The sequence below is a fragment of the Buchnera aphidicola (Aphis aurantii) genome, assembly GCF_039388985.1.
GTDB classification, from domain to species: domain Bacteria; phylum Pseudomonadota; class Gammaproteobacteria; order Enterobacterales; family Enterobacteriaceae; genus Buchnera; species Buchnera aphidicola_BL.
In genome coordinates this window covers 519042-628870 of the sequence record NZ_CP135021.1, presented here as the reverse complement: position 1 = coordinate 628870, position 109829 = coordinate 519042, and the positions used below count along the sequence as shown (strand labels likewise).

117 protein-coding genes, 10 tRNA genes, 2 rRNA genes, 1 other RNA gene and 2 pseudogenes (1 of these 132 only partly in view) are annotated in these 109829 nt (G+C 26.0%); 90 read left to right on the top strand and 42 right to left on the bottom strand.

The window, feature by feature from the left end:
* Window positions 1–468: 468 nt before the first annotated feature.
* Both RJT32_RS03055 and der read left to right on the top strand, forming a co-directional pair.
* Window positions 469–1074, top strand: coding sequence for a YfgM family protein (locus RJT32_RS03055; protein ID WP_343154255.1), 606 nt, complete (start codon window positions 469–471; stop codon window positions 1072–1074).
* A 47-nt stretch (window positions 1075–1121) separates the two neighbouring features.
* Window positions 1122–2495 (top strand): ribosome biogenesis GTPase Der, encoded by a 1374-nt coding sequence (der, locus tag RJT32_RS03050; RefSeq protein WP_343154254.1) that lies wholly within the window; start codon window positions 1122–1124, stop codon window positions 2493–2495.
* On the opposite strand, the gene fdx is transcribed toward der, so the two are convergent.
* The 5 genes from fdx to RJT32_RS03025 form a co-directional block, all read right to left on the bottom strand.
* Window positions 2492–2827 carry an ISC system 2Fe-2S type ferredoxin gene (gene fdx / locus RJT32_RS03045; RefSeq protein WP_343154253.1) on the bottom strand — a complete coding sequence of 112 codons (336 nt, stop codon included), beginning with the start codon at window positions 2825–2827 and terminating at the stop codon, window positions 2492–2494. The two genes, der and fdx, sit on opposite strands and share 4 nt — an antisense overlap.
* Window positions 2827–4650 (bottom strand): Fe-S protein assembly chaperone HscA, encoded by a 1824-nt coding sequence (hscA, locus tag RJT32_RS03040; RefSeq protein ID WP_343154252.1) that lies wholly within the window; start codon window positions 4648–4650, stop codon window positions 2827–2829. Before hscA ends, fdx begins: the two co-directional genes overlap by 1 nt.
* A 47-nt stretch (window positions 4651–4697) precedes the next feature.
* Window positions 4698–5186 (bottom strand): Fe-S protein assembly co-chaperone HscB, encoded by a 489-nt coding sequence (gene hscB / locus RJT32_RS03035; RefSeq protein ID WP_343154251.1) that lies wholly within the window; start codon window positions 5184–5186, stop codon window positions 4698–4700.
* Between the two features lie 86 nt (window positions 5187–5272).
* Window positions 5273–5659 carry a Fe-S cluster assembly scaffold IscU gene (gene iscU, locus RJT32_RS03030; RefSeq protein WP_343154250.1) on the bottom strand — a complete coding sequence of 129 codons (387 nt, stop codon included), beginning with the start codon at window positions 5657–5659 and terminating at the stop codon, window positions 5273–5275.
* Window positions 5660–5687: 28 nt separating this feature from the next.
* The gene (locus RJT32_RS03025; RefSeq protein ID WP_343154249.1) at window positions 5688–6902 is read right to left on the bottom strand and encodes an IscS subfamily cysteine desulfurase; all 1215 of its coding nucleotides are present in this window, start codon (window positions 6900–6902) and stop codon (window positions 5688–5690) included.
* A gap of 172 nt (window positions 6903–7074) precedes the next feature.
* Here RJT32_RS03025 and RJT32_RS03020 point away from each other — a divergent pair.
* From RJT32_RS03020 to RJT32_RS02980, 9 genes are all read left to right on the top strand, one after another.
* Window positions 7075–7150 (top strand) — tRNA-Trp (locus tag RJT32_RS03020).
* 139 nt (window positions 7151–7289) lie between these two features.
* A complete protein-coding gene (gene ilvD / locus RJT32_RS03015) occupies window positions 7290–9143 on the top strand; it encodes a dihydroxy-acid dehydratase (RefSeq protein ID WP_343154248.1) in 1854 nt (617 codons plus the stop codon).
* A gap of 41 nt (window positions 9144–9184) precedes the next feature.
* The gene (gene ilvC, locus RJT32_RS03010; protein ID WP_343154247.1) at window positions 9185–10657 is read left to right on the top strand and encodes a ketol-acid reductoisomerase; all 1473 of its coding nucleotides are present in this window, start codon (window positions 9185–9187) and stop codon (window positions 10655–10657) included.
* A 52-nt stretch (window positions 10658–10709) separates the two neighbouring features.
* Window positions 10710–12671, top strand: coding sequence for a UvrD-helicase domain-containing protein (locus RJT32_RS03005; protein ID WP_343154246.1), 1962 nt, complete (start codon window positions 10710–10712; stop codon window positions 12669–12671).
* Between the two features lie 170 nt (window positions 12672–12841).
* Window positions 12842–13177 (top strand): thioredoxin TrxA, encoded by a 336-nt coding sequence (gene trxA, locus RJT32_RS03000; RefSeq protein ID WP_343154245.1) that lies wholly within the window; start codon window positions 12842–12844, stop codon window positions 13175–13177.
* Window positions 13178–13283: 106 nt separating this feature from the next.
* Window positions 13284–14543, top strand: coding sequence for a transcription termination factor Rho (rho, locus tag RJT32_RS02995; RefSeq protein ID WP_343154244.1), 1260 nt, complete (start codon window positions 13284–13286; stop codon window positions 14541–14543).
* A gap of 134 nt (window positions 14544–14677) precedes the next feature.
* Window positions 14678–14751: transfer RNA gene (locus RJT32_RS02990), tRNA-Arg, on the top strand.
* A 30-nt stretch (window positions 14752–14781) separates the two neighbouring features.
* Window positions 14782–14857: transfer RNA gene (locus tag RJT32_RS02985), tRNA-His, on the top strand.
* A gap of 11 nt (window positions 14858–14868) precedes the next feature.
* Window positions 14869–14942: transfer RNA gene (locus RJT32_RS02980), tRNA-Pro, on the top strand.
* 5 nt (window positions 14943–14947) lie between these two features.
* Here RJT32_RS02980 and RJT32_RS02975 read toward each other — a convergent pair.
* From RJT32_RS02975 to cyaY, 4 genes are all read right to left on the bottom strand, one after another.
* A complete protein-coding gene (locus RJT32_RS02975; protein ID WP_343154545.1) occupies window positions 14948–15376 on the bottom strand; it encodes a uroporphyrinogen-III synthase in 429 nt (142 codons plus the stop codon).
* Window positions 15349–15696, bottom strand: coding sequence for a uroporphyrinogen-III synthase (locus RJT32_RS02970; protein WP_343154243.1), 348 nt, complete (start codon window positions 15694–15696; stop codon window positions 15349–15351). The genes RJT32_RS02975 and RJT32_RS02970 overlap by 28 nt, the downstream gene beginning before the upstream one ends.
* 7 nt (window positions 15697–15703) lie before the next feature.
* Window positions 15704–16636, bottom strand: a complete 933-nt coding sequence (gene hemC, locus RJT32_RS02965) for a hydroxymethylbilane synthase (protein WP_343154242.1) — start codon at window positions 16634–16636, stop codon at window positions 15704–15706.
* Window positions 16637–16741: 105 nt separating this feature from the next.
* Window positions 16742–17089 carry an iron donor protein CyaY gene (gene cyaY / locus RJT32_RS02960; protein ID WP_343154241.1) on the bottom strand — a complete coding sequence of 116 codons (348 nt, stop codon included), beginning with the start codon at window positions 17087–17089 and terminating at the stop codon, window positions 16742–16744.
* 96 nt (window positions 17090–17185) lie between these two features.
* On the opposite strand from cyaY, the gene dapF reads away from it, so the two are divergent.
* The 3 genes from dapF (at window position 17186) to RJT32_RS02945 (ending at window position 20843) form a co-directional block, all read left to right on the top strand.
* Window positions 17186–18040, top strand: a complete 855-nt coding sequence (dapF, locus tag RJT32_RS02955) for a diaminopimelate epimerase (protein WP_343154240.1) — start codon at window positions 17186–17188, stop codon at window positions 18038–18040.
* 42 nt (window positions 18041–18082) lie between these two features.
* Window positions 18083–19288, top strand: a complete 1206-nt coding sequence (locus RJT32_RS02950) for an MFS transporter (protein ID WP_343154239.1) — start codon at window positions 18083–18085, stop codon at window positions 19286–19288.
* Window positions 19289–19388: 100 nt separating this feature from the next.
* Entirely contained in the window at window positions 19389–20843 is a 1455-nt protein-coding gene (locus RJT32_RS02945; RefSeq protein ID WP_343154238.1) for an inorganic phosphate transporter, read from the top strand.
* A gap of 55 nt (window positions 20844–20898) precedes the next feature.
* On the opposite strand, the gene RJT32_RS02940 is transcribed toward RJT32_RS02945, so the two are convergent.
* A complete protein-coding gene (locus RJT32_RS02940) occupies window positions 20899–21639 on the bottom strand; it encodes a class I SAM-dependent methyltransferase (protein WP_343154237.1) in 741 nt (246 codons plus the stop codon).
* A 252-nt stretch (window positions 21640–21891) separates the two neighbouring features.
* Here RJT32_RS02940 and RJT32_RS02935 point away from each other — a divergent pair, with 252 nt between their 5' ends.
* Window positions 21892–22305, top strand: coding sequence for a hypothetical protein (locus RJT32_RS02935; protein ID WP_343154236.1), 414 nt, complete (start codon window positions 21892–21894; stop codon window positions 22303–22305).
* A 206-nt stretch (window positions 22306–22511) separates the two neighbouring features.
* Window positions 22512–23417 carry a hypothetical protein gene (locus RJT32_RS02930; RefSeq protein WP_343154235.1) on the top strand — a complete coding sequence of 302 codons (906 nt, stop codon included), beginning with the start codon at window positions 22512–22514 and terminating at the stop codon, window positions 23415–23417.
* Window positions 23418–23491: 74 nt separating this feature from the next.
* Here the strand turns inward: RJT32_RS02930 and coaD are convergent, their stop codons facing one another.
* A complete protein-coding gene (coaD, locus tag RJT32_RS02925) occupies window positions 23492–23983 on the bottom strand; it encodes a pantetheine-phosphate adenylyltransferase (protein WP_343154234.1) in 492 nt (163 codons plus the stop codon).
* An 89-nt stretch (window positions 23984–24072) separates the two neighbouring features.
* On the opposite strand from coaD, the gene epmA reads away from it, so the two are divergent.
* Complete coding sequence (epmA, locus tag RJT32_RS02920; protein ID WP_343154233.1) at window positions 24073–25047, top strand: elongation factor P--(R)-beta-lysine ligase; 975 nt, start codon at window positions 24073–24075, stop codon at window positions 25045–25047.
* A gap of 6 nt (window positions 25048–25053) precedes the next feature.
* On the opposite strand, the gene RJT32_RS02915 is transcribed toward epmA, so the two are convergent.
* From RJT32_RS02915 to RJT32_RS02895, 5 genes are all read right to left on the bottom strand, one after another.
* Window positions 25054–25806: an FAD-binding oxidoreductase gene (locus tag RJT32_RS02915; RefSeq protein ID WP_343154232.1), complete on the bottom strand. Its 753-nt coding sequence runs from the start codon at window positions 25804–25806 to the stop codon at window positions 25054–25056.
* A gap of 86 nt (window positions 25807–25892) precedes the next feature.
* Window positions 25893–26387: an Hsp20 family protein gene (locus RJT32_RS02910; protein WP_343154231.1), complete on the bottom strand. Its 495-nt coding sequence runs from the start codon at window positions 26385–26387 to the stop codon at window positions 25893–25895.
* A gap of 165 nt (window positions 26388–26552) precedes the next feature.
* Entirely contained in the window at window positions 26553–27884 is a 1332-nt protein-coding gene (hslU, locus tag RJT32_RS02905) for an HslU--HslV peptidase ATPase subunit (protein ID WP_343154230.1), read from the bottom strand.
* Window positions 27885–27895: 11 nt separating this feature from the next.
* Complete coding sequence (gene hslV / locus RJT32_RS02900; RefSeq protein WP_343154229.1) at window positions 27896–28426, bottom strand: ATP-dependent protease subunit HslV; 531 nt, start codon at window positions 28424–28426, stop codon at window positions 27896–27898.
* A gap of 139 nt (window positions 28427–28565) precedes the next feature.
* Entirely contained in the window at window positions 28566–28817 is a 252-nt protein-coding gene (locus RJT32_RS02895) for a hypothetical protein (RefSeq protein WP_343154228.1), read from the bottom strand.
* Between the two features lie 92 nt (window positions 28818–28909).
* Here RJT32_RS02895 and rpmE point away from each other — a divergent pair, with 92 nt between their 5' ends.
* On the top strand, window positions 28910–29128 hold the full coding sequence (rpmE, locus tag RJT32_RS02890; RefSeq protein ID WP_343154227.1) for a 50S ribosomal protein L31: 219 nt from the start codon (window positions 28910–28912) through the stop codon (window positions 29126–29128).
* A gap of 99 nt (window positions 29129–29227) precedes the next feature.
* Here rpmE and RJT32_RS02885 read toward each other — a convergent pair whose 3' ends face one another.
* From RJT32_RS02885 to orn, 3 genes and pseudogenes are all read right to left on the bottom strand, one after another.
* Window positions 29228–29884 carry an N-acetylmuramoyl-L-alanine amidase gene (locus tag RJT32_RS02885; RefSeq protein WP_343154544.1) on the bottom strand — a complete coding sequence of 219 codons (657 nt, stop codon included), beginning with the start codon at window positions 29882–29884 and terminating at the stop codon, window positions 29228–29230.
* 263 nt (window positions 29885–30147) lie between these two features.
* Window positions 30148–30223, bottom strand: a tRNA-Gly gene (locus tag RJT32_RS02880).
* Window positions 30224–30312: 89 nt separating this feature from the next.
* A pseudogene (orn, locus tag RJT32_RS02875) lies at window positions 30313–30857 on the bottom strand (oligoribonuclease).
* 156 nt (window positions 30858–31013) lie between these two features.
* Here orn and pgi point away from each other — a divergent pair.
* The 13 genes from pgi (at window position 31014) to dut (ending at window position 46707) form a co-directional block, all read left to right on the top strand.
* Window positions 31014–32657 carry a glucose-6-phosphate isomerase gene (pgi, locus tag RJT32_RS02870; protein WP_343154226.1) on the top strand — a complete coding sequence of 548 codons (1644 nt, stop codon included), beginning with the start codon at window positions 31014–31016 and terminating at the stop codon, window positions 32655–32657.
* A gap of 128 nt (window positions 32658–32785) precedes the next feature.
* Window positions 32786–34672 (top strand): PTS mannitol transporter subunit IICBA, encoded by a 1887-nt coding sequence (locus RJT32_RS02865; RefSeq protein WP_343154225.1) that lies wholly within the window; start codon window positions 32786–32788, stop codon window positions 34670–34672.
* A gap of 12 nt (window positions 34673–34684) precedes the next feature.
* Window positions 34685–35860 carry a mannitol-1-phosphate 5-dehydrogenase gene (locus RJT32_RS02860; RefSeq protein ID WP_343154224.1) on the top strand — a complete coding sequence of 392 codons (1176 nt, stop codon included), beginning with the start codon at window positions 34685–34687 and terminating at the stop codon, window positions 35858–35860.
* A 1470-nt stretch (window positions 35861–37330) separates the two neighbouring features.
* On the top strand, window positions 37331–38242 hold the full coding sequence (gene miaA / locus RJT32_RS02855; protein WP_343154543.1) for a tRNA (adenosine(37)-N6)-dimethylallyltransferase MiaA: 912 nt from the start codon (window positions 37331–37333) through the stop codon (window positions 38240–38242).
* Between the two features lie 134 nt (window positions 38243–38376).
* Window positions 38377–39606 carry an FtsH protease activity modulator HflK gene (gene hflK / locus RJT32_RS02850; protein ID WP_343154223.1) on the top strand — a complete coding sequence of 410 codons (1230 nt, stop codon included), beginning with the start codon at window positions 38377–38379 and terminating at the stop codon, window positions 39604–39606.
* A gap of 1 nt (window position 39607) precedes the next feature.
* A complete protein-coding gene (hflC, locus tag RJT32_RS02845; protein ID WP_343154222.1) occupies window positions 39608–40531 on the top strand; it encodes a protease modulator HflC in 924 nt (307 codons plus the stop codon).
* Window positions 40532–40556: 25 nt separating this feature from the next.
* The gene (locus RJT32_RS02840) at window positions 40557–41849 is read left to right on the top strand and encodes an adenylosuccinate synthase (protein ID WP_343154221.1); all 1293 of its coding nucleotides are present in this window, start codon (window positions 40557–40559) and stop codon (window positions 41847–41849) included.
* 64 nt (window positions 41850–41913) lie between these two features.
* Window positions 41914–44106 carry a ribonuclease R gene (gene rnr / locus RJT32_RS02835; protein WP_343154220.1) on the top strand — a complete coding sequence of 731 codons (2193 nt, stop codon included), beginning with the start codon at window positions 41914–41916 and terminating at the stop codon, window positions 44104–44106.
* A 174-nt stretch (window positions 44107–44280) separates the two neighbouring features.
* The gene (rpsF, locus tag RJT32_RS02830; RefSeq protein WP_343154219.1) at window positions 44281–44622 is read left to right on the top strand and encodes a 30S ribosomal protein S6; all 342 of its coding nucleotides are present in this window, start codon (window positions 44281–44283) and stop codon (window positions 44620–44622) included.
* A 91-nt stretch (window positions 44623–44713) separates the two neighbouring features.
* On the top strand, window positions 44714–44941 hold the full coding sequence (rpsR, locus tag RJT32_RS02825) for a 30S ribosomal protein S18 (RefSeq protein WP_343154218.1): 228 nt from the start codon (window positions 44714–44716) through the stop codon (window positions 44939–44941).
* A gap of 38 nt (window positions 44942–44979) precedes the next feature.
* Complete coding sequence (gene rplI / locus RJT32_RS02820; RefSeq protein ID WP_343154217.1) at window positions 44980–45429, top strand: 50S ribosomal protein L9; 450 nt, start codon at window positions 44980–44982, stop codon at window positions 45427–45429.
* A gap of 26 nt (window positions 45430–45455) precedes the next feature.
* The gene (gene cysQ, locus RJT32_RS02815; protein ID WP_343154216.1) at window positions 45456–46211 is read left to right on the top strand and encodes a 3'(2'),5'-bisphosphate nucleotidase CysQ; all 756 of its coding nucleotides are present in this window, start codon (window positions 45456–45458) and stop codon (window positions 46209–46211) included.
* Between the two features lie 34 nt (window positions 46212–46245).
* On the top strand, window positions 46246–46707 hold the full coding sequence (gene dut, locus RJT32_RS02810; RefSeq protein ID WP_343154215.1) for a dUTP diphosphatase: 462 nt from the start codon (window positions 46246–46248) through the stop codon (window positions 46705–46707).
* A gap of 11 nt (window positions 46708–46718) precedes the next feature.
* On the opposite strand, the pseudogene pyrE reads toward dut, so the two are convergent.
* Both pyrE and RJT32_RS02800 read right to left on the bottom strand, forming a co-directional pair.
* A pseudogene (gene pyrE, locus RJT32_RS02805) lies at window positions 46719–47362 on the bottom strand (orotate phosphoribosyltransferase).
* Window positions 47363–47441: 79 nt separating this feature from the next.
* A tRNA-Ile gene (locus tag RJT32_RS02800) sits at window positions 47442–47514 on the bottom strand.
* A gap of 138 nt (window positions 47515–47652) precedes the next feature.
* Here RJT32_RS02800 and RJT32_RS02795 point away from each other — a divergent pair.
* Window positions 47653–47725, top strand: a tRNA-Asn gene (locus RJT32_RS02795).
* A 255-nt stretch (window positions 47726–47980) separates the two neighbouring features.
* Window positions 47981–49435, top strand: coding sequence for an exodeoxyribonuclease I (gene sbcB / locus RJT32_RS02790; RefSeq protein ID WP_343154214.1), 1455 nt, complete (start codon window positions 47981–47983; stop codon window positions 49433–49435).
* On the opposite strand, the gene murI is transcribed toward sbcB, so the two are convergent.
* From murI to mutY, 3 genes are all read right to left on the bottom strand, one after another.
* Complete coding sequence (murI, locus tag RJT32_RS02785; RefSeq protein ID WP_343154213.1) at window positions 49422–50204, bottom strand: glutamate racemase; 783 nt, start codon at window positions 50202–50204, stop codon at window positions 49422–49424. The genes sbcB and murI overlap by 14 nt on opposite strands.
* Before the next feature lie 62 nt (window positions 50205–50266).
* Entirely contained in the window at window positions 50267–50506 is a 240-nt protein-coding gene (locus RJT32_RS02780) for an oxidative damage protection protein (RefSeq protein WP_343154212.1), read from the bottom strand.
* Window positions 50507–50532: 26 nt separating this feature from the next.
* A complete protein-coding gene (gene mutY / locus RJT32_RS02775) occupies window positions 50533–51573 on the bottom strand; it encodes an A/G-specific adenine glycosylase (RefSeq protein WP_343154211.1) in 1041 nt (346 codons plus the stop codon).
* A gap of 123 nt (window positions 51574–51696) precedes the next feature.
* On the opposite strand from mutY, the gene trmB reads away from it, so the two are divergent.
* Window positions 51697–52413, top strand: coding sequence for a tRNA (guanosine(46)-N7)-methyltransferase TrmB (gene trmB, locus RJT32_RS02770; RefSeq protein ID WP_343154210.1), 717 nt, complete (start codon window positions 51697–51699; stop codon window positions 52411–52413).
* Between the two features lie 8 nt (window positions 52414–52421).
* On the opposite strand, the gene hemW is transcribed toward trmB, so the two are convergent.
* The 5 genes from hemW to dnaB form a co-directional block, all read right to left on the bottom strand.
* Window positions 52422–53552 (bottom strand): radical SAM family heme chaperone HemW, encoded by a 1131-nt coding sequence (hemW, locus tag RJT32_RS02765; RefSeq protein WP_343154209.1) that lies wholly within the window; start codon window positions 53550–53552, stop codon window positions 52422–52424.
* Window positions 53553–53590: 38 nt separating this feature from the next.
* Complete coding sequence (locus RJT32_RS02760) at window positions 53591–54268, bottom strand: YggS family pyridoxal phosphate-dependent enzyme (RefSeq protein WP_343154208.1); 678 nt, start codon at window positions 54266–54268, stop codon at window positions 53591–53593.
* A 31-nt stretch (window positions 54269–54299) separates the two neighbouring features.
* Window positions 54300–54707 carry a Holliday junction resolvase RuvX gene (ruvX, locus tag RJT32_RS02755; RefSeq protein ID WP_343154542.1) on the bottom strand — a complete coding sequence of 136 codons (408 nt, stop codon included), beginning with the start codon at window positions 54705–54707 and terminating at the stop codon, window positions 54300–54302.
* Between the two features lie 2 nt (window positions 54708–54709).
* Window positions 54710–55678: a glutathione synthase gene (gene gshB / locus RJT32_RS02750; protein ID WP_428994346.1), complete on the bottom strand. Its 969-nt coding sequence runs from the start codon at window positions 55676–55678 to the stop codon at window positions 54710–54712.
* 113 nt (window positions 55679–55791) lie between these two features.
* Complete coding sequence (gene dnaB / locus RJT32_RS02745; protein WP_343154207.1) at window positions 55792–57171, bottom strand: replicative DNA helicase; 1380 nt, start codon at window positions 57169–57171, stop codon at window positions 55792–55794.
* 766 nt (window positions 57172–57937) lie between these two features.
* On the opposite strand from dnaB, the gene RJT32_RS02740 reads away from it, so the two are divergent.
* On the top strand, window positions 57938–58447 hold the full coding sequence (locus RJT32_RS02740; protein ID WP_343154206.1) for a single-stranded DNA-binding protein: 510 nt from the start codon (window positions 57938–57940) through the stop codon (window positions 58445–58447).
* A gap of 54 nt (window positions 58448–58501) precedes the next feature.
* Here RJT32_RS02740 and bioH read toward each other — a convergent pair whose 3' ends face one another.
* Complete coding sequence (bioH, locus tag RJT32_RS02735; RefSeq protein WP_343154205.1) at window positions 58502–59275, bottom strand: pimeloyl-ACP methyl ester esterase BioH; 774 nt, start codon at window positions 59273–59275, stop codon at window positions 58502–58504.
* A gap of 122 nt (window positions 59276–59397) precedes the next feature.
* Here bioH and RJT32_RS02730 point away from each other — a divergent pair, with 122 nt between their 5' ends.
* The 4 genes from RJT32_RS02730 (at window position 59398) to deoD (ending at window position 64607) form a co-directional block, all read left to right on the top strand.
* Window positions 59398–59973, top strand: a complete 576-nt coding sequence (locus RJT32_RS02730; protein ID WP_343154204.1) for an NfuA family Fe-S biogenesis protein — start codon at window positions 59398–59400, stop codon at window positions 59971–59973.
* A gap of 1042 nt (window positions 59974–61015) precedes the next feature.
* Window positions 61016–62602, top strand: coding sequence for a peptide chain release factor 3 (locus RJT32_RS02725; RefSeq protein WP_343154203.1), 1587 nt, complete (start codon window positions 61016–61018; stop codon window positions 62600–62602).
* Between the two features lie 31 nt (window positions 62603–62633).
* Entirely contained in the window at window positions 62634–63866 is a 1233-nt protein-coding gene (locus RJT32_RS02720; RefSeq protein ID WP_343154202.1) for a phosphopentomutase, read from the top strand.
* Between the two features lie 33 nt (window positions 63867–63899).
* Window positions 63900–64607 carry a purine-nucleoside phosphorylase gene (gene deoD, locus RJT32_RS02715; protein WP_343154201.1) on the top strand — a complete coding sequence of 236 codons (708 nt, stop codon included), beginning with the start codon at window positions 63900–63902 and terminating at the stop codon, window positions 64605–64607.
* Window positions 64608–64614: 7 nt separating this feature from the next.
* On the opposite strand, the gene RJT32_RS02710 is transcribed toward deoD, so the two are convergent.
* Window positions 64615–64699 (bottom strand) — tRNA-Ser (locus tag RJT32_RS02710).
* 410 nt (window positions 64700–65109) lie between these two features.
* Between RJT32_RS02710 and aroK the strand changes: the two genes are divergently transcribed.
* From aroK to trpS, 4 genes are all read left to right on the top strand, one after another.
* On the top strand, window positions 65110–65631 hold the full coding sequence (gene aroK / locus RJT32_RS02705) for a shikimate kinase AroK (RefSeq protein WP_343154200.1): 522 nt from the start codon (window positions 65110–65112) through the stop codon (window positions 65629–65631).
* A gap of 42 nt (window positions 65632–65673) precedes the next feature.
* Entirely contained in the window at window positions 65674–66756 is a 1083-nt protein-coding gene (gene aroB, locus RJT32_RS02700) for a 3-dehydroquinate synthase (RefSeq protein ID WP_343154199.1), read from the top strand.
* A 146-nt stretch (window positions 66757–66902) separates the two neighbouring features.
* Entirely contained in the window at window positions 66903–67589 is a 687-nt protein-coding gene (rpe, locus tag RJT32_RS02695) for a ribulose-phosphate 3-epimerase (RefSeq protein ID WP_343154198.1), read from the top strand.
* A 25-nt stretch (window positions 67590–67614) separates the two neighbouring features.
* Window positions 67615–68619: a tryptophan--tRNA ligase gene (gene trpS / locus RJT32_RS02690; protein WP_343154197.1), complete on the top strand. Its 1005-nt coding sequence runs from the start codon at window positions 67615–67617 to the stop codon at window positions 68617–68619.
* A 120-nt stretch (window positions 68620–68739) separates the two neighbouring features.
* On the opposite strand, the gene tsgA is transcribed toward trpS, so the two are convergent.
* A complete protein-coding gene (tsgA, locus tag RJT32_RS02685; protein ID WP_343154196.1) occupies window positions 68740–69909 on the bottom strand; it encodes an MFS transporter TsgA in 1170 nt (389 codons plus the stop codon).
* Window positions 69910–70196: 287 nt separating this feature from the next.
* Here tsgA and RJT32_RS02680 point away from each other — a divergent pair, with 287 nt between their 5' ends.
* The 37 genes from RJT32_RS02680 to rplQ all read left to right on the top strand — a co-directional run bounded on the left by RJT32_RS02680 (window position 70197) and on the right by rplQ (window position 91897).
* Window positions 70197–71411, top strand: a complete 1215-nt coding sequence (locus tag RJT32_RS02680; RefSeq protein ID WP_343154195.1) for an aspartate aminotransferase family protein — start codon at window positions 70197–70199, stop codon at window positions 71409–71411.
* A 354-nt stretch (window positions 71412–71765) separates the two neighbouring features.
* A complete protein-coding gene (fkpA, locus tag RJT32_RS02675; RefSeq protein ID WP_343154194.1) occupies window positions 71766–72521 on the top strand; it encodes an FKBP-type peptidyl-prolyl cis-trans isomerase in 756 nt (251 codons plus the stop codon).
* A gap of 33 nt (window positions 72522–72554) precedes the next feature.
* Window positions 72555–72935: a sulfurtransferase complex subunit TusD gene (tusD, locus tag RJT32_RS02670; RefSeq protein WP_343154193.1), complete on the top strand. Its 381-nt coding sequence runs from the start codon at window positions 72555–72557 to the stop codon at window positions 72933–72935.
* Between the two features lie 27 nt (window positions 72936–72962).
* Entirely contained in the window at window positions 72963–73322 is a 360-nt protein-coding gene (gene tusC / locus RJT32_RS02665; RefSeq protein ID WP_343154192.1) for a sulfurtransferase complex subunit TusC, read from the top strand.
* Between the two features lie 12 nt (window positions 73323–73334).
* The gene (gene tusB, locus RJT32_RS02660) at window positions 73335–73622 is read left to right on the top strand and encodes a sulfurtransferase complex subunit TusB (protein ID WP_343154191.1); all 288 of its coding nucleotides are present in this window, start codon (window positions 73335–73337) and stop codon (window positions 73620–73622) included.
* A 119-nt stretch (window positions 73623–73741) separates the two neighbouring features.
* Window positions 73742–74116 carry a 30S ribosomal protein S12 gene (gene rpsL / locus RJT32_RS02655; protein WP_343154190.1) on the top strand — a complete coding sequence of 125 codons (375 nt, stop codon included), beginning with the start codon at window positions 73742–73744 and terminating at the stop codon, window positions 74114–74116.
* A 28-nt stretch (window positions 74117–74144) separates the two neighbouring features.
* Entirely contained in the window at window positions 74145–74615 is a 471-nt protein-coding gene (rpsG, locus tag RJT32_RS02650; RefSeq protein WP_343154539.1) for a 30S ribosomal protein S7, read from the top strand.
* Between the two features lie 92 nt (window positions 74616–74707).
* Window positions 74708–76813, top strand: a complete 2106-nt coding sequence (gene fusA / locus RJT32_RS02645) for an elongation factor G (protein ID WP_343154189.1) — start codon at window positions 74708–74710, stop codon at window positions 76811–76813.
* A gap of 47 nt (window positions 76814–76860) precedes the next feature.
* Window positions 76861–78045, top strand: coding sequence for an elongation factor Tu (gene tuf, locus RJT32_RS02640; protein WP_343154188.1), 1185 nt, complete (start codon window positions 76861–76863; stop codon window positions 78043–78045).
* Window positions 78046–78299: 254 nt separating this feature from the next.
* Window positions 78300–78611: a 30S ribosomal protein S10 gene (rpsJ, locus tag RJT32_RS02635; protein WP_053940444.1), complete on the top strand. Its 312-nt coding sequence runs from the start codon at window positions 78300–78302 to the stop codon at window positions 78609–78611.
* Window positions 78612–78634: 23 nt separating this feature from the next.
* On the top strand, window positions 78635–79264 hold the full coding sequence (gene rplC / locus RJT32_RS02630; protein WP_343154187.1) for a 50S ribosomal protein L3: 630 nt from the start codon (window positions 78635–78637) through the stop codon (window positions 79262–79264).
* A 17-nt stretch (window positions 79265–79281) separates the two neighbouring features.
* The gene (gene rplD / locus RJT32_RS02625; RefSeq protein ID WP_343154186.1) at window positions 79282–79887 is read left to right on the top strand and encodes a 50S ribosomal protein L4; all 606 of its coding nucleotides are present in this window, start codon (window positions 79282–79284) and stop codon (window positions 79885–79887) included.
* Entirely contained in the window at window positions 79884–80186 is a 303-nt protein-coding gene (gene rplW, locus RJT32_RS02620) for a 50S ribosomal protein L23 (protein WP_343154185.1), read from the top strand. The genes rplD and rplW overlap by 4 nt, the downstream gene beginning before the upstream one ends.
* Window positions 80187–80200: 14 nt before the next feature.
* Window positions 80201–81022, top strand: coding sequence for a 50S ribosomal protein L2 (rplB, locus tag RJT32_RS02615; RefSeq protein ID WP_343154184.1), 822 nt, complete (start codon window positions 80201–80203; stop codon window positions 81020–81022).
* A gap of 17 nt (window positions 81023–81039) precedes the next feature.
* Window positions 81040–81318: a 30S ribosomal protein S19 gene (gene rpsS / locus RJT32_RS02610; protein WP_158340250.1), complete on the top strand. Its 279-nt coding sequence runs from the start codon at window positions 81040–81042 to the stop codon at window positions 81316–81318.
* A 15-nt stretch (window positions 81319–81333) separates the two neighbouring features.
* On the top strand, window positions 81334–81666 hold the full coding sequence (rplV, locus tag RJT32_RS02605; protein WP_343154183.1) for a 50S ribosomal protein L22: 333 nt from the start codon (window positions 81334–81336) through the stop codon (window positions 81664–81666).
* Window positions 81667–81685: 19 nt separating this feature from the next.
* Entirely contained in the window at window positions 81686–82390 is a 705-nt protein-coding gene (rpsC, locus tag RJT32_RS02600; RefSeq protein WP_343154182.1) for a 30S ribosomal protein S3, read from the top strand.
* A gap of 12 nt (window positions 82391–82402) precedes the next feature.
* Window positions 82403–82813 carry a 50S ribosomal protein L16 gene (rplP, locus tag RJT32_RS02595; RefSeq protein WP_343154181.1) on the top strand — a complete coding sequence of 137 codons (411 nt, stop codon included), beginning with the start codon at window positions 82403–82405 and terminating at the stop codon, window positions 82811–82813.
* A complete protein-coding gene (gene rpmC / locus RJT32_RS02590) occupies window positions 82813–83010 on the top strand; it encodes a 50S ribosomal protein L29 (RefSeq protein ID WP_343154180.1) in 198 nt (65 codons plus the stop codon). The genes rplP and rpmC overlap by 1 nt, the downstream gene beginning before the upstream one ends.
* Window positions 83007–83261: a 30S ribosomal protein S17 gene (gene rpsQ / locus RJT32_RS02585; RefSeq protein ID WP_343154538.1), complete on the top strand. Its 255-nt coding sequence runs from the start codon at window positions 83007–83009 to the stop codon at window positions 83259–83261. The genes rpmC and rpsQ overlap by 4 nt, the downstream gene beginning before the upstream one ends.
* Before the next feature lie 99 nt (window positions 83262–83360).
* Window positions 83361–83729 (top strand): 50S ribosomal protein L14, encoded by a 369-nt coding sequence (gene rplN / locus RJT32_RS02580; protein WP_343154179.1) that lies wholly within the window; start codon window positions 83361–83363, stop codon window positions 83727–83729.
* Window positions 83730–83750: 21 nt separating this feature from the next.
* Entirely contained in the window at window positions 83751–84068 is a 318-nt protein-coding gene (gene rplX / locus RJT32_RS02575; RefSeq protein WP_343154178.1) for a 50S ribosomal protein L24, read from the top strand.
* Between the two features lie 26 nt (window positions 84069–84094).
* Window positions 84095–84634 (top strand): 50S ribosomal protein L5, encoded by a 540-nt coding sequence (gene rplE, locus RJT32_RS02570; protein WP_343154177.1) that lies wholly within the window; start codon window positions 84095–84097, stop codon window positions 84632–84634.
* 29 nt (window positions 84635–84663) lie between these two features.
* Window positions 84664–84969 (top strand): 30S ribosomal protein S14, encoded by a 306-nt coding sequence (rpsN, locus tag RJT32_RS02565; protein ID WP_343154176.1) that lies wholly within the window; start codon window positions 84664–84666, stop codon window positions 84967–84969.
* A gap of 17 nt (window positions 84970–84986) precedes the next feature.
* Window positions 84987–85379 carry a 30S ribosomal protein S8 gene (rpsH, locus tag RJT32_RS02560; RefSeq protein WP_343154175.1) on the top strand — a complete coding sequence of 131 codons (393 nt, stop codon included), beginning with the start codon at window positions 84987–84989 and terminating at the stop codon, window positions 85377–85379.
* Window positions 85380–85389: 10 nt separating this feature from the next.
* On the top strand, window positions 85390–85926 hold the full coding sequence (gene rplF, locus RJT32_RS02555) for a 50S ribosomal protein L6 (RefSeq protein ID WP_343154174.1): 537 nt from the start codon (window positions 85390–85392) through the stop codon (window positions 85924–85926).
* Between the two features lies 1 nt (window position 85927).
* Complete coding sequence (rplR, locus tag RJT32_RS02550) at window positions 85928–86293, top strand: 50S ribosomal protein L18 (protein ID WP_343154173.1); 366 nt, start codon at window positions 85928–85930, stop codon at window positions 86291–86293.
* Window positions 86294–86307: 14 nt separating this feature from the next.
* Entirely contained in the window at window positions 86308–86814 is a 507-nt protein-coding gene (gene rpsE, locus RJT32_RS02545; protein ID WP_343154172.1) for a 30S ribosomal protein S5, read from the top strand.
* Window positions 86815–86824: 10 nt separating this feature from the next.
* Entirely contained in the window at window positions 86825–87004 is a 180-nt protein-coding gene (gene rpmD / locus RJT32_RS02540; protein WP_343154171.1) for a 50S ribosomal protein L30, read from the top strand.
* Window positions 87005–87007: 3 nt separating this feature from the next.
* A complete protein-coding gene (gene rplO / locus RJT32_RS02535) occupies window positions 87008–87442 on the top strand; it encodes a 50S ribosomal protein L15 (protein ID WP_343154170.1) in 435 nt (144 codons plus the stop codon).
* On the top strand, window positions 87439–88758 hold the full coding sequence (gene secY / locus RJT32_RS02530; RefSeq protein ID WP_343154169.1) for a preprotein translocase subunit SecY: 1320 nt from the start codon (window positions 87439–87441) through the stop codon (window positions 88756–88758). The genes rplO and secY overlap by 4 nt, the downstream gene beginning before the upstream one ends.
* Window positions 88759–88790: 32 nt before the next feature.
* Complete coding sequence (gene rpmJ / locus RJT32_RS02525) at window positions 88791–88907, top strand: 50S ribosomal protein L36 (RefSeq protein ID WP_343154168.1); 117 nt, start codon at window positions 88791–88793, stop codon at window positions 88905–88907.
* A 95-nt stretch (window positions 88908–89002) separates the two neighbouring features.
* Window positions 89003–89359, top strand: a complete 357-nt coding sequence (rpsM, locus tag RJT32_RS02520) for a 30S ribosomal protein S13 (protein ID WP_343154167.1) — start codon at window positions 89003–89005, stop codon at window positions 89357–89359.
* Window positions 89360–89376: 17 nt separating this feature from the next.
* A complete protein-coding gene (rpsK, locus tag RJT32_RS02515; protein WP_343154166.1) occupies window positions 89377–89769 on the top strand; it encodes a 30S ribosomal protein S11 in 393 nt (130 codons plus the stop codon).
* Between the two features lie 25 nt (window positions 89770–89794).
* Window positions 89795–90415: a 30S ribosomal protein S4 gene (gene rpsD, locus RJT32_RS02510; RefSeq protein WP_343154165.1), complete on the top strand. Its 621-nt coding sequence runs from the start codon at window positions 89795–89797 to the stop codon at window positions 90413–90415.
* 30 nt (window positions 90416–90445) lie between these two features.
* Window positions 90446–91435: a DNA-directed RNA polymerase subunit alpha gene (locus RJT32_RS02505; RefSeq protein WP_343154164.1), complete on the top strand. Its 990-nt coding sequence runs from the start codon at window positions 90446–90448 to the stop codon at window positions 91433–91435.
* A gap of 60 nt (window positions 91436–91495) precedes the next feature.
* Window positions 91496–91897 carry a 50S ribosomal protein L17 gene (gene rplQ / locus RJT32_RS02500; protein WP_343154163.1) on the top strand — a complete coding sequence of 134 codons (402 nt, stop codon included), beginning with the start codon at window positions 91496–91498 and terminating at the stop codon, window positions 91895–91897.
* Between the two features lie 89 nt (window positions 91898–91986).
* On the opposite strand, the gene fmt is transcribed toward rplQ, so the two are convergent.
* Complete coding sequence (gene fmt / locus RJT32_RS02495; protein ID WP_343154162.1) at window positions 91987–92940, bottom strand: methionyl-tRNA formyltransferase; 954 nt, start codon at window positions 92938–92940, stop codon at window positions 91987–91989.
* Window position 92941: 1 nt separating this feature from the next.
* Entirely contained in the window at window positions 92942–93466 is a 525-nt protein-coding gene (def, locus tag RJT32_RS02490; protein ID WP_343154161.1) for a peptide deformylase, read from the bottom strand.
* 246 nt (window positions 93467–93712) lie between these two features.
* Between def and RJT32_RS02485 the strand changes: the two genes are divergently transcribed.
* The 7 genes from RJT32_RS02485 to cspE all read left to right on the top strand — a co-directional run bounded on the left by RJT32_RS02485 (window position 93713) and on the right by cspE (window position 99574).
* Complete coding sequence (locus RJT32_RS02485; RefSeq protein ID WP_343154160.1) at window positions 93713–94186, top strand: DUF494 family protein; 474 nt, start codon at window positions 93713–93715, stop codon at window positions 94184–94186.
* 36 nt (window positions 94187–94222) lie between these two features.
* Window positions 94223–94795, top strand: coding sequence for a Sua5/YciO/YrdC/YwlC family protein (locus RJT32_RS02480; protein WP_343154159.1), 573 nt, complete (start codon window positions 94223–94225; stop codon window positions 94793–94795).
* The gene (aroE, locus tag RJT32_RS02475) at window positions 94788–95615 is read left to right on the top strand and encodes a shikimate dehydrogenase (protein ID WP_343154158.1); all 828 of its coding nucleotides are present in this window, start codon (window positions 94788–94790) and stop codon (window positions 95613–95615) included. The genes RJT32_RS02480 and aroE overlap by 8 nt, the downstream gene beginning before the upstream one ends.
* Window positions 95616–95748: 133 nt before the next feature.
* Window positions 95749–95820: transfer RNA gene (locus tag RJT32_RS02470), tRNA-Glu, on the top strand.
* A gap of 149 nt (window positions 95821–95969) precedes the next feature.
* A 23S ribosomal RNA gene (locus tag RJT32_RS02465) occupies window positions 95970–98884 on the top strand.
* Window positions 98885–98991: 107 nt separating this feature from the next.
* Window positions 98992–99107: ribosomal RNA gene (rrf, locus tag RJT32_RS02460) — 5S ribosomal RNA — on the top strand.
* 257 nt (window positions 99108–99364) lie between these two features.
* The gene (gene cspE / locus RJT32_RS02455) at window positions 99365–99574 is read left to right on the top strand and encodes a transcription antiterminator/RNA stability regulator CspE (protein ID WP_009874442.1); all 210 of its coding nucleotides are present in this window, start codon (window positions 99365–99367) and stop codon (window positions 99572–99574) included.
* 112 nt (window positions 99575–99686) lie between these two features.
* Here cspE and ybeD read toward each other — a convergent pair whose 3' ends face one another.
* Window positions 99687–99950, bottom strand: a complete 264-nt coding sequence (gene ybeD, locus RJT32_RS02450; RefSeq protein ID WP_343154157.1) for a DUF493 family protein YbeD — start codon at window positions 99948–99950, stop codon at window positions 99687–99689.
* Window positions 99951–100191: 241 nt separating this feature from the next.
* Here ybeD and cysS point away from each other — a divergent pair, with 241 nt between their 5' ends.
* The gene (cysS, locus tag RJT32_RS02445) at window positions 100192–101589 is read left to right on the top strand and encodes a cysteine--tRNA ligase (protein WP_343154156.1); all 1398 of its coding nucleotides are present in this window, start codon (window positions 100192–100194) and stop codon (window positions 101587–101589) included.
* Between the two features lie 5 nt (window positions 101590–101594).
* Here the strand turns inward: cysS and folD are convergent, their stop codons facing one another.
* Entirely contained in the window at window positions 101595–102464 is an 870-nt protein-coding gene (gene folD, locus RJT32_RS02440) for a bifunctional methylenetetrahydrofolate dehydrogenase/methenyltetrahydrofolate cyclohydrolase FolD (protein WP_343154155.1), read from the bottom strand.
* Window positions 102465–102587: 123 nt separating this feature from the next.
* On the opposite strand from folD, the gene RJT32_RS02435 reads away from it, so the two are divergent.
* A tRNA-Arg gene (locus tag RJT32_RS02435) sits at window positions 102588–102661 on the top strand.
* Window positions 102662–102670: 9 nt separating this feature from the next.
* Here the strand turns inward: RJT32_RS02435 and adk are convergent.
* From adk to dnaX, 4 genes are all read right to left on the bottom strand, one after another.
* Window positions 102671–103324 (bottom strand): adenylate kinase, encoded by a 654-nt coding sequence (gene adk / locus RJT32_RS02430; RefSeq protein WP_343154537.1) that lies wholly within the window; start codon window positions 103322–103324, stop codon window positions 102671–102673.
* 73 nt (window positions 103325–103397) lie between these two features.
* On the bottom strand, window positions 103398–105272 hold the full coding sequence (gene htpG / locus RJT32_RS02425) for a molecular chaperone HtpG (RefSeq protein WP_343154154.1): 1875 nt from the start codon (window positions 105270–105272) through the stop codon (window positions 103398–103400).
* A gap of 67 nt (window positions 105273–105339) precedes the next feature.
* Entirely contained in the window at window positions 105340–105672 is a 333-nt protein-coding gene (locus RJT32_RS02420) for a YbaB/EbfC family nucleoid-associated protein (RefSeq protein WP_343154153.1), read from the bottom strand.
* Between the two features lie 59 nt (window positions 105673–105731).
* A complete protein-coding gene (dnaX, locus tag RJT32_RS02415; protein ID WP_343154152.1) occupies window positions 105732–106820 on the bottom strand; it encodes a DNA polymerase III subunit gamma/tau in 1089 nt (362 codons plus the stop codon).
* A 96-nt stretch (window positions 106821–106916) separates the two neighbouring features.
* On the opposite strand from dnaX, the gene ffs reads away from it, so the two are divergent.
* Window positions 106917–107012: signal recognition particle sRNA small type (ffs, locus tag RJT32_RS02410), an RNA gene on the top strand.
* Window positions 107013–107028: 16 nt separating this feature from the next.
* On the opposite strand, the gene RJT32_RS02405 is transcribed toward ffs, so the two are convergent.
* Entirely contained in the window at window positions 107029–108774 is a 1746-nt protein-coding gene (locus RJT32_RS02405) for a SmdB family multidrug efflux ABC transporter permease/ATP-binding protein (RefSeq protein ID WP_343154151.1), read from the bottom strand.
* A gap of 16 nt (window positions 108775–108790) precedes the next feature.
* Window positions 108791–109829 carry the 3' portion of a SmdA family multidrug ABC transporter permease/ATP-binding protein gene (locus tag RJT32_RS02400; RefSeq protein WP_343154150.1) on the bottom strand. 710 nt of this gene lie beyond the right edge of the window, so only the last 1039 of its 1749 coding nucleotides appear in the window; its start codon lies beyond the right edge, outside the window; the stop codon is at window positions 108791–108793.

Here is a 109829-nt window from a genome sequence, read left to right as displayed (position 1 = left end):
AATAATACCTTAAGACATTGAAATTATTTTATACATTATTAATATTTTAATCAAGATAACATATGTAAATATTAAAAATAAGACTTTAATGTTAAAGATAGATTTTTATGTTTGTTTTTATATTTTATATTTAGGTTTTTATTTTTATGTTTTTAAATAAAATATAAATAAAATAATATATATTATTATTATTAGTAAATAAGAAATCTGTGGATAAGTCATCTTTAGCATTGATAATAAAAGAACTTCTGTTGTTAACTAGTTGTGTACAATTAGTGTTTAATATATGAATAACTTGTAAAAAAATGGTTTTATGTCAAAAAAAAATTTTTTTTACTATTTTTTTTAAAATTAATATTGCATTCATTAATAAAAAAAAATTTTAAAAATATCTTTTTAATCTTAAAAAGATTAAACTTAATAAAGGTTTACTAAGAGTTGTTTTGTTTTCAATAGAAGGAAAAAAAAATGCATTTAACACAACACAATCATATTAAAAAACCATTTTTTTCAAAAAAAAAATTTTTTTTAATTATAGTTATTTTAATTTTTGTTTTGATAATCCTATTTTTTAAGATCAAACCAAAAAATAATATACAAAATTCATATAAAAATAATTATCAAGAAATATTAAAAGAAATACATGCAAGAAAGAATTTAGATTTTAAAAAAATAGAAAAATTTATAATAGAAAACAAAAATATTTATGGTACTTTAATTTCTTTATCGCTATCAAAACAATATATTTTAAAAAATAATTTAGAAAAAGCATTTATTCAATTAGAAAACAGCTTAAAATACACAAAAGAAGAAAATTTAAAAAATATTTTAAGATTGAGAATGTCACAAATAAAAATACAACAAAATCAAAATAAAGATGCAATGAAAATTATCGAAGAAATTAAAGATGATTCTTGGACGAACATAGTTGAAAATATTAAAGGAGATATTTTTATGAAAAATGGAAATATAAAATTAGCTATTCAAGCTTGGGAAAAAAGTAAATATTTTGAAAAATCTAAAATATCTAAAGAGATAATTAACATAAAAATAAATGAAGCTCAAAATCAATAATTCATATAAAAAATAAACAATCTTTATAAAAAAAAGAGTATATAAAAATGTTACCTATTATTGCTTTAATCGGCCGTACTAATGTAGGAAAATCTACTTTTTTTAACATATTAACCAAAAAAAGAAATGCTCTTGTTTCAAGTTTTTCAGGACTTACAAGAGATAGAAATTACGGACTGTGTTATTTAGAAAAAAATAAAAAATTTATTTTAACAGATACATCAGGTTTTGATTTTGAATTAAAAAAAATTCAAAAACAAGCTCATAAACAAACATTAATGGCCATGAATGAAGCAGATTTAATTTTATTTATGGTCAATGCTCGAGAAGGACTTCTTCCAGAAGAATATGAAATATTAAAGACAATAAAAAAACATGAAAAAGATTTTTTTTTAATAATTAATAAAATAGACGGAATTAAAAAAAATGAAAAATTAAACGAATTTTATTCCTTGGGAATTAAAAACAATATCAAAATATCTGCAAGCCATAACCAAGGAATAAATAATTTTATTAATGAATATTTAATTCCTTGGATAGAATCTAAATTTCAAAAAATAAAGCTAAAAAAAACGATAGATAAACAAGAAGAAATAAAAAATATCCCAATTAAAATTGCATGTATAGGAAAACCTAATGTTGGTAAATCAACATTAATTAATTCGCTTGTAATGCAAAATCGAATTATTACTTCCAATACACCAGGTACAACACTAGATGCTATATCTGTACCTATAAAATATAATAATAAAAATTATATTTTAATCGATACTTCAGGAACATCAAAAAAGAAAAGAAAAAAAAACAAAATAGAACAAATATCTGTTATTAAAACTTTAGAAACAATTGAAAAAACAGATATAACATTACTTATTATAGATGCAAAAGATGAACAAAAAAAAATATGTAATCAAAATTTATTATTAATAAATAAAATTAAAAATTTTGGAAAACCATTAATTATCATAATTAACAAATGGGATTTATTAAATGTTATAGAAAAAATAAAATTTAAAAAATTAATAAATTATCAATTAAAAAACTATTTTTTTGCAAAAATACATTTTATATCAGCACTAAAAAGCCAAAAAATTTTTGAAATATTTAAATTAATTAAACATGTTCATCAATCGACTAAAAAACAAATAAACACCTCAAAGCTTATGAAAATAATGAAAGAAGCAATACAAAAACACCAACCTCCAATAATTAATAAACGTCGAATAAAATTAAAATATGTGCATCTAGGAAGTTCCATTCCAATTAAAATTATTATACATGGTAATCAAACAAAATATTTGCCAATAACTTATACAAGATATTTAGAAAATTTTTTTTATGAATCCCTTCAAATTGAAGGTATACCAATTGAAATCAAATTTAAAGATACAATAAATCCATATATTCAAAAACTAAACTAATTTTCAGTAATATGATTAGTATTATACAAAGGAATTTCCACCTCGATATCAATATCTCCAACAATTGCTTGACAACTTAATCGACTGGTGGATTCAAGACCCCATGCTTTATCTAAAACATCTTCTTCTTGTTCACTCCACCCTGAAAGAGAAAGAAACCCTTTTCGTATGATACAATGACAAGTGCTGCAAGCACATGATTTTTCACATGCATGTTCTATTTTAATATTATTTAATAGTGCGACGTTTAAGATAGTTTCACCTTTTTTACATTCACAAATAGCACCTTTGGGTAATATGAACTTATGAGGTAGAAAAAAAATTTTAGGCATTATTTAGTATCATCTGTTTTATTAGTTAAAATACTATTAATTTCATTTTTTAACCGTAATGAAAAAAATGTTTGAGTTGATTCGTTTAATTTTTTTAAATTTAATTTAATAGAATAAAAATCATCTTCATCGATGGATTTTTGAAGTTCTATTTGATTTTCTTTAATTTTTTTTAATTCGTTTTTATTGATTAAATTTTGATCTTTTTTTAAAGCGTTATTTAATAAATCTAAAATATTTTTGGATTCAATTTTTTTTTCTTCTTTAATTCTTAAATAATAATCATTTTTAATATTATTCTTATGATCTTTAATAATTTCAGAAATATTTTTATACTTAGATAAAGAATTATCAATTTGAATTGTTTTAGATTTTTTACTGTTTTTTTCAAGTGCAGTGATACTGATCAAACCATCAGTATCAATTTGAAATGTCACTAAAATTCTAACTGTACCTGCTTTACCAAGAGAAATATTTTTTAAAACAAATCGAGAAAGAGAAATACAATGTTTTGCAAGCTCTCTTTCTCCTTGTAACACATGAATAACAATTCCTGTTTGATTATCTTTTGAAGTTGTAAATTCTTTTGTTTTAGAAATCGGTATATGACTATTACGAAAAATAATTTTTTCGACAAATCCACCTATCACCTCAACTCCTAATGAAAGCGGTATTACATCTAATAATATTGTTCGATGTTGCATAGAGTTACATATCAGCATATTACATTGCAATGCAGCTCCCATTGCCACTACTTGATCTGGATTAATTGAAATTAATGGATTAGTTTTAAAAAATTTTTTAACTTCATTGTATACTAATGGAACTCGCGTAGAACCTCCTACCATAATAATTTCTTTAATATCTTTTATATTTAATTCTATTTCTTTGCATATTTTTGTACAAATTAATAAAGTTTTTTCGATTAAATGTTTAATAATTATATCAAACTCATTACGAGTAATTACTCCTTTCCATTCTAATAAAGTAACTTCTACTGAATTATAATAAGTTAATTTTATTTTCGCTTTCTTTGCTGTTTTTAATAATAAATTATAAAAAGATTCATTATTATCATATAACAAGTTAGATTTTTTATAAATATAGTTTGCTAAAAGAACATCGAAATCATCACCACCCAGATTAGAATCACCACTTGTCGCCAATACTTCGAATAATCCTTTATTTAATTTTAATATAGAAACATCAAAAGTACCACCTCCAAGATCGTAAATTACAACAATACCTTGTGTATTTTGTTCTAAACCATATGCCATAGCAGCAGATGTAGGTTCATTTAATAATCTAATTAAATTGATTCCTGCAGAAATAGCAGATTTTTTTATTAAAGAACGCTGAATATTATTAAAATATGCCGGAACAGTTATGACAGTTGAGTCTGTTTTGATTTTGTATAAAGAGCAAGCTCTTTTTTTAAGATATTTTAATATTTCACCAACAATTTCAATAGACGAAACTTTTCCTGATTGAGTATGAAATAAAATATCTTGATTTTTACTTTTCTCCAAAACATAAGGTAAAACTGGAAATTCTTTTTTAATAAAATCAATAGATCGACCGATTAAACGTTTTACTGAAATAATTGTATTCATAGGATCTTTCAGTATTTTTTTTTCAGCTTCCCAACCAACTAAAAAATTATTTTTTCTGCAATTTACAACAGATGGTATTAAATAACGTTTTTTATCATCAGTTAATAATAAAGCACGATTTTGATCTATAGTAGAAACAAGAGAATAAGTCGTTCCAAAGTCAATACCTAAAATTAATTTTTTATCAAATTTTTTTTTCAAAAAAATCATATAAAAACATCCTAATTTATTCAATTTAAGTAAAAATTGTTATGTTTTTAAGTTTTTTTTATTTTTTTTAAAAACAATAATTGAGATATTATGTTAATAATTGCATTCCAATTTTTATTATTAAATTCATAATCAAGTAAATTTTCGCAATTTTTTATTTCATCTTCTATTTTTTTAAAAAAATTATTTAAATGAATTATATTTGAATTATGTTTTGTTTTAATAATTTCTAATTCTTCATATAAAAAAAAATATTTTTTCAAAAAATACTGATTTTCAGATAACAATTTATTCTGATTAACTTTAATACCGTTAAGAAAAAGTAAATATATTGATCTATTCGATGAACTTTTTAAAGTTTTATATCCTTTATTAATTTCAATGGATTTTTTTAATATCCATTTTTTTTTAGATTCAGAATCATTTATAAATAAATCAGGATGAAATTGTAAATGTAATTTATAAAAGTTTTTATGTAATAAATCTTTATTTATTCGAAATTTTTTTGGTAATTGGAATAATGTAAAGTAATTCATAAACACCCAAATAAAACTATATAAGCAAGTTAAATTAAAATTTAATGCTGAAAAAAACTTTTCAACATTAAATTATGAAAATAATATTAATCTCTATTTTTTTTATTTTTATAATCTAAAATAGCTGATTTAATAGCATCTTCTGCTAAAATAGAACAATGGATTTTTACTGGAGGCAATTCTAGTTCTTCAACTATACTTGTATTTTTAATAGATTCTGCTTCTTTTATTGATTTTCCCTTAATCCATTCCGTTACTAGTGAACTAGAAGCAATAGCAGAACCGCAACCATATGTTTTAAAGCAAGCATCTTCAATAATACCTTTTGAATTAACTTTAATTTGCAACTTCATAACATCACCACAAGCAGGCGCGCCGACTAAACCACTTCCAACATTAATATCTGAGCTAGGAAAAGAACCAACATTCCGAGGATTTTCATAATGATCCATAACTTTTTTACTATAAGCCATTTTGATATACCTTTTATTTTTTGTTGTTTTAATTATGATCCCATTCTATACTATTTAAATCAACTCCTGATTTAAACATTTCCCATAATGGTGAAAGTTCTCGAAGTTTAGAAATAGATTGATGAACTAATTTTATTGTGTGTTGAATTTCTTCTTTTGTTGTAAACCTACCAATAGAAAAACGAATAGAACTATGTGCTAACTCATCTTTTATGCCTAACGCTCTTAATACATAAGATGGCTCTAAACTAGATGAAGTACATGCTGAACCCGATGAAATAGCAAGATCTTTAAGCGACATAATTAATGATTCACCTTCAACATAGTTAAAACTAACATTTAAAATATGAGGTGCACCTTGTTTTAAATCACTATTTAAATAAACTTCTTCGATATTTTTAATGCCATTCCATAAATCATTTCTCAAATTATTTAAATGAATAAAATCATCTTTAATCTTATTTTTTGCTAATTCAAAAGCTTCTCCCATGCCGACAATTTGATGTACTGGTAAAGTTCCAGCTCTCATACCTCTTTCATGCCCTCCCCCATGTAAAGATGCTAATAAACGAACACGAGGTCTTCGGCGAACATATAGTCCTCCAATACCTTTTGGGCCATATAATTTATGGGCGGAAAAAGACATTAAATCTATACAAGAATTTTTTATGTTAATGTTAATTTTCCCAACACTTTGCGTAGCGTCAACATGAAAAAAAATATCACGAGATTTGCAGATTTCAGAAATACTATTGATATCTTGAATAATTCCAGTTTCATTGTTCACATGCATTATAGAGATAAGTATAGTGTTTTTTCTAATATGTTTTTTTAAATTATTTAAATCAATAATACCGTTATTTTTAGGAGTTAAATAAGTTACTGAAAAACCTTCTCCTTCCAAATATCTACAAGCATCTAATACTGATTTATGCTCTGTTTTGCTTGTAATAATATGATTTCCTTTTTTTTTATGAAATAATGCAATACCTTTAATAGCTAAATTATTTGCTTCCGTTGCTCCTGAAGTGAATATAATTTCACGTGAATCTGCTCCAATTAAATCAGATATTTGATTGCGAGCAATATCAACAATTTCTTCAGCTTCCCAACCGAATTTATGTGACCGAGATGAAGGGTTGCCAAACATTCCATCAATTGTTAAATAATTCATCATTTTTTTAGCAACTTGAAAATCTACTGGGGTAGTAGCTGCATAGTCTAAATAAATTGGAGTTTTCATACAATTTTTACCTTATCATTTGTAATGATTAAATAAAACTATTCTATCATTTTAACAACTTTTTAGATCTAAAAATTAATATACTTTATCATCAAATTTTTTATAAAATACAAACTAGACTTTTTTATCAATTAATCATATAATTAAATACTTTAAAAATTTAAATGTCATTAGGGGTGTAGTTCAATTGGTAGAGCATCGGTCTCCAAAACCGAAAGTTGTAGGTTCAAGTCCTTCCACCCCTGCCAAATTTCACTCATCAGTTTATAAAACAATTTCCTTATAAAATCGATTAATTATATACGTCATTCTTATTTTGTTTGAAAAATAAAACATGTATATTTTAACAATTATATTATGAAATAATATTTCATGAGGTTACTTAAAATGCCTAAATACCGTTCTTTCACAACAACGCAAGGAAGAAATATGTCTGGAGCTAGGTCTTTATGGCGAGCTACAGGAATGAATGATGAAGATTTTAAAAAACCAATCATTGCAATAGTTAATTCGTTTTCACAATTTGTACCAGGTCATATACATCTTCGAGAGGTAGGTAAAATAATTTCAAAAGAAATATCAAAATCAGGTGGTGTTCCTAAAGAATTTAATACTATCGCAATAGATGATGGAATAGCGATGGGACATGCTGGAATGCTATATTCTTTACCTTCTAGAGAACTAATCGCAGACTCTATAGAATATGTAATTAACGCACATTGTGTTGATGCAATGATATGTATTTCTAATTGCGATAAAATTACACCTGCAATGTTTATGGCTTCTATGCGTCTAAATATACCATCAGTTTTTGTTTCAGGAGGACCTATGGAAGCAGGGAAAATAACTATAGAAAAAAACATAGAAAAAATCGATTTAGTTGATGCAATTGTTCATGGAGGTAATCCGAATAATTCAGATAAATTTATAAAAAAAATTGAATTATCATCATGCCCTACATGTGGATCTTGTTCAGGCATGTTTACTGCTAATTCTATGAACTGTTTAATGGAAGCAATAGGATTAGCATTACCTGGAAATGGAACACTTTTAGCTACTCATATTGATAGAAAAAAATTATTCAAAAAATCAGCCAAAATAATAGTAAAAATTACGAAAAATTATTATGAACATCACAAGAAAGAATTTTTGCCTAGAAATATTGCGAATAAAGAATCTTTTGAAAATGCTATGAGATTAGACATTGCAATGGGTGGATCTACAAATACTATATTGCATTTATTAGCCGCATCAAACGAAGGAAATATTGATTTTAAGATGTCTAATATTGATAATCTTTCGAAAAATACACCACATATTTGTAAAGTTTCCCCGAGTACAAAATTATATCATGTAGAAGATGTTCACCGAGCAGGTGGTATCATGGGTATATTAGCAGAATTAAATCGTTTTCACTTATTAAATAAAAAAACTAAAAATGTATTAGGATTGACTTTAGAAGAAATGTTGAATAATTATGATATTTTATCTACTAACAAAAGAAATGTAATAAAAATGTTTCATGCAGGTCCTGGAGGTGTTCGAACAATTAAACCATTTTCACAAAATTTTAGATGGAAAAATCTTGATAAAGATCGTGTTAATGGATGTATTCGATCTTGTGAAAATGCTTATAGTAAAGAAGGTGGGTTATCTGTTTTGTATGGAAATCTAGCAAAAGATGGTTGTATAATAAAGACTGCTGGAATAAATAAAAAAAATTATATTTTTTCTGGAATAGCAAAAGTATACGAAAGTCAGGAAGAAGCTGTACAGTCAATACTTAAAGGAAAGGTAGTGTCTGGAGATATTATAATTATTCGATACGAAGGCCCAAAAGGCGGTCCTGGAATGCAAGAAATGTTATACCCTACAACATATTTAAAATCTATGAATTTAGACAAAACATGCGCATTAATTACTGATGGACGATTTTCAGGTGGTACATCAGGACTTTCAATAGGGCATGTTTCTCCTGAAGCTGCAAATAAAGGAATAATAGCATTAGTTAAAAATGGAGATAATATTCACATTAATATTTATAAAAAAACAATCCATTTAAATGTCACGGAAAAAGAGTTAGATCATCGAATGATAGAAGAAAAACTAAAAGGAAATAAAGCATTTAAACCATTAAATCGAAAACGAAAAATTTCTTTAGCCTTGCAATTTTATGCTGCTCATGCAACTAGCGCAGACACTGGCGCGATAAGAGATAAAAATAAATTACACAATTCTTAATATTTATAATACATTAATTCTTAATACGTTGGAAAATTCAAATGAACTATTTTAACAAATTATCTTTTCGTGAAAAAATAAAAGAAATTAAAAAATGTCGTTTTATGGATAGAAAAGAATTTAAAAATGAAAATAAAATTTTAAAAAATAAAAAAATTGTTATTATAGGCTGCGGATCTCAAGGTTTAAATCAAGGCTTAAATATGAGAGATTCAGGACTTAATATTGCTTTCGCACTTAAAAATCAAAGTATTTTAAAAAAAAATCAATCTTGGTTAAACGCTATCAATAATAATTTCACAGTAAATAATTATGAAAATCTAATTCCAACTGCAGATTTAGTCATTAATTTAACACCTGATAAACAACATAAAAATGTTATTCAGGAAATTCAAAAATTAATGAAACCTAATGCATCTTTAGGTTATTCACATGGATTTAATATTGTAGAATGCAATGAAAAAATTAGAAAAGATATTACAGTTGTTATGGTGGCTCCAAAATGCCCTGGAACAGAAGTTCGAGAAGAATTTAAAAGAGGTTTTGGAGTGCCTACATTAATCGCAGTACATCATGATAATGATCCACAAAAAATAGGTTTAGATATTGCTAAAGCATGGGCGTTTTCTACAGGTGGTCATAGAGCTGGAGTTTTAGAATCATCATTTGTAGCTGAAGTAAAATCAGATTTAATGGGAGAACAAACTATTTTATGTGGAATGCTTCAAACAGCATCATTAATTTGTTATGAAAAATTAATTCAAGATCATAATGAACCTGGGTATTGTGGAAAATTAATACAATATGGATGGGAAACAATTACTGAATCGTTGAAGCATGGAGGAATTACATTAATGATGGATAGACTTTCAAATCCATCAAAAATAAGAGCTTTTCAATTATCTCAAGAAATAAAAAAAATATTACAACCATTATTTGAAAAACATATGGATAATATTATTTCAGGTGAATTTTCAAATGAAATGATGAACGATTGGAATAATAATGATATAAAATTATTAAATTGGCGCAATCATTTCAGAGAAAAATCTTTTGAAAAATCTCCAAAATATTCTAAAAAAATATGTGAACAAGAATATTATGATCATGGTATTCTAATGGTTGCAATATTAAAATCAGGAATTGAATTAGCTTTTGAAACAATGTTAAAATCAGGCATTAAGAGTGAATCGGCTTATTATGAGTCTTTGCACGAACTACCATTAATCGCTAATACAATTGCACGAAAAAAATTATACGAAATGAATATGGTTATTTCAGATACAGCTGAATATGGTAGTTATTTGTTTTCTGAATCAGCTTATCCTATATTAAAAAATTTTGTCATGCATCTTAAAAAATCTGATTTAGGTTCCTCTTTATCTAACATATCAATAGATAATGTTGAATTATATAAAATCAATGAAAGTATACGGAATCATCCAATTGAAATTATTGGATTAAAACTAAGAAACTATATGAAAGAAATGAAAAAAATTTCAGTAGCTCAATAACATTTCATATTTCTTAAGAACTTTTATTTAATTATTAGATTACTATTTGATTATGCCTCTTAATGATATCCAAGAAAATGCTGTAAAACTTATCTATGGTCCCTGTTTAATATTAGCAGGGGCTGGTTCTGGGAAAACAAAAGTAATTATTAATAAAATTATTTATTTAATAAAATATTGTCAATATGAACCTAAGAATGTTATTGCTTTAACCTTTACTAACAAAGCTGCTCATGAAATCAAGCTTCGACTTTTAAAATACTTAAATATTTCCCAGATAAAACAAATAGTTATCTCAACATTTCATTCGTTTGGATTAAAAATTATTAAAAAAGAAATAGATTTTTTAAAATTAGATTCAAATTTTTCCTTATTTGATGAAAAAGATCAAATTACATTACTAAAAAAAATTACTAATCATAAAAATGATACACAATTACTAAAAAATTTAGTTTGTATGATTTCTTATTGGAAAAATAAATTTTATACACCTGCAGATGTTGAACTTGTATCGAAATCTAGTCAAGAAAAAGATTTTGCGTATTTCTATAAAAAATATGAAAATTATTTAAATGAGTCAAATATATTAGATTTTGATGATTTAATTTGTATACCAACATTATTATTTAAAAGAAATAAAATTATAAAAAAACGCTGGCAAAAAAAGATAACTTATTTATTAATAGATGAATATCAAGATACTAGTAGCAGTCAGTACGAGCTAATTAAAATGTTAACAAATGTAAATTCTAATTTTACTTTAGTTGGAGATGATGATCAATCAATATATTCCTGGAGAGGTGCTACAACTCAAAATATTTTTTTATTAAAAAAAGATTTTCCTAATTTGAAAGTTATAAAAATGGAGCAAAATTATCGTTCTTATGGTAGAATATTGAAAGCTGCAAATAAATTAATTTCATATAATCCAAATTATTTTAAAAAAAAATTATTTTCTAAATTAAAATATGGAAACAAAATAAATGTTATCATTGGTAAAAATGAAGAAGTTGAAGCAGAAAAAATAGCAGAAAAAATTATTTTTCAATGTTCTACAGATAAAATACAATATAAAGATTATGCCATATTATATCGTGGAAATTATCAATCTCAAATTCTTGAAAAAATTTTTTTAAAAAGAAATATTCCTTATAATATTTCTAATAATTTGTCGTTCTTTTCGAGACCTGAAATTAAAGATTTACTAAGTTATCTTCGTTTAATCATCAATCATAATGATAATTATGCTTTTGCAAAAGTATTAAATACTCCATGTCGCCGAATAGGAATAACTACACTTAACAAAATAGAAAAACTTGCTATTAAAAGAAAAATAAGTTTTTTTCAAATTAGCAGTGATCCAGAAATAAAAAATGTTTTACGAGTATCTACAGTAAATAAAATAAATGAATTTATTTCTTGGATAAAAAAAATTACTTTATTAGCTGTTTCGAAACCGTCTAATATTTTAGATGTTATTATTCATGATATTGAATATGAATCATGGTTATCAAAATTCTTAAAAGAACCAGAAAAAATAAAAGCAAGTATAAACAATATTTATATGTTATCTAATTGGGTTAAAAGTTTAATAAAGGGAAGTAATTTTGAAAAACCTATGAATTTATTAGAAATAATAACTAAAATGACGCTTCGTGATATAATTAATAACGAAAAAAAACCTTCAGATGCTAATGAAGTTCAATTAATGACACTACATTCATCGAAAGGATTAGAATTTTCTTCTGTATTTATTATTGGAATGAGTGAAGGAATTTTGCCTAATGTAAAAAGTATTAATGAAAATAACATAGAAGAAGAAAGAAGATTAACTTATGTGGGTATGACTAGAGCAAAAAAACAATTATTTTTAACATATTGCCAAACTAGAATAAAATATGGTCAAAAACTATTTACTGTACCTAGTAGGTTTTTATTTGAACTTCCTGAGGAAGATTTACATTGGGAGCAAAAATTTTTTTTAACCAACTCGATTGGCAATAGAAAAAAATAAATTGCTTAAGTTGAATAATTAAAACAAAAAAATAATTTTTTTTAAAGTATGATAGAATACAGAATTCTATAATTTTAGTTTAAATCGATTTTTAAAAATGATAATATTATAAATATATTTATACAAAATAAAATTTTTAGAATCTTATTTTTTTTTATAGAGTACAAAAAATGCATAATATCATTGAATTAACTGATCAAAATTTTGAAGAAAAAGTCTTAAAATCAACAGATTTTATATTAGTTGATTTTTGGGCAGAATGGTGTAATCCATGTAAAATATTAGCACCGATTTTAGAAGAAATAGCACTCGAATATTTGAATAAAATTAAAGTCGGAAAATTGAATATTGAAAAGCACCCAAAAACAGCGCCTATGTATTCTATTCGAGGAATTCCTGCATTGCTATTGTTTCATAGAAGTCAGGTTCTCGCGACTAAAATTGGAGCAATCTCTAAATTGCAGCTTCAAACATTTTTAAATGAAAATATTAAGCAAACTGATTAACTTTTAATTTAATAATTAAACTTTTTTAAAATTTATTAATAAATTATATATTATGTCAAAATCATCATTTCAAGTTTTACCCCGATTTTACTAAGAACCCACCATTATGAATCTTACCGCACTTAAAAATATGCCAGTTTCCGAATTAATTATTCTTGGTGAAAAAATGGGGTTGGAAAATTTAGCGCGTATGCGTAAACAAGATATTATTTTTGCCATCCTTAAACAACATTCAAAAAGTGGAGAAGATATATTTGGAGATGGAGTTTTGGAAATATTACAAGATGGATTTGGATTTCTTCGTTCTGCGGATAGTTCTTATTTAGCTGGTCCTGATGATATATATGTATCACCCAGTCAAATTCGAAGATTTAATTTAAGAACTGGTGATACTATTTCCGGAAAAATAAGACCACCTAAAGAAGGTGAAAGATATTTTGCTTTATTAAAAGTTAATGAAGTGAATTATGACAAACCTGAAAATGCCAGAAGTAAAATTTTATTTGAAAATTTAACACCTTTACATGCCAATTCTCGTCTTAGAATGGAAAGAGGAAATGGTTCTACAGAAGATCTTACTGCAAGAGTATTAGATTTAGCTTCACCTATAGGAAGAGGGCAAAGAGGTTTAATTGTAGCTCCTCCGAAAGCTGGAAAAACCATATTATTGCAAAACATCGCACAAAGTATAGCTTATAATCATCCAGATTGTGTTTTAATGGTATTATTAATTGATGAAAGACCAGAAGAAGTTACTGAAATGCAAAGATTAGTTAAAGGTGAAGTAGTTGCCTCAACCTTTGATGAACCTGCATCAAGACATGTACAAGTGGCAGAAATGGTTATTGAAAAAGCTAAACGATTAGTAGAACATAAGAAAGACGTTATTATATTGCTTGATTCTATTACTCGTTTAGCACGAGCTTATAATACTGTTGTACCAGCTTCTGGAAAGGTATTAACAGGAGGCGTTGATGCAAATGCATTACACAGGCCAAAACGATTTTTTGGCGCTGCTCGCAACGTAGAAGAAGGTGGTAGTTTGACTATAATTGCCACTGCATTAGTTGATACTGGTTCAAAAATGGATGAAGTTATTTATGAAGAATTTAAGGGAACAGGTAATATGGAGTTACCATTATCCAGAAAAATAGCAGAAAAACGAGTCTTTCCTGCAATTGATTATAATAGATCTGGAACTAGAAAAGAAGAATTGCTTACTTTACCGGATGAACTTCAAAAAATGTGGATATTGAGAAAAATTATTCATCCTATGACTGAAATAGACGCAATGGAGTTTTTATTAAATAAATTATCTATGACTAAAACGAACGATGAATTTTTTGATATGATGAAACGCTCTTAAGATATTTAACATTCATAGAGTGTTAATACATATAATTAAATTTTTAAAAATATTGTTGCATTTTTAAAATTGTATAAAAAAAAGCTGGACAATAATAATGATTAGTCATAAAATTTAATTTATATTTTATAAATGCGCTCGTAGCTCATTTGGATAGAGCACTATCTTCCGAAGGTAGAGGTACCAGGTTCAAATCCTGTCGAGCGCACTTTATAAATAAAATATATTTTTTTATTTGGTGGCTATAGCTCAGTTGGTAGAGTGCTGGATTGTGATTCCAGTGGTCATGGGTTCAAATCCCATTAGCCACCCCAAAATTTAAAAACGGCGAATAGCGCAGCTTGGTAGCGCAACTGGTTTGGGACCAGTAGGTCAGAGGTTCAAATCCTCTTTCGCCGAAAAACTTAATTATGTTTTTTAATAATATTTAATAAATTGTTGTTATCAGCATAATTAGATATTACGATGTCTTTCCATCCTATTTTTTTAGCTATTTCACTTAATCTACTTCCTGCAACAAATATTTTACATTTAAATAGCCATTCATGTTTATTTAAAAAATTTATTTTTTCATTTAATCTATTTAAAATTTCACCACTAGTTACTATTAATGTATTAATTTGATAAGAACGCCATTTTTTTACTTCAATGTGGTTGTTAATTGTTTTAAAAACTTTTTTATAACATTCTATAATGGATACATCAAAATTTTTTTGTGTTAACTCTTTTTCTACTAATTGTCTTCCATTTTCTCCTTTCATTAAAATTATTTTAGATGATCGTAGATTTTTTTTATAAAGAAGTTCTAATAAAGCTTCACTATTTTCTGAAATTTTTGGAAATAAAATTTTTTTTTAATATATTTATTGAGAAAAATAGCAGTGCCTTGTCCAATAGTGTAGTAATCAGGCTCAATAGGCCAATGAAGATTATTTTGATTTAAATATAAGTTTGTATAATAAACAGATTTTTTAGAAAAAAAAAGAATTATATCTGACGTATATAATTCATAAATTTTTTTTGATAAGCTGATTGAACTTAAACTCGGTAAAAAGTTAAACAAAGAAAAATGCCAAGATAAAATTCCCATATTATTTAATATATTTACTAATTTTTCCCCTTCAGGAGAAGGTCTCATCACTAATATTTTCATTTTAAATTTAATTGGTAGTATAAATATCATCAAGAATTTTACGAGCACCGTTTTTAAGTAATTCATTAGCCAAAGAACTTGCCATGGCTTCTGAAGTATCACACCACCCAATTCTTTCTCCTTTTAATATAATAGCCCCGTCAGGTGAACCAACTAATCCTCTAAGCCAAATTTTATTTTTCTTTAGAATTGCATAACTTCCAATGGGAATTTGGCAGCCTGCTTCTAAATTTTTACAAAATGCACGTTCTATATTTATTTCAGTAAAAGTATTGATATGATTTAAACGTGATAAAAGAAACAGCATTTTTTTATCATTCAATCTAGATTGAATCCCAATAGCCCCTTGTCCACATGAAGGCAATGACAATTCAGCTGGTATAATTTGAGTAATACGATGTTTCAAACCTAATCTATTTAATCCTTCGGTTGCTAAAATTATCGCATCATATTGACCTTGATCTAATTTAGCTATTCTTGTTTCTATATTTCCTCTTAAAGGAGAAACTACTAAATCTGGTCTATACGTAATTAATTGGCATTGTCTTCTTAAGCTAGACGTTCCAACTGTTGCTCCTTTAGGTAATTGATTAATCGATTGATAGTTATTAGAAACTAATGAATCTAATGGGTTTCCTCTTTTACATATACTGATTAAACACAATCCTTTAGTAATATGAATTGGAAGATCTTTCATGGAGTGTATAGCAATATCTGCTCTATTTTCAAGTAAAGCAAACTCTAATTCTTTTATAAAAAGTCCTTTTCCTCCAATTTTTGAAAGTGATTTATTTAAAATATTATCACCATGTGTAACTATAGGTACTAATTGTATAATTAATTCTGGATATAAAGATAATATTTTTTTTGTAACATATTTAGTTTGTTCTAAAGCTAAAGGACTTTTTCTAGTAGCAATTCTTAATATTTTTTTGTTCATATTACTATTCATATTTAGTATAAAATATTTTATATAAAAATGATTATGAAATCATAATAAAATATGTAATTAGCGACAATCGACTTTAAATTATTTTAAAATATTTTAAATATTATAAAACGTTAAATTTTGATTAGATTGTATAGAAAAAGATTTTTGAAAGATTGTCCAAAAATTTTTGTTACTTCGATTACAAATCCATTTTCCAGAATAATAGTTAAAATGATATGCATTTAGTTTTGAGGCTAACCAAATTTGTTGCAAAAACTCTTGTTTGTTAATTATAATTACGCTTTTATTTGAAAAAGTAATAGTTATCATATAATTTTGTATTTCATAATCAAAATCAATTTTATCAATATATAAATTTAAATTATCTTCAATCTTAAGGAATAGTTCATCTATTAATTTGTAAAAGTTGTTTTTTTGATTAAAAATTATTTTAGTTGGCATAAATATTTCCTAATTCTTCAATGAGTTTTTAAAAGTTTATAAAATTTAAAAACTTTTATTTAACTTTAAAATTTAAAAAAAATATTGGAATTTTACATGTACTTAAAAACTAGTTATAAAAAAAAAATTAATTTCTCTAAAATGCATGGTTTAGGTAATGATTTTATGGTGATTGAATCAGTTACACAAGATTTTGTTATATCTTCGTCAAAAATAAAAGAATTATCAAATAGACATACTGGAATAGGATTTGATCAATTATTATTAATTGAAAAACCATATAATTGTAAATTTGATTTTCATTATCGTATTTTTAATTCTGATGGAAATGAAGTAGAACAATGTGGTAATGGTGCTAGATGTGTAGGATTATTTTTAATTTTAAAAGGTTTAATTACCACAAATAAAATTAATCTTAGTACCAATAAAAAAAATATAATTATTAATTTTATTTCCGAAAGTTTAATTGAAGTTAATATGAATGAACCAATTTTTATATCAAATTCAGCAACAAATCCAATTATATTTAAACCGCATAACTTTTCAGAAAAAATTATTAATAATAGTTTGCTATGCAGTTTAGTTTCAATGGGAAATCCTCACTGTGTTATTCAAGTAGAATCTATAAAAAATGCACCAGTAAAAACTATCAGTAAAATAATAGAAAAAAAGTCTATTTTTCCTGATGGAATTAATGTAGGTTTTATGAAAGTTATAAACAAAAATTATATTCAGTTAAGAGTTTACGAGCGTAATGAAGGAGAGACTCAATCTTGCGGAAGTGGTGCATGCGCCGCTGTTGCAGTAGGTATTGCTAAAAATCTGCTTTCTAATAATGTTAAGGTTGAATTATTAGGTGGAATTTTATCAATAAAATGGGAAGGTTTTGGAAATCCATTATACATGATAGGACCAGCAAATTATATCTATGAAGGTTGTATATATATATAAGAATTTTATATAGATTCTCATTAATAGGAGTTTTTAAGAGTTTTGAAAAATCAAAATATCACTAAAAAAAAAACATATACTAAAAAAAATACAAAAAAATTTTATCAAATTATTTTTTCTCTTTTTTTGGCTGGATTTTCTAGTTTTTCGATTTTATATTGCGTGCAATCAATTTTGCCAATATTTTCTAAACAATTTTATTTGACTGCTGCAGAAAGTAGTTTGTCCTTATCTGCCACAACTTCAACCATGGCTATAGGTGCATTATTTACTGGTACTTTATCAGATGCAATTGGACGAAAATTAATTATGTCTACATCTTTATTAATAGCCTCGATTTTAACGATCATTTGCTCAACTTTGCATCATTGGAATATGATTATTTTTCTTCGTGCTTTAATAGGATTGTCTTTAAGTGGAGTTGTTGCAATTACTATTACATATATAGTGGAAGAAATTCACTATAATTCATTATCGCTTTGTATTGGATTGTATATTAGTGGCAATACTATAGGCGGATGTTTTGGGAGAATTGTAAGTAGTATCATAGCAGAAAATTTTTCATGGAATACTTCATTATTCATAATTGGTTTTTTTTCTTTAATATCATCTTTTTTATTTTTATATTTTTTACCATCTTCTAAAAATTTTACTCCGATTAATATTAATTATAGAAAATTTTTTAATAATTTTTCTTTACATTTAAAAAATCCGACATTGTTAACTCTTTTTATAGTAGGTTTTTTATTAATGGGAAGTTTTATTACTATTTTTAATTATATTGGATATCGATTAATATTAAAACCCTTTTCATTTAGTTCATCTAGTATAGGTTTTTTATCTATTATTTATTTAACTGGAGTTTATAGTTCTCCTAAAGCTGGAATTTTAATAAATAAATATAATAAAGGAAAAATATTGACAATATCATTATTACTAATGATTTTTGGTTTATTAATTACTCAATTTAATCAAATTATAATTATTGTTGTAGGATTGATAATTTTTTCAGGGGGATTTTTTGCCTCTCATTCAATTGCTAGTAGTTGGGTAAGTGCGCACGCAAAATATGCTAAAATTCAAGCCACTTCTTTATATTTATTTTTTTATTATTTAGGCTCCAGTGTATTTGGTACATTTAGTGGTTTTTTTTGGTTTTATTCAAAATGGCTCGGAATTTCAATTTTTATGATAATTATTTTAATTTATGGAATATTTTTATCTTTAAAATTAAAAAAAAATAATTAAAGAAAATCTTTTTTAAAAAAATATTATATTTTACTTTCCTAAAAGATAGTTTCTCAAGGATAATAAGATTAGTTCAATTCATCAAAATGGCTAAAATATTATGCTATATTTATTTTCTTATTCTGACTTGAATCATAGTTTATTTATTTTTTTAGCTTTATTTTTTGTTTTATTCTATGAAGCTATTAATGGTTTTCATGATACAGCTAATGCTGTTTCAACTTTAATTTATACCAGAGCTATGTCTTCAAATCTCGCGGTAATCATGTCTGGTATATTTAATTTTTTAGGTGTTGTACTTGGAGGTTTAACAGTAGCATATACTATCGTTCATTTATTACCAAATGACTTATTATTAAATAGCAATTCAAAACACGCACTTGCAATGGTTTTTTCTATTTTACTTGCCGCAATATTATGGAATTTATCTACTTGGTATTTTTGTTTACCTGCATCTAGTTCTCACTCTTTAATTGGAGCAATTATTGGAATTGGTTTGATTAACGGAGTTACTACAGGATCTTCATTAATAGATTCTTTAAATATACCTAAAATTTTAAATGTTTTTACATCGTTAATTTTATCCCCTATTATAGGATTAGTCATTTCTGGAATTGTGATATTATTTTTACGTTTTATTACGAGAAAATATAAAAAATGTAATCAAATTCATATGACTCCATTAGAACTTGAAAAAAAAGATGGAAAAAAAAATCCACCACTTTTAATTAAAATAGCATTGATTTTATCGTCTATTGGTGTAAGCTACTCGCATGGCGCAAACGATGGTCAAAAAGGAATTGGTCTAATTATGCTTGTATTAATTAGTATTATTCCGGCTAGCTTTTTAGTAAATTTAGAAGCTTCTAAAAAAGAAATTGTTTGTACAAAAAATTCCATTAATTATTTATCAAAATATTATTCAAATCACCAGTCAGAAATAATTAAAAAAAAACTTATAGACAATAAGTTATATTTAAATTATTTTGAAATAAAAAAAAATATTAAAAAAACAAAAATTTTGTTACATAATATATATAATTATAAAAGATTAAATACACAACAACGTTTTCAACTACGTCATTTTTTACTTTGTATTGCAGAAAATATTGATCAAATAACTAGTTTTAATATTAATGAAAGCGAAAAAATTTTTTTATATAAAACTAAAAAAGAAATACTTAAAACAGTAGAATATGCACCAATTTGGATAATAATAATTATTGCATTAGCTTTATCTATAGGAACGATGTTTGGTTGGAAACGAATAGTTATAACTATCGGTGAAAAAATAGGAAAAAAAAGAATGACATATGCACAGGCTATGTCTGCTCAAATTACTTCTTCTGTTTCTATTGGAATAGCTAGTTATACAGGAATTCCCGTCTCTACTACACATATTTTATCATCATCAGTCGCGGGCGCAATGTTAGCTGATGGAAACCGGATACAAAAAAGCACTATAAAAAATATTATTATTGCTTGGGTGCTCACATTACCTGTTTCAGTTTTGCTCTCTAGTTTTTTATATTGGGTAACATTATCATTAATATAGAAAATAATATAATTATTTCAAGGAGTACATTTGCATTAATTGTACTCCTATTTACTCAAAAAGGTAAATATATATCAAAACGATTATTTTTATTATTTATTGAAAATTTTACTTTGTTTTCTAATAAAGGTTTTGCGTAAGAAGGTCGCTTAACAATAATTCTTTTTTTTGCAAATTTCCTAGAAATATTCAATAAATTTTCATAATTATCACTATTTTTTATTATGTTTCGTAAAATTTGCATATTTTTTTTAGGTAATGCTTTTTTTTTATTTAGAGGATACATTGGGTCTAAATAAATAATATCTGGTTTTAAAATTGGCATATTAAGCATTTTAAAACTATCACAAAATATTAAATGTAGTCTTTTTTTTAACCAATTTCCAATGTTTTTATTTTTATAAGCTCTTTGCAATCCATCTTTCAATAAAGCAGCAATTACCGGATTACGTTCAATCATAATAACATAACAACCCCAAAAAGACATTAAAAATGCATCTTTACCAAAACCAGCAGTTGCATCAATTACATAAGGAAAATAATTTTTTTTAATACCTAATGCTTTATATAAAGCTTCATGTTTTTTTTTAAACTTTAAACATCTATAATTATTTTGCTTAGATAAAAAATCAACTTTAATAGTTTTTTTGTGAAATATTGATCGATTATATAATTCTAATGTATTATTGTTTATTATCAAACTTAAAGAAGCATTTTCATCATGTCTTATATTATAATCATTAATTATTTTTTCTATTCTGGTATTAGTATTTTTTTTAATTAAATATATATTCATAATATTTCATTTTTTTTGTTATTAATAATTGACTTTTTTAGAAATAGATTTAAAATATCTAAAAATATATAAAATAAAAATTTTTTATTTTATATGGTTTCAAAATATTTAAAATTGATTTGTTTATAAAATAATAAATTTTTGATAAAATTTAGTTTATAATGATTGTTAAATATTTAGTTTAATTTAATAATCTTATAAATAAATCTGAAGTTTAATTTATAGTGTAAGTTTAAAAAAGGAAAAAAAATTATGTCATCTAATGTTAATCTAGTTGATAAATTAAATCCAATATCTTTTGAACAACATGAAACTATCAAAATAGATCCTAAAGATCTTGATCGTATTCGTAAAACTATTGAAGAAGATAGTCGAAACAATAAAATCAACAAAGAAAACAGCAATAAAGACGGAAAAATAACTATTGAATCATCTAAAACTGAGATGAATTTAATTAAATTAGAAAAGTTATATGATAAATGCTTATCTGATTTAGAAATTATAAAAAAAAAAGCAATAGAAAATAATGAAATTGATATTGATATCGATTATCAATTAGACACAGAAAACTCTGTGAAAAAAAAACTTCTTCTGAACAACCTTCCTCAACATCTTCCGAAAACACTGAAGAAGTCCCCTCTAAATCCACTCTTCAAATTATTTTAGAATTTTTTCCAAAAACTTTTAATCAGTTAATAGATTGCATTAAAGAAACATTTAATAGCATTGATTTTATAAAATTAGCTAAATCTATAATTCATGAAATTAAAAAGCAAGTTTGCGAAACTTATGAATTTATTAAAAATGAAGCTATAAATTTATTTAATGGTACTACATTTAAAAATATATTTGATGCAGGTTATCGATTTATTATGGGATCATCTATGGATGAATCTACAAAAGCAGTAAATGATAGAATCGATAATTTAATCAAATATGTAAAAAAATTAAAAAAAAGCATTGAATCTTCAAAAAAATTTATACATGCTTTAATTGAAAGAATAAGAATTAATGGAAGATTAAGAGTAGTTAACAAACTAAATCATAATCCTAAACATCCGGAATATGAAAGTTCTTTTCCTGATTTAAACGTTGAAATTCCAAAAGAAGAAAATTTTAAAATACAGTATCCAGAAGATTTAGATGAAAATTTTAATCTATATGTACGAACAAAAAATTTACAACTAAATCAAAAATTTAAAGATAAAATGAACAGAAGTATTGAAAAATCTCATTATAATTATTTTGCAAATAATAAAAATATTTGGACAGTTTTTGAAGCTCCAACAGCTCCGAAAGCAGATGGAACAACGATCTCTTCTTATCAAGATGTATATGAAAAATTAGAGATTCCAGAACATTTAAATAAATATTTTATGATTGATTTTAGTTCTGCTGTTTTTTTTATTGATGGTCATCTAATCGCCTCTTCAACAAAAGAAGAAATGATTAAAAGTTTCAAACAATTAATTACTAACGATATAGAGCAAAAATTTATTTCTCAATATGCAAATCCAAAATTATTAAAAGAATCTTATTTAAAATTAATTGCTGAACATCCAGAATTAGAAAATGCTCGTATTTTACGTGCAAAAAATTATTATGATATCACTCATTTAGAGGATGGAAATATTAAAATAATTGCTACCAATATGTCTGATTTTAATTCTATTGATAGAAATGGAATAATAAAATCTCATTCTTTTGGAGTAAAAACAAGCGTTATTTTTTCATATACACAAGCACCAATAATAAAACATTCATATTTTGTGCACTAATGTTTTAAAAATATTTTATTAAAAAATAATAGGGTTTTATACCCTATTATTTTAAAAAATTAAAGTTTAAAATATCATGTTTTTGAAATTTTTTTTAATAAAGCAAAATGTATTTCTTTTGGAAGATATGGTTTTACATTACCTTTATATTTTGCGATTTCTTTAACAAAAGATGATGATATAAATGAAACTTCTTTAGATGATAGTAAAAATATACTATCTAATTCAGGATATATTTGTTTATTTATAGCTGCTAACTTTATTTCATAATCAAAATCAAATATTGTACGTACTCCTCTAATTAAAATATTAGTTTTTTCTTTTTTTGCTAAATTAGCTAATAAATCGTTGAATCCAACTATTTTTTTTATATTTTTAAGATTCATAGTTGCTAATCTAGTCAGTTCAATACGTTCTTTTAAACTAAAAATAGTTTTTTTATTTAAATTAGTACAAGAAATAGCAATAATTATATTATCAAAAATTTTTATTGCACGCGTTATAATATCTAAATGTCCATATGTGATTGGATCAAATGTACCTGGATATATTGCTGTTTTTTTCATTTTTTTATTATTTTATTTGTAAATGATTTATATTTAAATTGTAATAAAATATAAAATTTTATTTTATATAAATTTAAAAGGGATATTATATGAAAAAAAGTTGGAAACCTAGTGCTTCGATTCAAGATTTAGTTAAAAGATCAGAAATTATTACCAAAATTCGTTCATTTTTTTTAGAAAAAAAAATTTTAGAGGTAGAGACTCCTTTATTATCCAAAGCGACAGTTACCGATATAAATTTAATACCTTTTGAAACTAATTATTTTTCTTCAGAAAATAATTTAAATCAGTTAAAATTATGGTTGATAACTAGTCCAGAATATCATATGAAACGTTTGTTAGCAGCTAAAAGTGGACCAATATATCAAATATGTCATAGTTTTAGAAATCAAGAATATGGTCAATATCATAATCCAGAATTTACTATTCTTGAATGGTATCAAAATTCATGTTCTATGAAAAAATTTATTTATCAAATAGATTTATTTTTTCAAGATGTTTTACAATTTAAAAAATCAGAAAAAATTTCTTATCAAGATGTATTTATAAAATATTTAAATGTAGATCCATTTTCTACTCAACTTTCTGAATTGCATAAAATTTCAAAAAAATTTAATTTAGCACATTTGACATTTTCTGAAAAAAATTTAAATACATTAATTGAAACGTTATTTACTCTAATAATAGAGCCTCTTCTAGGACAAGAAAAACCTGTATTTATATATAATTTTCCCGTAGCACAAGCCTCGCTTGCCGCTGTGAATAATAAAGATCATCGTGTTGCAGAAAGATTTGAAATATTTTTTAAAGGAATTGAATTAGGAAATGGATTTTACGAACTAACAAATTATTTAGAAAATAAAGAACGTTTAATTAATAATAATAAGAAAAGATATGAAATGAATTTAACTCTTCAAAAAATAGATAACAACTTTTTAAACGCAATATATTACGGTTTACCCCCGTGCTCAGGAGTTGCAATAGGTATAGATCGTTTAATAATGATTGCATTAAATAAAAAAAATATTGAGGAAGTTATTTCATTTTCCTTTGATCGTTGCTAAATAAATTTACCAATAATTTTCCGTAGTAATATGACCATTTTTTTTTCTTAAATGTTTATTCATGTTTTTGAGAGTATGTAATAATGAGCATGTTTCTTTTACCATATTTGGATTTCCACATAACATAACATGTGAATTTTTACAATTCATTTCTAATCCAATTTTTTTTTCTAATATTTCAGTTTGTAGTAAAAAAGGAATTCTTCCTAATAAAGAATTATTATTTTTTTCCCTACTCACTATAGTTTGAATTTTTAACTTTCCATTGTATTTAGAATGTAGTTTTTGCATTAAAGGAAGATATGTTAACTCGTTTTGATACCTTACAGCATGGACCAAAACAACGTGTTTAAATCTATCCAGATCTTTATTTTCTTCTAAGATTGAACAATAAGGACCAATAGCAGTTCCAGTTGCAAGCATCCATAATATTTCACAAGTAGGTATTTCGTTTAAAATAAAAAATCCAAATGAATATTTTTTAATGAAAACATTATCGCCTTTTTTTAAATTATATAAAAGATTGCTTAGTTTTCCATTTTTAATACGTGCAATATAGATTTCTAAATTTTTATTGCTAGGAGCATTTACAAATGAATATGCCCGTTGAATTTTTTTATTTGTATCACTGTCAAATAATGCTAATTTTGTAAATTGTCCAGCTTGAAACTCTGATATATTTGCTTTTAAAAAAATACTAAATAAATTTTTAGTCCATTTTTTTATTTTTAAAATTTCTGCATCGATCCATGGGTTCATTTAGATTTCCTATATATTTAAATTATTTTAGGAAATCGTTGCACTTTCACAATATAAAGTACAACGATTTCTAAAATTTTTTGTTTTTACACATTACTTATATTTGATTTGTTTCTAATTTGTGTATTGTTAGGAATATTAATAGATATTTTTTTAGGTTTGTCTTCATCTGGAATTTGACATTCAAGATTTAATTCTAACAATCCTAAAAATAAATTTGCTTTATTTACTTGTATTTTATAATCGAAATTAAAGCTTAAAGAAAAATTTCCAAATATAATATCTTTATGTAAATATTTTTGTATTTTTTTATTATTTTGATTATTTTTGTCTTTTTTCCCTTGAATTACAAGTTGATTGTTATGAACAGAGATATCTAATTCTTTTTCTTCATATCCAGGAACACTTAATATTAATGTATATTTTTTCTCATTTATTTGAATGAAGTTATACAATGGTGAATCTGAAAGTGGTTTTTCCCCTGTTAATGTGCTAAACATTTTATCAATTTGATTAAATCTATTTGAAAAAATACTATTATGATTAACATCTGGTAAAAAAGAAAATGAACGATAAGACATAAAAAACTCCTTTTATTATAAAATATATTTTTTATGATATTTTTAAGGTTTAAAAAAGTTTTTTTTATTATATATGATCTTTTTTTACTTTTTCAATATTAATATATAAATAAAAAATATTCATCCATTTTTAATAACGTTTAATGGATAAATATTTTAATTGTTTTATAAAATAAAACGACTAAGATCTTCGTTCGATATTAATTTGTCTAAATGTTTGCTGACATAATTTGAATCTATTTTAATTGTATTTCCAATGTTATCACGAGCATGAAATGAAATATCTTCCATTAACTTCTCTAATATTGTATGTAATCTTCTAGCCCCTATATTTTCCATGGATTCATTAACTTTCCATGCTGATTCTGCAATATTTCGAATGCCTTCTTTAGTAAAATGTATATACACGCCTTCTGTTTCTAGTAGTGCTTTATATTGAGTTGTAATTGATGCAGTAGGTTCGGTTAAGATTCGTTCAAAATCATCTATTGTTAGCGCTTGTAATTCTACTTTAATGGGAAGTCGACCTTGTAATTCTGGTATTAAATCGGAAGGTGTAGACGTTTGAAATGCACCAGATGTAATAAATAAAATATGATCTGTTTTTACCATTCCATATTTTGTAGATACAGTACATCCTTCAATTAATGGGAGTAAATCTCTTTGCACACCTTCTCTGGAAATATCAGGTCCGGATATATCACTACGTCTACATATTTTGTCAATTTCATCAATAAATACTATTCCATGTTGCTCGACAGCATTAATAGCTTCTTTCTTAATGTCTTCTAGATTAACTAATTTTGATGCTTCTTCTTCTTTTAATAATAAAATTGCATCTTTAATTTTTAATCTTCTGGTGTTTTTTTTATGACCTCCTAAATTTTGAAATAAAGATTGAAGTTGGCTAGTTAATTCTTCCATACCGGGAGGCGCCATAATTTCAACACCCATAGTAGTAGATAATAAGTTGATTTCAATTTCTTTATCATCAAGAACTCCTTCTCTTAATTTTTTTCGAAATATTTGTAAAGTATTTAATAATCTTTCATTTTTTTCATTTTCTGACCAGTTATTTTTAGGTCTTGGAACTAAAATATCTAGTATTCTTTCTTCAACGATTTCTTCTACTCTAACTTTATTTTGTTCAATTTTTTGAATACGAATCATTTTAATAGCAGCATCTGTTAAATCTCTAATAATTGAATCTACTTCTTTTCCCACGTATCCTACTTCGGTAAATTTTGTTGCTTCTACTTTAATAAATGGAGAATTAGCTAATTTAGCTAATCTTCTAGCAATTTCTGTTTTTCCAACTCCGGTAGGTCCAATCATTAAAATATTTTTAGGTGTAATTTCTTGTCTTAGTTCATGATTTAGCTGCATTCTGCGCCAACGATTTCTTAACGCAATAGATACTGCTTTTTTTGCTTTTTGCTGACCAACAATGAATTTATCAAGTTCAGCAACAATTTGGGGGGGGGTCATTTCAGACATATAAATAATCCTTACTTTTCTGACAGTAGTTCTTTTATAGTAAAAATATGATTAGTATATATACAAATATTTGCGGCAATTTTTAATGATTTTTCTACGATTGTTTTAGCATTAAGGTTGGTGTTTTCTATTAAAGCTCGAGCAGCGGATTGAGCATACGTTCCTCCAGATCCAATTGCAATTAAATCATCTTCAGGTTGTATTACATCTCCGTTGCCCGTGATAATTAATGAAGTGTCTTTATCAGCCACTGCTAATAAAGCTTCTAGTTTTCTAAGCATTTTATCGGATCGCCAATCTTTTGCTAATTCAATAGCCGATCGTTGCAACTGGCCCTGATATATAGATAGTTTTTTTTCAAACATATCAAATAAAGTAAATGCATCTGCAGTTCCTCCAGCAAAACCTGCAATTACTTTTTCATGATAAAGAGTTCTAATTTTTTTGACATTACTTTTCATAATAGTATTGCCTAAAGTTGCTTGTCCATCACCTCCGATTACTACTTTATTTTTTAATCTGACACTTAGTATTGTGGTCACAAGAAAAGCCTCTTAAAATAACGTTGGTATTTAGACTTGTATAAAAATTTAATATTATTTCAACTAAGCAGTTAATTGAAATTTTTGAAAACGGTAATATTAAAATTTTTAATGAATGAAAATATAAGAATAATATATTTTATAAATTTTTTAATTTTTTAATATACTTCCATCTTTCTTTTGGCTTATCAGGCAATGTATTTTCATCTTCTTTTTTTTGAATAAGTTCTTTTTTTTCTGTATGATTTGTTTTTTTTGAAAATATATTTAAAAAAGTTAAAAAAACAATTATTGTGAGTAAAATAGTAAACAAATTATATTTATTAAATTTGATTTTTTTTTTTTTATTTTTAAAATACATTGAATTAATTTTGTTTTGATTTTTGTACATATTTTGCTTTTTATTTTTAAAAAAATTAATAATTAATATATTAATGATTGTATAATAGAATATATATTTTAATGCATTTAGGAAAACTTTCTATGAAAAAAAAAATACATCCTCATTATTCTCAGATAACAGCTACTTGTTCATGTGGAAATACAATCGAAATTTTTTCAACTGTTAATCATAATCTAAATCTAGATATATGTTCAAAATGTCATCCATTTTATACTGGAAAACAAAGAATTATTGATACTGGAGGACGTGTTGAAAGATTTAAAAAGCGTTTTAAAATAACTCAAGAAGAAACGATGTAAAATTATCATTTTTTTATTGATCATGTAAAATAAAAATTTTTCAATTTAAGCATCTTAAATAATATTTCGATGCTTAAAAATATTTGATAAAAAACTATTTTATTTATTTTTTAGATATAGATTTTTTTGGAAATAATTTTTTAATGAAATATAAAGAGCATTAGCAATGTTTTTTTGATAGGCAATTGTTTTTAATTTTTTCTCTTCTTCGAAATTGGTGATAAATCCAGTTTCAATTAAAATAGAAGGTGTATTTATAGAGCTTAATATTCCTAGACTAGCATATTGTGGTTTGATTTTATTAATTTTAACAATTTTTTTTAATTCTTGAAATATAAATTCTGATAAGTTAATTTCCATAGTTTTAAAATCATTTAATTGCAAATCAAGAATAGTTTTTTTTAAATATATATCATTTTTGTTATTTTTAAATATTTCTTCAATACTTTTATTAAGATAAATTTTTTCTTTTTTGTTCTGTATGAAATTATGAATTTCACGCTGCATTCGATTATTTGATACAATCCAAATTGATGATCCTGATACATATGATTTCATTGAAGAATCTACGTGAATAGATAGTAATAAATCTACATTTCGATATTTGGAGAAATCTTTTCTTTTTTTTAAAGATAGGTAAGTGTCATTATTACGTGTTAAAAAAGCGTGAAATAATTCATTATTATTTAATAATTTTTTTAATTGAATAGCAATGTTTAAATTTACTTCTTTTTCTTTCAGTCCCTTATGTCCTATGGATCCTGGATCTTGCCCGCCATGTCCTGGATCTATTAAGATCGTAATTTTTTTTGTATTTGTTAATTGATTTTTAAAATTTTTTAAAGAAATATTTTTTTTTTTGATAAATATTTGTTTTTAGAAATTTGGTTTTATCAGTAATATTTTTTTGAAGCTTACCTTGAAAATTCATTAATAAACAAGCTAAAATTATCCATTTACAGGGATAATGAAAAATCATACACTTTCCTTAATTTTTTAGCAATATTCATTGTAATATCTGGAGCGGGAAACGAGATTCGAACTCGCGACCCCAACCTTGGCAAGGTTGTACTCTACCAACTGAGCTATTCCCGCAAAAATATTTATATTTTAATATTTTATATTTATAAAACTTATTAATCAAGCTTTACTTTTAAAAATTTAATTTATCATTATTTTTTGATCTAGTAGGAAATATTAAAAAATATTTTTTTATAAAAATTTAATTCCATTATTGATTCTTGTATATCATCTAATGCAGAGTGTTTTTTTTTTTAAATTTTTTTATTTTTGGATGCCAACGATATACTAATTCTTTAATTGTACTTACATCAATACAACGATAGTGAAAGTAGTTTTCTAAATTTGGCATATATTTAGCTAAAAATTTTCGATCTTGATAAATACTATTTCCACACATAGGAGATATTTTTGAATCAACCCATTGTTTTAAAAAAAATATTGTTTTAGATTCGGCTTTTGACTCATTATAAATGCTTTTTTTAACTTTATCAACTAATCCAGTTTTCATATGAGTTTTTTTATTCCAGCTATTCATTAGTAACATATTTTTTTCTGTTTGATTAATAGCAATAACGGGTCCTTTTGCAATTATATTTAATTCACTATCTGTAATTAAAGTAGCGATTTCGATAATTCGATGGATTTTAAGGTTGAGTCCTGTCATTTCTAAATCAATCCAAATTAAATTTTGATTATTCAATTTCATAGTGTTTTAATTTTATTTTTTTATTAGGTTCTTATTGATTATATAACATTTGTATTTTAAAACATTAAAATTTTATGAAATTTTAATAATTTTTAGACATTTTAAAATTATAGTATAATAATTAAATATTTATAAATTGTTTAAGAGATTATTCAAATGAAATATAAAAATTTCACCCAAACTAGATCTTGGGATATTTTAAAAAATCATTTCAATACAGTAAAAAATATGCATTTAAAAGATCTTTTTTTACATGATTCTCACAGATTTCAGAAATTTTCTATTTGTTTTCAAAATGAAATGTTAGTTGATTTTTCAAAAAATCGAATTACTGAAGATACTTTAAAATATTTATTAAATTTAGCTAAGGAAATGGATGTTAAAAAAGCAGTTAAATTAATGTTTTGTGGGGAAAAAATAAATAAAACAGAAAATCGTCCTGTATTACATATCGCTTTGCGAAATAAAAAAAATTCACCAATTTTTGTAGATAATTATAATGTTATGTTAGGAGTTAATCATGTATTAAAAAAAATGAAAAAATTTTCAGAACTAGTCATTACTGGGAAATGGAAAGGTTATACTGGAAAGTCTATTACAGATATTGTCAATATAGGTATTGGAGGCTCTGATTTAGGTCCGTATATGGTAACAGAAGCATTGCGTCCATACAAAAATCATTTAAATATACATTTTGTTTCAAATATAGATGGGACTCATCTTACTGAAGTGTTAAAAAAAGTGAATCCTGAAACAACACTGTTTTTAATCGCATCAAAAACATTTACAACCGAAGAAACAATAACTAATGCGTATAGTGCAAAAATATGGTTTTTAAAAAGTTCAAAAAAAAATTCAAGTTTAGATAAACATTTCTTTGCTTTATCAGCTAATATAAAAAATGCATTAAATTTTGGTATTAATATTAAAAATATTTTTCAATTTTGGAACTGGGTTGGTGGTCGTTTTTCATTATGGTCTTCGGCAGGATTATCTATTATTTTATCTATTGGCTTTGATAATTTTAAAAAGTTTTTAAATGGCGCTCATGCTATGGATGACCATTTTTATACTTCCGAATATGAAAAAAACATACCAATAATATTAGCTCTGATTAGTATTTGGTACACTAATTTTTTTGGTTCTGAAACAGAAGCTATATTTCCATACGATCAATATATGCATCGATTTTCAGCCTATTTTCAACAATCTAATATGGAATCAAATGGTAAATCAATAGATAAACAAGGTGAAAACATACTTTACGAAACTGGACCTATTATTTGGGGAGAACCAGGAACAAATGGGCAGCATGCTTTTTTTCAATTAATACATCAAGGTACAAAATTAATTCCAAGTGATTTTATTGCCCCTGTAATTTCACACAACAATTTACACAATCATCATATTAAATTAATATCTAATTTTCTTGCACAAACAAGAGCGCTTGCTTTTGGAACATCAGAAAAATCTTTTGGTGAAGTAAATAAAAAAAATCTTAAAAATAAATTAGATAAAAGTTTTTTATTTAAACAATGCAAAGGTAATCAACCGACTAACTCTATTTTGATACGGAAAATTACGCCTTATAATTTAGGCATGTTAATTGCTTTATATGAGCATAAAATATTTGTTCAAGGGCATTTATTGAATATTTTTAGTTTTGATCAATGGGGTGTAGAACTAGGAAAAAATTTAGCTAAAAATATTTATGAAAATTTTTCTCATATAGAAAATAACAAACATTTTGATTCTTCTACATTAGGTTTAATTCATTTTTATAAATCCTTTTATAAATAAAATATTGAATTAAATATTTTTAGTTATAATTTAAATAATTAATATTAGATTTTGTATTAAAAAAATAATAACTGATTATTTATATTAATATTTGATATTAATATATTTTCAATTGATGAGTAATGAATATGTTTCAATCAATTAAATGTAAAATACAAAATTTTGGTCGTTTTTTAAGTAATATCATGATGCCTAATATAAGCATTTTTATTGCATGGGGTATAATGAGTGCTTTATTTGCACCATTAGGTTGGAAACCAAATACAGTTTTAGCAGAATTAATTTCACCTATGATATTTTATCTTTTACCAATTCTCATTGGATATACTGGGGGTCGAATAATAGGAGGTGAAAGAGGTGGTATCATTGGAAGCATTACTACTATTGGAATGATTGCAAACACTAAAATACCTATGTTATTAGGAGGAATGGTTGCTGGAATATTAGGTGGATGGATTATTAAAAATTTTGATAGTCTAGTAAAAGATAAAATAAAAAATGGATTTGAAATGTTAGTTAATAATTTTTCTATTTCAATTATTGGAATATTATTAACAATAATTTCATTTTTTTTTATCGGTCCTTATATTGAGTGGATTTCAACTTCTATAGGTTATTTATTAAAAATAATTATACATTATAATTTATTACCTTTTATAGCAATTATCATTGAACCTGCTAAAATATTTTTTTTAAATAACACAATTAATCATGGAATTTTTTCTCCATTAGGTCTTCAAGATATTTTAGACAACAAAAACTCTATATTTTTTTTAATAGAATCGAATCCTGGACCAGGACTTGGTGTGCTTCTTGCCTGTTTTTTTTTAGGGAAAGATAAATCTTCTAAATCAGCTGGAGGAGCTGCAATTATTCAATTTTTAGGAGGAGTTCACGAGGTTTATTTTCCTTATGTTTTGATGAATCCTAAATTTTTATTATCGCTTATTTTAGGAAGTATGACTAATATTTTTATACTTGTTTGTTTTCAAGGAGGTTTAATTGGAGCTGTTTCTCCAGGTTCTATTTTAGCTATTTTAGCAATGACAAAAAAAGATTTTTATTGTATTAATATATTCTCTATTTTTGCTTCTTTTATTATTTCTTTTTTAACTTCTATTATATTATTAAAATTTATTGATGATAAAAATAAAAAATTTTTTAAATCATCTAAAAAAGTAGTTAATAGTTCTTGGTTAGAAGATTATGGTGATAAACCAGATTGTTTTTTTAAAAATATTAATACAATTGCAGTAGCTTGTGATGCTGGAATGGGATCTAGCGCAATAGGTGCAAGTATTCTTCGGAAAAAAATAAGAAAAAAAAATTTAACTTATATAGCTATATCCAATGTGTCTATCCATTCTATACCAAAAAATATTGATATGGTTATCACGCACAAGAATTTAACTTCGCGAGCTAAAGAATATGCTCCTCATTCGAAACATATATCTTTAGTTAATTTCCTTGATAATATGTTTTATGATTTTTTAGTCGACAAATTAATTGAAAATAAAAATGTTGATAATAATCAGAAGTCAATTAACAAAAATAATATTGATGAGAAAGATCAATTAAAAACATTATTTCGATTAAGTAAAGACAATATATTTCTGAATCAATGTGCTGAAAATAAAGAACAAGCTATCAAAATAGTTGGTAAATATTTAGTTGATCAAGGTTATGTTAAAAACGATTATATTGATGCAATGTTAGAAAGAGAAAAAATTACATCTACCTGGTTGGGAGAGCATATTGCATTACCACATGGTACGATTAAATCAAAAGATGCTATTTTAAAAACTGGAATAGTGTTTTGTCAGTTTCCAAAGGGTGTACGTTTTGGAGATAATATTAATGATATCGCTTATCTTGTAATTGGTATAGCTGCTAAAAATAATGAACATATTATGGTAGTTAGTAAGATTACAAATGCATTAGATAATCAAGAAATTATTCATAAGTTATCTAAAACAAAACATGTAGAAGATGTTTTATCATATTTAAATATTTAATTGGGATTTTATATGAAAGTGTTACATTTTGGAGCTGGAAATATTGGTCGAGCTTTTATTGGCAGAACAATATTCCAATCTGGTTATGATCTTACTTTTACTGATGTGAATGAGAATTTAATAAATTCGTTAAATGATTGTAAAAATTATAAAGTGAAATTAGTAGGGTACAACTATGAAAAAATTATTCATGTTAATAATTTTCGAGCAATTTATTTAAATTGTCCTGATCTTTTAAAAATTATATCTAACGTTGGTTTAATCACAACTGCAGTTGGTGTGAGTTCTCTTAAAAAAATTGCCTTTATTCTAGCAGAAGGAATTATATTAAAAATTAAATTAAAATCTATAATACCTTTAAATATAATTGCTTGTGAAAATAAAACTCAAGCCAGTTCTTTTTTAAAAAATCTTATTTATAAAATAATTTCTCTAAAATATCATCAATATTTAAATAAATATATCGGCTTTGTTGATTGTAGCATCGATACAATCGTACCATCAACATTATCTTTTGAAAAAAATAATTTATCATTAATTGCTGAAAATTTTAAAGAATGGATAGTTAATAAAAAGCAATTTAAAGGAGATATACCTAAAATTATTGATATGACTAGAAGCGATGATTTAATGTCTTTTATAGATAGAAAAATTTTGACGTTAAATACAGGGCATGCTATTGCAGCATATTTAGGTTGGACAAAAAAATATACAACTATATATGAAAGTATTCAAGATCATGATATAAAAAATATTGTTCAAAGTGCGATGGAAGAAAGTGGATTAACATTAATTAAAAAATATAACTTTGATAAAAAAATGCATTTTTTTTATATTAAAAATATTTTAACTCGTTTTAAAAATCCTTTTTTAATAGATAACGTTGAACGTATTGCACGAAACCCATTACAAAAATTAAGTGAAAATGAACGTTTAATAAAACCTTTATTATCAGCAAAAAAATATGATTTACCATACCATAATTTAACCAAAGGTATTGCAGCAGCTTTATGTTATAAAAACAAAAATGATTTAGAGTCTATAAAAATGAATGATCTGATCAAAACTTTAGGTGTTGAAAAAACATTAAATCAAATTTCTAATTTACAATTAGGCAGTCAAGAAATGAATGCAATTATTAACGCATATATTTCAATAAATGCAGTTTATTCTGAAAAATTTAATTAATTTTTATAGAAAATAATACATATGCTTTTAATATATCGATAAATATAATTATTATAATTTTAGTTGTAGAAATTATTTACAAATTTTTTCTGTTTCAAAAAAAATTTTAGAAAATAGTGTAAATGAAAAATTTATACAAATTAAGATCAATATTTAAAAATAGTTTTAACTAATTATCAATATAATAATTTTAAGATTAATCTAACAAACTATCATGTATAAAATTTTTATTTTTTATAATTGAATTATTTGATTAAATTTTGAGAAAAAGTATTATTAAAAGATTAAAAACATTAGATCAATTTTATTTTTTAAATGTCATTATGTTTAATAAATAATATGCTCAAAAGGTGTTAAGAAAATTAAATATATTTTTATATTTTATTTGGTAAGTTACTATTTTGATAAAAAATTTATTTTATCAAAAATCTAATTATTTTGATTTTTTTAGAAAAAGATAAAGCCATAATTTTTAAAAATTTATGATATAATAAAAAACAAATTTTTTTTTAAATTAAATATTTTATTTATGCAAAAAAAATTCAGTTCTAAATACAAAAAATTTTTAATTGTATCGAATTTCTTAATAGCGCATTTAACAAACTAAATATTAATATTTACTTATAATTTAAAAAAACAACCTTAAATTATTTTTATGGATAGTGAATTTTTAAATTTTTTAAAATATTTAATATTCTTAATAATCGATTTATAGCTTGGTTAATAAAATATATCAATTTAAAACCTTTCAAATAGAAAGGTAGAACGAAGTATATTTTTTTTATATATTGATCAAATATTAATATTTGATTGTCTAAAACTAATAAAATGTGCATTATTTACTCGTTTATTTAAAAAAGTATTAAATAAAATGATTTTTAACATGAAACTTGTTGAAAAAAAAGAATATTGTATTAAAAATTTTATATATTATCTCGATACATATTAATCAATCAACTAAAAATTTTTTTAAAAATATTAATGATATAATTAGTAATTATTTAAAAGAAAATTTCAATTATTTATGTCTTTTATGATGAAGAATTATTCATATAGTATTTTAATAATATAATATTAATTTAGTTTCTTTTTTCCTACAATTGCTAATCAATATAATTTACAGTACTATTCAAAAACATATATTTAAATTTTAAGTGTTCGTTTTTATTTGTTAAATTAATATCAAATATTTAAAAAGTTATTTAATACTTTGTAAATCTAAGTTTTTTCAAGAAACACTTGAATTGCTAAAAAATACCTTATATTTTTAAAAAAATATTAATTTATTAATATCTTTTAATATCTTTATTAAAAATATCTTAAAGTTTAAATAAATTTATATTTGTAAGAAATAAAATACTTTAGTATTAAAAAATGCTAATTTAAAGTTATTGTATAAAGCACACTTGATAAAGCATTATGAAAAATATAAATTTTTTTCAGTCAAAAAAACCTACTATCTTTTTTTTAATAGGCCCTACTGGATGCGGAAAAAGCAAAACTGCTATATATCTTAGAAAATATTTACCAATAGAAATAATTAGTGTGGATTCAGCTTTAATTTATCGAGAAATGGATATTGGAACAGATAAACCGAATTATTTAGATTTAAAAATGCATCCACATCGTCTATTAAATATTAAAGATCCTAGTGAATTTTATTCAGCCGGCGAGTTTAGAAAAGATGCTTATAGAGAAATAAAAAGTATTTTAAAATTAGGAAAATTACCATTACTAGTTGGTGGGACAATGTTTTATTATCATGTATTATTATATGGTTTATCTGATTTACCTCCTTCCAATTTTGAAATTCGAAGATATTTATTAGATAAATCAAAATATAATAAATATTTTTTATATGAAAAATTAAATTTTATAGATCCCATATCTGCAAGTAATATTCATAAAAATGATTTTCAAAGATTATTAAGAGCATTAGAAGTATTTTATATTTCTGGAAAAACAATGACGTCTTTTAAAAACAACATGTTGAGTGAATTACCATATAATATCATTCAATTTTCTATTTTACCTCAAAGTAAACAATGGTTATATGATAAAATTGAATTACGTGTAAAAAAAATGTTAACGTTAGGTTTTCAAGAGGAAGTAGAAAATTTATTTTTTCGAGGAGACTTACATAAAGAATTACCATCTATACGATGCATAGGATATAGACAAATGTGGGAGTACCTTGAATATCAAATTAGTTATAACGAAATGGTTTCTAAAATTATTTTTGCAACGAGAAAATTAGCTAAACATCAATTAACTTGGCTAAAAAAATGGAAAAATATTTATTTTTTAATTAGTTCTACTCCGCATATTATTGTTAAAGAGATGTTAAATATTCTTGAAAAGAAACATAAATTTGATATTTGATTTATAAATTATTTTACATCCGTACATGTTTAAAAATTATAAAATAATACAGTTTTCATATTTTATAATATAAGATATATTATTTAAATTATTAAAATAGATAATAGCATTAAAACTAATTAATGAGGCATAAAATGGCCTGGAACGAACTAAATAATCATGAACCAGAACTAGATCCTTGGGGGAAAAAGAATGGTTCAAAAAAAGATGATTTCGGAAAGAAAGAGCATACAAAAAACGAAAAAAAACCTTCATTAAATTTTAAAAAATTTTTTTATAATGTTAATAATATAATTAATAATACCGCTAATTCTTCAAACTCGATAAACAAAAAAATTCATCCTTTTTTTATATTAACTATAATAGCTTTTTTGATTTGGTGTGCGAGCGGGTTTTATACTATTAAAGAAGCTGAAAGAGGAGTAGTTACTCATTTTGGTAAATTTAGTCATTTAGTAGAGCCTGGGTTAAATTGGCGCCCAACTTTTATTAACGATGTAAAAGCTGTTAATGTTGAAACAGTTCGTGAATTAGCAACTTCAGGTATCATGTTAACCTCTGATGAAAACGTAGTTCGCGTAGAAATGAATGTGCAATACAAAATTACCAATCCTTCTAGTTATCTTTTTTCTGTTATATACCCTGATGATAGTTTAAGGCAAGCAACTGATAGTGCTCTTCGTGGAGTCATTGGACGTTCGACTATGGATCGTATTTTGACTGAAGGACGTACTTTAGTTAGGCATGATACTCAAAAGGAAATTGAAAAAACCATTAAACCATATGATATGGGGATAACTATATTAGATGTCAATTTTCAAACTGCAAGACCTCCTGAAGAGGTAAAAGCTGCTTTTGACGATGCAATTGCAGCTCGTGAAAATCGGGAGCAATATGTGCGTGAAGCTGAAGCATATGCAAATGAAGTACAACCCAAAGCTAATGGAAAAGCACAGCGCATTTTAGAAGAAGCTAAAGCATATTCTTCTCGTATAATTCTCGAAGCTCAAGGGGAAGTTCTTCGATTTTTAAAAATTTTACCAGAGTATAAAAAAGAAAAAGAAATTACCCTCAAAAGAATTTATATAGAATCTATGGAAAGATTATTGAGCACCACTCAAAAGGTTTTTATTGATAAACATAATAATTCAACATTATTTTTATCGCTAAATAATTTTTTTAATAATACAAAAAAAAATAATAAATCATTTTTAAATTTAAGTAAATCAATAAAAAATAAATCTAATTTTTTAAAGCAAGATAAAAAGATTAATGCTTTATCTTCGCTATCTTCTAATAATTTTATTAAAGAAAGAGGTATAAACGCAATTCGAAATCATATTCAAGATATAGAGAGAGAATAATATGAATAAAGTATTAATTTGTTTATCGAGTATTTTTCTTTTTTTTATTTCCTCTTCATTGTTTATCGTGAAAGAGGGACATCGTGGAATTATTTTACAATTTGGAAAAGTATTAAAAAATAATGATCAAAAAACATTAATTTATGAACCTGGATTACATTTTAAAATTCCGTTTTTGGAAACCGTTAAAATGTTAGATGCTCGGATTCATACTATGGATAATCAAGCTGATCGTTTTGTGACAAAAGAAAAGAAAGATCTGATTGTAGATTCTTATATAAAATGGCGTATTAGTGATTTTAGTCGTTATTATTTAGCTACTGGTAACGGAGATGTTTATCAAGCTGAGGTTTTGCTTAAAAGAAAATTCAGTGATCGATTACGATCTGAAATAGGATGCTTAAACGTCAAAGAAATTGTAACTGATTCTCGAGGAAGATTGACAACAGATGTTCTTCATTCTTTAAACAAAGGAACAGTAAATTTAATAAATTCATCTGAAATTAATGTGAATAGTATGAATGCTTTAGGAATTGAAGTTGTAGATGTTCGAATTAAACAAATTAATTTACCTACTGAAGTTTCTGAGGCTATATATAATAGAATGCGAGCAGAGAGAGAAGCTGTTGCAAGAAGTCAGCGCTCTCAAGGGCAAGAAAAAGCAGAAAAATTACGTGCAATGGCTGATTATAAAGTATCAATGATATTAGCAGAAGCAAGAAAAAAAGCTTTAATATTAAAAGGGCAAGGGGAGGCTGAAGTAGCAAAATTATTTGCAGAAAATCTTAAAAAAGATTTTTCTTTTTATTTATTTATGCGAAGTTTACATGCTTATGAAAATAGTTTTAAAAATAAAAATAATATTATTTTAATTAGTTCTGATAATAAGTTTTTTCAATATATGAATCAAATGATTTCACATTAAAAATATTTGTAAATAGGTATGTAAAATGCAAAAAAATATTGTTATTTTAGGAACACAATGGGGCGATGAAGGTAAAGGCAAGATAGTTGATTATTTATCACAAAATAGCTCTTATGTAGTTAGATATCATGGTGGGAATAATGCAGGTCATACTCTTGTAGTAGAGAATAAAAAAATTGTTCTCCATATAATTCCATCAGGTTTATTACATCCCAATGTTATCGGAATAATTTCAAATGGAGTTGTAATTTCTATTTCTGAATTAGTTAAAGAAATTGAAATGTTGAAAAAACATAATTTCTTTATTAAGAAACGTCTCTTTATTTCACACTCTGCTTCTTTAATTTTACCTTTTCATATTACCATGGATATAGTTCGTGAAAAAAAATTAGGAGTAAATTCTATTGGTACAACAGGAAGAGGAATTGGACCGGCATATGAAGATAAAGTTGCTCGTCGCTCTTTGCGAGTTGGAGATTTAAAAGATGAAAATAAATTATCTATTAAATTAAAAAATATCGTCGATTATTATAATAATCAATTAGTTTCTATTTATCAGCATGCATCATTTAATTATAAAATTATTTTAAAAGATTTGTTAAAATTTAAAAATATAATTAATGATATGATAGTAGATACTACTATGATGTTACATAAAGCAATTCAAAATAAAAAAAGTATTATTTTTGAAGGTGCACAAGGTAGTTTATTAGACATTGATCATGGCACATATCCTTATGTAACTTCTTCTAATAGTACTATAGGAGGAGTTATTACTGGAACAGGAGTAGGTCCAAAAAATTTAGATTATATTTTAGGTGTAACAAAAGTTTATTCGACAAGAGTAGGAAATGGACCTTTTCCTACCGAGCTTTTTAATAATATAGATGAATATCTTTCGAAAAAAGGAAACGAATTTGGATCTACTACTGGTCGTAAAAGACGTACTGGGTGGTTAGATGGTGTTGCTTTACGTTATTCTATCCAATTAAACTCTTTATCTGCATTATGTATAACAAAATTAGATGTTTTAGATAATTTAAAAGAAATAAAAATTTGTACAGCATATCAAGATATAAATACATTAGAAATTTATACTAACGTATCTTTTGTTAATTTAGAAAATATAAAGCCAATATATGAAACATATCCAGGTTGGATGCAAAACACTTCAGGTATAAAAAAAATAGAAGATCTACCGAAAGCAGCAAAAAATTATATAAAATCTATTGAAAAAATTGCAGGAATTCCAGTTGATATGATTTCTACTGGGCCCGATCGTAATGATACTATTTTAGTTCGAAATCTTTTTGTATAATTTTATATTTACTAATAAAAGCTTTAAAAAATGTTAATTAAGTGATATTACTGGAGAAGTAAGCATGGTAGTAGATACCTACCAACAAAACAACCATAAAAAATTTATACACCTTATTCCTAGTCGGGAATGTATTTTATCTTTTTTAAAAACATATAAAGATTTAATTAATCAAAAAAAAATAGAAAATAAATTTAATATTAATCATCAAAAAGATAAAAAAGCATTACGTCGAAGATTAAGGGCAATGGAAAGAGATAAGCAAATTGTATATACATATAATCATTGTTATATTGCCCTAGAAAATCTTAAAATAGTTATAGGAAAAGTTATAGGTCATAGAGATGGTTACGGTTTTCTTAGAAGTGAAACATTACAAGAAGATCTTTGGCTTTCTATTCAACAAATGAAATTATGTATTCATGGTGATATTGTTTTAGCACATATTGTAAGATATGAAAAAAAAGGAAAAAATTTAGCGAAAATATTAAAAATATTAAAACCGAATAACGTTTTAATTGTTGGTCGATATTATATTGAGAATAACATGAAATATGTTACACCTGATGATAATCGATTTAATTTTAAAATATTTATTTTTTCATCCACTATAACAAAAAATCTTGCTATAGGGTCTATTGTTGTTGTTAAGTTAAATAGAAATGTTTTAAATAAAAATAATAAAATCCAAGGAACAATAGTCGAAGTTCTTGGAAGTAGCTATAAAATGCACACTGCTCTTATTACAAATATTGCAATTCGTACGCATGATATTCCTTATTTATGGCCTAAAGAAGTGGAAAATCAATTGCATACAATAAATAATAAAATTGATAAAAAAGAATTTAAAAACCGTATAGATTTAAGACATCTTCCATTTTTTACTATTGATGAAAAAGATTCTTGTGATTTTGATGATGCTGTTTTTTGTAAAAAAAAAACTAGTAAAGAAGGTTGGGATTTATTAGTAGCTATTTCAGATGTTAGTCATTATGTTAAACCAGGAACTCCTTTAGATCAAGAAGCTTTAAAAAGAGGTAATTCTATCTATTTTCCTAAATTAGTAATTCCCATGTTACCAGAAAAAATATCTATAAATTTATGTTCTTTAAATCCTTATGTAGAACGTTTATGTTTAATATGTGAGATGAGTTTATCGAATACAGGGGAATTAACTCAATATAAACATTATGAAGCAATTATTTGTTCTCATGGACGTTTCACATATGATGAGATATTTAAAATTTGGAACCATGATATTCAACTTTGTTTAAAATACAATAGATTGTTAAAACATATTAAAAATTTATTATCCTTACAGAAAATTTTTAAAAAATATAATATATCTAAAAAAGGTATTTATTTTGAAAATACAGAAATTAAGTTTAATTTAGATGCGAATTTTAAAATCAAAAATATTTATCGACATATTAGAAATGATGCGCATAAGTTTATTGAATCATGTATGATTTTAGCAAATATAGCTTCATCTAAATTGATAAAAAAATATCAATATCCAATTTTATTTCGAAATCATGATCGTCCTTCGCAAGATAGTATTGAAAACTTGCGAATTATTTTGAGTGAATTAGGTTTATTTTTACCTGGAGGTAAAAATCCAAAATCGATTGATTATTCAGATTTTTTAACAAAAATTAAAAGTCGTCCAGATTATGAAATGATTCAGACTGTATTATTAAGGTCAATGAAACAAGCAGTATATTCGCCGGATAATCATGGACACTTTGGTTTATCTTTATCTAGCTATGTACATTTTACGTCACCTATTAGAAGATATCCGGATCTTTTATTACATAGAGCAATTAAATGTGTTTTATTTAAACCAAATGAGTATATGAAAGATTTAAAAAAAGAAAATAATTTGTTTAATTTAAATCGAATAAAAAAAATCGGTATGCATTGTTCTATGACTGAAAGGCGTGCAGATGAAGCTACTAGAGATGTTATGGATTGGTTAAAATGTGATTTCATGAAGAAAAAAATTGGAAATACATTTACAGGTGTGGTTTCAAGTGTTGTTTCTTTCGGTTTTTTTGTTCGTTTAAATAAATATTTTATTGATGGATTAGTTCGAATAGAAAATTTAAATGATAATTATTATTTTGATTCTATTGGATTAAAATTTATTGGAAAATCCACCAAAAATATTTTTCGATTAGGTGATCTTGTTCAAGTAAAAGTAATTTCTGTTAATTTTATTCAAAAAAAAATAGAATTATCTTTATGTTCTAATTAAATTAGTTATTAAAATTTTGATTTTTTTTGAACTTTTATACAATGAAATTTAATTGATTTTTTTATTAAATTAAAATACCATGTATTTAAAATAGTTTTATTTAGTTCCTTGTTTCCTATCTTAATATAAAATTTAATAATAGGAGACTAAAAAATCCAAAAGGAGCGTTATTTTATGCGTCATTACGAAATAGTTTGTATAGTACATCCTGATTATAGTGATCAAATTAATTCAATAATTGAAAAATATAAAAAAATAATTATTGATAATTCGGGTAAAATACATCGATTAGAAGACTGGGGAAGAAAACAACTAGCATATTCTATTAATAAGTTACATAAAGCGCATTATCTTCTTTTCAATATAGAAGTTTTTCCAAAAGTGATTAGTTTGTTAGAAACAGATTTTCGTTTTAACGTTGCAATAGTTCGAAACATGATTATATTAGTAAAAAAAGCAATTAATGAAGTATCTCCAATAATGAAGTTAAAAGAAGAAAAAAAAGAAAAAAAATAATTATTTAAAAATAATTTATAAAAATTTTATTTATAATATTTTTAAAATATATATAAATTTAGAAAACATTTTATTTTAGAGGATATTTTATATGGTACGTTATTTCCGTCGTAGGAAATTTTGTCGTTTTACAGCAGAAGGCATTCAAGAAATAGATTATAAAGATATCTCTATGTTAAAAAGTTATATTACAGAAAATGGTAAAATTGTACCAAGTCGTATTACTGGAACACGAGCTAAATACCAACGTCAGTTGTCAAGAGCTATTAAAAAAGCAAGATATCTTGCTCTTCTTCCATATACTGACCAACATCGTTAAAGTTAATTTAATTATATTTTTAAAGGGATTAAAAAATAATGGAAGTCATTCTTTTGTTAAAAGTTAATAAATTAGGTGATTCTGGTAAAATTGTAAAAGTTAAATCAGGTTATGCAAGAAATTATTTAATTCCTAAAGGAAAAGCTATTTTAGCTGATAAAAAAAATATTGAATCTTTTGAAGCACAACAAATTAAATTAAAAGAAGAAGGTATTAAAAAGTTACTTATTGCTAAATCTCGCGCTGAAAAAATAAAGAATATAAAATCTATAACAATTTTTTCTAAAGTTGGAAAAGACAAGAAAATATTCGGTTCTATAGGTATTAAAGATATTATTTCAGAAATGTCTAAAATAGATTTTAAAATAAACAAAAAAGAAATAAAATTACCTAATGGAGTTTTACGTTATACAGGAGAACATCAAGTAATTTTTCAACCGCATCATGAAATATTTGAATATTTTATAGTTAATATAATTTCAAAATAATAGCTTAATTTTTAAAATGGTGTTAAATGCTCAAAAAAATTTGTAAGTTAGCGAAAGATGCCGGAGATGCTATTATGAAATGTTATTATTCTAGTAAATTAATAAATATTTCATATAAAATAGATAAAAGTCCAGTGACTAATGCAGATAAAATTTCTAATGAAATTATTAAAAATGGATTATTTACTATTTTACCTAATGTGTCTATATTATCTGAGGAAGATATACATTATATTAAATATAATAAAAATTGGAATCTCTATTGGTTAATTGATCCACTAGATGGAACTAAAGAGTTTTTAAAAAAAAATGGAGAATTTACAGTTAATATTAGTTTAATTAAAGATGGAATACCTATTTTAGGTGTTATATATGCTCCTTTTTTTAATATTTTATATTGCGCGTATAAAAATAAAGCTTGGAAAGTAGATTCTAAAGGATATAAAAAAAAAATTTCTGTTGTTTCATCAAATATACCAAAATTTCTTATAAGTCGATCACATCCAAATAAAAAAATATATGATTTATTAAGAAAAACAAAACAATATACAATAGAAAAATTGGGTTCATCTCTAAAGTTTGGTTATATAGCAGAAGGAAAAGCTCAAATTTATCCACGATTTGGAGCAACATATATTTGGGATACGGCGGCAGGAGATGCAATTGTAAAAGCTGCGGGGGGTAGGGTAATAACATATAGTAATAATGAAGAAAAAGATTTAAATTATTTTTTAATTTCTGAAAAATCTTTAATGAATCCAGATTTTTTAGTTTTATCATGACATTAAAATATACTTTAATTAAATAATTATGAACATGAGTAAAATTCAAATTAAATTTCTAAACGATAATACTAATAATAAAAAAAATAGCAATTTTTTACCTGAATATGCTACTTCCGGATCGTCTGCATTGGATCTGAAGGCATCGATAAGCAAAAAAATACTTTTACACGCTACAGAAGTGATTTTAGTTCCAACTGGAATTTCGATATATATTGAAAACCCTTATATTACTGCTTTAATTCTACCTCGATCTGGATTAGGTCATAAGAATGGTATTGTTTTAGGTAATTTAGTAGGATTAATTGATTCAGATTATCAAGGAGAATTAATGATTTCACTTTGGAATAGAAGCAAAAAAGAATTTTATATTTATCCTAACGATAGAGTTGCCCAAATAGTTTTTGTTCCAATTATTCGACCTGTGTTTAGTGTAGTTCAAGAATTTAAAAAAACTGATCGCCATACAAGTGGATTTGGTCATTCTGGAGTATAAAATAAAAAATTTTAAAAAGTACCATGTTCTATATGATATTCTATTAATTTAGAAGCATATTTTTTTAGTTTTTTTTCTTTAGAAAGATATTTAATTAAATCATCAATTGTAATGATAGAATTAATTTGATGACTTTTTTGTTTTGTTGAATAATTAATTTTATGCAAGTTACTTTCTCTTTTCTCCTTTCGATCTAGCAAAACGAAAATTGAAGATATTTTAGAATTTGATTTTTCAATAATTTTAATTGAATGATTTATTGACATGCCTGATGTTATGACATCGTCTAAAATAATAATTTTTTTATTTTTAATATCTCCCCCTATTAATTGCCCTTTTTCTCCATATTTTTTTTCTTCTTTTCTATTAAAAGAATATGGAATATTTAAATTATATTGATTTTTAAGTGCTATTGAAGTAGAAACTACGATAGGTATACCTTTATAAGCAGGTCCGAATAATACATCAAACTTAATATTTAAATCCATTATTGCACGTGCGTAAAATGATCCAATTTTAGCAGTATCTTTTCCTGTAGATAATAAACCTGAATTAAAAAAATATGGGCTTGTACGTCCGGATTTTAGTATAAATTTTCCAAAATTTAAGACTTTTTTTTTAAAAGAAATTCAATAAATTCTTTTTTCCATTCCATCAAATTGAATCCTAATTAATGGTGAAAAATTTAGTTAATATTTAAATTTAAAAATATTAAATTTTTTATAAACTTTTAATGGCCCTTGCTGGATTTGAACCAGCGACCAAGCGATTATGAGTCGCCTGCTCTAACCACTGAGCTAAAGGGCCTTAACATTTTTACACCTTTTACTATAAATGAATTTCTTATAATAATCTAGACTTCTTTTAAAAAATTTATAGTTAATTTAAAATTTTATAAATATTTGACATATACATGAATTTTTGATATAAATGTACTTTTAATATTCCTCTGTAGTTCAGTTGGTAGAACGGCGGACTGTTAATCCGTATGTCACTGGTTCGAGCCCAGTCAGGGGAGTAAATATTCATGAATCTTTTGATCTAGTTTTATGTAATATATCTATTTTCTATTCTTATCTATATGTTCATATATTTTAAAATTTAGAATTTAATTTTAAAATTATTTCTTATTTTTTCCTTTTCTTAATATTATATATTTATTTTTGAGTTGAGATATTTTTAAAATTTTTTATAAATTCTTAATATTTAAAAATTCTTAATATTTAAAGATAATATTTAAGCGATTTATTTTATTTAAATTAAAGATTGACTAATGCGGATACATAAAAATTTTTTTTCAAATGAATTTACTTTTTTATTTTATGATTATGAAACCTTTGGAACACATACAGCATTAGATAAACCAGCTCAATTTGCGGCTATTAGAACAAATGAAAATTTAGAGATTATTGAAGAACCAAAATGTTTTTATTGTTTTCCATCGGATGATTATTTTCCAGAACCATATGCTATTTTAACAACGAAAATTACTCCACAATATACATTTAAAAATGGTACTAATGAGCATGAATTTTCTAAAAAAATTTATAATATTTTAATTGAGCCTAATACTTGTATAGTAGGTTATAATAATATTATGTTTGATGATGAAATCACAAGAAATATATTTTATCGTAATTTTTTAGATCCATATGAATGGAGTTGGAAAAATAATAATTCACGATGGGATCTATTGAATTTAACAAGAGTATGTTTTATTTTAAGACCCAATGGTATTCAATGGCCGAGAAATAATCTTGGTTTACCTATTTTTAAGCTATCTGATTTAACTCGAGAAAACAATATATTACATGATAATGCACATGATGCAGTTTCTGATGTTTACGCAACTATTGAGTTAGCAAAATTAATAAAAACACAACAACCAAAATTATTTAAATTTTTTTTTCAATATCGAAAAAGAAACGAATTGTATAAATTAATTAATTTAAAAAATTTTGAACCTATATTACATGTTTCTAGTTATTTTACTTCGATACGTTATAATATGAGTTTTATATTGCCTTTATTTTTTCAAGAAAACAATAAGAATGTATTAATTGCAATAGATTTGTTTAAAGACATAAAAAGACTAGTTGAATTTTTAAAAACAAATCACTATGAAGATATTATTTCTAAAGATTTATTTGATTTAGGATTAATATTAATACATTTAAATCGTTGTCCGATATTAGTTCCTATTCAACTAATACGGAAGGAAGATATTAAAAAATTAAAATTTCAAGATTTTTGTGTAGATGAAAAAATAAATTTTGTTAAGTTGAATTATTTTATATTAGATTATATAAAAAAATTTTTTTCTCGACAAAATATTTTTTGCAAACTATCAAATGTAGATGTTCAAATTTATGATAATTTTTTTGATTTTCATGATAAAAAATTAATCACAAAAATTCAAAATACTAAACCAGTATATTTTAAAAATCTAAAGTTAGATTTTAAAGATACACGTTTAAATGAACTTTTTTTCCGATATAAAGCTCGAAATTTTTTTTTCATATTAAATCAAAATGAACAAAAAAAATGGTTGAATTATTGTTTTAAAATTTTCAATCGAATTGCTTTAAACGAATATATAATAAAAATTGAAAATCTTTTAGAAACCTTCTCTTATGATAGAGAAAAAGTACATTTACTAAATCAATTACTAAAATATATTTTTAAAAAATATAAAAATTTGTTTTATCAAAAAATTAATCTAAATTAATTAGTTTAATATATCTAAATTGATATTTTTTTAAAATCCAAAATAGTTGATTTGGTTCAATGTTGTTTTTTGAATACAAAAAAATATTTTTTTTAATTTTTTGATTATATTTGTTATTTAAAAAAAATTTTTTTACCATTCTTGTAACTTTGTCGTGCGTTTCTACAAAATTAATAGGTTTTTTAAAGATATTTTGAATTTCGTTTTTTAAAAATGTAAAATGAGTACATCCAAGATATATTGTGTCAGGTTGTGATATAGAAATAATCCAAGAATTAAAAACTTTTTTCAACTCTAAATTAGAAATTGGTAATTTTTTAATTTTTTTTTCGGCAATTTCTGCTAATTTGTTTGTAGCTATTACTTTTATTTTTTCATAATGAATATATTTAGATAAAATATTTTGAGTATATACACTTTTTATAGTGGCTTTAGTTGCTATAAATCCAATGATGTTATTTTTTGTAATTTTTTTCGCTTTTGTTAACGATGGTAAAACTCCGATAATAGGAATATCAAAGTGTTTTTTTAATATAGATAAAGATATAGTACTTGCAGTATTACAAGCAATAATAACAATATTTATTGGATAAAGTTTTTGAATTGTATTAATGATATTAATACTTCTTTGTATAATAAAAGATTCTTTTTTTTCTCCATAAGGAAACCCTTCATTATCTAATAAATATATATAATTTATCTTTGGAAAATTATTTTTAATATTTTCCAATATCGATAGACCACCTACACCAGAGTCAAATATAAGCACTTTATTTATAAAGTTAATATTATAAAGTTCAATTGAATATCATTTTTTTAAAAAATATATTTTTATATGATATTTTTAAATAAAAACAATTTCATATATTTTTCTATTTTTTTTTGATCTTTTTCTTTCGTCATGTTTAATTTTTTTTCATTTATTATTTTAGTTTGTTCTTTTATCCATTTTTTCCAAGCTTGTTTAGATATTTTTTTATATATTTTTTCCCCTAGTTTTCCTGGATATGGAGGAAAATCTTGACCTTCACATTCTCGTTGAAGAAATATACAAAAAATTTTACGAGACATTGTTTTATTATTCCTTTAGTTAAAATTTATATTAATAATTTTAAAATTTTTTCTACTAATTTAGGTATTCCTATTTTTTGAGGATTTTTTAGCTGATACCATGTTCCTTTTTCTTCAATATGATAAAAATCATCTTTAAAAAATAATTCTATTAAAATTGGGGTGACTTGCATTTTAAAATGACTAAATTCGTATTTAAAAGAATTAATTTTTTTATATTTTTGAACATTTATTTTGTTTTTTAAAAGCCATTGTATGGCTTGATTTTTTTTTTCAAAACTTGGAAAGCAAAATAAATTTTTCCAAATGTTTTTTATAGTATTTTTTTGTATCCAAACTTTATCTTGAGATCGAACTATTATAAACCAGTATTTTTTTTTTGTTTTTATTTGTTGTTTTTTTTTAAAAGAATATTTATCCCATTTTTTTTCTTTATAAGCAATGCATTTGATGTTAATCGGGCAAAGATTACATTTAGGTGATTTAAAAGTACAAATCAATGCTCCTATATCAATTATACCTTGATTAAAAGCACCAGTATTGTGCATTGGAGTAATTTTTTCTATTAAATTCCATAGTTTTTTTTCAGTCGATGTATTGTTTGAACATCCGATTATTCCATAATATCGAATTAAAATTCTTTTTACATTCCCATCTAAAATAGAAAAAAAATAATTTAATGAAAAAGATAAAATAGCTCCTGCAGTAGATTTTCCTATTCCAGGTAATTTAGTTAAATTTTCAATATTTTCTGGAAAATTTCCATTGAACTGTTTTTGTATAATTTTAGATGTTTCATAAATATTGTGAGCTCTTTTATAGTATCCTAGTCCGCTCCACAAATATAGTATATCGTTTAATGTACTATTATTTAAAGAACTTAAATTGGGAAATTTTGATATAAATTTATTAAAATATGGAATAACAGTTTTAACTTTCGTTTGTTGCAACATTATTTCAGATATCCAAATTTTATATAATGTTTTATCTTTTTGCCAGGGCAGATTTTTTCTTCCATGTAGATGATACCAATTAAGTACTGATTGTGAAAAAATATAAAATGTCATTTGGTTATAAAATTATTTTTAATTTAAAAATGATATAAATGTATTTTTTGTAAAAAAGAAGTTAAAATATTAATATGTAAATTTATAATATCTATGTAATTACAATTAATAATTTATCAAAATATGAAAAGTAATATTATAACACCTAAATATAAAAATGGGATATTTTTACGACAAAATAAAAGCTTTATATCTCGAAAAGGTCGTATTACCAAATCTCAGTTAAAATCCATTCATGAATATTGGTCTTTTTTTGGCATTAATTATCAATTAAAATATTTAAATTTTAAATCAGTTTTTAAAAATGATTACCCAGTGATTTTAGAGATTGGTTTTGGAATAGGAGATACTTTGGTACAAACAGCGATTAATTCTGCTAATAAAAATTTTTTAGGTATTGAAGTTTATCCTCCAGGAATAGGATCTTGTTTACGTTTTGCTTATATGGCTAATTTGTCAAATTTAAAAATTGTTTATTATAATGCAGTTGACGTAATTGAAAATATGATTTCAAATCATACATTATCAAAAATACAAATTTTTTTTCCAGATCCATGGCCTAAAAAAAAACATCATAAAAGACGAATGATACAAGATATTTTTTTAAAAAAAATTTTAAAAAAATTAATTTTTAATGGTATTTTACATATTGTCACAGATTCAAAAGAATATGCTGATTATATATTAAATACAATTAAAAATATTCATTGTTATTTAAATATGTCTCTTACAGATACTTATCTTGAAAGTTGTTCATCTCATTTTTCTACTAAATTTGAAAAAAAAGCATGTATATTAAATAAAAAAATTTTTAATTTAATGTTTCAGTCTAAATATTAGATATTTTTTTAATTTAAAAAAATTTCTAATAGCGAATTAAGAAATATTTTTCCTTTTTTTGTTGTTTCCCAAGAATCTTTGTTTTCTATAATATATTTTTTTTCTAATGCTTTTTTTACATTGTTTTTTATTTGATTGATACTAATATTGGTACGTTCTTGAAAATGTTTTTTATAAATTGGTTGGTATAACCTAAAGGTGTTCATAAAATATTCAAAAGGTTTATCTTTTTCTAAGATTAATTTTTTACTATTTAAATATTTTCCATTAATAAATTGATTTATATTTTTATTCTTAATAGTTCTAATAATATCTCCATTTATTTTGGTAATTTTACCATGTGCACCACATCCTATTCCAATATAGTCGCCAAAATTCCAATAATTGAGATTATGTCGACATTTATATTGTAGTTTCATATATGAAGATATTTCATACTTAATATATCCTGATTTTTTTAAAAATTTTTCACCTTGATGCAATATTTGAAATATAATGTTTTCACAGGGTAAGTTCAATTTTTTTTTGTAAAAAGAAGTATTAGGTTCTAATGTGAATTGATACCATGATATATGTGTCGGATTATATTTAACAGCATATTTTAAATCTGACAAAGCATTTTTTAATGATTGATTTGGTAATCCATACATTAAATCTATATTGAAGTTATTGTTAATTTTTTTCACTTCTTTTATTGCTTTTATAGCTTCGTTTTTATTATATGTTCGTTCTATTTTTTTTAATAAATTTGAGTTAAATGTTTGAATACCCAAAGAAAAACGATTAATTCCTGATTTTTTGTAATTTTTAAAACGTTTATATTCTATTAATTTTGGATTAGATTCTATAGTAATTTCTGTGAACTTAGAAAGTTTTGTTCTTTTTTTTATTCCTGTTATTAAATTTTCGATTGATTTATGATGTAATAAACTAGGTGTTCCACCACCAATGAAAATATTATTTATTTTCCGTGTATATATTAATTTTAAATCTTTTTCTAAATCTTTAAGTAAATTTGAAATATATTTTTCTTCTGGAATTTTTTTTTTACTAACATATGAATAAAAATCACAATATCCACATTTTTTTATACACCATGGAATATGGATGTATAAACTGATTGGAGGAAGTTTTAGCATAATTTTAAAATTTTAAAAAAAATAATATATTAGAAATATTAGCAGTTAAAAATATTTTTTCCAATTCTTATCATATTACTATTGTAAATAAGTGCACTTTTTATATCAATACTTGTACCCAATGATAATGTATCAACTGATTTATATTGTTTTTTTAAAATATTGAATATATTTTGAATATTTTTATAATCATTATAGTTTGTTGTTTCTATTTTATTGTTAGGCATTGCCATAATTCCACGAAAATTAAGATGAGGCATTTTAGAAACAACATTTGCTAGATTATGATAATTTTCTATATCAATTCCATTTTTATTTTTTTCTTTAGAAATATTAATTTGTATTAAAACATTTATTGGAAGTTTTTTATTTGTTCTGTATTTATTCAATAAAATTGCAATTTTTTCTCGATCGATAGTTTGGCACCAATCAAAATATTGAGCTACTAATTTAGTTTTTTTAGATTGTACTTTGCCTATAAAATGCCAAATTATTTTATTATTTTGTTTGAGTTGTTTAATTTTTTTAATCCCTTCTTGTATATAATTTTCTCCGAATTCATATATTCCAGATGATAAAGCCATTTGAATTTTTTCAACTGATTGATTTTTACTAGCAGCAATAATTTTAATTTTTTTAATTAAAGAATCATTGTTTTTTAATGAATATTGTATTTTTTTTTTAAGATTTTGTATATTATTTTTAATATTTTTCATATGTTTAAATTAAATGTAATGAATTATTATATCAATATTGATTAAACCAACTTTCTAATATAATAACAGCTGCAGTAGAATGGATTTTATCTTTTTTTAATGCTTTAAAGCCATATTTCTCGAATATTAAAGATCTGGCTTCTTTTGTGCTAAGACGTTCATCATGTAATTTAACAGAAGTATTAAATTTTCGTTTTAATAAATTAGCAAATTGTTCTGCTTTTTTTGTTATGTTTTGTTTTGTACCATCCATTTTTAAAGGTAGTCCTACAACAATATAACGAGGTTTCCATATGTTTAATAAACATTTTATATCGTTCCAATTAGGAGCGCCATTAGATACAGTTAATTTATTCAAAGCTTTTCCTTTTTTAAGAATATTTTCTCCTACTGCGACTCCAATATTTTTAGTTCCGAAATCAAATGCAATCACCATTATTTTCAATCTCTATTTATAACTTGATTTTCAATATTATTCATTAATATACTAGTAATAGAAATGTTTGTCTTTCGTTCAATTTCACAAATGCATGTTGGACTGGTAATATTAATTTCTGTTAATTTATCACCTATAATATCTAAACCAACAAAAATAAGTCCTTTTTTCTTTAAGATAGGAGATACGTAATTTGCTATTTCCCAATCTATTTTATCTAGTTTTTGTATTTTAGCTATACCTCCAACGGCTATATTGGCTCTGGTTTCTCCTTTTTTTGGAATTCTTGCGACACACCAAGGTATTGCTTGTCCATTAATGACTAATATTCTTTTATCTCCATATTTTATTGATGGAAGATAAGTTTGAATCATACAATATTTTGTTTCATAATGAGTCATAATTTCCATAATGACTAAAGGATTTACATCATTTTCTTTCACTCTAAAAATACTAGATCCGCCCATATTATCTAAGGGTTTAATAATTATATCTTTATTTATTTTCCAAAAGTTATATATTTGAGATATATTTCTTGTGACTAATGTATCTGGTGTTACTTTATCAAATAATAGAGAAAATATTTTTTCATTGCAATCTCTTAAACTTTGTGGTTTATTAATTATTAGTACACCTTCTTTTTCGGCTTGTTCAAGAATATATGTTGCATAGATAAATTCCATATTAAATGGTGGATCTTTACGCATTAATATAACATCAAGCTCATTTAAAGAAATATTTTTTTCTTGAATGAATTCAAAATAATTATTTATTTTTTTTTGTATTTTTAAAAGACGTACTTTTGCATATGCTTGATTTTTTTTTAAATATAGATCATTCATTTCCATATAATAAATTTGATAATTTCTTTTCTGTACTTCAAGCAAAATAGCAAAGCTGGAGTCTTTTTCAATTTTAATTAATTGAATTGGATCCATTACTATTCCAATTTTTAATATCTTATTGTTGTTCATATATTTTAATTTATATAAGTTACGAACGAATATAATATATATAACATAAAAAAATTAAGTATAAAAATTTTTAATATAAATTTTTACAACAATAAAATTATAGTTTTAAACACTTATTCATATTTAGGATTATAATAGTTATCAAACCTAGACCAATGTCCATTAAAAGTTAAACTAATTGTTCCAATAGGGCCGTTTCTTTGTTTTCCAATTATAATTTCTGCTATACCTTTTAAATCACTATTTTCATGATATATTTCATCTCGATATATAAACATAATTAAATCTGCATCTTGTTCTAAAGAACCAGATTCTCGTAAATCTGAATTGACTGGTCTTTTATCTGCTCTTTGTTCTAAAGAACGATTTAATTGTGATAAAGCTATGACCGGGACCTGTAGTTCTTTTGCAAGTGCTTTTAATGTTCTTGAAATTTCAGCAATTTCAAGTGTTCGATTATCTGAAAGAGATGGAACTCTCATAAGTTGTAGATAATCTACCATAATTAAAGTTAAACCATTATTTTCACGATAAATACGGCGAGCTCTAGAACGAACTTCGCTCGGTGTAAGAGCTGAAGAATCGTCTATATAAATATTTTTTTTCTTAAGTAAAACGTTAATTGTACCTGACATTCTTGACCAATCTTCATTATTTAATTGTCCCGTCCTAATACGTGCTTGATTAACTCTTGAAAGAGAAGCTAGCATGCGCATCATAATTTGTTCTCCAGGCATTTCTAAGCTAAAAATTAACACTGGTTTATCATATAACATCGCGGCATTTTCGCATAAGTTCATTGCGAAAGTTGTTTTTCCCATAGATGGTCTTGCTGCAATAATAATTAATTCGGAACGTTGTAACCCTGATGTTTTTTTATTTAAATCTTGGTATCCTGTGTTAATTCCTGTGACTCCATCATTAGGACATAAAAATAGTTTTTCAATGCTAGTAATAGTTTCATCAAGTATTTTTTCGATATTTTTAGGTCCTGAATCTTTTTTAAAACGTTTTTCTGCTATTTTAAAAACACTAGATTCTGCATAATCTAGAAGTTCTTCGCTTTTTCGACCTTGTGTATCGTATCCTGCATTTGCTATTTTATTAGCAACTAATATCATTTCTCTTACAATTGCGCGTTCTCTTACAATATCAGCATAAGCTGTGATATTCGCTGTACTAGGAGTATTTTTTGACAATTCAGCTAAATAAGAAAATCTACCAACACTTTCTAATTTTCCTTTTTGTTCTAAAGACTCAGATAATGTAATTAAGTCAATTGGATGGCCTGAACTTAACAGTTGTTGCATTTCTTGAAATATTAAACGATGTGGTTTGCTAAAAAAATCATCAGCAACTACATGTTCTGAAACAGAATCCCACTGTTCATTATCCAACATTAAGCCGCCTAATACCGATTGTTCTGCTTCTATTGAATGTGGAGGAATTTTTAATCTATTAATTTGATTTAAATATAATTTATTTTTACCCATATATTTGCATATACCATTATTTAGCAAATTACTCTAAAGGTGTATTCTAATGTTACAATAATAAACTATTTACTGATAAATTTACTTTGTATCTTTAAAATTATTTGAAATATTATTTTAAGCTTTTGACATGTTTGTTTGATTTTTTTTAATAACGTATATATTGTATCTTTTTTATAATAAAATTATTTTAAGCTATACTTTTACTAATAACATAAGAGGAATATATTTTTAGGGGAATATTTTAAGCATATGAATAATATTAAAATTAGCTTTTAAATTAATTCAAAACACATTTTAGTTGCATATACTAATATTAAATCTTTTATTTTACAAAGTAATATAAATGAAATTGAAAAATTTTTGTTTTTTATAATTTTATCATATTTTTATAAATATTTAGATTTTTAAATATAAACATGAATTTTTAGAAAAATTTATATATTTTCTATTTTAAATTACATTAAAATAGATTTTTAAATATATTTTAAAATACATAACAGTTTTATTATTAATTGAATAAGTTTAATTTTAGTTGATTTAATTCACGTAAATATATTGTAAGTATAAACTTTATTTAGTTATGTTATTTAACATATAAATTAATTTAACTATATAAATATTGTTAAAAATTTATATTTCAATTTTTACTAAATATATATTAATTTTATAAAAATAAATTAAATGGTTATTAGCTAGTTTAAATGATTAAAAATTCTGTTTAAATATATTTATATAAATTGATTTTAAAAATGGAGTTTTTATTATGGCAAGCAGAGGTGTAAATAAAGTAATTTTAATTGGTCATTTAGGTCAGGATCCAGAAGTTCGATATATGCCTAATGGTAATGCAGTCGTGAATATGACACTTGCAACTTCAGAAAATTGGAAAGATAAAACTACAGGTGAAACTAAAGAAAAAACAGAATGGCATAGAGTGGTTTTATTCGGAAAATTAGCAGAAATAGCGGGAGAGTATTTACGAAAAGGTTCTCAGGTTTATATTGAAGGTTCGCTTCAAACAAGAAAATGGCAAGACCAAAATGGTCTTGAACGATATACTACAGAAGTTATAGTTAATATTGGCGGAACCATGCAAATGCTTGGAAATCGAAGTTCTAATACTCCTAATTCTCCAATAAATGAAAATAATAGTATTTTAAAAGCAAAAGAATTAGCTAATACTATTACTTCCAAAAATACAGAAAAATATAAATTAAAAAAAGAACAAGTTGATTCTTCAGAAATAGATTTTGATGATGAAATTCCATTTTAAATACACTTAAAATATATTTTTTAGCCCCATTTTTGGGGCAATATATTAACTTTTTTATATTTTTCTAAAAAATTCTAGTAATATAGAGCAAAATTCTTCTTTATGCGAAATAAATGGTATGTGTCCAGCTTGGTTTATAATAACGGAAGAACTATTATTGGATATCACATTAGTTAAATTTGAAATTTTTTTAGGAACTAGAGTATCTAAAGATCCATATATTCGTAAAAATGGCATTCGAATCATAGGTAATTGAGATCTTAAATCAACTGTTAAAAGCATTTCTAATCCTTTTTTGATAGCATGTTGATTAGGTTTTTCATGACTTTGAAATAATTTGTTTGTTAAAACATTCAAGTCTTTTAAATGTTTTTTTTCTTGAAATATTTGTGAGAATAAAAAATTATTTATTGTGTCATGATTTTTTTGTACTAAATCACGGTAAAAACAATATAGTTTTTTTTTCTCTATTCCAGGCCAGTTTTTTTTCTTTATAAAGCAAGGAGAGGAAGCTACATTAATAAGTCCTAAAATTTTATTAGGATATAATAAAGCAAAATTAGTTGCAATTAATCCACCAAGTGACCATCCTAGATAAATTGAATTATTAGGCATACAAAAATTTAATACTTCAATAATTTGTTGAATATTTGTAGGAATTAGTTTTTTATTTCTTCCAATTCCAGGTAAATCAATTAAATGCAATTTAAAATACGGACAAAGTTTTTTAATGATAAAAAACCATATTTCAGAATTAAAACCCCATCCATTTAATATAACAAGGTTAATATTTCCATTGCCTTTTATTTCCCATTTGAATTTTTTCATTTTTTGTATTATTTTATAAATTTATTTTATATTTAAATTATAATTATAGAATTATCTTGTATTTAAGTGAATTAATTAGTAAAATTAATGGTTCAAACTAATAAAAAATTAAATTAATTATTATGATTAAAATCTCTCATGAAGCTCAAAATTATTTGAGTTTACTTTTATCTAAAGAACCAATAGGGACTCAAATTCGTATCTTTATTGATAACCCTGGAATGCCAGACGCAGAATGTAAAGTAGCTTATTGTGCTCCAGATGAAATCGAAACATCTGATGTTAAATTTAAATATAATAATTTTTATGTTTATATTAATCAATCTATTCTTCATTTTTTAAAAAATTCTGAAATCAATCTGATAGTAGATAAGTTAAACTCATATCTTACTTTTCAAGCTCCATACGCTAAAAAAAATACCATCTATAAAAAACTTGAGTTAAAAGATCAAATAAAAAATTTTTTAGATATAGAAATAAATCCACAGTTATTATTACATGGGGGGAAAGTAAATTTAATAAATATTTCTAAAAGTGGTATAGCTTTTATAGAATTTAGTGGAGGATGTAATGGGTGCTCAATGATAGGAGTCACTTTAAAAGAAATGGTGGAAAAAAAAATATTATCTTGTTTTTCTGAAATAAAAAAGGTAGTTGATCAAACGGATCATGCGCATGGTAATCATTCTTTTTATTAAAAAAATATTACAATTCATGAAATATTTTAATTTTATAAGAAATATGATTTACTTAGGATTCTTATCAAATATTAAATATCGTTACTAATAACACTATATTCATACTAACGAAATTAATTTACAAATAAATAATTTATTTCTACTCCGTTTATCTTAATATTTTTAATTGAAATATTTTTAATACACTAAAAACATATTTTTAATTAATTTTTCAGGTAATTTTATCATCTTAGTTATTATTAATTTTGTAATAATTTTTTTAATTAAAAAATAAAAAATTTTTAAGATGGTACTAGAAATTATAAGTATAATTTTATATTTTCTGATTTTTATCAAGTTTTTTAAAATTCAATAAATGAATTCATATTGCTCAAAATTAAAAAAATTTAAAAAAATAAGCCGTTAAATAAATTTTTATCTCATCGAGTATTGATGTATACCATGTATTTATAAAAAATTAAATGATTTCAATATATTAACTAAAATGATTTATCAATAACTAAATAAATTTGATGATTTATTCGCATAGATTTCTACTATAAATTAATTTAAAAACTGTTTGACGATCATTAGTTATTTTATCCAAGTTTTATGTATTAATAAATAATATAATAAATACTATGTCATATTTATAATATTTTTAATATTATCTTCAATTTTTACCATTCTATCTTACTCTTTTAAAAAGAATTTAGCAGTTACATTCTTAAATAATAAATTTTAGAATTTTTAGACTATGAAATTTTGGTATTTAATTATTTTTTTAAATTTTATAGCAGGAATATAATAAACTTTATATTTTAATAGCTATATTCTGCTATACAATATATATTTTTTCATTAACGTAACTCTGTTCTTATTTATATAATTATCAATGTTTTTTTATAAAATATAATTTAATTTATGCATATTAATTTGTTTTAAAAAATTATTAAATACTACAATATAATGATTGGAATTATATTTTTAAAAAAATTAAGTTTAATAAAAAATTTTTATACTAAATTCTTTAGTAAGAATAAATTATTTTAATAGAGTGTATATGTGTAATTTAAATCATCAAGTAGAAATAAAAAAAAGACGTACTTTTGCCATTATCTCTCATCCTGATGCCGGTAAAACAACTGTTACAGAAAAAATGTTGCTTTTAGGAAAAGTAATTCGAACTTCTGGTACAGTTAAAGCAAGAGGAAATGGAAAATATGTCAAATCAGATTGGATGAAAATTGAAAAAGATCGTGGTATTTCTATTACAACATCTGTTATGCAATTTCAATATAAAAATATTTTAATTAATTTATTAGATACCCCTGGACATCAAGATTTTTCAGAAGATACATATCGTATTCTTACTGCAGTAGATTGTTGTTTATTAGTTATTGATGCCGCTAAAGGAATAGAAGAACGAACAAAAAAATTAATTAAGATAAGCCGACTACATCATACTCCTATTATTACATTTATAAACAAATTAGATCGTGATAGTCTCGATTCAATAGAAATTTTAGATCAAATTGAAAAAGAGTTGCAATTATCTTGTATACCTATTACGTGGCCTATCAGTTGTGGGAGAAATTTTCAAGGTGTTTTTCATTTATATGAAAAATTAATTTATTTATATAATAAATCTAAAAAACCTAGTGTTTTTAAAAATCATTTTGATTATTTAAATCAGTGTTTATTAAAGAATGATATAAATTCAGACTTAATTCTTCAAGTTTCCGAAGAATTAAAATTAATTAGTCATATATATTCAGATTTTAACAAAAAAGATTTTTTAAAAAGTATTATTACACCCGTTTTTTTTGGTAGTGCATTAAGTAATTTTGGTATTGATCATATATTAGATAGTTTAATAAAATGGGCTCCTTCACCTATTTATCGAAATAGTAATATAAGAAAAGTAAGACCTGAAGAAAAATATTTTACAGGTTTTGTATTTAAAATTCAGGCTAATATGGATTTAAAACATCATGACCGTATAGCTTTTATTAGAATTGTATCTGGAAAATACAAAAAAGGTATTAAATTAAAACATGTTAGAACTAAAAAAAACATTATTATTTCTGATGCGTTTTATTTTATAGCAGGGGATAGATTTGACATAAAACAGGCGTATCCAGGAGATATAATTGGCATACATAATCATGGAACAATAAAAATTGGAGATTCTTTCACGGAAGGAGAAGAAATTAATTTTATTGGAATTCCGAGTTTTGCTCCAGAGATATTTCGTCGGATTTTTTTAAAAAATCCATTAGATCAAAAGAAGTTAAAAAAAGGTTTAAATCAATTGTCGGAAGAAGGGGCAATACAAGTTTTTTACCCTTTGAATAATAATCATGTAATTTTAGGAGCTATTGGTATACTACAATTTGATGTAGTAATTCATCGATTAAAAGTTGAATACAAAATAGATGCTTTATATGAAAAAGTAAATATTAAGTTTGCAAGATGGATTACTTCAGATTATAAAAAAAATATAGAAATATTTTTGAATAAAAATAACTCTTGTATAGCATTAGATAATTTTAATAATTTAACATATTTAGCACCTAGTCAAGCTAACTTAAATATTATAATGTCTCGATATATTGATATTAATTTTAATGAAATAAGAGAGCAATAAATATATTTTAATTTTATTTTAGGTATTTGAAATGAAACGTGTTTTCTTAATGATTTTAGACTCTTTTGGAATTGGATCAAGTGTTGATGCTGGAAAATTTAATGATTGTGGTGCTGATACATTTGGACATATAGTAGAACAATGTTTTTTAGGAAAAGCTAATAAAGCAAGGGAGGGGTATTTAAAAATTCCTAATTTGCAAAAACTAGGAATATTTCAAGCACATAATGCTTCAACAGGAAAATATCCGATTGGTTATGATAAAAAATTTTATAACTCTAAAATTATTGCTAGTTATGGTTTTGCTAGTGAAATTTCTTCAGGAAAAGATACTACATCTGGGCATTGGGAAATAGCTGGAGCTCCAGTATTAGATGATTGGTATTATTTTGAAAAACTTAATAACACATTTCCTGAAACTTTAATACATGAAATTATAAAAAATTTTAAATTACCTGGTATTCTAGGAAATTGTCATGCATCTGGCACAGAAATTATTTCTAAATTAGGTGAAGAGCATATTAAAACAAAAAAACCAATTTTATATACTTCATCTGATTCAGTCCTTCAAGTGGCATGTCATGAAGATATATTTGGATTGTATAATCTTTATCAACTATGCCATATAATTCGTTCTTTATTAAATAAAAATAAATATAAAATAGCGAGAGTTATTGCTCGTCCTTTTATCGGGATGAATAAATTAAATTTTCAAAGAACAGGAAATAGAGTAGATTTTTCAATAAAACCTCCTTCTGTTACTGTGATGGAAAAATTAGTTGCTGAAAAAAAAGGAAAAGTTATTGGAGTTGGAAAAGTTTCAGATATTTATGCAGGAGTAGGTATTAGTAAAAGTATAAAATCTTTTGGGCTGAAAGAATTGTGTAATACAACTATTAATGAAATGCAATTAGCTAAAAATAATACGATTGTATTTACTAATTTTGTAGATTTTGATTCGATTTGGGGGCATCGTCGTGATGTTTCTGGATATGCTAAAGGTTTAGAGTTTTTTGATAGTCAGTTGTACAAAATGATTCATTTAGTTAACAAAGAAGATTTACTTATTATAACTGCAGATCATGGATGTGATCCTACTTGGTCAGGTACAGATCATACGAGAGAAAATATTCCTATATTAATATATTCTCCTGGTAGAAAAGTGAAGTTTTTAGGTCATCGCACCAGTTTTTCTGATATAGGTCAAACAATTGCTAAATATTTTTCATTGTCAAAAATGCAATATGGCACACATATGTTTTAAAAAATATTTATTTTAAAAATAAGGAAAAAACAAGTGTCTACTTTCCATATAAATAGTAAGAAAAGCGATTTTTCAGATACAATTCTTATGCCTGGAGACCCTGTAAGAGCAAAATATATTGCTGAAAATTATTTAAATAATTTTAAACAAATTAATACAACACGGTTAATGTTAGCTTATACGGGATATTATAAAAATAAAAAAATTTCTATTATGAGTCATGGAATAGGAATACCATCTGCTGCTCTGTATGTTAGAGAATTAATAACAGAATATAATGTAAAAAAAATTATTCGAATAGGAACTTGTGGTGCGGTACGAGATGATATAAACTTGCGTGATATTGTTATCGGATTAGGTGCTTCTACAGATTCAAAATTTAATAGAATACGATTTTATAATCATGATTATGCTGCTATTTCAGATTTTCATATAACTTATCAGGCATTTTTAGCAGCAAGACAAATGAAGGTCAAAATTCATATCGGTAATTTTTTTACAACTGATTCATTTTATACAGATCAAGATATGTTAAAAATTTTAAACAAATATAATATTGTTGGGATAGATATGGAAACAGCAGGTATATATAGTGTTGCATCTGAATTTCGAGCACAAGCTTTATCTATTTGCACGGTTTCTGATCATATTTTAAAAAAAGAATCTGTTTCATCATCAGATAGAGAATCTAGTTTTAATGATATGATTGTTTTATCTTTAGAAACAACATTATTAATTTAGATTTTTTTGGTGAGAAAGGGATTCGAACCCTTGATACGTTTCCATATACACGCTTTCCAGGCGTGTTCCTTAAGCCTCTCGGACACCTCACCTATATAAAATATTTATTCTATTACATCTGAAAAAGTAAATTACGTCAAGTTTTAAATTTAAAAATATTTATAATAAAATTATAAAGAAATATAGAAAAAATGATGTTTACTCTGATAGAATATACTTTCTTATTTCACTTTTTAAAAATTTAGATGTTATTTGTAGCATGATTATAAGGAGAAAATTGATTTATGAAATATTTATAAAATTTTGATAATTTTATTCTTTAAATGTTTCAACTACGTTTATTATAGTATTTTATTAGTTAATATTTTATTAATTAACAATTTACAGTTAATATAATTTATTAATTTAAATTTAATTATTCTATTTTTTAACGTTTTATTTTTGTTAACATTAATCATGTTTAGCATCAGTGGTTTTAACGAATTATTTTAGTAATCAAAATATGGCAGAAAAACGAAATATCTTTCTAATTGGACCTATGGGTGCTGGAAAAAGTACAATTGGCCGTCAACTATCTCAACAACTTAATATGGAATTTTTTGACTCTGATCAAGAAATCGAGAAACGTACCGGAGCCACTATAAGTTGGGTGTTTGATGTGGAAGGTGAAAATGGTTTCCGAGAAAGAGAAATTAAAGTAATTAATGAAATTACTCAAAAACAAGGAATTATTCTGGCTACTGGTGGGGGATCAGTTAAATCTAAGAAAAATAGAAACATATTATCAGCTCGAGGAATTGTAATATATCTAGAGACAACAATTGAAAAACAGTTAGCACGTACAAAAAGAGATCAAAAAAGACCACTATTACAAACAAATATATCAAATAAGATTATATTAGAAAATTTAGCTCAAGAAAGAAATCCTTTATATGAAGAAATAGCTGATTTTAAAATTCATACTGATACTCATAGTGCTAAATCTGTTGCATATAATATAATTCGTTTATTAGAAAAAATGTAATATTCATAAATATTCAAAGTACATTATTAGAGCATGATAATTATGGAACAGTTAAAAGTTATTTTAGGCGAACGTAGTTATCCTATCAGTATAGGATCTGGTATTATTGAAAAAGATAATATTTTCTTTCCCTTGAAATCGGGAAATCAAGCTATGTTAGTAACAAATAAAACATTAGCTAATCTTTTAAAAGATAAAGTTTTTTTTCAATTAAGAAAATCAGGAATTAAAGTAGATCAAGTAATTATTTCAGATGGTGAACAATTCAAAACATTAAATGAAATAGAGATGGTAATTTCTGCATTACTTGAGAAAAAACATTCTCGTGATACTACATTAGTTGCTTTAGGGGGGGGTGTAGTAGGTGATTTAACTGGTTTTGCCGCATCTATTTATCAAAGAGGAGTACGATTTATTCAGATTCCAACTACGCTTTTGGCGCAAGTAGATGCTTCTATAGGCGGAAAAACAGGAGTAAATCATTTATTAGGGAAAAATATGATAGGTTCTTTTTGGCAACCATCTTCAGTAATTGTAGATGTTAATTTTTTACAAACATTGCCTCGTAATGAATTAGTTTCAGGAGTATCTGAGATTATTAAGTATGCTGTTATTTTCGATGAACTATTTTTTAATTGGTTAGAAGAAAATATTGAAAAAGTATTATTATTAGATCATCAATCCATGTGTTTTTGCATTAAAAAATGTTGTGAATTAAAATCAAAAATTATTTCGCTTGATGAGCGAGAAAAGAATTTTAGAGCATTATTGAATTTTGGTCATACATATGGCCATGCTATTGAGGCGCATTCTGGTTATGGTACTTGGTTGCATGGCGAGGCAATATCAGTAGGTATGGTCATGGCGTCTCGTACATCAGAATTGCTTGGACATTTGAAAAAAACAGATTACAACAGAATAATTGCTTTATTAAAAAAAGTTGGATTACCTGTTAAGGGTCCCAAAAATATGTCTGCAGCTTCATACTTGCCATATATGATGCGTGATAAAAAAGTAATTTCAGGAGAAATGAGATTAGTGCTTCCTATTTCTATCGGAAAAGCCAAAGTTTTTTCTGGAATAGATAAAAGCATTATTTTAAGTGCAATTAAAGATTCTCAATAAATTTTAATAAATATTTTTAAATAATTAAAAAATTAAAAAATAAATAATAAAAATATTAATTAAATATGTTTTATGTTAGTTTTTTTAAAATTTGTTCTTTTATTATAACCATGTATAAAATTGCTAGATTAATAGGAGAATCAATTATGAAAGATTTTTTATTAGCTCCATCTATTTTATCTGCTGATTTTTCACGTTTAGGTGAAGAGGTAAACAAAGTATTGAGCGCAGGTGGTGATTGGATTCACTTTGATGTTATGGATAATCATTATGTTCCTAATTTAAGTATGGGTCCTATGATTTTAAAATCACTTCGAAATTACAATATTACTGTTCCTATTGATGTTCATTTAATGACCAAACCTGTAGATAATTTAATTCCTCAGTTTGCTCAGGCAGGTGCTAATTTTATCACATTTCATCCAGAATCAACTGATCATATTGATCGTACATTAAATTTAATTAAAGAACATGGATGTAAAGCCGGTTTAGCATTTAATCCATCTACTTCACTGCATTTTTTAGATTATGTAATAGAAAAATTGGATTTAATTTTATTAATGTCAGTAAATCCTGGTTTTGGAAATCAGTCTTTTTTACCATTGACGATCAATAAATTACGTGAAGTACGTAAACGAATTGATTTAAGTTTGTTAGACATTTATTTAGAAGTAGATGGAGGCGTAAAATTAGAAAATATTTCTGAAATAGCTTGTTCTGGAGCAAATGTATTTGTAATTGGTTCTGGAATTTTTGATTATCCAGATTATCATAGAATTATTAAAAATATTCGTCAAGAATTAAAATACTCTCATTTTAACTCTATTCATTAATATTTTATTTAGGATCTTTAAATTTATGCTTATTAATCCTAAGCCAATTTTATTTAGCGCTGTTCAACCTTCTGGTAATTTAACTATTGGCAATTATATTGGAACAATGCGTCATTGGTCAAGCATGCAAGATAAATATGAATGTTTATATTGTATTGCGGATTTGCATGCTTTAACTACAATTAATAAAAAAAAAATAAAAAATTCAATATTAGACACGTTAGCGTTATATTTAGCATGTGGTGTAGATCCTAATAAAAGCATTATTTTTGTTCAATCACAAGTGCACCAGCACAGTCAACTAAATTGGGTTTTAAGTTGTTTTAGTCAATTTAATGAGCTATCTAGAATGACACAATTTAAAATTAAGAAAACTCAAAATTGTATTAAAAATAGCAATGTTGGTTTATTTAATTATCCTATTTTAATGGCTTCGGATATCTTATTATATCAAACTAATTTTGTTCCAGTAGGAAAAGATCAGAAACAGCATTTAGAATTAACGTGCAATATAGCTAATCGTTTTAATCTTTCATATGGAAATATTTTTACTATACCAAAACCTATTATTAGTCGAAATGGTTCTAAAATTATGTCTTTATTAGATCCTTCAAAAAAAATGTCTAAATCCGATCCGAATAAAAATAATGTTATTTTTTTATTAGAAGAAGTATCTTCTATTTTTTTTAAAATTAAGCATTGTATTACAGATTCAGAAAATCCTCCTAAAATATATTATAATACTCACAAAAAGTCAGGTATTTCAAATTTATTAGAAATTCTTTCTACCATCACTAATAAAGAAATAAAGATTTTAGAAAAAGAATTAAATGGAGTGTTATACAGTGAATTTAAAAATATTGTTTCAGATAATTTATCGAAATTTTTGTTAAATTTACAAAAATCTTATGTTAATTATCGTAATGATGAATTTTTTTTGAATACAATAATTTCAAATGGAGCCATTCAAGCTCGTTTAAAATCTGAAGAAACTTTAAAAAAAGTATATTCTGCTATAGGAATAGATTAATTTTGAAAATTTATTGAGTAAATAAACCAGAAATGCATGCATTCTAGTTTATTTATTATAAAAATATTGATTTTTTAATTGTTTTTTTATTTGTTGATTCCATTCAATTATAAAAACTATTTATTGTTTAAAACGAACATTATTTCTACTATTTATTAAAATAAGTAAAGATAAAAAAAATACTATTCCGTATAATATATTTGAGCATATTAAAGTGTCATATAGCCCTCTTGTATGGACGATAGGACTAGTAACAATAAAAGTTAGTAATGTTCCAATCGTTCCAAAAAATAAAATTATATTTATTAATTTTGCAGATGGTGTTTTTGTTTGCAATGAAGCTAATGTAATAATTATAGTATAAATAGCACTAGAAAAAAAACCTAAGCTAATAATAATGTATTTTATTATCAAATAATTTGAATTATGTATATACACATACATCAGTATTGAAGAAATTCCTGACAAAAAAATAAAAATTCGTTGCAAATTAAAAAATTTTATTATAAAACTAAAACACCACATACCAAGCATATATGACATCCAAAAATTACTCACTAAATTTCCTGTCTTTTTTATATTGATATTCATTATTTCTGTTGCATATTGAGGAACCCATGAAATAAAACTTAATTGACCTAAAATATATAAAAGTGCTGATATAGATAGTAAAATGATATTTAAATTCCATTTTTTAACTTCTTTTATATGATTTACTTTATCTTCTGATATTGGAAATTTTAAATTAATTGATAAAATAAAAATTATAAAATAAATCATTCCGATACATACGTATATCCAGTACCATGAAAATTTGTTTTCTAAAAAATACGCTGCGATAATAGGAAATATCATTCCAGACATACTAAAGAAAGAATCAGTGATTAAAAGTTGTGATCCTCTTTTTGGTCCTGCATACAATGTTGTAATAATAAAAGTACCAATTGACATTGTTATTCCACTAACTAGTCCTAATATAAAAATATTAATAGAGAATAGTAATAAATTTTTAGAAAATATTATTCCTATAATAGAAATTACTGAAAGTATAAATCCATATATTAATTGTTTTTTTAAGGAAATAACATGAATCAGCCAAGAATTTAATATAATTGATATTAATATGCCTGCATTTAAACAAGTAAAAACATTGCTCATTTGAGCGATAGACAAATTAAAATAATTTGCAATATCACCCATGATCATTCCTGTAACTACTATTAATGCACCTGTGAAAGCATATGAAAAAAAACTAATCCATGTAAGTCCTATTTGGTTAATGTTTTTCAATTTTTTTACCTGTTTATATAAATTTTAAAGTATTAAAATTATTTAATATTCTTAGATGTATTATTTATTACAATTATAATTGTATCAAGATGTTAAAATCTAAAATATTTTTTTAAACTAAATACTTTAAGAAATTATTGAGTTATTATTTATTACTAAAATAAGTTTAAATTTAATAAAATATAATGTATATTTTAATTTTATTGATTAAATGTTTTAAATTTTAAAAATCTGTTTTGTATTTTTTAATTGTGTTTATTAGTTTAGTGAATATATTAGGAAATTAAATGATATTAAAAAATACACCAGTTACTAGAGATAGTTTTAATGATTTAATTTTACCTTTTTATAATCCGTCTTTTTTTATTCCAATTAAAGGCGAAGGTAGTCGTATTTGGGATCAAAAAGGAAAAGAATATATTGATTTTGCTGGTGGAATCGCGGTGACATCCTTAGGTCATTGTCATCCTAAACTTAATCAAGTTTTAAATTATCAAAGTAAAAAAATATGGCATACTAGTAATATTTTCACAAATGAGCCAGCTTTAAGACTAGCTAAAAAGCTAGTTTTATCAAGTTTTGCATCTTATGTTTTTTTTGCTAATTCAGGAGCTGAGGCAAATGAAGCAGCATTTAAATTGGCACGTTATTATACTGCTAAAAGATATCATTTAAAAAAAAATAAAATTATTTCGTTTTATAATTCATTTCATGGAAGAACATTATTTACAGTATCTGTAGGTGGAAAATCAAAATATTCTGATTTTTTTGGACCCAAGCCATTAGGGATTCAGCATGCTACATTTAACAAAATTGAAACTGTAAAAAACATTGTGGATAAAAATACTTGTGCAATAGTTTTGGAATTAATTCAAGGTGAAGGCGGCATTATTCCTGCTTTAAAGTCTTTTGTTAAAGATATTCGATTATTATGTGACGAATATAACGCTTTATTAATTTTTGATGAAATACAAACAGGAATTGGTAGAACTGGAAGATTATTTGCATACGAACATTACGGTGTAAAACCTGATATTTTAACAATTGCTAAATCTTTAGGTGGTGGTTTTCCCATTAGCGCAATGTTAACAACTAGTGAAATTCAATCTGTTATTATACCAGGTATTCATGGAACAACATACGGTGGAAATCCTCTTGCATGTGCTATTGCTGAAGCGACAATTGATATTATTAATACAAACAATGTTTTATCTGGTGTTAAAAAAAAATCAGAAAGAATTATATTTGAATTAAATACAATTAATAAACGTTTTAAGTTATTTAAAGAAATAAGGGGTATGGGTTTACTTATTGGTATTGTTTTAAAAGAAAAGTTTGTTGATAAAATAAGTGATATTTTACATGCTTCATTTTTAGAAGGTGTAATTTTGTTAACTGCAGGTAATAATATCATCAGAATGGCGCCTTCATTAATTATTAGTGAAGCTGATATTATTGAAGGTATGAATCGTTTTTATTCTGCTTTAGAAAAAATTTTATAAATATCTTGAATATAGTTAACAATATGGAGGTTTTTCTTTTTTTTGAATAATTGATTAATATATAATTTTATTAATTTATTTTTTTAATAAATTTTTCATGGTATTTTGAATATTTTCTATCTTAATTTGATGTAATAAAACTTTATTTTTTAGATCATGTATATATTTTTTTTGACTACGAACTTTTTTTGTTGTTTTTTTGAATGTTTTTAAATATATTATTTTTCATTTTTGTTATTTTAAAATTTTTTTATTTTCTATTAATGAATAACTTATATAAAATAATTTGATTTTAATAAAGATTATTTAATATAAACTTTTTTAAAAATAGAAATTTATTTAACGGAGAAATAAATGATTTTCTTTCTACTAAAAAGAATTATATTGCTATTTTTATTATTTTACATTCCAAATTCATACGCAGAAATACATTCTACTTCTCAAACGCAATCTTATTTAGAAAATAAAAAAATTTTTAAAAATGAAAATGAAAAAACAGGATATGCTTTAGGAGTTTCCTTAGGTAATTATGTTAATCAATCTTTTTCACATCAACAAAAACTAGGTATTAAATTAGATAAAAATAGTCTTTTATTAGGTATTCAAGATGCTATTTCAAATCACCTACAGTTATCTAATGAAGAAATTTCTAATATTCTTGAAACATTGGAAAAAAAAATTAAAAAAGCAACTAAAATTCAAATTAAAAAAAATGAAAAAGAAAATTTAATTCAAGGTCAACTATACATGAAAAAATTTTCTGAAATTAAAGGTGCACATAAAACCCAAAGTGGTTTAATGTACATTATAGAAAATCCTGGTGAGGGTGAAAAAATTACAGAAAATACAGAAATTACTGTACATTATAAAGGATTTTTAGTTAATGGAGTAGAATTCGATAGTTCATACAATCGTGGAAAACCTGTTATATTTGTATTAAAAGATGTAATATTAGGTTGGCAAGAAGGTTTAAAGTATATTAGAAAAGGTGGAAAAATTAAATTAGTGATACCTCCTGCTTTAGGATATGGGAATACTGGGTTAAATGGAATTCCGGGGAATTCTACTTTAATTTTCGATATAGAATTAATTGATGTAAAAAATAATTAATTGTAATATTAAATATAATATTAAAGATATATAATGAATTATACAGTTTTAGTTACGGGATCTGTGTATGGCACGCAAAATTCTAGTACAGCTTTTTTATTTTGCAAATCATTAATAAAAATGAATCATGTATTAAATAGTATTTTTTTTTATTTTGATGGCGTACTTAATGCTAATTTAATAAATCAAACACCTGTTGATGAATTTAATTTAATTCAAGGTTGGCAGCAACTACATAATAAATATAATGTAAAATTATATGTATGTGCTAGCGCTGCTTTACGAAGGGGTATAGTAGAAAACAATACTATTCCTAATCTGGAACATGGGAATTTAGCCCCTTTTTTTCAATTAAGTGGATTATTAGAATTAGGGCATGCTATACATACCTCGGATCGAATAATACAATTTTAATTGATTTTAATTTAAATATTAGTTCTTATGAAAAAAATCGCTTTTGTTTTTAGTAATGCTCCACATGGTACTACGTTCGGAAAAGAAGGAATAGATGCTGTTTTAGCAACTTCTTCTATTTTAAAAAAAATTACTTTATTTTTTATTGGCGATGGTATTTTTCAATTATTAAAAAGTTATAAACCAGAAAGGATTTTAACTCGTGATTATACTTCTTTATTTTCTATATTATCATTATATGAAATAAAAAATTTTTATTGTTGTAAATTATCTTTACTTGAAAGGGGATTTAATTTTGATACTAAGTTTATATTACAAGTTCATATATTAAATCCATATTTTTTGCGCTTAAAATTAGAGGATCATGATGCAATTATTAATTTTTAAGGTAAATTTTTTATGTTACATACTTTAATGCAATCTCCTTATAAAACTAACATATCTCTTCTTATAAGTGTATTGAAAAAAAAAGATGATTTTTTAGCTTTACAAGATGGTGTTTTAATTGCTTTAACTAATAATATTTTCTTAGAGAGTATAATGTTTACTTCGGCAAATTTGTATCTTATCAAAGAAGATGTTTACGCTAGAGGAATTATTAACAATATCTCTAGTGATTTTATGTTGATTAGTTATATGCATTTTGTTTCATTAACACTTAAAAATAAAATACAGATGACTTGGTAAGTGTGCTTAGTGATTTTAGTTTATACATCCAGTCCTGAACTTCTACATTATAATATAATCTCAATTTTTTATTATGTTAAAATCAATCATAGAATTAATTACAAATAATAGGAACTTACATGGCCACAGTTAACCAATTGGTCCGAAAACCTCGTTCACGAAAGGTAATCAAAACAAATGTTCCTGCTTTATCAAATAGTCCCCAAAAAAGAGGAGTTTGTACTCGGGTTTATACAACTACCCCTAAAAAACCTAACTCAGCATTACGTAAAGTTTGTCGTGTAAGGTTAACTAATGGTTTCGAAGTTACAGCGTATATAGGTGGGGAAGGTCACAATCTACAAGAACATTCTGTTATTTTAATACGTGGTGGAAGAGTTAAGGATTTACCAGGCGTTAGATATCATGTTATTAGAGGTTCTTTAGATTGTGCAGGTGTTAAAGATCGAAAGAAAGGTCGATCTAAATATGGAGTTAAAAAAACAAAAGTATAATTGCTTAAACAAGATAACAGGAGTGTTTATGCCTCGTCGTCGTATTATCACTGCTCGAAAAATTTTACCAGATCCAAAATTTTCTTCAGAATTATTAGCGAAATTTATTAATATTTTAATGATAGATGGTAAAAAATCTATTGCCGAAGTAATTGTTTATACTGCTCTTAAAAATTTATCAAAACGAACAGAAAAAAAAGAGTTAGAAGCTTTTGAAAATGCTTTAGAAAACGTTCGTCCAACTGTAGAAGTTAAATCACGTCGAGTCGGAGGATCAACATATCAAGTGCCTGTTGAAGTGCGCCCAATACGTCGAAATGCATTAGCTATGCGATGGATTATAGATTCAGCTCGTAAAAGAGCTGATAAGTCTATGGCTTTGCGTTTATCGAATGAATTGTTTGATGCACTAGATAATAAAGGTGCTTCTGTGAAAAAAAGAGAGGAAGTACATCGAATGGCGGAAGCAAATAAAGCATTTGCCCATTATCGTTGGTAATCATTTTTTATAATTTTTATAGTTGATATTTAACAAGTATTTTAATTTTATTTAATAATAACTTTCAAAAAAAACTAAAAGTAAAATTTATTATGTCTCGTACAACACCTATTTTTCGATATCGAAATATTGGAATTAGTGCTCATATAGATGCAGGTAAAACCACTACCACAGAAAGAATTCTTTTTTATACTGGAATTAATCATAAAATTGGTGAAGTACATGATGGAGCCGCAACAATGGACTGGATGGCTCAAGAGCAAGAAAGGGGAATTACAATAACATCTGCTGCTACTACTGCTTTTTGGAGTGGTATGGGTAAACAGTTTGAATCTCATAGAATCAATATTATTGATACCCCTGGACATGTAGATTTTACTATAGAAGTAGAACGTTCCATGCGAGTCTTAGATGGCGCGGTCATGGTGTATTGTGCAGTAGGTGGTGTTCAACCTCAATCGGAAACTGTTTGGAGACAGGCAAATAAGTATAATGTACCTCGTATAGCTTTTATCAACAAAATGGATCGTATGGGTGCAAATTTTTTAAAAGTTGTAAAACAAATTAAAACACGATTGGGAGGAAACCCTGTTCCCCTGCAATTACCAATTGGTTCAGAAGAGCATTTTAAAGGTGTGATAGATTTAATTAAAATGAAAGCAATTGAATGGCAAGATTTTGATCAAGGCATTACTTTTACTTATAAAGATATTCCAAAAGAAATGCTTGAATTATCTGAAAAATGGAATCAAAATTTAATTGAATCAGCTGTTGAATCTAATGAAAATCTTATGGAAAAATATTTGAATGGAGAACAATTATCTGAACGAGAAATAAAATTAGAATTACGAAAACGTTCTTTAAATAATGAAATTACACTGATCACTTGTGGTTCTGCTTTTAAAAATAAAGGAGTACAGGCATTATTAGATGCAATAGTTGAATATTTGCCTGCTCCTAACGATATTCAAGATATCAAAGGTATTTCAAATGACGAAACAAATCTTCCAGCTATTAGGTTGTCAGATGATCATGCTCCATTTTCAGCTTTAGCATTCAAAATTGCTAATGATCCATTTGTAGGGAATTTAACGTTTTTTAGAGTATATTCTGGAATAGTCAAATCAGGAGATACTGTTTTTAATTCTGTTAAATCTCAACGTGAAAGATTTGGTAGAATTGTTCAAATGCATGCAAATAAAAGAGAAGAAATAAAAGAAGTATACGCAGGTGATATAGCAGCAGCTATTGGTTTAAAAGATGTAACTACTGGCGATACGCTCTGTGATTTGAATAATCCTATTATATTAGAACGTATGGATTTTCCGGAACCAGTGATATCAATTTCAGTTGAACCTAAAACAAAAGCTGATCAAGAAAAAATGGGTTTAGCGTTAAGTAGACTAGCTAAAGAAGATCCTTCTTTTAGAGTTTATACTGACCAAGAATCGAATCAAACGATTATTTCTGGCATGGGTGAACTTCATTTAGAGATTATTGTTGACCGAATGAAGCGAGAATTTAGTGTAGATGCTAATATTGGTAAACCACAAGTAGCATATCGAGAAACAATCTTAAATAAAGTTACTGATATTGAAGGAAAACATATTAAGCAATCAGGTGGTAGGGGTCAATATGGTCATGTTGTTATAGAATTATTTCCATTAGAACCAGGAGGTTTAGGATATTCTTTTATTAATGACATTAAAGGCGGGGTAATACCTAACGAATATATTTCAGCAATTGATAAAGGTATTCAAGAGCAATTAAAATACGGTCCTTTAGCAGGTTATCCCGTTGTAGATATAGGAGTTCGACTGTATTTTGGATCATATCATGATGTGGATTCTTCAGAGCTAGCATTTAAGATTGCTGCTTCTTTAGCATTTAAAAATGGATTTAAGCAAGCTAAACCTATTCTATTAGAACCTATTATGAAAGTGGAAGTAGAAACACCGGATGAATATATGGGTGATGTAATTGGTGATTTAAATCGTCGTAGAGGTATTATTGAAGGTATGAAAGATTTATCTATAGGGAAAATTATTAATGCTTGCGTACCTTTATCTGAAATGTTTGGTTATGCAACTGACTTGCGATCTCAAACACAAGGTAGAGCTTCTTATTGTATGGAATTTTTAAAATATGTAGAAGCACCATCTAGTATTTCTGAATTAATTATTCAAAAAAATAATTAATTATACTTAAAACATTTCGATGATTAAAAATTTTGAAGGATAAAATAATGTCAAAAGAAAAATTTCAACGTTTAAAACCTCATATTAATGTTGGAACCATTGGTCATGTAGATCATGGGAAAACAACTTTAACTGCAGCAATAACCACTGTGTTATCAAAAAAATATGGAGGTTCAGCGCGTGCTTTTGACCAAATCGATAACGCTCCAGAAGAAAAAGCAAGGGGTATTACCATTAATACCTCTCATGTAGAATATGATACTGAATTAAGACATTATGCTCATGTAGATTGTCCAGGTCATGCTGATTATATTAAAAACATGATTACTGGAGCGGCTCAAATGGATGGTGCTATTTTAGTGGTTGCAGCTACTGATGGGCCTATGCCTCAAACACGTGAACATATCCTATTAGGAAGACAGGTCGGCGTTCCATATATTGTAGTGTTTTTAAATAAATGCGATATGGTAGACGATGAAGAGTTATTAGAATTGGTGGAAATGGAAGTACGTGATTTATTAACTCAATATGATTTTCCAGGAGATGACACTCCAATCATTCGAGGATCTGCATTAAAAGCGCTAGAGGGTGATCCTAAATGGGAATCGAAAATACTAGAATTATCTAAATTTTTAGATAGTTATATTCCAGAGCCAAAAAGAGCTATTGATCAACCTTTTTTGCTTCCTATAGAAGATGTTTTTTCCATATCAGGAAGAGGCACAGTTGTTACAGGAAGAGTTGAAAAAGGAATTGTGAAAGTTGGTGAAGAAGTAGAAATTGTAGGTATTAAAAAAACAACTAAAACTATCTGCACTGGTGTTGAGATGTTTAGAAAATTATTAGATGAAGGTCGTGCCGGAGAAAATGTAGGTGTTTTACTTCGAGGTACAAAACGTGATGAAATTGAGAGAGGCCAAGTTTTAGCAAAACCTGGTAGTATTCATCCACATACAACATTTGAATCTGAAGTATATGTTTTATCCAAAGAAGAAGGTGGGCGACATACTCCTTTTTTCAAAGGATATCGTCCTCAATTTTATTTTCGAACTACTGATGTAACTGGCTCTATTGAACTACCTGAAGGTGTTGAAATGGTTATGCCAGGAGATAACATAAAAATGAATGTTACTTTAATTCATCCTATTGCTATGGCGGATGGTTTGCGATTTGCAATACGTGAAGGTGGTAGAACTGTTGGTGCTGGAGTAGTTTCGAAAGTATTAGTTTAATATTAACATTTTAACATTTATACTGTACTTAGTTGATTTTATTAAGAAAAGAGTATACAATGCTCTTTTCTTGGTATGTAAATTGTTTTGTTTTTTTTTGAGTAACATAACTTAAAAAAATTAAAAATATTTTTATATTTCAAATATTTTAAAATACTCCTAATATAGGAGTTATAGAAGTTATTAATTACATCCAATCTCTAATTAAGAGAGAGGGTAAAATTTTTATTTAATAAAATTGGAGTTCTGGTATAATGCAGAACCAAAGAATTCGTATTCGATTAAAAGCATTTGATCACAGATTAATTGATCAATCAACTACAGAAATTGTTGAAACAGCAAAAAGGACTGGCGCACAAGTTCGCGGACCTATCCCACTTCCTACCCGTAAAGAACGGTTTACTATTTTAATTTCTCCTCATGTTAATAAAGATGCACGTGATCAATATGAAATTCGTACACATAAAAGATTAATTGATATAGTAGAACCGACTGAAAAAACTGTCGATGCTTTAATGCGACTTGATCTTGCTGCCGGTGTAGACGTGCAAATTAGTTTAGGTTAATCAGATAGAATAAGGTTTTTAACATGATTGGTTTAATTGGAAAAAAACTTGGTATGACTCGAATTTTTACCAAGGAAGGATACTCAATTCCAGTTACTGTAATTGAGTTTCAAGAAAATCGAATCACGCAGATAAAAAATATAAAAAATGATGGATATTTTGCCATTCAAACTACAACAGGTATAAAAAAATTAAATAAACTTAAAAAACCACAATCAGGTCATTTTTTAAAAGCAGGTGTAATTCCTGGTCGTGGTCTATGGGAGTTTAAAATAAATTCAAATGAACATTTTAAATTAGGACAAATTATTAAAGTTAATATTTTTAATAATGTTAAAAAAGTAGATATCACAGGTACTTCTAAAGGAAAAGGTTTTTCTGGAACTGTCAAACGTTGGAACTTTCGTACTCAAGATGCAACACATGGAAATTCGTTATCTCATAGAGCTCCAGGGTCTATTGGTCAAAATCAAACGCCTGGTAGAGTGTTCAAGGGAAAAAAAATGGCAGGACAATTAGGGAATAAACGTGTTACAGTGCAAAATTTAAATATAATACGAATTGATGAAAATCGTAATCTACTGTTAGTAAAAGGTGCGGTTCCAGGACCTACAGGTAGTGATCTTATTGTTAAACCAGCTATTAAGATTTGAGGAATAAGGAATTAAGCATGGAATTAGTAGTTAAAGACGTGCAAAACCTTCTTAGTGTTTCTGAAATCATTTTTGCCCGAGATTTTAATGAAGCTCTAATTCATCAAGTGGTTGTTGCTTATTCAGCGTCTACTCGTCAAGGTACGAGAGCACAAAAAAGTCGTGCTGATGTTTCTGGTTCAGGTAGAAAACCGTGGCGACAAAAAGGAACTGGACGTGCTCGCGCAGGTTCTTTCAGAAGTCCGATTTGGCGTTCAGGAGGAGTTACATTTGCTGCAAAACCTCAAGCACATTCTCAAAAAATTAATAAAAAAATGTATCGCGGTGCATTAAAAAGTATTTTTTCAGAATTAATACGTCAAAAAAGATTAATTATTTTTAAAAATTTTTCATTAACATCACCGAGAACAAAATTATTAGTTGATAAATTAAAAGAAATAAATTTAAGCAATGTTTTTATTATAACTAATAAATTAGATAAAAATTTAATTCTCGCTTCTCGAAATTTATATTCAGTGGATGTAAAAGATGTATATTCTATAGATCCAGTGAGTTTGATTTCTTTTAACTACGTCTTAGTTACTGTTGAAGCGTTAAAAAAAATAGAGGAAATACTTTCATGATTTCTGAAGAGCGTTTATTAAAAATATTACTCTCTCCGCATATATCTGAAAAATCATCTATATTAATGGAAAAGTTTAATACTGTTGTGTTAAAAGTTTTAAAAAACTCTACTAAATATGAAATTAAATCTGCTGTACAAAAGTTATTTAATATACAAGTGAAAAGTGTAAAAACGGTATGTATCCAAGGAAAAAAAAAGCGTCAATCTAATCGTATTGTTGTTCGAAGTAATTGGAAAAAGGCGTATATTAAAGTAAAAAAAGGTCAAAATTTAGATTTTATGAGTAATGTAGAGTAGTCAGAGGATAAAAAATGGCAATTGTTAAATGTAAGCCAACATCCCCAGGTCGACGTCATGTAATTAAAGTTGTCAATAAAGAATTATATAAAGGCAACCCATATTCTTCACTTATTACCAAAAAAAGTAAAACTGGAGGTCGTAATAATAACGGAAGAATTACAACTCGACACATTGGAGGGGGGCATAAAAGAGCATATCGTATTATAGATTTTAAAAGAAATAAAGATAATATAGACGCTATAATAGAAAGATTTGAATACGATCCTAATCGCTCTTCTAATATTGCTTTAATATTATATAAAGATGGAACAAGAAGTTACATTTTAGCTCCTAAAGGTTTAAAAATAGGTGATACAATTACATCAGGAGTAAATGTGCCTATTAAAACAGGAAATACTTTGCCAATTAAAAATATTCCTATTGGTTCTTTTATTCACAATGTAGAAATGAAACCAGGAAAAGGAGGTCAAATTTCCAGATCTGCAGGAAGTTACGTTCAATTAGTAGCACGTGATAAAGATTATGCAACTTTAAGATTACGATCTGGTGAAATGAGAAAAATTGCATCTAATTGTAGAGGGACAATAGGCGAAGTAGGAAATGCAGAGCATATGTTAAAAGTTTTAGGTAAAGCTGGTGCTTCACGATGGTTTGGAATTCGCCCAACAGTACGAGGTACTGCTATGAACCCGGTAGATCATCCTCATGGAGGTGGTGAAGGACGAAATTTCGGAAAACATCCAGTCACTCCTTGGGGTGTTCAAACAAAAGGAAAAAAAACTCGGAGAAATAAACGCACTGAACAATTTATTTTACGTCATCGTCATAAATAACTTTAGAGAATCATTTTATGCCACGTTCCTTGAAAAAAGGCCCTTTTATTGATGTTAGCTTATTAAAAAAAGTAGAAAAAGCAGTAAAATTAAATGATAAAAAACCTTTAAAAACTTGGTCTAGACGTTCTACAGTATTTCCAAATATGGTTGGTTTAACAATATCTGTCCATAATGGTCGGAATCATATTCCAATTTTTATTACTGAAGAAATGGTTGGACATAAATTAGGTGAATTTTCTCTTACTCGTACCTATAGAGGACATACTGCAGATAAAAAAGTAAAAAAACGTTAGAATTAAGAGGGATAAATGGAAACTTTAGCTCAATATCGTAAAGCTCGATCTTCTGCTCAAAAAATTCGTTTAATAGCAGATTTAATTCGTGGTAAAAAAGTACCTCAAGCATTAAATATATTAAATTTTAATAATAAGAAAGCAGCGGTTTTAGTAAAAAAAGTACTAGAATCAGCCATAGCAAATGCAGAGCATAATAATGGCATTGATATTGATCAATTAAAAGTTAAAAATATATTTGTAGATGAAGGTTCTACAATGAAAAGGATGATGCCTCGTGCTAAAGGTCGGGCGGATCGTATTTTAAAACGTACTAGTCATATTACTGTCATTGTTTCTGATTGTTAATGTTTTGGAGAAATAAGTAATGGGTCAAAAAGTCCATCCTAATGGCATGCGATTGGGTATAATTAAAAAATGGAATTCAGTGTGGTTTTCAAATACTAAAGATTTTGCAGATCATTTAGATAGTGATTATAAAGTTCGTCAATTTTTAATGAAAGAGCTTGTTAAAGCGTCAGTTTCTCGTATTATTATCGAAAGACCTGCTAAAAGTATTCGTGTTACTATTCATACTGCTAGGCCTGGTATTGTGATAGGAAAAAAGGGTGAAGATGTTGAAAAATTAAGAGTTATTATTGCCAAGATAACTGGTGTTCCAGCTCAAATAAATATTTCTGAAGTTAGAAAACCTGAATTAGATGCAAAACTTGTTTCAGACAGTATTACTTCGCAATTAGAACGAAGAGTTATGTTTCGAAGAGCTATGAAAAGATCTGTTCAAAACGCTATGAGACAAGGAGCAAAAGGAATTAAGGTGGAAGTAAGTGGTAGACTAGGTGGTGCTGAAATAGCTCGAAGAGAATGGTATAGAGAAGGAAGGGTGCCATTACATACTCTTCGCGCAAACATTGACTATAGTGTTGCAGAAGCTCATACAACATATGGTGTAATCGGTGTAAAAGTTTGGATTTTTAAAGGTGAAATATTAGGTGGAATGTCTGCTATTGAACAATTAGAAAAAAAACCATCTATGCAATCTAAAAAGCAACATCGTAAAAATCGAAAGTAGGAGAATCTGCTCATGTTGCAACCAAAACGAACTAAATTTCGCAAAATGCACAAAGGTCGAAATCGAGGGCTTGCTCTTGGTACTAATGTCGACTTTGGTATTTTTGGGTTAAAAGCTATTGATCGCGGACGTTTAACAGCAAGACAAATTGAATCTGCACGGAGAGCTATAACACGTTTTATTAAAAGACAAGGAAAAATTTGGATACGTATTTTTCCTGATAAACCTATTACTCAAAAACCATTAGAAGTTAGAATGGGTAAAGGTAAGGGAAATGTTGAATATTGGGTTGCTTTAGTTCAACCTGGTAAAATTCTTTATGAAATAGATGGAGTGTCTGAAGAAGAGTCTCGAAAAGCATTTAAATTAGCAGCATCAAAATTACCCATTAAAACTACTTTTGTAACTAAAATGGTGATGTAATGAAGGAATTATGTAAATTTCGAAAAAAAAATTATCAAGATCTTAATATAGAGCTTTTACAATTATTAAGAGAGCAATTTAATTTGCGTATGCAATCTGTATCTGGAAAATTAAAACAATCACATTTGTTGAGAAAAGTGAGGCGCAATATTGCACAAGTAAAAACGATATTAACAGAAAAGGAGCGTATCAAATAATGGAAAAAATTCGCACTTTACAAGGTCGTGTTATTAGCAATAAAATGCAAAAATCAGCTGTTGTTTCAATTGAGCGCTTTGTAAAACATGAAATTTATAAGAAATTTGTAAAAAAAACTACAAAATTTCATATTCACGATGAAAACAATGAATGTTCTATAGGTGATTTAATAGAAATTCGAGAATCTAGACCAATCTCAAAAACCAAATCTTGGGTTTTAGTTCGAATTATTGAAAAAAATATTTTTTAAAACATGTTAAAACATGATCAAACCTAGGTCTGCTCATGTTTTCTACTAAAAAATCAATAGTTTTATAGTATATAATAATTTTATTTGGAACAATCAAATATGATTCAAGAGCAAACTATTTTAAATGTAGCTGATAATTCCGGGGCTCGTGCAGCAATGTGCATTAAAGTATTAGGCGGTTCGCGTCGTCGTTATGCTAGGATTGGTGATATAATCAAAATTACTGTAAAGGAAGCAATACCTAGAGGAAAAGTAAAAAAAGGAGAAGTATTGAAAGCGGTAGTTGTTAGAACAAAAAAAGGAGTAAGAAGATCTGATGGATCCAGTATTCGTTTTGATAGTAATGCTTGTGTTATTTTAAACAATAATGAACAACCTATAGGAACGAGAATTTTTGGTCCTGTAACTCGTGAATTAAGAAACGAAAAATTTATGAAAATTATTTCATTAGCTCCTGAAGTTTTATAATAAAAATTAAAGGAATATAAAATGGCATTAAAATTACGTCAAAATGATGAAGTAGTTATCTTAACGGGCAAAGAAAAAGGGAAAAAAGGTTTTATTAAAAGTATTTTATCTTCTAATAAAGTAATTATTCAAGGTTTAAATTTAGTTAAAAAACATCAGAAGCCCGTGCCTTCTCAAAATAAAAATGGTGGTATTCTTGAAAAAGAAGCGCCTATTCATATTTCCAATGTTGCTATTTTAAATCCAGAATCTCAAAAGTCAGATCGTGTTGGTTTTAGATTCGAAGAAGGAAAGAAAGTACGTTTTTTCAAGTCTAATGGTAAAACGATTAAAAAATAATTATGATATTTTTTTTGGAGTGATTAATGGCAAAATTACATAGTTATTATATAACAAAAGTAGTTAAAAAACTTATGATAAAATTAAATTACAATTCTATTATGCAAGTGCCACGAATTGATAAAATTGTTTTAAATATGGGAGTTGGATCTGCAGCTGCTGATAAAAAAGTTTTAGATAATGCTATTTTAGATTTAACTGCAATATCCGGTCAGAAACCAATAATTACTAAAGCAAGAAAATCTGTAGCTGGTTTTAAAATTAGAAAAGGTTATCCTATCGGTTGTAAAGTAACATTGCGTGGTAAAAGAAAATGGGATTTTTTTGAGCGTCTTATTACTATAGCAATTCCTCGTATTAGAGATTTTAGAGGTTTGTCAATTAGTTCTTTTGATGGTCAAGGAAATTATAGTTTAGGGATACGAGAACAAATTATTTTTCCTGAAATTGATTATGATAAAATTGATCGTGTTCGTGGATTAGATGTAACTATTACTACCACTGCAAAATCAAATCATGAAGGTCATTTGTTATTATCTGCATTTAATTTTCCTTTCCGTAAATAATATAAATTATTATAATTTAAGGCAATTTAATGGCTAAACAATCAATAAAAGCGCGTGAAGTGAAACGTATAAAATTAGCTAATAAATTTTATACTCAACGTATGACACTTAAAAATATTATTAATAATATTCAACTTTCAGAAGAAGAACGTTGGAATGCTGTTCTTAAATTACAAGTTTTTCCGCGAGATTCAAGTCCATCTCGACAAAGAAATAGATGTCGTCAAACAGGTCGTCCGCATGCTTTTTTACGAAAATTTGGTCTGAGTCGTATTAAAGTTAGAGAGGCGGCTATGAAAGGTGAAATTCCTGGTTTAAAAAAAGCCAGTTGGTAATTTTTTGGGAGTTTAAAATGAGCATGCAAGATCCGGTAGCTGATATGTTGACACGTATTAGAAATGGTCAGTCAGCTAATAAATATTCTGTTAAAATACCTGCTTCGAAATTAAAATATTCTATAATAAAATTATTAAAAAAAGAAGGTTATATTAATAATTATAATCTACAAGGTACAAATAAATTAGAACTAGAAGTAATTTTGAAATATTTTAAAGGAAAATCTGTAATAGAAAAAATTCATCGGGTAAGTCGTCCAAGTTTAAGAATATATAAAAAAAAGAATGATTTACCAAAAGTTATGGCTGGTTTAGGAATTGCAGTAATTTCTACTTCTCAAGGCATAATGACAGATCATATGGCTCGAAAACTTGGTCTTGGTGGCGAAATTATATGTTATGTAGCTTAAAGGAGAGCAAATGTCTCGTATTGCTAAACGTCCAATTTCTATCCCTAAAGATATTAAAGTTGAATTGGATTCTCAATTAATATCTATTCAAGGAAAATATGGTCATCTTCAACGTATTATTCATCATTCTGTTGAAGTGAAATGTTCAAAAGATACAATTATTTTTTCAGCGCGTTTAGGTTTTTCTGATGGTTGGGCGCAAGCTGGTACATCAAGAGCTCTTGTTTTTTCAATGATTAAAGGAGTTTCAGAACAGTTTAGTAAAAAATTGCAGTTTTCTGGGGTAGGTTATCGTGTTTCAATAACGAAAAATAATATGATTAATATGTCTTTAGGGTATTCTCATCCTATTTTATATCCTCTACCTTCCAATATTGAAGTAGAACATTTGTCGCCTACAGAGATTGTTATTAAAGGAGTAGATAAACAGTTAGTTGGTCAGGTGGCAGCTAATTTAAGATCTTATCGAAAACCTGAACCTTATAAAGGAAAAGGTATTCGATATTCAGATGAGAATGTGCGTGTAAAAGAGGCTAAAAAAAAGTAAAATGATTATTTCTAAAAATTCTAAAATGAATTCTCGAATGCGTCGATTAAAGAAATCACGTTGCCAGATGAAAGCGTTAGGAGTTACTCGTTTAGTTGTACATCGAACTTCTCGTCATATATATGCTCAAATAATTTCTTCTGAATCAAAAGTTTTAGTTTGCGCATCAACTCTAGAAAATCAAATTAAATCTCGTTTAACATATACTGGTAATAAAAAAGCTTCAGAAATAATTGGTGAAATTATTGCTAAGAGAGCTTTGTTAAAAAAAATTTCTAACGTTTCATTTGATCGTTCTGGTTTTAAATATCATGGTCGTATAAAAGTATTAGCAGATTCTGCTCGAAATTTTGGATTGAAGTTTTAAGGTGAAAATATAGAATGGCTAACATTGATAAAAAAAATAATAATGAGTTACAGGAAAAATTAATTACTGTTAATCGTGTTTCAAAAACAGTGAAAGGTGGTCGTATTTTTTCATTTACAGCTTTAACAGTAGTAGGTAATGGAAATGGACGCGTTGGTTTTGGATATGGCAAAGCCCGTGAAGTTCCAGCGGCCATTCAAAAAGCTATGGAAAAAGCAAGACGAAATATGATTACTATACCGTTAGTTGATAAAACCTTACAACATCCTTTAGCAGGATCGTATACTGGATCTAACGTATTTATGAAACCAGCTTCAGACGGTACTGGAATTATTGCTGGCGGTGCTATGCGTGCAGTTTTAGAAGTTGCTGGTGTACATAATGTACTAGCGAAAACATATGGATCAACAAACCCTATAAATGTAGTTCGCGCAACTATGAATGGTTTAATTAATATGAGATCCCCAGAAATGATAGCAGCTAAAAGAAATAAATCTATTGAATATATATTAAGAGGATAAATTCTAATTAATGAAAACTATTAAAATTACTCAAGTAAAAAGTTCAATAGGAAGAATTCCTAAACACAAAAAAACACTATCTGGTTTAGGGTTACGTTATATTGGTCATACTGTCATTCTGAACGACACTCCTTCAATTCGAGGAATGATTAAAAAAGTATCATATATTTTAAAAATACAAGAGAAATAATTTATGTATTTAAATAATTTATCTCCATCATCTGGATCTAAAAAAAACAAAAAAAGATTAGGTCGTGGAATTGGTTCTGGGTTTGGAAAAACAGCTGGTCGAGGGCATAAAGGTCAAAAATCTAGATCGGGTGGCAGTATAAATCGTGGTTTTGAAGGCGGGCAAATGCCTTTATATAGAAGGTTGCCGAAATTTGGATTTAAATCTAGAAAAAAAAATAATACTGCTGAAGTAAGGTTATTTCAAATTTCAGAATTATCAACTAATATCATTAGTTTGCAAACTTTAAAAGAACAAAACATTGTTAATAAAAATATCAAATATGTAAAAATTATTCTTTCAGGAGAAATCAAAGTTCCTTTAATATTACGTGGTTTACGTGTTACTCAAGGTGTTCGTACAGCAATCGAAAACTATGGCGGTAAAATTGAAGGATGATTAGTAGATTGGAAATGAATTTTAAAAATTCTCAAAAAAATATTAATGAACTTAAAAACAGAATTATTTTTGTAATAATTTCATTAATTATTTTTCGTATTGGTTCTTTTATTCCTATACCTGGAATTAATACTACAATATTATCTAGAATATTAAATAATCAAAAAGGTACTATTTTTGAAATGTTTAATATGTTTTCTGGTGGAGCTCTTAATCGTGCTTCTATTTTTGCATTGGGTATTATGCCTTATATATCCGCTTCTATTATTATTCAGTTATTAACTTTAGTAGTTCCTTTTTTGTCTGAAATAAAAAAAGAGGGAGAGTCTGGTCGATACAAAATTAATCAATATACAAGATATGCTACGTTAATATTAGCCTTTTTTCAGTCTATTGGTATAGTTACAGGCCTGTCTAATATATCTAGTATACGACCAATTATAGTTCATACAGATTTTTATTTTTATTTTACAGCTATTATTATTTTAGTAACTGGTACAATGTTTCTAATGTGGTTAGGTGAATTAATTACAGAATGTGGTATTGGAAATGGTATTTCTATTATAATTTTTACAGGTATAATAGCAGGTCTTCCTTCTGCTATTTTACATACTATCGAAGAAACTAGGCAAGGTCATTTGCATTTGTTGTTATTTTTTTCTGTTTTAATATTAATTTTTTTAGTTGTTTTTTTAGTGGTTTTTATAGAACGAAGTCAAAGAAAAATTATTGTGCATTATGCTCAACGTCAACAAGGTCGTCGTGTTTATTCGGCTCAAAGTACTCATTTACCTTTAAAAATAAATATGTCTGGTGTTATACCGGCAATCTTTGCTTCAAGTGTTGTTTTATTTCCTGCCACTATTATATCTTGGTTTGGGGTAGATAAAAAATATACTTTTTTCAAAAGTGTTTTGTTTTATTTTCAGCCCAATCATCCTTTGTATTTAGTATTGTACATAACATCTATTATTTTCTTTTGTTTTTTTTATACTGGATTAGTTTTTAATCCTCGTGAAACTGCGGATAATTTAAAAAAATCAGGTGCATTTATTTCGGGCATTAGACCAGGTGAACAAACAGCTAAATATATAAATAAAATTATGTTGCGCTTAACATTATTTGGTTCTTTATATATTACGTTTATTTGTTTAGTTCCTGAATTTATGCGAAGTGCTATGAATGTTCCATTTTATTTTGGTGGTACTTCATTATTAATTGTAGTTGTAGTTATTATGGATTTTATCACTCAAATTCAAACTTTAATGATGTCTAGTAAATATGAGTCTATATTGAAAAAAGCAAAGTTAAATTAATAAAAAATTTTTAATATTTAAGGATGTTTTTAATGAAAGTAAAAGCTTCTGTTAAAATACTTTGTCGAAGTTGCAAAATTATACGACGTAATAATGTCGTAAGAGTTATTTGTAGTAATGATCCAAAACATAAACAACGTCAAGGTTAAATCTAAATAAAAATAAAATATTTTATTAATATTCGTAATATATTTTTGATAAATTACATTAATTTATTTTAATAAATTTTAAGGATTATGAAAACATGGCACGTATTGCAGGTATTAATATCCCTGAAAATAAACATACTATAATTGCATTAACAGCAATATATGGAATTGGAAAAAAATTATCTAAAATAATTTGTATGAATTCAAATATTCCAGAAACTATGAAAATTATAGATTTAAAAGAATCTGATATTGAATTATTAAGAGAGAATGTTGCTAAATATATTGTTGAAGGTGATTTAAGAAGAGAAAAAACTTTAAATATTAAACGTTTAATAGATCTTAATTGTTATCGTGGTGTACGTCATCGGAAAAATCTTCCAGTTCATGGGCAACGAACTAAAACAAATGCTCGTACGTGTAAAGGCCCTAGAAAAGTAATTAAAAAATAATTTAGGTAATCTCAATTATGGTAAAGAATTCAGTTGTTCGCACACGAAAGCGTATAAAAAAACAAATAACAGATGCGATAGCACATATACATGCTTCTTTTAATAATACAATTGTAACTATTACAGATCGTCAAGGTAATTCTTTAGGTTGGGCGACTTCTGGAGGTTCTGGTTTTAGAGGTTCTAGAAAATCCACTCCTTTTGCGGCACAAATTGCAGCTGAGCGATGTGCTGAAATAGTTAAAGATTATGGTATAAAAAATTTAGAAGTTATGGTTAAAGGTCCTGGTCCAGGCAGAGAATCGACTATTAGAGCTTTAAACGCTGCCGGATTCCGTATTACAAATATTACTGATGTTACACCAATCCCTCATAATGGTTGCCGTCCTCCTAAAAAGCGTCGTGTTTAAATTTTAGGAATTATTGGAGAAAAAAATGGCAAAATATTTAGGTCCTAAATTAAAATTAAGTCGACGTGAAGGAACTGATTTATTTTTAAAATCCGGATTTCGATCAATAGAATCAAAATGTAAATTAGAGCATCCTCCTGGACAACACGGTGTTCGAAAACCTAGACTGTCTGATTATGCGATTCAATTACGTGAAAAACAAAAAGTACGTCGTCTCTACGGTGTATTAGAAAGACAATTTAGAATATATTATAAAAAAGCTTCTCGATTAAAAGGAAATACTGGAGAAAATTTATTGCAAATTTTGGAAAGAAGGCTTGATAATGTCGTATATCGTATGGGATTCGGTTGTACACGTGCTGAATCAAGACAATTAATCAGTCATAAATCTATTACAGTTAATAATCATATTGTTAATATTGGATCGTATCAGGTTTCTCCTAATGATCATATATCTATTAGAGATAGATCAAAAAATCAATCTCGAATAAAAGCTGCTTTAGAACTAGCTGAACAACGAGAAAAACCAATTTGGATTGAAGTAGATCCGATTAAAATGGAAGGAATTTTCAAACGTTTTCCTGAACGATCAGATTTATCTGCAGAAATTAACGAACATTTAATCATCGAACTTTATTCTAAGTAATAAGTTTATTATTAGATATAGAGGTTTATTATGCAGAATTCTATTATAGAGTTTTTAAAACCACGTTTAGTTGATATTGAGCAAATTACTCCGACTCATACTAAAGTTACTTTAGAACCATTGGAACGAGGTTTTGGACATACTCTTGGAAATGCATTACGAAGGATTCTTTTGTCTTCTATGCCAGGTTGCGCTGTAACAGAGGTTGAGATTGATGGTGTGTTACATGAGTATAGTACTAAAGAGGGAATTCAAGAAGACATTTTAGAAATTTTATTAAATTTAAAAGGATTAGCGATTAAGTTGCATGGAAAAGATGAAGTTTTTATTAGTCTTAAAAAATCAGGTATTTGTTGTATTACTGCTGAAGATCTTATACATGATAGTGATGTTGAAATTATTAAACCAAATCATATTATCTGTCATTTAACAGATCATAATGCTTCTATTCAAATGAGAATTAAAGTACAACGTGGAAGAGGATATATTCCAGCTTCATCTAGAATACATATAGAAGATGATGTAAGACCCATAGGTTGTTTATTAGTAGATGCATGTTATAGTCCTATCAAGCGGATTGTTTATAATGTTGAAGCTGCACGAGTGGAGCAGAGAACAGACTTAGATAAATTAATTATTGAAATGAAAACAAATGGAACAATTGATCCTGAAGAAGCAATAAGACGTGCAGCTACTATTTTATCAGAACAATTAGAAGCATTTGTTGATTTAAGAGATGTTAAAGAACCTGAAGTTAAAGAAAAAAAACCTGAATTTGAACCTATTTTATTACGACCAGTTGATGATTTAGAGTTAACTGTACGATCAGCTAATTGTCTGAAAGCAGAATCTATACATTATATAGGTGATTTAGTGCAAAAAACTGAAGTTGAACTTTTAAAAACTCCGAATTTAGGAAAGAAGTCATTAACTGAAATTAAAGATATATTAGCTTCTCGTAATTTATCTCTTGGAATGAAGTTAGAAAAATGGCCTCCATTAAATATTTTAGAAGAATAATTTTTTTTTAAAATTTATTATGTTAATGTTATTTTAATATTTTTAAAAAGGTACAAAGTTATGCGACATAAAAAAATTGGTCGTAAGTTAAATTGTAATAGCAGCCATCGTAATGCCATATTCAAAAATATGGCGTGTTCATTATTTATTAATGAAATAATAAAAACTACGTTAGCAAAAGCAAAAGAACTTCGTCGAATTGTTGAACCTATGATTACTTTATCAAAAATCGATAACGTTTCTCATAGAAGGTTAATATTTTCCAAAGTTCGAAATAATGAAGTAGTTACAAAATTATTTAAAAATTTAGGTCCTATTTTTCACCATAGACCTGGTGGTTATACACGTATTTTAAAATGTGGATTTCGATTTGGAGATAAAGCTCCTATGGCTTATATTGAGCTTGTTGATCGTGTTAAAAGTAATACAAAAGAAAATAAAATCAAAGATATTAAAAATTAATATTTAGATATTAAATAAATATGATTATATTTAGCAAACGGAAATGTATACCGTTTGCTCATTTTATATTAAAAAAACGTAAAATATTTTTATATTAATATTGTCCCGATTGTTAAATTATATTTTTTAAAAAGTGTTTTGATATTGATATTAGAAATATTTTTTCCAGGAATTTGTATTTTTTCAATATTTAAGATTTTTTCTTTCGTAGCTATCTGAATTCCATCATTATCAATAGAAATAATTTGACCGATTTTATAATTTTTAATGGTGGTATTATTGATTACCTTTGCTTTCCAAACTTTAATTGGTGTATTGTTGATGAGAAAATAGCATATTGGCCAGGGATTAAAAGCGCGTATTAGTCGTTCTAAAAAATCAGCATTTTTCTTCCAATTTAACAATGCATCTATTTTAAGAATTTTTTTTGAAAAAGTTGTATATTTTTCATCTTGTTTAGTTTCTATAACGATATTATTATGTATTTGAAATAAAGCTTTGATTAATATTTTAGTACCAATTTTAATTAGTTTCAAAGATAATGTTTCTGATGTTTCTGTAGAAGATATTATACATTTTTTTGATATTATTATATTTCCAGCATCAACTTTATCGTTCATTTTAATAATGCTGATACCGGTTTTTTTATCTCCCGATAAAATTGCTGATTGAATTGGCGATGCACCTCTCCACCTTGGTAATAATGAAGCATGTACGTTAATACAGCCTTTTGGAAATAGAGATAATATTTTTTGAGGTATTATATGGCCATAAGAAACTACTATCATTAGTTCTGCAGAGAAATTTAATATGATTTTTTGAAATTCTTTATTATCCAATGTTAATGGTTGTAAAACAGGAATTTTATTTTTAATAGAAATTTTTTTTACAGGAGAAAAAATAATTTTTTGTCCTCTTCCAAAAGGACGATCTGGTTGTGTAATTACAGCTTTTATATTACATAATGGACAGTTTATTAAAGCAGATAAATGTTTTTCAGAAAAATTTGATGTTCCGGCAAAAATAATTTTTAGTTTTTCCAAATCAGTTTGTATCCTTTGTAAAAAATTTTATTTTTTTATTTATTTTTTTAATTTTTTTTTTAATTCTTTCTTGTTTTAATAACGATAAATAATCTATGAAAAGTTTTCCTTTCAAATGATCAATTTCATGTTGTATACAAATAGATAACATTTCATGTGCTTCAATTTCGATTTTTTTTCCAAATAAGTTAAGTGCTTTTACTTTAATGTAATTTGAACGCGGAATAAAAGCGCGATATTCTGGAATAGATAAGCATCCTTCTTGAATACTGATATTTCCTTTTTTTGAAATAATTTTAGGATTAATAAGAATTAAATGCTCTTTTTTAATGTAATCTTTACTTACTACTATAATTTGTAATGGAATATCAACTTGTATTGCAGCTAAACCAATTCCTTCGTTTATATACATAGTATCGAGCATATTGTAAGCTAGTTTTTTTATTTCTTTTGTTATTTTATTAATAGGTTGTGCAATTATTCTTAATCTTTGGTTTGGATATTGTAATATTTTTAAAACAGACATATATTTGTTTTGTATTAGTTATAAAATTATTTAATTTTATAGTATAAACTCTTTTAATATAATTAAAAGTTAACTTTCAATACTTTTGAAAAATTTTTATATTTTATTTAAATAAAAATTAATTATTATTAAATAAATTGAATAGTTTCTATATAAAAATTTTTATATCAAATTATGAAAATATTTTATAAATATTAGTAACTTTATGAAATATATAAATTTTTTCTATATGTAATTGAGGATATAATGTTTGAAATATTAATATATTTATTTGAAACTTATGTTCATAGCGAATCAAAAATGTCTATTGATTATAAAAGTCTAACAAATGATTTGTCGGATATAGGTTTTCAACAAAAAGATATTTATAATGCATTACGTTGGTTAAAAAATTTATCGTGTTATAAAAAAAATAATATTTCATCTATGAGTTTAGCTTCAGGCCAAATTTCAACACGAGTTTATAATCAAAAAGAGTTATTTAAGTTAAATTCTGATTGTCGTGGTTTTATTTTGTTTTTAGAGCAGTTAGAAATATTAACTTTAGATACACGTGAAATGATTATTGATAGAATTATGGCTTTAGAAATGAATGAATTAAATTTAGAAGATTTGAAATGGATTATTTTAATTGTTTTATTTAATGCTCCAGGATGTAAAATTGTTTATAGAAAACTTGAAAATTTATTATTTAACTTTACAACAGAAATAATTCATTAATTTTTTTAAATAATATTTTAGTATGAGTATTATTCAATGGAGAAAAATTTTTATTTAAATTCATTATTGCATTGTATTGAAAAATTATATAGTAATAATGTGATTGCGTATCCTACAGAATCTATGTTTGGATTAGGATGCGATCCTGATAGTGAAATAGCTGTAAACAATTTATTAAATTTAAAAAAAAGAAATATAAAAAAAGGTTTGATATTAGTAGCTTCTAATTATAATCAAATAAAAAAATATATTGATGAAAGTCAAATATCAGTGATACAGAAAAAAAATATGTTTAATTATTGGCCAGGACATTTTACATTTTTAGTTCCTTCAAATTCTTCAACACCTTATTGGTTAACTGGTCAATATAAAACTATAGCAGTGCGTATTAGTAATCATTCAAGTATAGTCAAATTATGTGGTATTTTTGGAAAACCGCTGATCTCAACAAGTGCTAATTTTTCGAATATGTTGCCATGTCTTACTAAAGAAAGTGTTTTAGAAAGTTTTGGAAAAGATTTTCCATTGTTTGATGATAATATAGGAAATGAACAAAGTCCCTCTAAAATAATTAATATTATGAATGGAAAAATAATTCGTTATGGTTAAATGTACAAGTGAAAATTTTAATTATGCTTTATTTGGAAATCCTATAAATCATAGTAAATCTCCTAAAATTCATGATTTTTTTTCAAAACAAACAGGAATTTTTCATATTTATAAAGCTATTAAAATTCCATTAGACCAGTTTTCTTCAATAGTTTCTGATTTTTTTAAAACTCATATTGAAGGTGCCAATATTACTTCTCCTTTTAAAAAGGAAGCATATTTTTTATCTAATAAATTAAGTAAAAGAGCTAAAATTGCACAATCTGTGAATACATTAAAAAAAACAAATGATGGATATATTTTTGGAGATAATACTGATGGAATCGGATTATTATCTGATTTGAATAGATTAAATTTTATTAAAAAAAAATCTTCTGTATTAATATTAGGGGCGGGAGGTGCTATTCAAGGAATTCTTTTATCAATTTTATCAATGGAGTGTTCAGTTTATATTTTAAATAGAACAATTTCAAATGCTATAAATTTAGTTAAGCAATTTAAACAATATGGAAATATTAAAATATTTGAAAAAGATGATTTAAAAGATAGTTTTTTTGATTTAGTTATTAACGGTATTTCTAGAAATATTACATATGAAAATACTTGTATTCCATTGCATTTATTTTCTTCTAAAACTTTTTTTTATGATATGAATTATAATACAGAGCAAGCATTATTTCTTAATTGGAAGATTAAAATAGATTCTAAAAATATTTCGGATGGTAAGGGAATGCTTGTTTTTCAAGCTGCTTATTCCTTTTTAGAATGGCATGGTATTTTACCTAAAACAGATTATATTATCGATATTTTAAATAAATAATAGTTTTTTTAATATTAATTAATTTTATAAATATTTAAAATTTTTTAAATATTAAAGAAAATACTTGACTCTTTTTTTTCGATCTGTATTATTTATGTATTACTAAATACTCTCTTAAAGAAGTAAGATAAAAGTCCCCTTCGTCTAGAGGTTAGGACATCGCCCTTTCACGGCGGCAACAGGGGTTCAAATCCCCTAGGGGACGAAATAAAAAATATTTTTTAAAATTATTATATACTAATTTAAATTATTGTGTTATTCTTTAAAAAATCATAAATCTTAATAATAAAGCTCTTTAAAAATTCGGAAAACAAGCATATATTTTTATTTTGCTAAAACACCTGTGGGTTGTAAGGTTAAGCGAATAAGCGTACATGGTGAATGCCTTGGCAGTTAGAGGCTATGAAGGACGTGCTAATCTGCGAAAAGCGTCGGCAAGCTGATATGAAGCGATATAACCGTCGATTTCCGAATGGGGAAACCCGATACATTATTGTATCATTATTAATTGAATTAAATAGATTAATAAAGCAAACCAAGGGAACTGAAACATCTAAGTACCTTGAGGAAAAGAAATCAACCGAGATTCCCTTAGTAGTGGCGAGCGAAAAGGGAAAAGCCCAGAACCAAAATCAATATATTTTATAGTAGAATGATTTGGAAAATTCAGCGATACACGGTGATAGCCCGGTATACGAAATAAAATATATTGTGGGTTCGAAAAGTAGAGCGGGACACGAGAAATCCTGTTTGAATATGGGGGGACCATCCTCCAAGGCTAAATACTCCTAACTGACCGATAGTGAACTAGTACCGTAAGGGAAAGGCGAAAAGAACCCCGGCTAGGGGAGTGAAATAGAACCTGAAACCGTGTACGTACAAGCAGTGGGAGCATTTTGCAATTTTTAAATGTGACTGCGTACCTTTTGTATAATGGGTCAGCGACTTGTATTCTGTAGCAAGGTTAACCAAATAGGGGAGCCGAAGGGAAACCGAGTCCTAAATAGGCGTTAAGTTGCGGGGTACAGACCCGAAACCCGGTGATCTAGCCACGGGCAGGTTGAAGGTTGGGTAAAACCAACTGGAGGACCGAACCGACTGATGTTGAAAAATCAGCGGATGACCTATGGCTAGGGGTGAAAGGCCAATCAAACCGGGAGATAGCTGGTTCTCCTCGAAAGCTATTTAGGTAGCGCCTCGTGAATTCATCTTCGGGGGTAGAGCACTGTTTCGGTTAGGGGGCCATCCCGGCTTACCAATCCGATGCAAACTCCGAATACCGTAGAATGCTATCACGGGAGACACACAGCGGGTGCTAACGTTCGTTGTGGAAAGGGAAACAACCCAGACCGCCAGCTAAGGTCCCAAAGTCATAGTTAAGTGGGAAACGATGTGGGAAGGCATAAACAGCCAGGATGTTGGCTTAGAAGCAGCCATCATTTAAAGAAAGCGTAATAGCTCACTGGTCAAGTCGGCCTGCGCGGAAGATATAACGGGGCTCAAACTATGCACCGAAGCTGCGGCAGCAAAAATTAATTTTATTTGCTGGGTAGAGGAGCGTTCTGTAAGCCGTTGAAGATATATTGTAAAGTGTATTGGAGGTATCAGAAGTGCGAATGCTGACATGAGTAACGATAAAGCAGGTGAAAAACCTGCTCGCCGAAAAACCAAGGTTTCCTGTCCAACGTTAATCGGGGCAGGGTAAGCCGACACCTAAGGCGAGGCTGAAAAGCGTAGTCGATGGACAACAGGTTAATATTCCTGTGCTTAGTTTTATTGCGAAGGGGGGACGAAGAAGGTTAGGTTATCCAGGTGACGGTTATCCTGGTTTAAGTGTGTAGGTATAATAGTTAGGCAAATCCGGCTATTTTTAATCTGAGGCATTATGACGAATCATTAAGGTGATGAAGTAACTAATACCACGCTTCCAAGAAAAGCCTCTAAGCATCAGATAAAATTAAATCGTACCCAAAACCGACACAGGTGGTTAGGTAGAGAATACTAAGGCGCTTGAGAGAACCCAGGTGAAGGAACTAGGCAAAATAGTGCCGTAACTTCGGGAGAAGGCACGCTAGTTTAAGTGATAGGATTTTCTCCTAAAGCTAAAGCTAGTCGAAGATACCAGCTGGCTGCAACTGTTTATTAAAAACACAGCACTGTGCAAACACGAAAGTGGAAGTATACGGTGTGACGCCTGCCCGGTGCCGGAAGGTTAATCGAAAGAGTTAAAGGAAACTTGAAGCTCTGAACTGAAGCCCCGGTAAACGGCGGCCGTAACTATAACGGTCCTAAGGTAGCGAAATTCCTTGTCGGGTAAGTTCCGACCTGCACGAATGGCGTAATGATGGCCAGGCTGTCTCCACCTGGGACTCAGTGAAATTGAAATTGCTGTGAAGATGCAGTATACCCGCGGCAAGACGGAAAGACCCCGTGAACCTTTACTATAGCTTGACACTGAATTCTGAATTTTAATGTGTAGGATAGGTGGGAGGCTATGAAGTCAAAACGCTAGTTTTGATGGAGCCATTCTTGAAATACCACCCTTTAACATTTGGTATTCTAACCTAACGCCGTTATCCGGCGTAGAGACAGTGTCTGGTGGGTAGTTTGACTGGGGCGGTCTCCTCCCAAAGAGTAACGGAGGAGTACGAAGATTGGCTAATTACGGTCGGACATCGTGAGATTAGTGCAAAGGCATAAGCCAGTTTGACTGTGAGCATGATAATGCGAGCAGGTGCGAAAGCAGGTCTTAGTGATCCGGTGGTTCTGTATGGAAGGGCCATCGCTCAACGGATAAAAGGTACTCCGGGGATAACAGGCTGATACCGCCCAAGAGTTCATATCGACGGCGGTGTTTGGCACCTCGATGTCGGCTCATCACATCCTGGGGCTGAAGCAGGTCCCAAGGGTATGGCTGTTCGCCATTTAAAGTGGTACGCGAGCTGGGTTTAGAACGTCGTGAGACAGTTCGGTCCCTATCTGTCGTGGGCGTTGGAAGATTGAGAGGATCTGCTTCTAGTACGAGAGGACCGAAGTGGACGCATCACTGGTGTTCGGGTTGTCATGCCAATGGCATTGCCCGGTAGCTACATGCGGAAAAGATAAGTGCTGAACGCATATAAGCACGAAACTTGCCTCAAGATTAATCTTCCCTGAAACAGAAATGTTTACTGAAGGGACGTTGAAGACTACAACGTTGATAGGCTAGATGTGTAAGCATAGCAATATGTTGAGCTAACTAGTACTAATGACCCGAGAGGCTTAACCTTACAACACCAGAGGTGTTTTTAAATGAAATAAATTTAATAAAAAGCTTGTTTTACTGAATTTATTGTTGTATTAATATATATATATATTATAATAGCATTATTAAATGCCTGGTAAAAATAGTGTAGTGGTACCACCTGAATCCATTCCGAACTCAGAAGTGAAACGCTTCATCGCCGATGGTAGTACGGGGCCTCCCCGTGTGAGAGTAGGTAAATTCCAGGCATAAAAAACCCGAAAAAATTTTTTCGGGTTTTTTTATATTTAAAAAAAATTTAAAATAAATAAATATAAAAAAATTAATTTTTTTTTATAAAATTGTTTTTTTTAAACAAATTACTTTCTAGCTAACAATAGATTTACATGTTAATCTATTAAAGATTTTCTGTTATTTTTGATTTTTGTCTTGTTATGATAAAATCATTTATAACTATTTTAGTTCGTTTTTTAATTTAGTATATTTTTAGGTGAAGGTAATATAGATGTCCAAGATTAAAGGTAATGTTAAGTGGTTTAATGAGTCTAAAGGTTTTGGTTTTATTACTCCGGAAGATGGTAGTAAAGATGTATTTGTGCACTTTTCAGCTATACAAAGTAATGGATTTAAAACTTTAGCAGAAGGTCAAAGTGTTGAATTTGAAATTACTGAGGGAGCAAAAGGACCATCTGCTGCTAATGTTATTAGTTTATAATATCTATTTGTTTTTAAAAGCAAATACAGATAATTAAACATTTTGTTAGTACGGCTCTTTATCGAGCTGTACTATATGAAAATATATTCTATAGTTTTTATATATATTTTTTCTATAAAACCATTCGAACCATATTTATTCGACTAATATCATGATATAATGTTTCAATTTGTTTAAAATTTTCAGCGCATATTGTAATTGAAATGGAAATATAGTTACCTCTATTACTTGATTTAATTTGTGGTGTGTAATCTCCAGGAATCTGAATCTGAATGACTTTTATTATTTGATCAATCAATTCAGGCTGTGCTAAACCAATGATTTTATAAGTAAAAAAACAAGGGAATTTTAACATTTCTCGTAATTTTGTCTTCATTAATTAATCCTGGTTTTATTTTTTATAAAATATTTTTAATTTTATAAAACTTTTGTGAAAGAATATATAATTATTTTAACAATGAATTTATATTTCAATATTTTATATATTTTAGAATTTAATTTATCTATATAAATTTTAAAAATATTAAAGTGATGACTAATCAGTTAGTTTATCATATTGACAATATAGAAAATAATATATTTTATATTATTTTTTTAAAATTTTTTATAGGAAACTTATGTTAAAAATTTTTAATACATTGACTGGTAAAAAAGAAAAATTTACACCTGCTAACAATAAAGAAATTAATTTATATGTTTGTGGTGTTACTGTTTATGATTTTTGTCATATTGGTCATGCACGAACTTTTATAGTTTTTGATATGATAGTACGTTATTTAAGATTTTTGGGTTTTCAAGTAAAATATATTCGTAATATTACAGATATTGATGATAAAATTATTTCAAAATCTTTAGCAAAAAATATTGATATTAAAGTTTTTTCAAATACAATGATCAACTCAATGAAACAAGATTTTCTTCATTTAGGAATGGAAATTCCTGACAAAGAACCGTTAGTTACAGATCATATTGATGATATAATTCAGATCATAAAAAAATTAATTCAAAATAAAAATGCATATGTAAATAGTAAAGGCGATGTTATTTTTTCAGTAGATAGTGATAAGTCTTATGGGTCTTTATCTCGTCAATCTTTAAAAAAATTAATTTCTAGTATATATGATGCGTCAAAAATAAAAAAAAATCCATTAGATTTTGTGCTTTGGAAGAAATCTAAAGAAAACGATAAATTTTCGTGGGAATCACCTTGGGGAAATGGTAGACCAGGATGGCATATTGAATGCACCTCAATTACAAATGTATTTTTTAAAAATCATATAGATATTCATGGAGGTGGTTCAGATCTTATTTTCCCACATCATGAAAATGAAATATCTCAATCAAGATGTTTTAATAAAAAATTTAAAATTAATTATTGGATGCATTCAGGAATGGTGATAATAAATGATCAAAAAATGTCTAAATCTTTAGGTAATGCATACTTTTTAAAAGATATTTTGTTAGAATATCAGCCTGAAGTATTGCGTTATTTTTTCTTATCTACATATTATCGTCATCCTATATATTATTCTGAAAAAAATTTGAAAACATCGGAACTTTCATTAAGGTATTTGTATAACGCGTTATATAATACACAACCTATTCCAAATTCTGTAGCAGGTATGAATTTGGAATCATTATTTTACGAGTCAATCAATGATGATTTTAATACTCCAAAAGCATTATTTATTTTAACGAAATTAGCTAAAAAAGTGAATTATTTAAAAAAAAATGATATATATAAATCTAACTTATTTGCTTTTAGATTAAAAAAATTAGCTATTAGTTTAAATTTTTTATTAGAAAATCCTGAAGATTTTTTACAAAAAAAATCTTTTTTTAGTAAGGATAAAATTAAAAATATTGAAATTTTAATTAAAAAACGAAATATTTTTAGAAATTTAAAATTATGGGAAAAAGCAGACGAATTAAGAAATGAACTCATGAAGTTAGATGTAATTTTAGAAGATTCTCCTCATAAAACATTTTGGAAATATAAAAAAAAATCTATTTAAATATTTTATTTTTTTGTATAGATATCATGATATTTTTCACATGCTTCTAATGTATTTTGAAGTAAACTAACCACAGTCATGGGACCAACTCCACCTGGAACTGGTGTTATATAAGAAGCTTTTAAAAAAGCTGATTGAAAGTCAATATCACCTACTATAGAACCATTTTTCAATCGATTAATTCCTACATCGATAACAATGGAATTTTTCTTTATCCAATTTCCTTCTATAAATTTTGGTTTTCCTACAGCAGAAATTAATAAATCAGCTCTATTTATATGATTTTTTAAATTTTTAGTAAATCTATGTGTGATAGTTGTTGTGCAACCTGCTAATAGTAATTCCATACTCATAGGACGACCTACAATATTAGATGCACCTACTACCACTGCATTTAAACCATGTGTTTTGATTTTCATATAATTCAACATAGTAATAATTCCTTTAGGAGTACAAGCTCTTAAACTAGGATTTCTTTGGCATAGCAACCCTGTATTATACGGATGAAATCCGTCAACATCTTTATCTGGTCTAATACTTTTAAAAATCTTAAAATGGTTTATTTTTTTAGGAATAGGTAATTGAATTAAAATCCCATCGATGTTAATATCATCATTTAGTTTGTTAATAAGATTTAATATTTGATCTTCGTTTGCATTATTTGGAAACTTCCAATATTTAGAAATTAACCCAACATTTTTACAAGCTAATATTTTTTTATTTACATAAATCTGAGAAGCAGAGTTATTCCCTATTAAAATCATTGCAAGTCCTGGAATTCGTTTTCCATTTATTTTTCTTTTATTTATTTTTTTTGAAATATTTATTTCTAAACTTTTTGCTATTTTATTACCGTCTATAATTATTGCTGTCATATATAATAACTCAGTTGATATTGAATACAATTATAATTGTTTTTCAGTATAGTTTTCAAAACTAATATGAATTTTAGTTGCATATGTTTTATTTTAATGTTAAATTTTATATTGTATTTTTATGCGTTCTTAGCTCAGATGGATAGAGCAACGGCCTTCTAAGCCGTAGGTCACAGGTTCGAATCCTGTAGAACGCAGGAAATAAATTAGTTTTTTTTATCTAATATTATTTGTATTTCTTTTCTTATATAATCCTGGTGTTTTGATGCATCAATTTTAAAAAATTTTAAATTATTTAATTGCTCTTCTTTTAAATAATATTCCGTTAACATATGACTATTTTTTTTATAATTTTTTAGTCTGTTATTAATACTTTCAATTTTATCATCATCTCGAGTAATCAGATCATCTTTAGTGATATCATCTTTTCCTTCTTCGATAGGAGGATTAAAATGAATATGATAACTTCTACCTGATTGAATATGTATTCTTCTTCCTGATATTCGTTGTAATATTATCTTGTCTGGTACAATTAATTCTAAAACAAAATTTATTTTAATACCTAAGTTGGATATATATTTTGCTTGCTTAATTGTTCTAGGAAACCCATCTAATAAAAAACCGTTAATATAATTTTTGCTTTTTATTGTTTGATAAACTAAATTACATACAATATCATCTGCAACTAATTCTCCATTTTTTAAGATGCTATATATTTTTTTACCTATTTCATTATTTAATTTAATATGCTCTCTCAATATATCTCCTGTAGAGATTTGTGGAATTTTATATTTTTCTGTAATAAATTTAGATTGAGTACCTTTTCCAGTGCCTGGAGCACCTAGTAAAATGATATGCATAATTATTTTTGGATTATTTATTAAAATAGTTGTAAGATTTAGATTACTACTATAAAAAGTAGTAATCATATTTTTATACTTGTATAAATAGTTTATTCATTCTAGCAATAAATTTATGTGGATTATCTAAATTTCCTTTTTCAGCAAATAATGCTTGGTCTAATAATAATTTTATCCATTCTTCAAATATTTTATTGTCAGTAATTTTACATATTTTTTTAATTAATTCATGTTCTTGGTTAATTTCGAATATATATTTTAATTCCGGCACAGGTTGTCCGGCAGCAGTAAAAAGTTTGGCCATTTGTGTGCTCATTTCATTTGAATCACTTAATACAATGCATGGCGTTTCTGACAATCTGTTTGTTAATCTAATAGATTTTACTTTATTACCGATCACTTGTTTAACTTTTTTTAAAAATTCATTAATTTCTTGTGATGTTTCTTTCTGATATGTTGATTTTTCGTCTATAAATTTATTTAATGAAGAATCTTCTTTACTAATAGATTGAAATTTCTTGCCTTCAAATTCAATAAGATAATTCATCATCCATTCGTCAATTCTATCTGATAACAATAAAACATCAATATTTTTTTTCTTAAATAATTCAAGATGCGGGCTATTTTTAGCGGACATGTAACTATCAGCAGTGATATAATATATTTTTTCTTGTTGTTCAATCATATCAGAAACATATTGTTTTAATGAGACGTTTTGTTCTGAGTTGTTGTTTCTCATTGATGAGAACCGTAAAAGTTGAGCTATTAAATTTAAATTTTCACTATCTTCTGCAGGCCCTTCTTTTAAAACTAACCCAAATTGATTCCAAAAAGATTGATATTTTTTATTATCATTTTGAGATAATTTTTCTAACATTTTTAATGATTTTTTTACTAATGCTTTTTTTAAATTCTGAGTAATAGAATTATTTTGCAATATTTCTCTAGAAACATTTAAAGGTAAACTATTTGAATCTATTATGCCTCGAATAAATCTCAAATAATTAGGTAAAAATTCCTGAGAATTATCCATAATATAAACACGTTTTACATATAGTTTTAAACCGTGTTTATTATCTCTATTCCAAATATCCCAAGCTGCTTTTTCTGGAACATATAATAAACTAGTATATTCATGAGTTCCTTCTACATGATTATGACTCCAAACAATAGGATTATTTTGATCATTAGTTAAATATTTATAAAATTCTTGATATTCTTTTTCATTAATAGAAGATTTATTTCTAGTCCATAGTGCCTGAGCTTTGTTGATTTGTTCCCAGAAATATATTTTATTTTTTTCATCATACATCTGTATTTCTACTGGTACAGTAATATGATCTGAGTACTTATTAACAATATTTTTAATTTTCCATGTTTCTAAAAACTCATATTCTTCTTTTTTTAAAAATAATGTAATTTCAGTACCCTGTGTTTTTTTTGTAATATTTGTTATATTATATTGTCCTTCACCTGAAGATTCCCATAATATTCCGTTATTGGATGGATTTCCAGCAAATTTCGTTCTTACCAAAACTTTATCTGAAACTATAAATGATGAATAAAAACCTACCCCAAACTCTCCAATTAATTCATTTTTTATATTATCTTTTTTATTTTTTAAAGATTTTAAAAATGACTTTGTACCTGATTTTGCAATTGTACCTAAATTTTCAATAATATCTTGTCGTGTCATTCCAATTCCATTATCATTAATAATCAATGTTTTTTGTGATTTATTAATAGAAATTTGAATTTTTGGTTCTTTATTTTTTAAGTTTTGTGATGATATAGATTCAAATCGAAGTTTATCTATTGCATCTGATGCATTAGATATTAATTCTCTTAAAAAAATTTCTTTGTTTGAATATAAAGAATGAATCATTAAATGTAATAATTGTTTGACTTCAGATTGAAAATTATATGTTTCTTTTTGTTGTGTATTCATAAAGTACCTTTTTGCAAATTAAATATAAAATATTTTTAAAAATTTAAATATTTAAAATTCTTTAAATTTATATTGGAACATTAAATCCTGTGGGGAGCGGCATTCCTGTAGATATAGAAGACATTTTTTTCTTTTGAACTTCAGATATTCTTCTACTTGCGTCATTAAATGCAGCAGTTGCTAAATCTTCTAACATATCTTTATCATCAATCTTTAATAAGCTTGGATCTATTTCTACACATTTACAGTTATGAGCTCCATTAATTGTGACTTTTACCAATCCTGCCCCAGCTTCACCTGTAACTTCCATTTTTGCTATTTCTTCTTGTATTTGAGCCATTTTTTCTTGCATTTGTTGTGCTTGTTTCATCAAATTTCCCAAACCGCCTTTACTAAACATAGTTTTCTCACTTTTAAATTTTTTAAAAATATTTAAATAAAAATAAATTTATTACTTATTTATAGTTTTTCTTTTTTTATCGATGTAATTGCTTGAAGTAGAGTCATTTCTACACCTATTTTATGATTTGGTGAAAAAATTAGTTCTTTTCTACCATTTAATAAAATTTTATAACATATTTGAATATCTTTTTTATTTGTTTTATATGCTATATTTTGATAATGTGTATATATTTCTTTATTCCATTTTAATGGATATGTTTTTATCATAGCAATATGATGCAATATTCGTAACATTTCTATTAAAATATTTTCCCATTCTACATTTGTTTTGTCTATTTGACTTAATAATAACATTGTTTTTATAGCATCTTTTTCTAATAAAAATTGAGTTAATAAATAAATATTTTTTTTATTGGGAATGCCTAACATTTTGTTAATATTTTTTAAATTAATATTATTTTCGCTAAAGCTAATAGCATGTTCTAATAAATTTAATGAATCTCTCATGCTTCCTTTAGCATATTCAGATATTATTTTTAAAGAATCTTCATCAAAATTAATTTTTTCAATATTTAAAACAAGTTTTAAGTAGTCAAAAATATCTTTTTCAGGCAAACTGTTGAGTTGAAAATACAAACAACGTGATATAATAGTTTTAGGTATTTTTTCTATATCTGTTGTTGCCAAAATAAATTTGACATGTTCAGGTGGTTCTTCTAGCGTTTTTAATAATGCGTTGAAACTATGTCGAGAAAGCATATGTACTTCATCAATTAAATATATTTTAAATCTACTTTTAATTGGAAAATAATGAATATTGTCTAAAATTTCTCTTATTTCTTCTACTTTAGTTCTTGAGGCAGCATCTATTTCAATAAAATCAAGGGAAGCACCCGTTTCTATATCTTTACAATTAATACATTTTCGACATGGGATAGAGTTAATATTTTTTTGGCAATTTAAGCTTTTCGCTAATAATCGACCAATAGTTGTTTTTCCTGTTCCTCTACTTCCAAATAATAACCATGCATGATGTATTCTGTTAATACGAATTGAATTACATATAGCTTGTACAATGTGTTTTTGTCCAATGATTTCTTCAAAAGATTGGGGTCGATATTTTCTTGCTAGTATTTGATAGTTCATATTTTTAAATATTATTAGAATATTAGTTGTAAATTATATAATTAGTGTATAGAATATAAAATTAAATTTTTGATATAAAATACATTAAAAAAGATTCTGTTAGATCTAAGCACTGTTAAGTTGAAAAATGAGTCAGATCTGGAAAGAAGCAGCTCAATCAATACATGCAGGTGTTTTGGTTGCTAACAGAATCTTATATAGCAAGTATTTAATAGTATTTAGATATTTGAAAATGATACATTTTTGAATAATAACCTTTGAAATTTAATAATTGTTTATGCGTTCCGAATTCTACAATCTTCCCTTTATCTAAAACCAAAATAATATCTGCATCAATTATTGTGGATAATCTATGTGCTATAACAATTAATGTAGTATTGACTGTTATGGAAGTTAGAGTTTTTTGAATTAATTTTTCAGTTTCAGAATCAATGTTTGCAGTTGCTTCATCTAATATCAAAATTTTAGGATTTTTAGCAAGTATTCTAGCGATAGAGAGTAGTTGTTTTTGACCTACGGACAGAGTATTACCTTCTTCTCCTAAAATAGAATACAAACCTTTCGGCATAGATTTAACTAAAGAATGAAGATTAACAATTTTTAATATTTCCCATATTTTTTTTTCCGATATTTCTTTTCCCAAGGCAATATTAGAAAAAAAAGTATCTGCAAATATTACTGGATCTTGTTGTACCATTAATATATTTTCCCTTAAAATACAATGGCTTATAGAACTAATAGGTTTTTCATCAAGATATATATCTCCATTTTTAATTGGATAATACCCCATTAACAAATTAGCTAAAGTACTTTTTCCACTTCCTGTGTGACCTACAAGTGCAACAAAACTTTTAGATGGAATATCTATATTAATATTATTAAGTATGTTTTTTTGATTTTTATCATAACTAAAACTAAGATTTCTAATATTTATTTTCCCTGTTTTTAGTATTTTTTTGTTTTTCCCATATTGTTGTTTTTTTGAATCTATAAGAGAAAAAATTCTTTCGCCTGCTACAATTGATTGTTGTAATATAGATTGTTGAATAGTTATTGAAATTAAAGGTTCATTTAGCCGTCCTAAATATGTAATAAAAGCATATAATATACCCACTTCAAATATTTCGTTTTTTAAACAACTAAATGAAAAGATAAAACTACATAATATTATAGCTGATATTAAACTTAATAACGGTCGTAGTAAAAAACCATCTAATTTTAATATTTTCATCCGTGCTAAATAATGCAATTGACTACTATAATGAATACTTTTTTTAAATCTATTTTGTTGTCTGAATTGTTGAATAACATTTATTCCATTGATAGTTTCATTAAATTTATTATTAATATTTGCTAAACAATATCTAACATTTCGAAGTAATGGAGTACTTTTCTTTTGATAAGATAACATAATAATTATTATCAATGGTATAATCAATGTTGCAATCATTGCCATATGCCATTCAAGGGTGAACATTGCACACAATATAATAATAATTAATGTTATACTACGAAACAAAATAGGAAAAACAGTATCATATAATTCTTTAATTACTTCAGTATCATTAGTTACTTTAGAAATAATTTGACCGATAGGTTGTGAATCAAATTGATAAATGGGTTGTTTAATCGCTGAATCCATAACATCATTTCGTAACTTATTGATGATTTTTACAGCTATTTTATTAAAATAAATACTTTGAAAATAATTAAAAAAAACTGCTAATATTTGTAAAAAAATAAATGCAATAATAATAAAAATTATAGATGTAAAATAAAATTTATGTTTAGATACAATATTATTCATAAAATAACTAATTAAAATAGGTCCTATCACTTCTGCAGTTGAACCGATTATAAGAAAAAAAAATGCTAACATAATTTTTTTTTTCCAAGGTATTGCGTATTTTACCAAACGTTTTAAAATTGGCCAAAATTCTATTAAATGATCCATATTGTAAATTTCTCATCTATTTTAAATTGTCATCAATTTTCTTGAATTGTTGATGGTAGTACATAGATTGATACCAATTTTTTTCTTTTATTAATTGTTTATGATTACCTTGTTGAATTATCATGCCTTTTTTAAGAACAATAATTTCATCTGTGTTAATTAACCCAGATAAACGATGTGCTACAATTATCATTGAATGTTCAGTTTTTTTCCAATTTCTTAAGTTGTTTAAAATATTATTTTCAGTATTTCCATCTACTGCAGACAAAGCGTCGTCTAAAATTAATATTTCTGCGTTTAGTAATAATGCTCGAGCTATAGAAATTCGTTGTTTTTGGCCACCAGATAACATTACACCTCTTTCACCTACTTGTGTCTCATAACCTTTAGGTAGATATATGATATCTTTATGTATATCAGCTAATTTCGCTGCTGTTTCAATTTCATTTTTAGTAGCATGAGGTTTTCCAAAAGAAATATTATTGTAAATACTATCTGAAAATAAAAATGAAGTTTGATTAACTATAGAAATTTTTTTTCTCCAAGAGTCAATTTTTAATTGCAACAGTGGAATTGAGTCATAAGTTATTTCGCCATTAGAAATATTAAATTGTTTTTGAATTAGTTTTAATATGGTGCTTTTCCCTGAACCGGTTGGGCCGCAAATTCCTAAACTTTTACCTGGGAAAAGAGTAAAGTTAATTTTTTTTAAAGATGGAATATTTCTTTTTGGATAAAAAAAAGTATTAATGTTAACATGTAATTTCTTTGGAGTCGTGGGTGCTGTTTTTATACCATCTTCAATATATAGTTTGTTTGTAATGATTGAATAAATTCTTTCCCACGCTGCACTTCCTCTTTCAACTATATTAAACATCCACGCTAATGCTAGCATAGGCCATATCATTAAACCTAAATACATAATAAAACTTGTTAGTTGACCGATGGTAATTGTTTTTTTCCATACTAAGTATGCACCTATAGTAATGCCTAGTAAGTTAGAAAATGCTACTGATAAGTAAATTACAGGATCAAAACGAGCGTCTATTTTAGCT

Excerpts from the sequence above, each read along its gene's own strand:
- RJT32_RS03055 (WP_343154255.1), top strand. The coding sequence starts at position 469 with ATGCATTTAACACAACACAATCATATTAAAAAACCATTTTTTTCAAAA.
- der (WP_343154254.1), top strand. The coding sequence starts at position 1,122 with ATGTTACCTATTATTGCTTTAATCGGCCGTACTAATGTAGGAAAATCT.
- fdx (WP_343154253.1), bottom strand. The coding sequence starts at position 2,827 with ATGCCTAAAATTTTTTTTCTACCTCATAAGTTCATATTACCCAAAGGT.
- hscA (WP_343154252.1), bottom strand. The coding sequence starts at position 4,650 with ATGATTTTTTTGAAAAAAAAATTTGATAAAAAATTAATTTTAGGTATT.
- hscB (WP_343154251.1), bottom strand. The coding sequence starts at position 5,186 with ATGAATTACTTTACATTATTCCAATTACCAAAAAAATTTCGAATAAAT.
- iscU (WP_343154250.1), bottom strand. The coding sequence starts at position 5,659 with ATGGCTTATAGTAAAAAAGTTATGGATCATTATGAAAATCCTCGGAAT.
- RJT32_RS03025 (WP_343154249.1), bottom strand. The coding sequence starts at position 6,902 with ATGAAAACTCCAATTTATTTAGACTATGCAGCTACTACCCCAGTAGAT.
- ilvD (WP_343154248.1), top strand. The coding sequence starts at position 7,290 with ATGCCTAAATACCGTTCTTTCACAACAACGCAAGGAAGAAATATGTCT.
- ilvC (WP_343154247.1), top strand. The coding sequence starts at position 9,185 with ATGAACTATTTTAACAAATTATCTTTTCGTGAAAAAATAAAAGAAATT.
- RJT32_RS03005 (WP_343154246.1), top strand. The coding sequence starts at position 10,710 with ATGCCTCTTAATGATATCCAAGAAAATGCTGTAAAACTTATCTATGGT.
- trxA (WP_343154245.1), top strand. The coding sequence starts at position 12,842 with ATGCATAATATCATTGAATTAACTGATCAAAATTTTGAAGAAAAAGTC.
- rho (WP_343154244.1), top strand. The coding sequence starts at position 13,284 with ATGAATCTTACCGCACTTAAAAATATGCCAGTTTCCGAATTAATTATT.
- RJT32_RS02970 (WP_343154243.1), bottom strand. The coding sequence starts at position 15,696 with ATGAAAATATTAGTGATGAGACCTTCTCCTGAAGGGGAAAAATTAGTA.
- hemC (WP_343154242.1), bottom strand. The coding sequence starts at position 16,636 with ATGAACAAAAAAATATTAAGAATTGCTACTAGAAAAAGTCCTTTAGCT.
- cyaY (WP_343154241.1), bottom strand. The coding sequence starts at position 17,089 with ATGCCAACTAAAATAATTTTTAATCAAAAAAACAACTTTTACAAATTA.
- dapF (WP_343154240.1), top strand. The coding sequence starts at position 17,186 with ATGTACTTAAAAACTAGTTATAAAAAAAAAATTAATTTCTCTAAAATG.
- RJT32_RS02945 (WP_343154238.1), top strand. The coding sequence starts at position 19,389 with ATGCTATATTTATTTTCTTATTCTGACTTGAATCATAGTTTATTTATT.
- RJT32_RS02940 (WP_343154237.1), bottom strand. The coding sequence starts at position 21,639 with ATGAATATATATTTAATTAAAAAAAATACTAATACCAGAATAGAAAAA.
- RJT32_RS02935 (WP_343154236.1), top strand. The coding sequence starts at position 21,892 with ATGTCATCTAATGTTAATCTAGTTGATAAATTAAATCCAATATCTTTT.
- RJT32_RS02930 (WP_343154235.1), top strand. The coding sequence starts at position 22,512 with ATGGGATCATCTATGGATGAATCTACAAAAGCAGTAAATGATAGAATC.
- coaD (WP_343154234.1), bottom strand. The coding sequence starts at position 23,983 with ATGAAAAAAACAGCAATATATCCAGGTACATTTGATCCAATCACATAT.
- epmA (WP_343154233.1), top strand. The coding sequence starts at position 24,073 with ATGAAAAAAAGTTGGAAACCTAGTGCTTCGATTCAAGATTTAGTTAAA.
- RJT32_RS02915 (WP_343154232.1), bottom strand. The coding sequence starts at position 25,806 with ATGAACCCATGGATCGATGCAGAAATTTTAAAAATAAAAAAATGGACT.
- RJT32_RS02910 (WP_343154231.1), bottom strand. The coding sequence starts at position 26,387 with ATGTCTTATCGTTCATTTTCTTTTTTACCAGATGTTAATCATAATAGT.
- hslU (WP_343154230.1), bottom strand. The coding sequence starts at position 27,884 with ATGTCTGAAATGACCCCCCCCCAAATTGTTGCTGAACTTGATAAATTC.
- RJT32_RS02895 (WP_343154228.1), bottom strand. The coding sequence starts at position 28,817 with ATGTACAAAAATCAAAACAAAATTAATTCAATGTATTTTAAAAATAAA.
- rpmE (WP_343154227.1), top strand. The coding sequence starts at position 28,910 with ATGAAAAAAAAAATACATCCTCATTATTCTCAGATAACAGCTACTTGT.
- pgi (WP_343154226.1), top strand. The coding sequence starts at position 31,014 with ATGAAATATAAAAATTTCACCCAAACTAGATCTTGGGATATTTTAAAA.
- RJT32_RS02865 (WP_343154225.1), top strand. The coding sequence starts at position 32,786 with ATGTTTCAATCAATTAAATGTAAAATACAAAATTTTGGTCGTTTTTTA.
- RJT32_RS02860 (WP_343154224.1), top strand. The coding sequence starts at position 34,685 with ATGAAAGTGTTACATTTTGGAGCTGGAAATATTGGTCGAGCTTTTATT.
- hflK (WP_343154223.1), top strand. The coding sequence starts at position 38,377 with ATGGCCTGGAACGAACTAAATAATCATGAACCAGAACTAGATCCTTGG.
- hflC (WP_343154222.1), top strand. The coding sequence starts at position 39,608 with ATGAATAAAGTATTAATTTGTTTATCGAGTATTTTTCTTTTTTTTATT.
- RJT32_RS02840 (WP_343154221.1), top strand. The coding sequence starts at position 40,557 with ATGCAAAAAAATATTGTTATTTTAGGAACACAATGGGGCGATGAAGGT.
- rnr (WP_343154220.1), top strand. The coding sequence starts at position 41,914 with ATGGTAGTAGATACCTACCAACAAAACAACCATAAAAAATTTATACAC.
- rpsF (WP_343154219.1), top strand. The coding sequence starts at position 44,281 with ATGCGTCATTACGAAATAGTTTGTATAGTACATCCTGATTATAGTGAT.
- rpsR (WP_343154218.1), top strand. The coding sequence starts at position 44,714 with ATGGTACGTTATTTCCGTCGTAGGAAATTTTGTCGTTTTACAGCAGAA.
- rplI (WP_343154217.1), top strand. The coding sequence starts at position 44,980 with ATGGAAGTCATTCTTTTGTTAAAAGTTAATAAATTAGGTGATTCTGGT.
- cysQ (WP_343154216.1), top strand. The coding sequence starts at position 45,456 with ATGCTCAAAAAAATTTGTAAGTTAGCGAAAGATGCCGGAGATGCTATT.
- dut (WP_343154215.1), top strand. The coding sequence starts at position 46,246 with ATGAGTAAAATTCAAATTAAATTTCTAAACGATAATACTAATAATAAA.
- sbcB (WP_343154214.1), top strand. The coding sequence starts at position 47,981 with ATGCGGATACATAAAAATTTTTTTTCAAATGAATTTACTTTTTTATTT.
- RJT32_RS02780 (WP_343154212.1), bottom strand. The coding sequence starts at position 50,506 with ATGTCTCGTAAAATTTTTTGTATATTTCTTCAACGAGAATGTGAAGGT.
- mutY (WP_343154211.1), bottom strand. The coding sequence starts at position 51,573 with ATGACATTTTATATTTTTTCACAATCAGTACTTAATTGGTATCATCTA.
- trmB (WP_343154210.1), top strand. The coding sequence starts at position 51,697 with ATGAAAAGTAATATTATAACACCTAAATATAAAAATGGGATATTTTTA.
- hemW (WP_343154209.1), bottom strand. The coding sequence starts at position 53,552 with ATGCTAAAACTTCCTCCAATCAGTTTATACATCCATATTCCATGGTGT.
- RJT32_RS02760 (WP_343154208.1), bottom strand. The coding sequence starts at position 54,268 with ATGAAAAATATTAAAAATAATATACAAAATCTTAAAAAAAAAATACAA.
- gshB (WP_428994346.1), bottom strand. The coding sequence starts at position 55,678 with ATGAACAACAATAAGATATTAAAAATTGGAATAGTAATGGATCCAATT.
- dnaB (WP_343154207.1), bottom strand. The coding sequence starts at position 57,171 with ATGGGTAAAAATAAATTATATTTAAATCAAATTAATAGATTAAAAATT.
- RJT32_RS02740 (WP_343154206.1), top strand. The coding sequence starts at position 57,938 with ATGGCAAGCAGAGGTGTAAATAAAGTAATTTTAATTGGTCATTTAGGT.
- bioH (WP_343154205.1), bottom strand. The coding sequence starts at position 59,275 with ATGAAAAAATTCAAATGGGAAATAAAAGGCAATGGAAATATTAACCTT.
- RJT32_RS02730 (WP_343154204.1), top strand. The coding sequence starts at position 59,398 with ATGATTAAAATCTCTCATGAAGCTCAAAATTATTTGAGTTTACTTTTA.
- RJT32_RS02725 (WP_343154203.1), top strand. The coding sequence starts at position 61,016 with ATGTGTAATTTAAATCATCAAGTAGAAATAAAAAAAAGACGTACTTTT.
- RJT32_RS02720 (WP_343154202.1), top strand. The coding sequence starts at position 62,634 with ATGAAACGTGTTTTCTTAATGATTTTAGACTCTTTTGGAATTGGATCA.
- aroK (WP_343154200.1), top strand. The coding sequence starts at position 65,110 with ATGGCAGAAAAACGAAATATCTTTCTAATTGGACCTATGGGTGCTGGA.
- aroB (WP_343154199.1), top strand. The coding sequence starts at position 65,674 with ATGGAACAGTTAAAAGTTATTTTAGGCGAACGTAGTTATCCTATCAGT.
- rpe (WP_343154198.1), top strand. The coding sequence starts at position 66,903 with ATGAAAGATTTTTTATTAGCTCCATCTATTTTATCTGCTGATTTTTCA.
- trpS (WP_343154197.1), top strand. The coding sequence starts at position 67,615 with ATGCTTATTAATCCTAAGCCAATTTTATTTAGCGCTGTTCAACCTTCT.
- RJT32_RS02680 (WP_343154195.1), top strand. The coding sequence starts at position 70,197 with ATGATATTAAAAAATACACCAGTTACTAGAGATAGTTTTAATGATTTA.
- fkpA (WP_343154194.1), top strand. The coding sequence starts at position 71,766 with ATGATTTTCTTTCTACTAAAAAGAATTATATTGCTATTTTTATTATTT.
- tusD (WP_343154193.1), top strand. The coding sequence starts at position 72,555 with ATGAATTATACAGTTTTAGTTACGGGATCTGTGTATGGCACGCAAAAT.
- tusC (WP_343154192.1), top strand. The coding sequence starts at position 72,963 with ATGAAAAAAATCGCTTTTGTTTTTAGTAATGCTCCACATGGTACTACG.
- tusB (WP_343154191.1), top strand. The coding sequence starts at position 73,335 with ATGTTACATACTTTAATGCAATCTCCTTATAAAACTAACATATCTCTT.
- rpsL (WP_343154190.1), top strand. The coding sequence starts at position 73,742 with ATGGCCACAGTTAACCAATTGGTCCGAAAACCTCGTTCACGAAAGGTA.
- rpsG (WP_343154539.1), top strand. The coding sequence starts at position 74,145 with ATGCCTCGTCGTCGTATTATCACTGCTCGAAAAATTTTACCAGATCCA.
- fusA (WP_343154189.1), top strand. The coding sequence starts at position 74,708 with ATGTCTCGTACAACACCTATTTTTCGATATCGAAATATTGGAATTAGT.
- tuf (WP_343154188.1), top strand. The coding sequence starts at position 76,861 with ATGTCAAAAGAAAAATTTCAACGTTTAAAACCTCATATTAATGTTGGA.
- rpsJ (WP_053940444.1), top strand. The coding sequence starts at position 78,300 with ATGCAGAACCAAAGAATTCGTATTCGATTAAAAGCATTTGATCACAGA.
- rplC (WP_343154187.1), top strand. The coding sequence starts at position 78,635 with ATGATTGGTTTAATTGGAAAAAAACTTGGTATGACTCGAATTTTTACC.
- rplD (WP_343154186.1), top strand. The coding sequence starts at position 79,282 with ATGGAATTAGTAGTTAAAGACGTGCAAAACCTTCTTAGTGTTTCTGAA.
- rplW (WP_343154185.1), top strand. The coding sequence starts at position 79,884 with ATGATTTCTGAAGAGCGTTTATTAAAAATATTACTCTCTCCGCATATA.
- rplB (WP_343154184.1), top strand. The coding sequence starts at position 80,201 with ATGGCAATTGTTAAATGTAAGCCAACATCCCCAGGTCGACGTCATGTA.
- rpsS (WP_158340250.1), top strand. The coding sequence starts at position 81,040 with ATGCCACGTTCCTTGAAAAAAGGCCCTTTTATTGATGTTAGCTTATTA.
- rplV (WP_343154183.1), top strand. The coding sequence starts at position 81,334 with ATGGAAACTTTAGCTCAATATCGTAAAGCTCGATCTTCTGCTCAAAAA.
- rpsC (WP_343154182.1), top strand. The coding sequence starts at position 81,686 with ATGGGTCAAAAAGTCCATCCTAATGGCATGCGATTGGGTATAATTAAA.
- rplP (WP_343154181.1), top strand. The coding sequence starts at position 82,403 with ATGTTGCAACCAAAACGAACTAAATTTCGCAAAATGCACAAAGGTCGA.
- rpmC (WP_343154180.1), top strand. The coding sequence starts at position 82,813 with ATGAAGGAATTATGTAAATTTCGAAAAAAAAATTATCAAGATCTTAAT.
- rplN (WP_343154179.1), top strand. The coding sequence starts at position 83,361 with ATGATTCAAGAGCAAACTATTTTAAATGTAGCTGATAATTCCGGGGCT.
- rplX (WP_343154178.1), top strand. The coding sequence starts at position 83,751 with ATGGCATTAAAATTACGTCAAAATGATGAAGTAGTTATCTTAACGGGC.
- rplE (WP_343154177.1), top strand. The coding sequence starts at position 84,095 with ATGGCAAAATTACATAGTTATTATATAACAAAAGTAGTTAAAAAACTT.
- rpsN (WP_343154176.1), top strand. The coding sequence starts at position 84,664 with ATGGCTAAACAATCAATAAAAGCGCGTGAAGTGAAACGTATAAAATTA.
- rpsH (WP_343154175.1), top strand. The coding sequence starts at position 84,987 with ATGAGCATGCAAGATCCGGTAGCTGATATGTTGACACGTATTAGAAAT.
- rplF (WP_343154174.1), top strand. The coding sequence starts at position 85,390 with ATGTCTCGTATTGCTAAACGTCCAATTTCTATCCCTAAAGATATTAAA.
- rplR (WP_343154173.1), top strand. The coding sequence starts at position 85,928 with ATGATTATTTCTAAAAATTCTAAAATGAATTCTCGAATGCGTCGATTA.
- rpsE (WP_343154172.1), top strand. The coding sequence starts at position 86,308 with ATGGCTAACATTGATAAAAAAAATAATAATGAGTTACAGGAAAAATTA.
- rpmD (WP_343154171.1), top strand. The coding sequence starts at position 86,825 with ATGAAAACTATTAAAATTACTCAAGTAAAAAGTTCAATAGGAAGAATT.
- rplO (WP_343154170.1), top strand. The coding sequence starts at position 87,008 with ATGTATTTAAATAATTTATCTCCATCATCTGGATCTAAAAAAAACAAA.
- secY (WP_343154169.1), top strand. The coding sequence starts at position 87,439 with ATGATTAGTAGATTGGAAATGAATTTTAAAAATTCTCAAAAAAATATT.
- rpmJ (WP_343154168.1), top strand. The coding sequence starts at position 88,791 with ATGAAAGTAAAAGCTTCTGTTAAAATACTTTGTCGAAGTTGCAAAATT.
- rpsM (WP_343154167.1), top strand. The coding sequence starts at position 89,003 with ATGGCACGTATTGCAGGTATTAATATCCCTGAAAATAAACATACTATA.
- rpsK (WP_343154166.1), top strand. The coding sequence starts at position 89,377 with ATGGTAAAGAATTCAGTTGTTCGCACACGAAAGCGTATAAAAAAACAA.
- rpsD (WP_343154165.1), top strand. The coding sequence starts at position 89,795 with ATGGCAAAATATTTAGGTCCTAAATTAAAATTAAGTCGACGTGAAGGA.
- RJT32_RS02505 (WP_343154164.1), top strand. The coding sequence starts at position 90,446 with ATGCAGAATTCTATTATAGAGTTTTTAAAACCACGTTTAGTTGATATT.
- rplQ (WP_343154163.1), top strand. The coding sequence starts at position 91,496 with ATGCGACATAAAAAAATTGGTCGTAAGTTAAATTGTAATAGCAGCCAT.
- def (WP_343154161.1), bottom strand. The coding sequence starts at position 93,466 with ATGTCTGTTTTAAAAATATTACAATATCCAAACCAAAGATTAAGAATA.
- RJT32_RS02485 (WP_343154160.1), top strand. The coding sequence starts at position 93,713 with ATGTTTGAAATATTAATATATTTATTTGAAACTTATGTTCATAGCGAA.
- RJT32_RS02480 (WP_343154159.1), top strand. The coding sequence starts at position 94,223 with ATGGAGAAAAATTTTTATTTAAATTCATTATTGCATTGTATTGAAAAA.
- aroE (WP_343154158.1), top strand. The coding sequence starts at position 94,788 with ATGGTTAAATGTACAAGTGAAAATTTTAATTATGCTTTATTTGGAAAT.
- cspE (WP_009874442.1), top strand. The coding sequence starts at position 99,365 with ATGTCCAAGATTAAAGGTAATGTTAAGTGGTTTAATGAGTCTAAAGGT.
- ybeD (WP_343154157.1), bottom strand. The coding sequence starts at position 99,950 with ATGAAGACAAAATTACGAGAAATGTTAAAATTCCCTTGTTTTTTTACT.
- cysS (WP_343154156.1), top strand. The coding sequence starts at position 100,192 with ATGTTAAAAATTTTTAATACATTGACTGGTAAAAAAGAAAAATTTACA.
- folD (WP_343154155.1), bottom strand. The coding sequence starts at position 102,464 with ATGACAGCAATAATTATAGACGGTAATAAAATAGCAAAAAGTTTAGAA.
- adk (WP_343154537.1), bottom strand. The coding sequence starts at position 103,324 with ATGCATATCATTTTACTAGGTGCTCCAGGCACTGGAAAAGGTACTCAA.
- htpG (WP_343154154.1), bottom strand. The coding sequence starts at position 105,272 with ATGAATACACAACAAAAAGAAACATATAATTTTCAATCTGAAGTCAAA.
- RJT32_RS02420 (WP_343154153.1), bottom strand. The coding sequence starts at position 105,672 with ATGTTTAGTAAAGGCGGTTTGGGAAATTTGATGAAACAAGCACAACAA.
- dnaX (WP_343154152.1), bottom strand. The coding sequence starts at position 106,820 with ATGAACTATCAAATACTAGCAAGAAAATATCGACCCCAATCTTTTGAA.
- RJT32_RS02405 (WP_343154151.1), bottom strand. The coding sequence starts at position 108,774 with ATGGATCATTTAATAGAATTTTGGCCAATTTTAAAACGTTTGGTAAAA.